Source organism: Gordonia sp. PP30 (genome assembly GCF_023100845.1).
In the GTDB taxonomy this organism is placed as follows: domain Bacteria; phylum Actinomycetota; class Actinomycetes; order Mycobacteriales; family Mycobacteriaceae; genus Gordonia.
This window is the reverse complement of sequence record NZ_CP095864.1, coordinates 2,467,983-2,583,325: the sequence shown is the minus strand read 5'-3', so window position 1 is coordinate 2,583,325 and position 115,343 is coordinate 2,467,983. Positions and strand designations below refer to the sequence as shown.

The following is a 115,343-nucleotide window of genomic DNA, read 5'->3' as shown; positions in this document are numbered from 1 at the left end:
CTGCAGGCCGGAGCTCCCGGCTGGTCGGCGTCGACCGATCAGATCGACGCCGGCTTCGTCCGCGTCGGATTCGAGATCGAGGACGTCGAACCGTTCCCGGCCGTCACCGGTCCGCTGGTGATCGGGCGGGTCGCGGAGATCGAGGAACTCACCGAGTTCAAGAAGCCCATCCGTTTCTGCCGCGTCGACGTCGGGGACCGGGCGAGCGCAGCGACGGGGGATGCCGAGGCCACCGACGCGGGCACGACGCTGCAGGAGATCGTCTGCGGCGCCCGGAACTTCGCCGAAGGCGACCTGGTGGTCGTGGCGCTTCCCGGTTGCGTGCTGCCCGGTGACTTCGAGATCGCCGCGCGGAAGACCTACGGCCGGGTCTCCAACGGCATGATCTGCTCGGTGTCCGAACTGGGTATCGGCACCGACCACGCCGGCATCCTGGTCCTCGCGCCGGGGACCGCCGAGCCCGGCGCCGACGCGCACGAGGTACTCGGTCTGAACGACGTCGCGATCGACGTCAACGTCACCCCGGACCGCGGCTACGCGTTCTCCATGCGTGGCCTCGGCCGCGAACTGGCCAGCGCCTTCGCCGTCGACTACGCCGACCCGGCGGCGGTCCCGTCGATCGCTGAGCCGGCCGAGGGAGTCACCGGGCCGACGCCCTGGCCGGTGCGGCTCGACGACGACGGCAAGGCCACCCGCTACACCGCCCGCGTGATCGAGGGCGTCGACGCCACCGCGATCTCCCCGTGGTGGATCGCCAAGCGCCTGATGGTCGCCGGGATCCGGCCGATCTCGGCCATCGTGGACGTCACCAACTACGTGATGATCGAGCTCGGCCAGCCGCTGCACGCGTTCGACGCCGACAAGGTGACCGGCACCGTCGTCGTGCGGGCCGCACGGGCGGGGGAGAAGCTGACCACCCTCGACGGCGTGGAACGCACCCTCGATCCCGAGGACGTGGTGATCGCCGACGACTCCGGCCCGATCGCGCTGGCCGGCGTGATGGGCGGCGCCGCGACCGAGGTCACCGACGGCACCACGCGCATCCTGCTGGAGTCGGCGAACTTCGACCAGGTCCGCGTCTTCCGCACCGGCAAGCGGCACAAGCTCAGCTCCGAGGCCGCCAAGCGCTTCGAACGTCTGGTGGATCCGGAGATCACCGCGGTCGCGTCCGATCGGGCCGCCTCGCTGATCACCGAGATCGCCGGCGGCGAGATCGCCGGCCCGCTCGCCGACGTGCGTGCCGAGGTGCCGCCGGTCGCGGCGATCGTGATCGACGCCGACCTGCCCGACCGCACCGCGGGCGTCGTCTACCCCGCGGGCACCACCGTCGCACGACTGCGCGAGGTCGGCGCCGAGGTCGACGACGTCGCGGGCACCCTGAGCGTCACCCCGCCGTCGTGGCGTCCGGACCTGCGGCAGCCCGCCGACCTCGTCGAGGAGGTCCTGCGTCTGGAAGGTCTGGAAGACATCCCCGCGGTGTTGCCGAGCGCCCCCGGCGGCACCGGCCTCACTCCGCGCCAGCACCGGCGCCGCGCCGTCGGCATCGCCCTGGCCACCGACGGCTACGTCGAGGTGCTGCCGTATCCGTTCATGCCGGCCGGTGTGTTCGACACCTGGGGCCTGGCCGATGACGACCCGCGCCGCGACACCGTGAAGGTCCTCAACCCGCTGGAAGCCGACCGGCCGGAGCTGAACACCACGCTGCTGCCGGGCCTCCTGGAGATGACGGCCCGCAACATCGCGCGCGGTAACCGCGACCTGTCGCTGTACACGATCGGCCAGGTGGTGCTCGGCGGTGAGCGGGGGCCCGTGGTGCCGCCGCTCGACGTCACCCGCCGCCCGTCCGACGAGGAGCTGACCGCACTCGACGCCTCGCTGCCCGCGCAGCCCGTGCACGTCGCCGCCGTCCTCACCGGGCTGCGCGACCCCGCCGGTCCGTGGGGGCCGGGCCGGACGGCCGACGCGTACGATGCCTTCGAGGCGGCTCGCACCGTCGCGGCCGCCGCGGGCGTCGAGGTGACCCTGGTCGCCGATCAGTACGCGCCGTTCCACCCCGGCCGCTGTGCCCGTCTGGAGGTCGACGGGGTGGCCGTCGGCCATGCGGGCGAGCTGCACCCGGCGGTCCTGGAACGTGCCGGACTGCCGGCCCGCCTGTGCGCCCTGGAGCTGGATCTCGACGCACTGCCGCTGCGGACCGTTCTGCCATCGCCGGCGGTCTCGCCGTTCCCCGCCGTGCTGCAGGACGTGAATGTCGTAGTGGCGCAGGACGTTCCGGCTCAGCGGGTGCAGGACGCGCTCGCCGCCGGCGCCGGCGACCTCCTGGAGTCGATCTCGTTGTTCGACGTCTTCGCCGGTGAGCAGGTGGGCGAGGGCAACAAGTCGCTCACCTTCGCGCTGACCTTCCGGGCCGGCGACCGCACTCTCACCGAGGACGAGGCGACCGCGGCCAAGCTCGCGGCGGTCGAGCACGCGGGCGGGGTGGTCGGCGCACGCCTGCGCTGACCGCATGCGCTCCTGATCGGCCGCCGTGTACTGGATCGTCGCTGTCGTCGCCCTCGCGGTGGTCGCCGCGCTGACCTTCTGGCTGCATCGGCGGCTTGTGGTGGCCACCGGGATCTCCGGCCGCTGGGCGATGGTGGCCGACACGGTCCTGCTCATCGGCATGGTCCTGGGGGTCTGCGCCTTTCTGGTCGGCATGGGTGTGCTCGATCCGGCGTGGGCGCGGCCGGTCGGCTTCGCCGGGTACACCTGGTGGGCCATCGTCTTCTATCTGATTCTCGGCAGCCTGCTTCTCGGTCTCGTCTCCCTGGCGAGTCGCGCGGTCTCCCGGCTGCGCGGTCGAGGACGTCCGGTCCGTCCACAGCGCTGGCTGCAGATCGCGACGGTCGTGGTCGTGGTGGCCTCGGCGGTGATCGTCGGGTGCGGCCTCACCGAGGCGAACCGGGTCACCGCGACCGAGGAGACCGCACGGATCGCCCGCCTGCCGCAGCCGTTCGACGGCCTGCGCATCGCGTTGGTCACCGACCTGCACGTCGGGCCCGCGCGGGGAGCGTCGTTCACACGGCGGGTGGTGCGTGAGGTCAACGCCGCGCATCCGGACGTGGTGATCCTGGGCGGTGACCTCGCCGATGGCACGGTCGCCGAGGTGGGTCGCGATCTGCACCCGCTGCGCGACCTGCGCGCACCGCTCGGCGTCTTCGGCGTTTCCGGGAACCACGAATACCTCGCCGGAGACGGTGGGGCGTGGCTCGACTACTGGCAGACTCTCGGTGTGCGACCGCTGCGTAACGAGCGCGTCGAGCTGCACCGCGAGGGTGCCGTGATCGATCTGGCCGGCGTCTACGACGCCACCGCGCCCGATCCATATGCTCCCGATCCGGCGAAGGCGTTGACCGGGCACGACCCGAACCGGGTCTTGATCTACCTCGCCCACCAGCCGCGGCAGGCGACGGACGTCCAGGGTCGGGGTGTCGATCTGCAACTCTCCGGGCACACCCACGGCGGGCAGTTGTGGCCGTTCGGCTATCTCGTGGGTTTGCAGCAACCGGTGGTCGAGGGTTTCGGCGATGTCGGTGACGTGCGGGTCTTCACGTCGCGCGGTGCAGGTGCGTGGGGCCCGCCGGTCCGGGTCGGTGCGCCGCCGCAGATCGCGGTGCTGACACTGCGCCGCTGAGCGGGTGTGGTCCGTCGGATGCCGAAACCGGGACCGGTGCTCGTGACTTCGTTGTTGCCCACTCGGCAGGGCGGGCGACAACGAGGTGGGTGGGCGATGCCCACTGAGTCAGGGGCGAGACGCGCCGAACCGCGGACCCGGTGATGAATTAAATTGCAGTCTCATGCATAATGATCCCATGATAACGCGGATTGCGGTGGCGGGCGCCAGTGGCTACGCGGGAGGCGAGATTCTTCGGCTCCTCTGCGGTCACCCGCGCCTGGCCACGGGTGAGATCGAGATCGGTGCCCTCACGGCGGGCGGGAACGCCGGGACCCGGCTGGGGGAGCACCATCGCCACCTCCTGCCGCTGGCGGACCGCATTCTGGAGGACACCACACCGGAGGTACTGGCCGGGCACGACGTGGTGTTCCTCGGGCTGCCCCACGGTCAGTCCGCGCAGATCGCGAACGCCCTGCCGCCGAGCACGCTGATCGTCGACTGCGGCGCCGACTTCCGGCTGCAGGACCCGGCCGAGTGGGCCCACTACTACGGTGGCGAGCACGCGGGGACCTGGCCGTACGGGATGCCCGAACTGCTGATCGACCCTTCGACGGGACTCAGGGGGCGAACGGAACTGTCTGGCGCGAGCCGGATCGCCGTTCCGGGCTGCTTCCCGACCGTCTCCATCCTCACCCTCGCTCCGGCCCTGGCCGCCGGTCTGGTCGAGCCCCGGGTGCAGGTGGTCGCGGTGACCGGCACGTCGGGTGCGGGGAAGGCCCCGAAGGTGGCGTTCCTCGCCTCCGAGGTGATGGGGTCGGCCCGGGCGTACGGGGTCGGCGGAACCCACCGGCACACCCCGGAGATCACCCAGGCGCTGTCGGTGGTGGCCGATCAGCCCGTCGAGGTGTCGTTCACGCCGGTCCTCGCACCGATGTCGCGGGGTATCCTCGCGACCTGCACCGCACGGCTGTCGGCGAGCACCGACCTCGCCCGGGTCCGGGCGGCCTACGAAGCGGCCTACGCCGACGAGCCGTTCCTTCACCTGCTCCCGGCCGGAGAGTTCCCGGAGACCGGCGCGGTGGTCGGCAGCAACGCGATCCAGATCGGCCTCGGCGTCGACGAGCGGACCGGTATCCTCACGGCGATCGGTGCCGTGGACAATCTGACCAAGGGCACCGGCGGCGCCGCCGTGCAATCGATGAACCTGGCCCTGGGCTGGGGCGAGACCGAAGGACTGACCACCGTGGGAGTCGCCCCGTGACCGCCAACCTTCCCGACGAGCACCTCGATCAGCTGATCGGTGCGCGGATGATGCGGCGGCAGGGAGTCACCGCGCCGCTCGGCTTCCGGGCCGCCGGCCTCACCGCGGGCCTCAAGCCGTCCGGCAAGTCCGACGTCGCCCTCGTCTTCAACGAGGGACCCGACCTCGGTGCCGCCGCCGTCTTCACCCGCAACCAGGTGAAGGCCGCCCCCGTGCTGTGGACCCAGGAGATCATGAAGAGCCGGCGGGTGCGGGCGGTGATCCTCAACTCCGGTGGCGCCAACGCCTGCACCGGTCCCGGCGGCTTCCAGGACACGCACGCCACCGCCGAGGCGGTCGCCGAGACGCTGTCGAACTGGGGCACCGAGACCGGCGCGCTCGAGGTCGCGGTGTGCTCCACCGGGATCATCGGCGAACGACTGCCGATGGACAAGCTGCTGCCCGCGGTCACCGAGATCGTCCATGAGATGGGCGGCGGCCTGGAAGGCGGCACCGACGCGGCGTACGCGATCATGACCACCGACACCGTGCCCAAACAGGTCGCCCTGCACCATCCGGGCCGGTGGAACGTCGGCGGCATGGCCAAGGGCGCGGGCATGATGGCGCCGTCGCTCGCCACCATGCTCGTGGTGCTGACCACCGACGCGAAGGTCACCCCCGACATGCTCGACACCGCGCTGCGCCGGGCCACCGCGCTCACCTTCGACCGGCTCGACATCGACGGCTCGATGTCGACCAACGACACCGTCCTGCTGCTCTCCTCGGGCGCCAGCCAGATCGAGATCACCCAGGCCGAGCTCGACGCCGCCGTGTTCGCCGTGTGCGACGACCTCGCCGCGCAGTTGCAGGCCGACGCCGAGGGCGTCACCAAGCGGTGCGCGATCACCGTCCGGGGTGCGCGCACCGAGGACGACGCGCTCGTCATCGCCCGCGCCGTCGCCCGCGACTCCCTGGTCAAGACCGCGCTGTTCGGCTCCGACCCCAACTGGGGCCGCGTCCTCGCGGCGATCGGCGCCGTCACCGTGCCGATCGACCCGGACACCATCACCGTCTCGTTCAACGGCTCGACGGTGTGCGAGAACGGCACCGGGGTGCCCGGTGCCCGCGACGTCGACCTGTCCGGCGACCTGATCGAGGTGGTCGCCGACCTCGGCCTGGGCGACGCGAGCGCGACCGTCCGCACCACCGACCTGTCCCACGCCTACGTCGAAGAGAACTCGGCCTACACGACATGACCACCCCCCTCGACAAAGCGTCCATCCTCGCCGAATCGCTGCCCGCGCTCCAGGCCCTCCACGGCCGCCGCGTCGTCGTCAAGTACGGCGGCAACGCCATGGTCGACGACGGTCTCAAAGCGGCCTTCGCGGCCGACATGGTGCTGCTGCGCGCCTGCGGCATCCACCCGGTCGTCGTGCACGGCGGCGGCCCGCAGATCTCCGCCATGCTGAAGCGGCTCGGCCTGGAAGGGGAGTTCCGCGGCGGCTTCCGCGTCACCACCCCCGAGGTGATGGACATCGCCCGCATGGTGCTGTTCGGGCAGGTCGGCCGCGAACTGGTCGGCCTGATCAACGCCTACGGTCCCTACGCCGTCGGCCTCACCGGGGAGGACGCGAAACTCCTCACCGCCACCCGGCGCACCGCGCTGGTCGACGGCGAGCCCGTCGACATCGGCCTGGTCGGCGACATCGCCGCGGTCAACACCTCCGCGGTCGACGACCTGATCGCCGCCGGCCGCATCCCGGTGATCTCGACCATCGCCCCCGACGTCGACGGGGTGGTGCACAACATCAACGCCGACACCGCGGCCGGGGCCGTCGCCGCGGCGCTGGGCGCCGAGCACCTGGTGATGCTGACTGACGTCGAGGGGCTGTACACCGACTGGCCGGACCGGTCGTCGCTGGCCTCGGAGATCGACGCCGCCGCGCTCACCGAACTGCTGCCCCGGCTCGACTCGGGGATGATCCCCAAGATGGAGGCGTGCCTGCGCGCCGTCGAGGGCGGCGTCGGTGCCGCCCACGTGATCGACGGACGCGAGCCGCACGCCGTACTTGCCGCCCTGCTCACCTCGTCCACCGCGGGCACCACGGTTCTCGCTTCGAAAGGAAAGTCATGACCGCCCCGCTGCAACAGCGCTGGTCCGCCGCGCTGATGAACAACTACGGCACCCCGCAGATCGCGCTGGTGCGTGGTGCGGGCGCCGTCGTGCACGACGCCGACGGCAACGAGTACCTGGACCTGCTCGGCGGGATCGCCGTCAACGCGCTCGGGCATGCGAATCCTGAACTCGTGCAGGCGGTCTCGGAGCAACTGAGCACCCTCGGCCACGTGTCGAACATCTACATCTCGCCGATCGTCGTCGAACTGGCCGAACGGCTGCTCGATGCCTTCGGCGTCCCCGACTCGCGCGTCTTCCTCTGCAACTCGGGCACCGAGGCCAACGAGGCCGCCTTCAAACTGGCCCGGCTCACCGGCCGGCCGGAGATCGTCGCCGCCGAGGGCGGCTTCCACGGCCGCACGATGGGTGCGCTCGCGATGACCGGGCAGCCGGCCAAACGGGGTCCGTTCGAGCCGATGCCCGCCGGTGTCGGGTTCGTGCCGTACGGCGACATCGCCGCGCTCGACGCCGCGGTCACCGACCGGACCGCCGCGGTGATCCTGGAGCCGATCCAGGGGGAGAACGGTGTCGTCGTCCCGGGCGACGAGGGCTATCTGGCCGCGGCGCGGCGCATCACCACCGAGCGCGGCGCACTGCTGATCCTCGACGAGGTACAGACCGGCATCGCCCGGACCGGCACCATGTTCGCCCACCAGCGCGCGGCGATCGTGCCGGATGTGATGACGCTCGCCAAGGGCCTCGGCGGCGGGCTGCCGATCGGCGCCGTCATCGCCACCGGCCCGGCCGCCGGACTGTTCGGCCCGGGACAGCACGGCACCACGTTCGGCGGCAACCCCGCCGCCGCGGCCGCCGCGCTCACCGTGCTGAAATACATCGACGACCACAGCCTCATCGACCACGTCGACGCGCTCGGCAAGGACTGGGCCGCCGCCATGGAGGCGCTGGACCATCCGCAGATCGTCGAGGTCCGGGGCGACGGCCTCCTCCTGGGCGTGGTGCTCCGCGACGACATCTCGCGCGAGGCCGAGGCCGCCGCGCGCGAGCGGGGTTTCCTGATCAACGCCCCGGCGCCGAACGTGATCCGCCTCGCCCCGCCGCTGATCCTCACCCGGGAGCAGGCCGACTCCTTCGTCGCCGCCCTCCCGGACATCCTCGACACCGCCGCCGCACAGAAGGACCAGAAATGACCCGGCACTTCCTCCGCGACGACGACCTCACGCCCGCCGAACAAGCGCGCGTGCTGGCCCTCGCGGCCGAACTGAAGGCCGATCCGGTCGGGCCCAAGCCGCTCGCCGGCCCGCGCGCCGTCGGCGTGATCTTCGACAAGAACTCGACGCGGACGCGGTTCTCCTTCGAGGTCGGCATCGCTCAGCTCGGCGGGCACGCCGTCGTCGTCGACGGCACCAAGACGCAGATGGGGCGCGACGAGTCGCTCGCCGACACCGGCCGGGTGCTGTCTCGGTTCGTCGACGCCGTCGTATGGCGGACCTTCGGGCAGGAGCGGCTCGACGAGCTGGCCGCCCACGCCACGGTGCCGGTGGTCAACGCGCTGTCCGACAGCTTCCACCCGTGCCAGGTGCTGGCCGACCTGCTCACCATCACCGAGCACAAGGGCGCCCCGGCCGGGCTGACCATGACCTACCTCGGCGATACCGCCAACAACATGGCGCACTCGCTGGCGCTGGGCGGCGTCACCGCCGGTATGCACGTGCGCCTCTCCGGCCCGGACGGCTTCGACCCCGACCCGGAGATCCTGGCGGCCGTCCGCGATCGCGCCGCGCAGACCGGCGGCAGCGTGACGGTGATCGACGATCCGGCCGCCGCGGCCGCCGGCGCCGACGTGCTGGTCACCGACACCTGGGTGTCGATGGGCCAGGAGGACGACGGACTCGACCGCGTCGGGCCGTTCCGTCCGTACCAGATCAACGACGAACTGCTGGCGCAGGCCGCACCCGGTGCGATCGTGCTGCACTGCCTGCCCGCGCACCGCGGTGAGGAGATCACCGACGAGGTGATCGACGGGCCGGCCAGCGTGGTGTTCGACGAGGCGGAGAACCGCCTGCACGCGCAGAAGGCACTGCTCACCTGGCTGCTGGAGCAGCCGTGAACCACGTCGACGACCACGCCCGGCTCGCCGCGACGCGGGCCGGGCGGCTGGCGCGGATCGTCGAGATCCTCACACACCGGCAGGTCCGCAGCCAGGTGGAACTGAGCAAGCTGCTCGCCGAGCAGGGGATCGACGTCACCCAGGCGACCCTGTCGCGCGACCTCGACGAACTCGGCGCGGTGAAGCTGCGGGCGCCCGACGGCGGGGCGGGCGTGTACGTGGTGCCCGAGGACGGCAGCCCGGTCCGCGCGGTCGAGGGCGGCACCGACCGGCTGTCCCGGCTGCTCGGCGACCTGCTCGTCTCCACGGACTCCTCGGGCGGCACCGCGGTCCTGCGTACGCCGCCCGGCGCCGCGCAGTACCTCGCGAGCGCCCTCGACCGGGCCAGCCTGCCCGACGTGGTCGGCACCATCGCCGGCGACGACACCGTCTTCGTCCTCGCCCGCGAACCCGTCACCGGCGCCGAACTCGCCGACCGCATCGAAAGCCTGGTGTGAGCCCACATGCCGGTCGAGACACCATGATGGTCGAGCGAAGTCGAGACCATCCGTGCTGGTCGGTCGTGCTGTGTTGATCTCGACTCCGCTCGATCAGCGTGGGGTGATCTCGACTCCGCTCGATCATCGTGGGTGACCTTCGCCCACCGCCGGCTGAGCCGGTCGAGGCGCCAGCCGAGACCGAGTCGAAGCCAAGCCCCAGACAACCGACCCTGATCACCTGAAGAGGACGTACAACGCAATGGCCGAGAACACCGACACCACCGGCGCGACGAACACCGGAGCCCTGTGGGGCGGCCGCTTCGCCGACGGCCCGGCGCAGGCGATGGCCGCGCTGAGCAAGTCCACCCACTTCGACTGGGTGCTGGCGCCCTACGACATCGCGGCGTCGAAAGCGCACGCCCGCGTCCTCCTGCGCGCCGGACTGCTCACCGACGAGGAACTCGAAGGGATGCTCGTCGGCCTGGACCGGCTGGCCGACGACGTGGTCAGTGGTGCTTTCGTGGCCGCCGAGTCCGACGAGGACGTGCACGGCGCGCTCGAACGGGGCCTGATCGAACGTGTGGGCCCGGAACTCGGCGGGCGGCTGCGCGCCGGCCGCTCCCGGAACGACCAGGTGGCCACCCTCTTCCGCATGTGGCTGCGCGACAGCCTGCGCCGCGTCGCCTCCGACGTCCTGGACCTCGCGCAGGCGCTGGTCGGCCAGGCCGCGGCGCACCCGGGCGTCGTCATGCCCGGCAAGACGCACCTGCAGGCCGCGCAACCGGTTCTGCTCGGTCACACCCTGATGGCGCACGCCCAGCCGCTGCTGCGCGACGTCGCCCGTATCGTCGACGCCGACCGGCGGCTGGCCGTGTCACCGTACGGTTCCGGCGCGCTGGCCGGATCGTCGCTCGGGCTCGACCCCGCCGCCATCGCCGAGGATCTCGGCTTCGACCGGGCCGCCGACAACTCGATCGACGCCACCAGCTCGCGTGACTTCGCCGCCGAAGCGGCCTTCGTGCTGGCGATGATCGGGGTCGACATGTCCCGGCTCGGCGAGGACGTGATCCTGTGGAGCACACCGGAATTCGGCTACGTGACGCTCGCCGATGCGTGGTCCACCGGCAGTTCGATCATGCCGCAGAAGAAGAACCCGGATGTGGCCGAACTGGCGCGCGGCAAGGCCGGCCGCCTGATCGGCAACCTGTCCGGCCTGCTCGCCACCCTCAAGGCGCAGCCGCTCGCGTACAACCGCGACCTGCAGGAGGACAAGGAGCCGGTCTTCGACTCGGTCGCCCAGCTCGATCTGCTGCTTCCGGCGATGACCGGTTTGGTGGCGACCCTCGAGTTCCATCCGGAACGCATGGCGGAGCTGGCCCCGGCCGGCTTCACTCTCGCGACCGACATCGCCGAATGGCTTGTGCGGCAGGGGATTCCGTTCCGCGTGGCGCACGAGGTGGCGGGCGCCTGCGTGCGTGCCGCCGAGACCAAGGGCGTCGGCCTGGACGGCCTGAGCGACGACGAATTCACCGCGATCCACCCGGCGCTGACTCCGGCGGTGCGCGAGGTGCTCACCGTCACCGGGTCGATCGAGTCGCGCAACGCGCTCGGCGGCACGTCGTCGTCGCAGGTGCAGCGGCAGATCGACGTCGCGGGCAGCACGATCGCCGACCTGCGTGCCGCGCTCGCCTGAGACCTCCGGCGTGACCTGACTCCCGGGTAGGGAGACCGCGGCCGATCCTTTAGAGTTGGGCATATCGTGCGCGGAAGAGGGGTGTCGCAGTGGTAGGTCTGCCCAACATCGGAGGGGCGGTCGGGCGCATCGTCGCCACGGCCCAGAACGGCCTCGAGGTGATCCGGGTCGGCGGGTTCGAGACCGGCACCGAGCCGGCGCCGTATCGCGTCGTCGAGACCGAGAAGATGTACCGGCTGCGCCGGTACTTCCCGGACGACCCCGGCGACGGCTGCTCGCACATCATCCTGATTCCGCCGATGATGGTCTCGGCCAACGTCTACGACGTCACCGAACACAACGGCGCCGTGTCGATCCTGCACGAGCACGGAATCATTCCGTGGGTCATCGACTTCGGGTCCCCGGACCACGAAGAGGGCGGCATGGAGCGCACCCTCACCGACCACATCCTCGCGGTCAGCCGCGTCGTCGACCTGGTGCACGCGGTGGTCGGGCGCGACGTCCACCTCGCCGGATACTCCCAGGGCGGCATGTTCGCGTACCAGACCGCCGCGTATCGCCGGTCCGAGGGCATCGCCAGCCTGATCACCTGGGGCAGTCCGGTCGACGTACTCGCCGCGCTGCCGCTCGGGCTGCCGGCGAACCTCGCCGTGCCCGGTGCCGAACTGCTGGCCGACAAGGTGTTCAGCCACCTGTGGATCCCCGGGTGGCTGGCGCGCACCGGATTCCAGCTCGCCGATCCGGTGAAGACCGCGCGCAGCCGCATCGACTTCATGCGCAAGCTGCACGACCGCGACGCTCTGCTGCCGCGGGAGGACCAGCGCCGGTTCATCGAACAGGAGGGCTGGGTCGCGTGGTCGGGCCCGGCCGTCGCCGAACTGCTCCGGCAGTTCGTCGCGCACAACCGCATGGTGTCCGGCGGCTTCGTGATCGACGGCGACATCGTGTCGCTGACCGAGATCACCAGCCCGGTGCTCGCGTTCGTCGGCGAGACCGACGACATCGGCCAGCCGGTCGCGGTGCGCGGCATCGTCGACGCCGCACCGGACGCCGACGTGTACGAGACGGTGATCCCGGCCGGGCACTTCGGCCTCGTCGTCGGTTCCACCGCGGGCCGGCTGTCGTGGCCGACCACCGCCGAGTGGATCCGGTGGCGCGACGGTGCGGGCGAACGGCCCGAGCATGTGGCGCCGATGAGCCGGGACCGCGCGGGGCACGGATCGGGGATCAGCTGGACCAACCGGCTCACCTACGGCGTCGGCCAGGTGGCCGGTGCGGGTGCGGTGATCGGCAAGGAAGTGCTCGACGCCGCGGATTCGCTGCAGCGGACGGCTCGCGCGGTGGCCAGCGAATCGGTGCGCACGGTCCCGCGCCTGTTCCGCCTCGGTCAGATCCAGCCGTCGACGCGCATCTCGCTCGGCAAGCTGATGAGCGAGAACAACAAGCGCAGCCCGCAGGCCGAACTCTTCCTCTTCGAGAACCGGGTGCTGACCCACGAGCAGGTCAACACCCGTATCGACAACGTCGTCGCGGGCCTGATCGAGTGCGGTGTCCGGCCGGGTGAGCACATCGGCGTGATGATGGATCCGCGGCCCAGTGCCCTGGTCGCGGTCGCGGCCCTCTCGCGGCTGGGTGCGGTCGCCGTGCTGCTGGCGGCGGGCGCCGACGATCTTGGCGAGATGGTCGCCGTCGCGGAGGCCCGCGTGATCGTCACCGACCCCGATCATCTGGAGATCGCCTCGACGGTCAGCGACCGCGTCCTGGTGCTCGGCGGCGGTGACCAGCGCGTCATCGATCGCGCCGATGGCGCGACCGTCGTCGACATGGAGCGGATCGATCCGGAGAAGGTGCGGATGCCCGCGTGGTACCGGCCCGATCCGGGACTCGCCGGTGACCTGGCGTTCATCCTGTACAGCCGCGTGGAAGGCCGGCTGACCCGCTGGGCGGTGACCAACCACCGCTTCGCGATGTCCGCGTTCGGCGCGGCGGCCGCGGCCGGTCTCACCAGCTACGACACCGTGTACTGCCTGCCGCCCCTGCACCACGCATCCGGCCTGCTCACCACCCTCGGCGCCACCGTCGCCGGCAGGTCGCGGATCGCCCTGTCGACCGGGCTCGACGCCGAGCGCTTCCACACCGAGGTGCGCCGCTACGGCGTCACGGTGGTGTCCTACACGTGGTCGATGCTCAGCGAGGTGGTCGACGCCCCCGGCTTCGATCCCGCGCAGCTGAGCAGCGTCCGGCTGTTCATGGGTTCGGGGTTGCCGACCGGACTGTGGGCCGAGATCGACGAGAAGCTGCCCAAGGCCAAGGTGCTGGAGTTCTTCGCCACCGCCGACGGCTCGGCGATCCTGGCGAACATCGACGGCAGCAAGATCGGGTCGATGGGCCGGCCGCTGCCGGAGACCAACGCCGTCGAACTCGCCGCTTATCGCGCTGACGTGGGTCAGCTCGCGATCGACCGGGACTCCGGCTTCATCCGGCGCGCCGAGGCCGGCGAGGTCGGGATGCTGATGGCGCACGCCGGCCAGCGCTACGAGGCGAGCGGGCGCGTCCTGCGTGACGTCTTCCGCCCGCACGATCGCTGGGAGGTGTCCGGTCTGCTGTTCCGGCAAGACCAGGACGGCGACCTGTGGTTCGTCAGCTCGGCGTCCGGGGTGATCCAGACCAGCGACGGTGTGGTGTATCCCGAGCCGATCCGGCAGGCGCTGTCCCGGGTCGCGGGCATCGACGAGGTGGTGGTCTTCGGGGTGGGGGAGCCCGGCAGCCAGGTCGCCGTCGCCGCGCTCAGCCTGCACGACGGAGCCTCGTCGGTCACCCCGACCCAGCTGCGGGTCGCGCTCGGCGAACTGGAAGCGCACGAACGTCCGCACCTGATCAGCATCGTCAGCGAGATCCCGGTCAGCGAGTCGTACCGGCCGCTCGGCTCGGCGCTGGTCCGGCGAGGTGTGCCGAAGCCCGGTCCGAAGGTCTGGTATCGCGATCCGGGCGGACGTTACCGCCGCTACACCAAGACGGCTGCCGCGTCGATCGACTGGTCGGTGCCGACCCGGGCCCCGGCCGCCCGGCGGCCGTCGGGCGAGACGGCGACCGGCCCGCAACCGGTCGTGAGCGTGCCGAGTAGCCTGGGCTCCGGCGAAAGTGAGGACGAATGACGTCACGAGCAGAGCAGCTCGATCCGATCGTGCGGGCGCGCCTGGTGTGCCCGCAGGATCTCGGCGAACTGATCGATGCGGGCGACGAGCTGTATAACCCCCGGCTGCGGGTGGCGTATGCCATCGACGAACTCGGCATCCCGAACATGCTGATCGCCGACGCCCGCAAGGTCGGCGACGACGAGCATCGTCTGCTGGTCGGAGAGGCGAAGTGACCGACTCGGAACAGTCGGACATCCTCAGCGAACTCACGTGGCGCGGGCTGATCGGCCAGACGACCGATGAGGCGACGCTCGCGCGGACGCTCGCCGAGGGACCGATCTCGCTGTACGCGGGCTTCGACCCGACGGCGTCGAGCCTGCACGCCGGACACCTGGTGCCGTTGCTGACCCTGCGCCGATTCCAGCTCGCCGGGCACCGGCCGGTCGTACTGGCCGGTGGGGCGACCGGTCTGATCGGTGATCCGCGCGACGTCGGTGAGCGCACCATGAACTCGACCGACACGGTGGCCGGCTGGGCCGACCGGATCGTCGGGCAGCTTCAGCGTTTCGTCGAGATCGACGACTCGCCGACCGGCGCCGGGAGCGAAGCGAGCGGGCCGACGAGTAACAGCGCGGTGCTGGTCAACAACCTGGACTGGACGCGGGAACTGTCGGCGATCGACTTTCTGCGTGATCTCGGGAAGAACTTCTCGGTCAACGTGATGCTGGCGCGGGAGACCGTGAAGCGCAGGCTGGAGACCGACGGCATCAGCTACACCGAGTTCAGCTACCTGCTGCTCCAGTCGAACGACTTCCTGGAGCTGTACCGGCGGTACGGCTGTGTGCTGCAGGTCGGCGGCTCCGATCAGTGGGGCAACATCATCGGCGGCGTCGACCTGATCCGCAAGGTGGAGGGCGCCACCGCCCATGCGCTCACCGTCCCCCTGGTGACCTCGGCCGACGGCAAGAAGTTCGGCAAGTCGACCGGCGGGGGCAGCCTCTGGCTCGATCCGGAGCTGACCTCGCCGTACGCCTGGTACCAGTACTTCGTGAACACGGCGGATGCCGATGTCGTGAAGTATCTGAAGTGGTTCACCTTCCTCACTCGGGACGAGATCGACGAACTCGCCGCGATCACCGCGGAGAAGCCGTTCCTGCGGACCGCCCAGAAGCGTCTCGCCGAGGAGATGACGAATCTCATCCACGGACCGGAGCACACCGCGGCCGCGCAGCTCGCCAGCCAGGCGCTGTTCGGGCGTGCCGAGCTCGACGGCCTCGATGAGGCGACCCTCGCCGCGGCGCTGGGGGAGACCGGCGTCGCCGAGTACCCGGCCGGCGCGCAACCGACGATCGTCGAGCTGCTGGTCGACTCCGGCCTCGCCGACAGCAACAAGGCCGCCCGGCGCGCGATCGACGAAGGCGGTGCCTACGTCAACAACGCCAAGGTGACCGACGCGGACTGGACGCCCGGTGCCGGCGACCTCCTGCACGGCCGCTGGCTGGTGCTGCGTCGCGGTAAGAAGACCTTCGCCGGCGCACGTATCGGCGCCTGACCAGCGAATTTGTGAAGGTGCACGTCTGCGTGTAACTTAGGTCGGGCCGCCAGCGCAAGGGATTTGAGAAATCCGATCCGAGCGACTTGACGGCGAAGAGGTTCAGACGCTAGTCTGGAACAGTTGCCCGCTTGCCGGGTGGTGCTCTGCTCATTGAAGTTCGCATGACTGTGGTTGTGTGGTGTTGGTGGGTGTGTGTTTTTTGAGAACTCGATAGTGTGTGATGGATTTTCTTGTGCCAGTGATTGTCTGGCATGGAGGGAGTTTGTCATTGACAAGACGAATTTTTTGCCAGTCAATTTCTTATTTTTTTGGATTATTTTTTGGTCAGGTCTTTTCTCTGATTTTTGTTTGGAGAGTTTGATCCTGGCTCAGGACGAACGCTGGCGGCGTGCTTAACACATGCAAGTCGAACGGAAAGGCTCCTTCGGGGGTACTCGAGTGGCGAACGGGTGAGTAACACGTGGGTGATCTGCCCTGGACTTCGGGATAAGCCTGGGAAACTGGGTCTAATACCGGATATTCATCTCCTGTTTCATGGTGGGGGGTGGAAAGCTTTTGCGGTTCAGGATGGGCCCGCGGCCTATCAGCTTGTTGGTGCGGTAATGGCGTACCAAGGCGACGACGGGTAGCCGACCTGAGAGGGTGATCGGCCACACTGGGACTGAGACACGGCCCAGACTCCTACGGGAGGCAGCAGTGGGGAATATTGCACAATGGGCGCAAGCCTGATGCAGCGACGCCGCGTGGGGGATGACGGCCTTCGGGTTGTAAACTCCTTTCGCCAGGGACGAAGCGCAAGTGACGGTACCTGGAGAAGAAGCACCGGCCAACTACGTGCCAGCAGCCGCGGTAATACGTAGGGTGCGAGCGTTGTCCGGAATTACTGGGCGTAAAGAGCTCGTAGGCGGTTTGTCGCGTCGTCTGTGAAATCCTGCAACTCAATTGTAGGCGTGCAGGCGATACGGGCAGACTTGAGTACTACAGGGGAGACTGGAATTCCTGGTGTAGCGGTGAAATGCGCAGATATCAGGAGGAACACCGGTGGCGAAGGCGGGTCTCTGGGTAGTAACTGACGCTGAGGAGCGAAAGCGTGGGGAGCGAACAGGATTAGATACCCTGGTAGTCCACGCCGTAAACGGTGGGTACTAGGTGTGGGACTCTTTTCACGGGTTCTGTGCCGTAGCTAACGCATTAAGTACCCCGCCTGGGGAGTACGGCCGCAAGGCTAAAACTCAAAGGAATTGACGGGGGCCCGCACAAGCGGCGGAGCATGTGGATTAATTCGATGCAACGCGAAGAACCTTACCTGGGTTTGACATACACCAGACGACGGCAGAGATGTCGTTTCCCTTGTGGTTGGTGTACAGGTGGTGCATGGCTGTCGTCAGCTCGTGTCGTGAGATGTTGGGTTAAGTCCCGCAACGAGCGCAACCCTTGTCCTGTATTGCCAGCGGGTTATGCCGGGGACTTGCAGGAGACTGCCGGGGTCAACTCGGAGGAAGGTGGGGATGACGTCAAGTCATCATGCCCCTTATGTCCAGGGCTTCACACATGCTACAATGGCGCGTACAGAGGGCTGCGATACCGTGAGGTGGAGCGAATCCCTTAAAGCGTGTCTCAGTTCGGATTGGGGTCTGCAACTCGACCCCATGAAGTCGGAGTCGCTAGTAATCGCAGATCAGCAACGCTGCGGTGAATACGTTCCCGGGCCTTGTACACACCGCCCGTCACGTCATGAAAGTCGGTAACACCCGAAGCCGGTGGCCTAACCCGTCAGGGAGGGAGCCGTCGAAGGTGGGATCGGCGATTGGGACGAAGTCGTAACAAGGTAGCCGTACCGGAAGGTGCGGCTGGATCACCTCCTTTCTAAGGAGCAAACAACACTCCCATTACGTGGCCGTTCGAGCCGCGGTGGGTGTTTGTTCATGGGTGAAACACAAGAAACCACCACGATCTGAGGATGTCACTGTGACGTTTTCGGGGTAGGTGGATTCCCTGCGGGTGACTGTAGGGGTAGTCATTGCACACTATCGGGGTTCTGAGAAAACAGGCCTGCAGCCGGCGCCGTGAGGTGGTCGGGTGTGGCAGGGTTTTCTTGTTGCTCACAGATTTTCCGCCTTCTGTTGTTGGGGTGTTGGGGTGTGTGGGTGTGTGTTGTTTGAGAAGTGCATAGTGGATGCGAGCATCAATAGTCGAAGATTCTGATTTCAGGATTGAAGAGTTTTTGGTGTTTGTACTGCAATTATATTTTGTTGTGTCTCTGTGTAAATAGATATACTCATGTGATTTGTGGGACAGCCACATTCGTGCCCTGGCTTACTGGTCTCCTGTTGGGGGGTTGGTGGTGTGGGGTGGGTTTGTGGGTGTTGTTGTAAGTGTTTTAGGGCGTTCGGTGGATGCCTTGGTACCAGGAGCCGATGAAGGACGTGGTAGGCCGCGATAGTCCTCGGGGAGTTGTCAAACGAGCTGTGATCCGAGGGTGTCCGAATGGGGAAACCCAGCACCAGTTGTGTGGTGTTACCGCCCGGTGAATGTATAGCCGGTGCGGGGGGAACGTGGGGAAGTGAAACATCTCAGTACCCACAGGAAGAGAAAACAATTGTGATTCCGTGAGTAGTGGCGAGCGAAAGCGGAGGAGGCTAAACCGCGCGTATGTGATACTCGGCAGGGGTTGTGCGTGTGGTGTTGTGGGAGCATGCTTGTTTGGTCTGCCGGCTGGACGGCCAGTGATAAAAGGTTCTGTTAGGTGAAGTGGCCTGGAATGGTCTGCCGTAGACGGTGAGAGTCCGGTAACTGAAAATGGTTCCTCTGGTTTGTGTGTTTCCCGAGTAGCAGCGGGCTCGTGGAATCTGCTGTGAATCTGCCGGGACCACCCGGTAAGCCTGAATACTTCCTGGTGACCGATAGCGGACTAGTACCGTGAGGGAAAGGTGAAAAGTACCCCGGGAGGGGAGTGAAATAGTACCTGAAACCGGACGCTTACAATCCGTCAGAGCTTGTGCACAGTTTAGTCTGTGGTGGGTGATGGCGTGCCTTTTGAAGAATGAGCCTGCGAGTTAGTGCTCAGTGGCGAGGTTAACCCGTGTGTGGGGTAGCCGTAGCGAAAGCGAGTCTGAATAGGGCGATTTGAGTCGCTGGGTCTAGACCCGAAGCGGAGTGATCTACCCATGGCCAGGTTGAAGCCACAGTAAGATGTGGTGGAGGACCGAACCCACTTCAGTTGAAAATGGAGGGGATGAGTTGTGGGTAGGGGTGAAAGGCCAATCAAACTCCGTGATAGCTGGTTCTCCCCGAAATGCATTTAGGTGCAGCGTTGCGTGTTTCTTGCTGGAGGTAGAGCTACTGGATGGCTGATGGGCCCTACTAGGTTACTGACGTCAACCAAACTCCGAATGCCGGTAAGTGAGAGCGTGGCAGTGAGACTGCGGGGGATAAGCTTCGTAGTCGAGAGGGAAACAGCCCAGATCGCCGGCTAAGGCCCCTAAGCGTGTACTAAGTGGAAAAGGATGTGGGATTGCTGAGACAACCAGGAGGTTGGCTTAGAAGCAGCCACCCTTGAAAGAGTGCGTAATAGCTCACTGGTCAAGTGGTCCTGCGCCGACAATGTAGCGGGGCTCAAGTACACCGCCGAAGCCGCGGCAATCACACATGACATCCATCCATGCCTGCGGGTGTGGGTGTAGTGGTGTGGTTGGGTAGGGGAGCGTCCTGCACTCGTTGAAGCTGTCCTGTGAGGGGCTGTGGAGGGTGTGGGAGTGAGAATGCAGGCATGAGTAGCGAAAGACAAGTGAGAAACTTGTCCGCCGGATGACCAAGGGTTCCTGGGCCAGGTTAATCCGCCCAGGGTGAGTCGGGACCTAAGGCGAGGCCGACAGGCGTAGTCGATGGACAACGGGTTGATATTCCCGTACCCGTGTATCCGCGCCCAATGACGAGCCACATGTACTAACCACCCAAAGACACTCTCTATCCTCTTCGGAGGGTTTTGGGTGTGGCTGCGTGGGACCTTGTGTGTAGTAGTTAAGCGATGGGGTGACGCAGGAAGGTAGCAGGGCCAAGCGATGGTTGTCTTGGTGTAAGCCGGTAGGGTGGAGCATTGGTAAATCCGTGTTCCGGGTAGCCTGAGAGGTGATGCGTAGCCAATTTGTGGTGAATTCTGTGATCCTATGCTGCCGAGAAAAGCCTCTAGTGAGTTGGTACACGGCCCGTACCCCAAACCGACACAGGTGGTCAGGTAGAGAATACTAAGGCGATCGAGAGAACTGTGGTTAAGGAACTCGGCAAATTGCCCCCGTAACTTCGGGAGAAGGGGGACCACGCCCGGTGAAGGTCTTGACGGCTGGAGCGGGGGGTGGTCGCAGAGACCAGAGAGAAGCGACTGTTTACTAAAAACACAGGTCCGTGCGAAGTCGTAAGACGAGGTATACGGACTGACGCCTGCCCGGTGCTGGAAGGTTAAGAGGACCGGTTAATCAACTTTGTTGGTGAAGCTGAGAATTTAAGCCCCAGTAAACGGCGGTGGTAACTATAACCATCCTAAGGTAGCGAAATTCCTTGTCGGGTAAGTTCCGACCTGCACGAATGGCGTAACGACTTCTCTGCTGTCTCAACCACAGACTCGGCGAAATTGCAGTACGAGTAAAGATGCTCGTTACGCGCGGCAGGACGAAAAGACCCCGGGACCTTCACTATAGCTTGGTATTGGTGTTCGGTACGGTTTGTGTAGGATAGGTGGGAGACTGTGAAGCCGTCACGCTAGTGGTGGTGGAGTCGTTGTTGAAATACCACTCTGATCGTATTGGGCTTCTAACTTCGGACCCTGATCGGGTTCAGGGACAGTGCCTGGTGGGTAGTTTAACTGGGGCGGTTGCCTCCTAAAGTGTAACGGAGGCGCCCAAAGGTTCCCTCAGCCTGGATGGCAATCAGGTGTTGAGTGTAAGTGCACAAGGGAGCTTGACTGTGAGACGTACATGTCGAGCAGGGACGAAAGTCGGGACTAGTGATCCGGCACCGGCATGTGGAAGCGGTGTCGCTCAACGGATAAAAGGTACCCCGGGGATAACAGGCTGATCTTCCCCAAGAGTCCATATCGACGGGATGGTTTGGCACCTCGATGTCGGCTCGTCGCATCCTGGGGCTGGAGTAGGTCCCAAGGGTTGGGCTGTTCGCCCATTAAAGCGGCACGCGAGCTGGGTTTAGAACGTCGTGAGACAGTTCGGTCTCTATCCGCCGCGCGCGTCTAGAAACTTGAGGAAACCTGTCCCTAGTACGAGAGGACCGGGACGGACGAACCTCTGGTGTGCCAGTTGTTCCGCCAGGAGCACTGCTGGTTAGCTACGTTCGGAAGGGATAACCGCTGAAAGCATCTAAGCGGGAAGCCTGTTCCAAGATGAGGTTTCTCACCCACCCTTGTGGTGGGGTAAGGCCCCCTACAGATGATGGGGTTGATAGGCCAGAACTGTAAGCATAGTAATGTGTTCAGGTGACTGGTACTAATCGGCCGAGGACTTACCAACAACACCCAAACACCAATTGTTTGATGTGACCGCATCCACTATGTACTTCTGAAACAACACACGGCAGTAATGTTGTGTGACAGTTTCATATTGTTACGGCGGCTATAGCGGAGGGGAAACGCCCGGCTCCATTCCGAACCCGGAAGCTAAGCCCTCCAGCGCCGATGGTACTGCACTTTAGTCAGTGTGGGAGAGTAGGACACCGCCGAACACAACCTCAAGGGAAGGCCCCGAACCAGTCATGGTTCGGGGCCTTCCCGCATCCCGGGCCAACAAAACACACCAGCACCGACAACGACCAAACATTTTAGGGGGTCCAGGATCATTGTCGCTCAGAGTGGGCAGGCCAGCGTCGCCGACCGCCGAAGATGTCCGACCAACGACGCTGTCGCAACATCGACGCCGGCGGGTGCAGCATCGAGTTCTGCCCGCTCTGAGCGACAACACACCGACAAACGATCAAGGCCCGCCCACGGTGCTGCTCCGGATCGAAGTCAGCGACGATCGGGCCTCCAGTGCCGCACCGACACAGCAGATCACGCCTGTGCGCCGTGCCGAGGGGGCTCGGCACCCATTCCTCGATTTCGCCGCCTCAACGGTGGGGGCGAGACCGAGGAACCGGGCGAAAGGGGCGAGAACCCGGCGCGGTTCGACGCTGCCCTGACCCGCGTTGCTCCGGACACGAGACACGACCGGCAGCAGTCCCCGCACGACCGGCAGCAGTCCCCGCACGACCGGCAGCGGGCCCCGCATGACCGGCCGGGTCACGACTCGACCGCTCCTGAGCATGCGGAACAGAGCGATGCGCGAGACGACGCCCTCGCGGAGCCGCCGGTAGGCGGGCGATTTCGGGTTCCGGAGCAGGTCAGAATAGATTGGTGGGCATGGGTAAGCGTGGTTCGCAGCAGGGTGGGGGCGGCGACGTCGCTCCGCCGATTCCGGACGAGATCTCGGCCGCGGAACTCGACCCGGAGGTACGGCGGGACCTGCAGAGTCTCGACAAGGCGACGGCGGAACGGGTGGCGCGCCATCTGGTCGTCGTCGGTGAGGTGCTTGCGGAGGATCCCGAGCTCGCCCTCGAGCATGCGCGTGCGGCCCGGGCCCGGGCGGCGCGAGTCGGCGTGGTCCGCGAGACCGCCGGCGTCGCGGCCTACTACGCCGGGGAATGGCAGGAAGCCATCTCCGAACTGCGGGCGGCGCGACGGATCTCCGGCGACGGCGGCGCGCTGCTGCCGCTGATCGCGGACTGCGAACGGGGTCTCGGCCGGCCGGAACGAGCGATCCAGGTGGCCGAGAGCGACGAGGGCCGCGCGCTGACCGGCGAGGACGCGGTGGAACTGGCGATCGTCGAGGCCGGTGCGCATCTCGACCTCGACGATCCGGAGGCGGCGGTGCGGGTGCTCTCGTCCCACGACCTGCGGGCCGGCCGGACCGGTACGGAGGCGGCGCGGCTCTTCAGCGCGTATGCGAGCGCGCTGTACGCGGCGGGCCGTCGCGCCGAGGCGCTGACCTGGTACCAGAACGCCGCGGCAGCGGACGTCGACGACGCGACCGACGCGGAATACCAGCTGCAGGAACTCCTCGCCGAGGGTGTGGACGAGTCGGCCGTCGCCGGGACCGGGGAAGACGACGAGTCGCTTCTCGCCGGGTACGACACGCTGCTGTTCGATCTGGACGGCACTCTCTACGAGGGGCACTCGGTGCTGCCGGGGGCGCGGGACGTCGTCGACGCGCACGTCGACCGCTGCTTCTACGTCACGAACAATGCGAGCCGGTCCGCCGAACAGGTCAGCGATCACCTCGCGGATCTCGGTTTCCGGGCGACGCCCGAGCAGGTGATCACCAGCGCCCAGGTCGGCGCACGACTCGTCGCCGAGCGCGTCCCGGCGGCGTCGAACGTGCTGGTGGTCGGCGCCCCGTCGCTGCGGGCGGAGATCTCGGCAGTGGGGCTGAATCCGGTGTCGAGCGCCGACGACGCGCCGTCCGCGGTGATCCAAGGCCATTCGCCGGAGACCGGATGGACGCAGCTGTCCGAGGCGGCGCTGGCCATCCGCGCGGGCGCCCTCTGGGTGGCGACCAACACCGACACCACTCTCCCGACGGAGCGCGGTCTGCTCGTCGGGAACGGCTCCATGGTGGCGGCGGTGGCCACGGCCATCGAGGCCACGCCGACGGTCGCGGGCAAGCCGGCGGCGCCGATCATGCGGGAAGTGCTCGCCCGCAGCCGGGGCCGTCGTCCGCTGATGATCGGCGACCGGCTCGACACCGACATCGAGGGCGCCGTGACGGTCGGTATCGACAGCCTGCTGGTGCTCACCGGCGTCACGACGGCCCGGAAACTGCTGGCCGCCGCCCCGGCGCAGCGGCCCGTCTACGTGATCGACGACCTGTCGTGCGCCGGCGAATCGGCGGACGCGGTCCGGATCGGCGCGCAGCCCGACTGGCAGGTCACGGTGATGGAGAACCGGGTGACGATCGAGCCGAAGGGCGTGCCCCGCGCCGCCGCGCTCCTGCCCGCACTCACGCACGCGGTGTGGACGGCCGACGTCGGCGGCCTCGATCTGCGGATCTCGTCACCGGACCCGGTGACCACACAGCGGCTCGGGCTCCTCGGTCTGACCGAGAGCCAGTGATCGGCCGTGCGATAGCCTGGGCAGGTTATGACCGGACCCGATCGCGCCCCGATGAAACCTGGACCCGGACCGTCGCCGGCCGCTCTGGCGGCACGTGCCGCCCAGCTGACCGCCGAGCCGGGCGATCCGGCGGATCATCCGGTGACCGGCGAAGTCCGTGAACTCCTGGACGAAGTCGCCGCCATCGCGCAGGCGACCGACGGCGACTTCGACCTCGCCGCCCTCGCCCGGCAGGCCGAGATCCTTGCTCGCGCCCACGATGCCCTTTCGGCGGCCCTGGAAGACGTCGGCCGTGGCTGAGCCCGGTCTCGGCGGGAGACGCTGATGGCGCCCCGGGCACGACTCGACGCCGAACTGGTCCGTCGCGGTCTGGCGCGCTCGCGGGAACACGCGCGCGCGCTGATCGAGGCCGGCCAGGTCAAGGTGAACGGCACCGTCGCCTCGAAACCGGCCACCAACGTCGCTAAAGACACCCCGCTGCTGGTCACCGAGGCCGACACGGACGACTGGGCCTCGCGCGGCGCGCACAAGTTGCTCGGCGCACTCGAGGCGTTCGAGCCACTCGGGCTGACGGTGGCGGGACGACGCTGCCTCGACGCCGGCGCGTCGACCGGCGGTTTCACCGACGTGCTGCTCCGGCGTGGCGCCACGGAAGTCGAGGCCGTCGACGTCGGCTACGGCCAGCTGATCTGGCGACTGCAGAACGACGACCGCGTCCACGTGCACGACCGCACCAACGTCCGCCACCTGCAACCCGATGCGATCGGCGGGTCGGTGGACCTGATCGTCGGCGATCTCTCGTTCATCTCGCTGAACCTCGTGCTACCGGCGCTGGCCGCGTGCCTGCGGCCCGGCGGGGACGCCCTGCCGATGGTGAAGCCGCAGTTCGAGGTCGGCAAGGAGCGCGTCGGCGCCGGAGGCGTGGTCCGTGACCCGGCGCTGCGGGCCGAGGTGGTCGCCGACGTCGCGGCCACCGCCGCGCGGCTCGGGCTGCGGACGCGGGCCGTCGAGGCCAGCCCGCTGCCGGGACCGTCGGGCAACGTCGAATACTTCCTCTGGCTGCACAAACCCGAGGCCGACGGGCACCTGTCGGAGGCGGGCGATACGGTTGACCTGATCAACGCGGCGGTCGCACGGGGGCCTCAGTGACCCCGGCGGGCCCCGCACCGTCGACCCGGGAGGAAACCGCCGTGCACGACGATGCCGCGCGCTCCTTCCTGCTCGTCGCGCACACCGGTCGCGATGAGGTGACGAACACCCTGGACATCGTCGGCCGGCGCTGCGCGCAGGCCGGGATCACGGTGCGGATCCTCGACAACGACACGCGGCTGCCCTCGGCGGGACCGGATCAGCACTGGCACCCCGTCGACCCGGAGCGGCTGCGTGCCACCGGCGTCGAGGTCGAGATCGTCCGGGCCGGCGCCGATTCGGCCGCCGGCTGCGAACTCGTCCTGGTACTCGGCGGGGACGGGACCTTCCTGCGCGCCGCGGAACTGGCCTATCCGGCCGGCGTACCGATCCTCGGCATCAACCTGGGGCACATCGGGTTCCTCGCCGAGGCGGAGGCGCACGTCATCGACGACGTCATGGACCGCCTGGTCGGTCACGACTACCTGATCGAGGACCGGATGGTGCTCGACGTGGCGGTGCTCGACGCCCAGCAGGGCCGCTCGCTCGGCCACACCTGGGCGCTGAACGAGGTCGCCGTACAGAACCGGTCGCACAACGGGGTACTGGAACTGGTCACCGAGGTCGACGGCCGTCCGGTGTCCGCGTTCGGCGCCGACGGCCTGCTGATCGCGACGCCGACCGGGTCCACCGCGTACGCCTTCTCCGCGGGCGGGCCGGTGATGTGGCCCGACCTGGAGGCCATCCTCGTGGTCCCGAGCAACGCGCACGCGCTCTTCGCCCGGCCGATGGTGACCAGTCCGCGTTCCCGGATCGCGGTCGAGGTCGACGCGAGCGGCCGGCCGGCGGTGGCCCTGTGCGACGGCCGGCGCATCCTCGAAGTCCCACCGGGCGGGCGGGTCGAGGTCTCCCGCGCCGCCACCTCCCTGAAATGGATCCGCATCGGCTCCGAACCGTTCGCGGACCGGCTGGTGACCAAATTCTCGCTTCCCGTCACAGGGTGGCGCGGAAGGAGCTGAACAGACCGTGCTCGAAGAGCTGTCGATCCGCGGACTCGGCGTACTGGAGTCGGCGTCGGCCGAGTTCGCGCCCGGTTTCACGGTGCTCACCGGCGAGACCGGCGCGGGCAAGACGATGATCGTGACCAGCCTGCGCCTGCTGTCCGGCGCGCGGGCGGATGCCGGGCGCGTGCGCACCGGTGACGAGAAGGCCGTCGTCGAAGGACGATTCCGGTTGCCCGCCGCGGGCGAGCGGTCCGCGCTGATCGACGACGTCCTGGAATCCACCGGTGCACAGATCGATGACGACGACACCCTGATCGCCGCGCGCACCGTCAACGCCGACGGCCGGTCGCGGGCCCATCTGGGCGGCCGGTCGGTACCGGCGGCGACCCTGGGCGACGTCACCGGCGAACTGCTCGCGATTCACGGCCAGAACGACCAGCTCCGCCTGGCCCGGCCCGATCAGCAGCGCGCCGCCCTCGACCGGTTCACCGGTACCAAGGCCGCCGACCTCCTCGCGAAGTACCGCAAGGCGCGGACCGCGTGGCTGGAGACCCTGGACGAGCTGGACCGTCGGCGCGCCGACTCCCGGGAGATCGCCCAGGAGGCGGACCGGCTGCGGTTCGGATTGCAGGAGATCGAGGCGGTCGCGCCGGAACCAGGGGAGGACGCGGATCTGGTCGCCACCGTCAAGCGGCTCACCGACCTGGAGGATCTGCGGGCCGCCGCGGCCGGGGCCCACCGGATCATCGCCGGGGACGGCGGCATAGAACCGAGCGTCGTCGAGGGCCTCGGCTCGGTCCGCTCGCTCCTCGAATCGTCCGACGACGCCGCGCTGGCAGACCTGCTGCCGCGCGTCGCCGAGGCGCTGGCCGTGGTCGGCGATGTCGGCGACGAGCTGTCGGTGTACCTGGCCGGGCTGCCCAGCGACGCGCAGGACCTCGACGCGCTGCTCAGCAGGCAGGCCGACCTGAAGCTGCTGACCCGGAAGTACGCGGCCGACATCGACGGCGTGATCGCCTGGGCCGACGAGGCACGCGCCCGGCTCGCGCGGATCGAGGACCCGGAGGGGTCGATCGAAGAACTCGAAGCGAAGGCCGGGCGGGAGCGGGAGAAGGTGGCCGAACTGGCCGGGAAACTCCACAAGCTCCGCGCCGGCGCCGCGGGGAAGCTCGGCGGCAAGGTCTCCGCCGAACTGGCCGGCCTGGCGATGGGCGGCAGCGAACTCGCGGTCGCCGTCGACCTGCTGCCCGGCGAGGACGACCGGCTCGCCATCACCGTCGACGGCCACCGAACGCAAGCCGGGGCCGACGGCGCGGACCGCGTCGAATTCGGGCTCGTCGCGCATCAGGGCGCGCGGCCGCTGCCGATCGCCAAATCGGCGTCCGGCGGCGAACTCTCGCGCGTGATGCTCGCGCTCGAGGTGGTGCTCGCCGAGCCCGACTCGGGCGGCGTGATGGTGTTCGACGAGGTCGACGCCGGGGTCGGCGGTGCGGCCGCGGTGCAGATCGGTGCCCGCCTCGCCCGGCTCGCCGCGCGACACCAGGTGATCGTCGTGACCCACCTGCCGCAGGTGGCCGCCTTCGCCGACAACCATCTGGTGATCGGCAAGGTCGGCGGCGGTGCCGCGGGCCGGCAGACGTCGACACTGACGGCCCTCGATCGCTCCGAACGCGTGGCCGAACTAGCGCGCATGCTGGCCGGTCTGGGCGACTCGGACACCGGCCGCGCCCACGCCGAGGAACTCCTGGAAACGGCCGAGGCGACCCGCGCCGAACGCTGATGACATAGCGTCTCGTGTTCTTAATGTGACAAAAGTTGCCGTTGTTGCGGCGCGCCTCCGTGTGATCCTCGCCGCGGCAGATCAGGATCGTGGGCATGAGGATGCCCGCCTTGCTCTCCCGCCGCACCGACGACCTGCCCGGTACCACCGGTATCGCCCGCATCGACAAGAAGACCAAGCGACTGGTCGACCGCGCCGGCCACGGTGACATCGTCATCCTGGACGAGGTCGACCTGGACCGGCTGACCGCCGACGCGCTGGTGGAGGCCGAGGTCGCCGCGGTGGTGAACGCGTCGCCGTCGATCACCGGCCGCTACCCGAACCTCGGGCCGGAGGTGCTGGCGGCATCGGGCATCCCACTGCTCGACGCGGTGGGTCCCGAGGTCTTCGCGCGGGTCAAGGAGGGCGCCAAGGTCCGGCTGTACGACGACCGGCTCTACCTGGGCGACCGCGTGGTCGCGCGCGGCACCGAACTCGACGAGCGGGCCGTCGCCGACGCCATGCTGGAGGCCAAGACCGGTCTCGTCGACCATCTGGAGGCGTTCTCGGGCAACACCATCGAGTTCATTCGCAGTGAGTCGCCGCTGCTGATCGACGGCGTGGGCGTGCCGGAACTGCACGTGAAGCTGGAGGGCCGCCACGTGGTGGTGGTGGGCGACGGCTCGGACCGGGCGGCCGACCTCAAGGCCCTCAAACCATTCATCAAGGAGTATCAACCGATCATGATCGGCGTCGGTATCGGCGCCGACACCCTGATGAAGGCCGGCTACAAGCCCGCCGTGATCGTCGGCGACCCCGAGGAGATCAAGACCAACACGCTCAAGAGCGGTGCCGAACTGGTGCTGCCCGCCGATCCGGACGGCCACGCCGCCGGTCTCGAGCGGATCCAGGACCTCGGCATCGGCGCCACCACCTTCCCGGCGATCGGCTCGGCCGGCGACCTCGCGCTGCTGCTCGCCGATTTCCACGGCGCCGACCTGATCGTGACCGTCGGCCTCGGCGGCTCGCTCAACGACTTCTTCGACCGCAGCCGTCGCGACCAGATCCCGTCGACCTTCCTCACCCGGCTCAAGGTGGGGCAGAAGCTGGTCGACGCCAAAGCCGTCGCGACGCTGTACCGCAGCCGCGTCAGCGGCGCCGTGATCGCCGCGCTGCTGCTGGCGGCGCTGATCGTGCTCATCGTCGCGCTGGCCATGACCGGCACCGGCGCCGGTGACTGGATCACCGCCGCGTGGCATCACGTCACCGATTGGGTCAGCGGACTGGGGTCGTCCAGCTCATGATCTCGCTGCGCCAGCATGCGATCTCGCTGATCGCGGTGTTCCTCGCCCTCGCCGTCGGCCTGTTCCTCGGCTCCGGCTACATCGGCGACCGGGTCAACGCGCTGACCGGCACCGATCGCGACAAACTGGGCACGCTGCAGGACGAGAACGACGCTCTTTCGCGCCAGGCGAACGTCGACGGCGGTTTCATCAAGGACGTCGCGCCGCGCCTGGTCAACGGCCTGCTGGCCAAACGCTCGGTGCTGCTGGTGACCGCGCCGAACGCCTCGGACGCCGACACCGAAGCGGTGAAGGGCCTGATCAGCGACTCCGGCGCGAGCTTCTCGGGGCAGATCGCACTGTCCACGACGCTCGTGAAGGACGAGAACGCCGCCAAGCTCGGCTCGATCATCGACCAGTCGATCCCGGCCGGCACCGCCCTGCGCGTGGACTACACCGACTCCGGCTCCCGGCTGGGCGACCTGCTCGGGGCGCTGCTCCTGGTGCGCGACGGCGGCCGCCCGCTGCCCGACACCGATCGCACGACCGCACTGCAATCGCTCCGCGCCGGCGGCTTCCTCGACTACGCGGAAGGCACGGTGAAACCGGCACAGCTGGCCGTCGTGCTGACCGGCGGCGGCCTGCCGTCCGATTCCGGTGCGCAGGGCCAGCTGGTCGGACGGCTCGCCGCGACCCTGGCCAGCCGCGGTGCGGGCGGTGTTCTCGCCGGCCGGCAGGGTTCGGCGGACGGTGCCGCACCGGTGGCCGTCGTCCGTGCCGATCCGTCGCTGGGCAAGTCGCTGTCCACCGTCGACGACGTCAACGAGCAGACCGGCCAGATCACCGTGATCCTCGCGCTCGACGCCGAGGCCGCCGGCCGTTCCGGCGCGTACGGCTCCGGTCAGGGTGCGACGTCGATCACGGTTCCGGCGCCACGCGGATAGCGGAGCAGAGTGTCGTTCCCCGGTGGGCGCGGATGCTGTTAGGCTGAAGTCCCGTAGGTATTCAGCCTTGACGGGAGCCCATAGTTGCGATCACTGCGCCACGTGCAGCCAGGAACCAAGCACATCTTCGTCACCGGAGGTGTCGCATCGTCCCTGGGTAAGGGGCTGACGGCCTCCAGTCTCGGTCAGTTGCTCACCGCGCGCGGACTGCGCGTGACGATGCAGAAGGTAGACCCTTACCTCAACGTCGATCCGGGCACCATGAACCCCTTCCAGCACGGGGAGGTCTTCGTCACCGAAGACGGCGCCGAGACAGACCTGGACATCGGCCACTACGAGCGCTTCCTGGATCGCGATCTCAGCGGTTCGGCGAATGTGACCACCGGCCAGGTGTACTCGACGGTGATCGCCAAGGAGCGGCGCGGCGAGTACCTGGGCGACACCGTCCAGGTGATCCCGCACATCACCGACGAGCTCAAGGCCCGCATGATGGCCATGCACGAGCCCGACGCGAACGGTGAGGCCCCCGACGTGGTGATCACCGAGATCGGCGGCACCGTCGGCGACATCGAGTCGCAGCCGTTCATCGAGGCCGCGCGCCAGATCCGGCATGACCTCGGCCGCGACAACGTCTTCTTCCTGCACGTCTCGCTGGTGCCGTACCTGGCGCCGTCCGGCGAACTCAAGACCAAGCCCACCCAGCATTCGGTGGCCGCGCTGCGCAGCATCGGCATCCAGCCCGACGCGCTGATCCTGCGCTGCGACCGGCCGGTGCCCGAGGCGCTGAAGAAGAAGATCGCGCTGATGTGCGACGTCGACATCGACGGCGTGATCTCCACGCCGGATGCGCCGTCGATCTACGACATTCCGAAGGTGCTGCACGCCGAGCGGCTCGACACCTACGTGGTGCGCCAGCTCGGGCTGCCCTTCCGCGACGTCGACTGGACCGTCTGGGGCGACCTGCTGAACCGCGTCCACGCACCGCGCGAGACGGTGACCGTCGCCATCGTCGGCAAGTACATCGACCTGCCCGATGCCTACCTGTCGGTGACCGAGGCCATCCGGGCCGGCGGTTTCGCGCACTACGCGCGCACCGAGATCGTCTGGGTGCCGTCCGACGACTGCGCCACCCCGGAGGGGGCGCACAACGCGCTGCGCGACGTCGACGCGATCATGATTCCCGGCGGGTTCGGTATCCGCGGGATCGAGGGCAAGCTCGGTGCGATCGCCTACGCGCGGCACAACCAGATCCCGCTCCTCGGGCTGTGCCTGGGCCTGCAGTGCGTGGTGATCGAGGCCGCGCGGTCGGTCGGGCTCACCGAGGCCAGCTCCACCGAGTTCGATCCGGACACCCCGGACCCGGTGATCGCGACGATGGCCGACCAGGAGGCCGCGGTCTCCGGCGACGCCGATCTGGGCGGCACCATGCGGCTGGGGTCGTACCCGGCGGTGCTCGCCCCGGGCAGTGTCGTCGCACGCGCCTACGGTGGCACCGAGGTGACCGAACGGCACCGTCATCGCTTCGAGGTGAACAACGCCTACCGCGACAAGATCGCCGAGTCTGGGCTGGTGTTCTCCGGGACCTCGCCGGACGGCCATCTGGTCGAGTTCGTCGAATACCCCCGGGACAAGCATCCCTTCCTGGTGGCCACGCAGGCGCACCCGGAGCTGAAGAGCCGCCCGACGCGGCCGCACCCGTTGTTCTCGGCGTTCATCGAGGCGGCGCTGAAATACAAAGCGGCAGAACGTCTTCCGGTTCAGCTCGACGGCTACGACCCGACCGGCCTGAACGACGCCGACGCCGAGGCCTGAGCGACATGGGCGAGCCGGGATCGCACGAGTTCTCCGTCCGTGATTCGGAGACGCTCTACCGGGGCGCGATCCTGGAGTTGCGGCGCGAAGAGGTCGTGATGCCCGGGGGCGGTACCGCCCACCGCGAGGTGGTGGCCAAACATGCCGCGGTGGCCGTGGTCGCGCGGGACGAGCAGGGGCGGATCGCGCTGGTCCGGCAGTATCGTCATCCGATCGGACGGCGCCTGCTCGAACTGCCGGCCGGGCTGCTCGACGGAGGCCCCGGCGAGTCGCCGTTGCAGGCGGCGCAGCGGGAACTGGCCGAGGAGGCCGACCTCGCTGCCGCGACGTGGCACACGCTGGTCGATCTCGACTCGTCGCCGGGCTTCACCGACGAGGCGATCCGGGTCTTCTACGCTGAAGGGCTCAGCGTCGTCGACGGGGGCCCGCGCGAACACGAGGAAGCCGACCTCGCCGTCGTCTGGACGGGACTGGACGACGCCGTCGCCGCGGTGCTGAACGGCGAGATCGTGAACGCGATCGCGGCGGCCGGGATCCTCGCCGCCGCGGCGGCTGCGCGCACCGGCGCGCCGCTGCGCGCTCCGGACGCTCCGTGGCCGGACCGGTCGCGGAGATTCGGGTCGTGACGGGATCTGTCGAGACCGCCGCCGCGCTGTACCTCGACCACCTCACGGTGGAGAAGGGTTCGGCGGCCAACACGGTCGCGTCGTACCGGCGTGATCTGACGCGATACGCGGCGTTTCTCGAGAGCCGGGGGATCGGTTCGCTGGCCGAGGTGACCGAGCCGGACGTGCGGGAGTTCCTGGTCGAGCTGCGCCGGGGGAGCCCCGACGACGGTGTGCCGCCGCTCGCCGACTCGTCGGTGGCGCGAACTCTGGTGGCGGCCAGGGGGTTTCATAAGTTCGCCGCCGCAGAAGGGATCGTTCGCAGCGACGTCGCCCACGCGGTGCGGCCTCCCAAGGCGGCACGCCGGCTGCCGAAGGCCCTGTCCGTCGACGAGGTGCTGGCGATTCTGGAGGCGGCCGGTGCGCCGGATCATCCACGGGCGCTTCGTGATCGGGCGATGCTCGAGTTGCTGTACAGCTGCGGTGCCCGGATCTCGGAGGTCACCGCGCTCGACGTCGACGATCTCGATACCGAGCACCGCGCCGTCGTGCTGCGCGGTAAGGGCGGCAAGGAGCGGATCGTCCCGGTCGGGCGTCCGGCGATCGCGGCGGTGGACGCGTACCTGGTCCGGGGCCGGCCCGCGCTGGTGAAGCAGGGGACGCCCGCACTCTTCCTCAACGTCCGCGGCGGCCGGCTCTCCCGGCAGAGTGCCTGGCAGGTCCTGGTCGACACCGCCGCCCGCGCCGGGATCGAGAAGGAGGTGTCGCCGCACACGCTGCGCCACAGCTTCGCCACGCACCTGCTCGACGGCGGCGCCGACGTCCGCGTCGTGCAAGAACTGCTCGGTCATTCGTCGGTGACGACCACGCAGATCTACACCCTGGTCACGGTGAACACCATGCGCGAGGTCTACGCGTCGGCGCATCCGCGGGCGCGGTGATTCTCCGGGCTCGCGCAGATCCGGTGCGGCGTGATGCTCGTCGTCGACCTGCGGATCGTCATGGCTCAGCGGGCAGGCATAGGGTGGGCGCCATGGACGACGGGGAATCGAATACCAGCGTCATCGACGAGTTGGCGCGAGTTGCCGCCGCGGATCGGTCCGGTCTGGACGCCCTGTGGCGGGCCGTGTTCGAGTTGGACGAATGGTGGTTCATCGCGCGCGGGCTCGGTGCCGACGGCATGCCCGGCGACGACACTCACCCGTTCATCGGAGTGCTCGACGGCAAGCCGTTCCTGATGGCCTTCACCGATGGTGAACGGGCGCGGCGATTCGCTCTCGCCAACGGGCTCGGCGCCGCGGACGGGACCGCGCATGCCCTCGCCATTCCGCCGGCCGGCATCGTGTCGACGGCGCCCTCGTATCGGCAGCAGGGAGTCTTCGCGATCGTTTTCGATCACGGCTCGACCGGGTTCTTCTCCCCGCTGGAAGACCTCGCGGCGATCCAGCAGTGGGTGCGGTAGCCCGCGCACCTCTGCCGGACCGGGACGCTCAGTGCGCGAGACCGGCGACGATGTTGATCACCATCGCCACGATCACTGTGCCGAAGAGGTACGAGAGGAGGGCATGGGGGAGAGCCGCCCGGCGCATGCGGGTGCCGGACAGGTCCGTGTCGGAGATCGCGAAGCTCATGCCGACGGTGAAGGCGACGTAGGCGAAGTCGCTGTAACAGGGCGGATCCTTCTGATGGAAGTCGATTCCGCCCGCATCACCGGAGAAGTACTCGCGGGCGTAGTGCGCGGCGAACACGGTGTGGATCGCGGCCCACGAGACGACGATCGCGGCGACGGTGCCGAGCAGGAATGACCGGCTGCTGTGCGCGAAGAGCACCGCGCCGATCGCGGTGAGGCTGGCGAGGGCGCAGGCGACGACGATGAGCAGCGTGGCCAGATGTGTCGGGTCGTCGCGGCTCGCGTGCCATTCGGTGGCCGCGGCATTCATCCGACCCAGCACCAGCCACGTCCATGCGACGTAGAGCGCGGCGGTGATGGCCCATCCGTAAAGACGCGGATCGATGCCGGTGGTCGCGGTCAGGATCGCGGTGATCGTCATTCCGAGGACGGCGCTGATCAGGAGTCTGACCAGTGCGGACCCGGCGCGAAGGCGATGATCGGTGGTTCCCACCCGATCCACCGTAGGCCCGCCTCTCGCTACAGGTGGGTGTCGACGAACCCGATCAGTTCCGCCTCGACCGCCGTTCGCGTGGCCGGCTCGTTGTGGATCTCGTGCCGTACACCGGGATACACGACGGTGCGCCGTTGGCCGAATCGAAGGTGATCTCGCGCAGCGCCATGGCGTTCCTCTCGATGGGGGTCGGTCCCGACCGTAGGTGAGCGGGATAGCCTCCGCCTCACTTCTCTCACAGCGATGAACCACGGCGTCCGCTGGCTGGGCGGGTCAGAGCGTCCGCTGGCTGAGCCGGACGAACGAAGTGAGTCCGTGTCGAAGCCGAGCCCCAGGTCCGAGAGCTACTCGGAGGATTCCTGTAACAGCTCCGGAAGCGGTACACCGAGTGCGTCGCTCAGCGCAACCAACGTGCTGAGCCGCGGATTCGCCGGTGACCGTTTCGTGCGATCGCTGAGTCCGCTCTCGAGGAGTTGCAGGTGGTTGGTGCTGATCCCGACCTGTTGCGCGAGTGCCTCCTGACTCAGGCTCTTCTGCACGCGGAGATGGGCGATACGAGTCCCCAGCCGCCGCGCAAGCAGTTGCTCGACAGCGGATTTCGACACGGATCAAGCGTGTGACCGCAGCCCTGTCGGAGCCACCATGTATACATGGGGAAACCTGGTTTACATGGGGAGGATGTCGGTGTCGGACGCGCAGATCGCGAACCCGGGGATCAATTCGGCGGCTGGTGGAGCAGTGAATCGATGACGCGAGGTGCACATGGGGAGGAGGGCAACCGATAGATGACAAGTACTCGTCACGCTGAGAGCGACGTCGTCCTCGGCACGTTGCGGACGACCGCGAGCCATACGATCGGCATTCCGCACCTGGTGGAGCTTCTCCGCGAAGTGCCATCGGACGCACCGGCCGAGCGATACCGAGAAGCGGTCGTGGTAGACAACGTCCTCGGCCGACCGACCCAAGCCGGCCGGCAGCGATCGTTCCGCCATCTCCGTGAGCTGTACTTCTTAGACCCTGTTCGTCCGGAGTTCGCGGCGCTCCGGCACTTCTGGGTGATCGATCCCTCGTCGCGCCCGCTTCTTGCCGGGCTTCTGGCTTTCACCCGTGACGAGGTGCTTCGCGCTTCGTATGCGGCGATTGCCGACCTTCGCGCCGGTTCGAGCGTGGCATCGGCCGATCTCACCGCCGCCGTCGCCGCGCGGTTCGGCACGGAGATGTCGGAGTCGACGCTCGGAAAGACCGGTCGCAACACCGGCGCCTGCTGGACCCAGACCGGTCATCTCGCTGGACGGGCCAAGAAGGTGCGCACCGGCATGGAGGCCGGCCCGACGGCTATCGCATACGCGGCCTACCTTGGACACCTTGCCGGCGGACGTGGCCTCGGAGTTCTCGACAACCCGTGGTCGCAGATCCTCGGGATCGATTCCGGCCGTTCTCTGGAGGCGCTGCGCGACGCGTATACACAGGGCCTCCTCGATCTCCTGGTGGCGGGCGACGTCGTTGACGTGTCGTTCCCAGCGCTCGGCGGTGACGCATGAGCCGCATCTCAGACCTCGTCGACGCCTACCAGGCCGAGTTGTCCCTCACCTGGAGAGACAACGTTTCCGGCGGCGAACGCGTCTGGATACTCGCCTATGCACCGGACCTTGAGCGCCAGATGCGGCACGCGCTGCCGAGTATGGAGTTGGTGACGGCCCAGTCGGGGCGCGGCTGGCAGGTACTCGATATCACCGACGACTTCGGTCGCTGGTTGTCTCCGCATCGGCATGCGGAGGCGTTCTACGAGGAGCCGACGGACCTCACCCAATCAATCCTCGATCAGTTCGAGACGACCCTGGCAGCGCGTATCCGCCGGACTCTGGAAGCGGCTCCGGCGAACGCAGTCGTGGCACTTGTCGGAATCGGTTCGATCTTCCCGTTCCTGCGCGCGTCGAGCGTCATCAAGTCCGTCGATTCGGCCGTGACGGGCCGCCTCCTCGTGCTCTTCCCGGGATCTCACGACCCGGCGAGTCATTCATTCCGCTTGCTCGACGCCCGCGACGGCTTCAACTACCGCGCTCGTGTCATCGATTCGCAGAAGGATCCCGCGTGACGATCAACAACGACCTGTTCATCCGCCCGCCGCTGAGCTTCGAGATTCCGAACGACGGTGTCACCAACGTCGATCGCCCGAAGGATTCCAATCAGTGGGACGTCCTCAAGTACGAGCTTGAGAGCTTCGTTTGTGAGGGCGAGTACGAGCATGGTCTGCAGCGCATCCTCGACTCGTACACCGGTCACCGGAACCGGACGACCCAGCCCGCGGTGTGGGTCTCGGGCTTCTATGGCAGCGGCAAGTCCCACCTGGTCCGCGTGCTGCAGCATCTGTGGGCGGACACCAAGTTCCCGAACGGTGCGACCGCGCGCGGTCTGACCAACGTCCCGCAGGGCGTCCATGAGCAGTTGACGGAGCTGACCACGCTGGGCCGCCGCGATGGGGCGATGCCCTGGGCGGCCGCAGGTGCGCTCGACAGCAGTGGCGACTCGCTGAACTCCGTGTTCCTGTCCATCGTCCTCGGGTCGGCGGGGTTGCCTAACCGCGTCGCGCCCGCCCGAGTTGCGCTGTGGCTCGCGAGCAACGGACATCTGGAAGCCGTCCGTGACCGCATCACAGCCGACGGTGGGGACTTCATCGAGGAACTGGGCGAGTACAACCTCAGCACCAGGCTCGCGAAGGCCATCCTCGCGTCCGATCCGGAGTTTGCTGCCTCCGCCAAGGACGTGCGAGCCGCACTTCGAAGCCAGTTCCCGCCCGACACGCGATTGTTTTCCACGGACGAGACTATCGCTCTGCTCAAGAAGATCCTCGAGTACGTCGGGAGTGGGCAGATTCCGCCGTCGCTGATTGTCCTCGACGAGGTGCAGCAGTACATCAGCGGCGACGGCGGTCGCGCGATGGAGGTGCAGAACCTCGTCGAGTCGGTCTCGCGCGAACTCGACGGTCGAGTGCTTCTCATCGCCACCGGCCAGCAGGAGCTGACGGCCGACCCGACGCTACAGAAGATCCAGGACCGCTTCACCGTCAAGGTCGTTCTCAAGAACCAGGACGTCGAAGCAGTCGTCCGCCGCGTGCTGCTGAGCAAGGAACCCGCCAAGCGGTCCGAACTCGACAGCACCCTCGCGTCAGTCGCCGGTCAGATCTCCCGCCAGCTCATCGGCAGCCAGATTCAGCACACCGCCGAGGACGACAAGGACCTTGCCGAGGACTACCCGCTGCTCCCGGTGCGCCGCCGCTTCTGGGAGCACGTCCTCCGTCAGGCCGACGCCGGCCGAGCCGGACAACTGCGTTCACAGCTCCGCATCGTGCACGACGCGAACCGTCAGGTCGCCCCGGATTCGGTGGGCACGGTGGTTGGCGCCGATTTCCTGTACACCCAGAAGAACGAGGACCTCAATGGCGCCGGCCTGCTCCTGAAGGAGACGCAGACGCTGATCCACGAGCAGGGGCAGAATGACCCACTGCGCGGGCGGGTGCTCGGGCTCATCCACCTCATCGGCTTGCTTCCGACTTCTGGTCACGGTGACATCGGCGTGCGCGCCACGGCAGATCATCTCGTCGACTTGCTCGTCGAAGATCTCGCCCACGACGGTGACCGGCTTCGGCAGGAAGTCCCGGCTGTGCTCCAGGCACTCGCCGACGAAAGCATCCTCCAGCAGGACGGCGAGGAGTTCCGTCTCCAGACCAAGGCGGGCCGCGAGTGGGACGAAGCCTTTCGCAGACACCACGTGCAGGTCGCCGACAGTGAGGTGAGCACCGAGCGCGACTCGCTGCTGCTCGCGGCGGTCAGACAGTCGTTGCCCGCGTCAATTCAGCAGGGACGCGCCAAGGTGTCTCGCAAGCTCACCCTCCACTCGGGTGCCTCGCACCCACCGGAATCTGAGGCGATCCCCGTGTGGCTCCGCTCCGAGTGGGACGAGGGAATCACGGCAAAGCAGTTCGACGAGGCCGCCCGGAGCCTTGGGGTCGAATCGCCGATTGTTCTGGTTCACCTTCCCCGGCTCCAAGCTCTCGCGGTGGCAGCGGCGATCCGCAACAAGCTCGCGGCGCAGCGCGTGATCGACCAGCAGGGCATCCCACAGGAGCCTGAGGGTAAGCAGGCTCGGAGCGCGATGCAGACGCGCCTCAGCCGCGCGACAGACCAGGTGCGCGCCCACGTTCTCGACGTCATCTCGCAATCAAGCGTGCTTCTCGGCGGCGGGACCGCGCCAAACGGGAATGAGCTGCGCGAGAGGATCGAGGCGGGCGCGCAGGATGCCGCGACGCGGCTCTTTCCGCGATTCGCCGAGGCCGACGACGATCGCTGGGAGCACGTGATTGCCCGTGTCCGGAACGGGTCAGCCGTCGACGCACTCAAGGCCGTTCAGTACAACGCTGACCCCGAGCAGCATCGAGTCGTCAAGGAGGTGCTGAGTCGCATCGGTTCGGCCGGAACTTCGGCAGCGGACGTCGAAAAGGCCGTCATCTCGAGGCCGATGGGCTGGCCGAAGGATGCGTTGAAGGCAGCTCTCGGTGTGCTCCTCGACACCGGAGTGATCCGGGCGACGCTGAACGGGAGCGATGCGACCACGGCCGATGTGCTCAAGCAGACGCGCCTTGGCAGTGTGCAACTCCGCCGTGAGGTGGCGGTCCTCAAGCCTGCCGAGAGGATCCAGGCACGTCAGGTGCTGAGCACCCTGGGGTTCCCAGCTGACAACGAAAGGCTCGACTCGGCGGTCGAACTGGCCGTGAATTCACTCGTTCAGCGAGCGAAAGATGTGAGCGGACCGGCGCCGCTTCCCGACGTCAGAGTGCCCGGCGGCATCCAGGCCATCGTCGGTCTCTCGGGCAACGACCGAGTGCACGCCTTGTTGGGCGCGAAGGAAGATCTCACGAGCTTCAATGACCAGCTCACCGATTTTGAGCTGCGGTGCAAGAGCAGGATGCCTTCCCTGGCACTGGCGCGTTCGCTCGCCGCATCCTCAGCGGATCTCGACAGCGCGACGGCGACCCGTGACCGATTGGCGGCCCTCGACGTGAGCCGCGACCTCCTTGCCGACGGCGACCCCGTCGCACCGATCGTCAAGGATCTGGCGGACGCGCTCCGCGACGCGATCCACACGGCCGCAGGCGCGTTGACCGCTGCCCGCACGAAGGCAGTCGAGGATCTTGAAGAGCAGGTGGCGTGGCAAGCGCTCGATGAACTGCAGCGCAGCGCACTCCTCGCCGAGAACCATCTCACGGAAGAACCCGAGCCGAACCTGGCCGACCCGGAAGCTGTGCTGGCGGCAGCGCAGGCACGACCACTTCAGGGGTGGACGGCGGAGTTGGACGCCATCCCGCAGCGCGCGAATCGCGCGCTGGATGCGGCCCTGCGGCGCACGACTCCCGCGGCGACGACTGCGACGGTGAAAGTGGTGACGACGAGCCTGAGCAGCGCTGACGAGGTCGAGTGGTACGTCGACAACCTGCGAGCCCAGCTTCTCGATGCCCTGAACAAGAACGACATGGTCGTGGTGAAGGGCTGAGCATGACCACATCAACGACCGCCGTTCTCAACTCTGGCCAACGGAACTTCCTGGACGGCCAGACGCAGCGCGCCCGCGCGGCGGCGCAGCGTGCGGCCGAGGGCGCCCTGCGCGTACTCTCAGTAGGCGAGCCGAGCCGGCCCGGCCATCTGAGTGACGAACAGAACACCCTTCGCCTCGCGCTTCGCGATAAGGCGCGGCAGCTCGGGGATGCCACCTCGCGTGCGGGCGCGCCTCTGACGAATCTCGTTCACGACGTGGCATACGAGCAGTGGCACCGATTGCTGTTCGCGCGCTTCCTTGAGGTCAACGGACTCCTGCGCCACCCCGAGTATTGCGACGTCCCGTTGTCTCTGGAGGATTGCGGCGACTTTGCGTCGGACCTCGGCGAGCGCGATGAGTGGGCTGTCGCCGCTCGTTTCGCGTCGGAGATCCTCCCCGGTGTCTTCCGTCTGACCGATCCCGCCGTTCAGGTGCGGTTCGCGACCGAGCACCGCGCCGCGCTGGAACGTCTCCTGATGGAGATCCCGGCGGAGGTGTTCACGACTGAGGATGCGCTCGGCTGGGTGTATCAGTTCTGGCAGACGGCCGAGAAGAAGCGGGTAAACGAGTCTGGCGTCAAGATCGGCGGGGCCGACCTGTCTCCCGTCACACAATTGTTCACCGAGAACTACATGGTTCGCTTCCTGCTGGAGAACTCCCTCGGCGCGTGGTGGGCGGCGCGTCATCCCGAGTCGCCGCTCATCGGCACGTGGGAGTATCTCCGACGCAATGAGGACGGAACTCCCGCCGCGGGCTCGTTCGACGAATGGCCCGAGCGAGCCGCTGACGTCACGGTCATGGACCCCTGCTGCGGTTCCGGACACTTCCTCGTGGCCATGTTCGGGATGCTCTGGCGCATGCGCGCCGAGGAGGAAGGTCTCGCTCCGGCGGAGGCACAGGACGCGGTCCTCCGCGACAACCTCCACGGTCTCGAACTCGACCCGCGCTGTTCCCAGATCGCGACTTTCAACGTCGCGCTGGAAGCGTGGAAGCAGGGCGGGTTCCGGCAACTACCGGCACCGAGGATTGCTTGTTCAGGTGCACCGGTCCGTGCTACTCAGTCCGAATGGGAGGCCCTCGCGAGAGACGACAACGAACTCCGCAAAGCGATGACTCGGCTCCATTCGCTGTTCCGGAACGCGGATACTTTGGGTTCCTTGATTGATCCTCGGTCAGGCCTGGAAGGTGACGCTCTGTTTGGTCTCGACACGAGCATTGGACTCGTGTGGCAAGACCTCGAAGTGGCTCTCGGAAAAGCGATGGTCAACGACGCCGGCCCGAATCACGTTTTGGGTCATACGGCCGAGGAGGTAACATCGACCGCGGCGTTGTTGGCCAGAAAATATCACCTGGTGGTAACAAATCCTCCTTACTTGGGGCAGTTGAAGCAGAGTGAAATACTGAAAGAATATGTCGACTCGGCGCTGCCAGACGGCAGGTCCGACTTGGCTGTCGCCTTTCTCTCCCGCATGCGAACCTTGACTTCGGTGGGCGGTGCTGTAGCGGCCGTAGCGCCGGAGGAATGGCTGTCGGCATCGCGTGCTCAGAGATTTCGAGACGCCATCCTCGTGAGCTCATCATTTGCTCTACTCGCGCGCCTTGGATACGGGGCTTTTTCTACCCCGCTGCGTGTGCAACCATTGCTTTCTATCGTGGTTGAGAACACGCCTAGAGATGGCCACAGAGTTGCCTGCGCGGACGTGTCGGGGTCGACCGGTGTTCTTGGGAAGTCGGAAGCGCTGCAGGAGTCCGACGTGACTCGACCCAGGCAGTCCGATCTTGTTATGCAAGGGCGAATCACGCTGGCGCCTGGAAGCGGTGACGCCCCGCTTGCTTCGCTGGCGGACTTTGTGGACGTTAGGGCTGGTCAAAAGGCTGGTGACGTCAACCGTTTCGAGGTTGCCTTCTGGGAGGTTCCGAGTCTTGGAGGTGTCTGGGAATATCTTCAGACGGCGCCCACCGAGAGTCTCCCAGTGTCCGGTAGATCGCGCCTGATTCGTTGGGAGCAAGAATGCGGATCCATGGCTCGGCTTGCTGACTCTGTCAAGCACTTAAACCACGTCGCGCAGAACTGGCGTCGGGGAAAGCCGCTCTGGGGAAAGCTGGGAGTCGTGTTCGCACTTATGGGGGGAGATCTTCGGTTCACCCTCTATAGTGGCGAGATCTATTCCTCGACCTGTGCTGCCGTAGTCCCGCGAGATCAGTCATTGTTGCCGGCGTTGTGGGCGTTCGCGCAATCTGGGGATTGGGCAAATGCGGTCAGAGCGGTGAAGACTGGAATAGCTGTTGACCCGCATGACCTTACGAGAATCCCATTTGACATCGAGCGATGGCGTGAGATGGCGGGGACAATCGAGTTTCCGAGCCGGCCGACTTCGACTGATCCTAGGCAGTGGGTCTTCAACGGCTCCGTCGCTGGGTCGTCTCACCCGCTGCAAGTGGCAGTCTGTCGCTTACTCGGTTTCCAGTGGCCTGAGCAGCGGCCCTTGGAGGATCTGAGTCGATTTGTGGACTCTGACGGGATTGCTGCGCTCCAGGCATTGCCTGGTGAGCCCGATCTATCAACTCGCCTTCGAGCATTGTTATCTGCAGCGTATGGTGTGGCGTGGTCGAGCGGCCTTGAACGCCAGCTCGTTGTTGAGGCAGGAGGGAAGAACGGCAAACTCGAAGACTGGCTCCGTGACCAGTTCTTTGCCCAGCATGCGAAAGTCTTCGATAATCGGCCATTTCTCTGGCACATCTGGGATGGTCGCAAGGACGGATTTTCGGCGATCGTCAACTACCATAAGCTCGACCGGCGAACGCTCGAGAAGCTGACCTTCACGTCCTTGGGCGCGTGGATCGAGCGCCAGAAGCATGAGGCTCGTGCCGAGCGTGCCGGCGCGGATGCGCGACTGGCCGCCGCCGAGGATCTCCAGCGCAGACTCGAGCTCATTCTCGACGGCGAACCGCCCTACGACGTGTACGTCCGATGGAAGTCGATGGCCGAGCAGCCCATTGGCTGGGATCCCGACCTTGACGACGGGGTCCGCCTGAATATCCGTCCCTTCGTGACCGCCGGCGTGCTGCGCGCGAAGGTGAACGTTCACTGGAAGAAGGATCGCGGGAAGAATCCGGACGGGTCCGAACGCCACAACGACCTCCATCCGACACTCGACGAGCGTCGGGCTGCCCGGCGACAGGCGGAGGCCGCCGGATGACGCTCGTGCGTGCCGTCGTCGCCGATGCACTTCGCGACGCCGCAGCCTTCAACACAGGGGCGAACTCCGCACCGGCGGCTGTGCTGTGGGCTGACCCCGATCGCGCGTGGGAGCCGGTGATCCGCAGTCTTCAGGAGGCGCTGCCCGTTCTCGTTCTCGGCGAGTACGACCCGGCGGCTGCGCGGGGTCCGGCGCTTTGGATTCGCGCCGTCCTCGCCTCGCCAGAATTAGCGGAGCTTCCGGCTCATCTTGTTGAGTGCGATGACGGCAGTCCGTGGGTGATCTATCTACCCGGTGTCAGCAGGAGTGCTGTGGCCGCAGCGTCGACGCCCGACGACCCGCTCGCGCCGCTTGTCGAGATCGCCATCCGTTCCAACTGGTGGCCGTCTGCTCACGGCCAGACGCCGTGGACGCCGCACTCGTTCCTCGCGTCGAAGCACGGCGCGGCGCTCGACCTCGCGGGCGATGCCGCGACCAGGTCCGCCCTCATGCAAATCCTGGACAAGTTCCTCGGCGAGGACATCGACGATCTCAGGCGCTTGGGTAGGCTCGACGCCTCGCGTCTGCACCGCCTCGTGCTCGATGATTCGGTTCGTACCCTCCTCGAATGGATGAACGACCCGGACGCCGTGCGCGCCTCGCTCGAAGACGCGCGCTGGCAGGCTCTCATCGCTTCCAGCAAGTCTGTCTACGCTTTTAGTCCCGAGAAGGACGGCGTGCTCACCGCGGCCAGCAAGCTCGGAAGTCGCGCGGGCGACTGGAGGGCGGTCTGGCAACGGTTCGCGGAGAATCCCGCCCGTTACCCGAACATCCCCGGACTGCTCGACCAGGCGCGCCCCGCTGTGGTGCCTCTGTTCGGTGACACCGACACCCATCCCGACTCGTGGCCGTCGTGGAATCGCGAGCAGGAGGACGCGCTGCGAACAGCCCTCGGCGCGATTGCGGCCCATCCGAACCCCGGCGTGCGGGTCAAGGAACTCGCCGCCGAACATTCGGCACGCGAGGACAACGTGTGGGCGACTCTCGGGCAGGCGCCGCTCGCGCGGGCCGTCGGGCACCTCGCCGAACTAGCCGATCGCGTGGCGACCGGGGCGCCGGCCGCGGACCTCGAGGATCAGGTCGCTTGGTACGGCGGTGAAGGTCACCTGATCGACGACCTCGCCCTGCGGGCCATCGGCTCGGCCAAGAGCGCGCGGGATCGGGCCGCGGTGACGAGTGCACTTGGGGCCCTCTACGACCCGTGGGTCGACGAGTCGGCCCGGGCATTCCAGCAGGCGGCGGTGACCGATTACTCCGGGCAGACCGGCCTGGACATCGCGGCGGGTACTGCCGTCGTCTACGTCGACGCGCTGCGCTTCGATCTGGCTGCGCGTGTGACTAGACGGTTGTCTCCGCTTAGAGCCGCCGTCGAGACCCGGTTGGCCGCCTTCCCGAGCGTGACGCCGACCGGCCAGCCGGCCGTCGCCCCCATCGCGACCGCCGCGGGTGGCGGAGGTGCCTTCGACGCGGTCGATGGACAGGGTCGGTCCCTCAAAGGCGCGGTGCTGCGCTCGGCACTCGCAGGTGCGGGTGTTCAGTTCCTCGAATGGGACACTGCGGAGACCGGCGACCCCAGCGGTAAAGCATGGACACAGACGAACTCGATCGATTCGCTCGGGCACTCCCACGGACACGCGCTTGTCGACCTCGTCGACCAGCAGCTCGACCTCGTGACCGAGCGTGTTCGTGGGCTGCTCGACGCGGGGTGGCGGAAGGTCGTCATCGTGACCGATCACGGATTCCTGCTGCCCGGCCGGCCGGCACAGAAGGTCACTCTGCCGCGTGGAATCACCGAGGACGATGCGACGCGCAAGCCGCGCGTGGCGCGCTTGAAAGCCGCGGCTGCTCGCCCGGATTTCCCCGTCGTGCCCTGGACCTGGGATTCGCTTGTCGACATGGCGAGCGCTCCCGGAATCGCGGCATTCGAGGCAGGCCGCTTGTACGAGCACGGTGGGCTGAGCCTTCAGGAGTGCGTGATTCCCGTCGTTACGGTGACGGGCGGTGACACCGCCGGTGCACCCGTCCAGATCGAGGCCGTCCGATGGACGGGGCAGCGATGCCGCATCGATTACGGACCCGCCGAGGCGGACATCGTCGCCGAGATTCGCCTCAGCCCGGCCGACGCATCGAGTGCTGTAGCCGGGCCGAAGGCGCCGACCGAGCCGGCTGAGGTCAAGGTGCTTGTCGATGAAGAGCAGGCCCCCGCCGGTGCCGCTGCGTGGGTCGTGCTCCTCGACTCGAGTGGTGGGGTCCTGGCCCAAGCCCAGACCACGGTGGGAGGTGCCGAATGACCGAGACCATCACGCTGGACGAGATCGACGAGACCGCCGCGTCGGCGTTCGAGGGCTACGTCGTGCGCAAGGATCTTGCGCAGCAGTTCAAGGGGGCGTACCCCGTTCCGACATATGTCGGCGAGTTCCTCATCGGGCGCTACTGCGCCACCACCGACCCCGAGGAGATCGAAGAGGGCCTTCAGGTGGTGCGGCGCCTTCTGGCCGACCGCACCGTGCGCGCAGGCGAAGAGGAACTGTTCAAGTCGCGTGCTCGCGAACGGATGACCGTCAAGCTCATCGATCTCGTGAAGGCCAGGCTCGACGCGAAGTCGAACGCGTACGTCGCTGAGTTGCCGAGCCTCGGCCTGCGGGATGTGCGGATCGACGACGCGGTCGTCCGCGACAACGAGCGCATGCTTACAGGCGGCTTCTACGCCGAGGTCGACCTGCACTACGACGCCGCCATCGCGGACGAGAACAACGGTAGGCCCTTCGCCGTCGGCTCGCTGCGCCCCATCCAGCTGTCCACACGGGACTCACTCTCACGGCTGGCCGAAGGCCGCTCGCGGTTCACCACCGAGCAGTGGAAGCATCTGCTACTTCGATCGGTCGGCTTCGAGCCCGCACAGCTCGGTGACCGCGAGCAGGACGTACTCCTGCTGCGCATGGTGCCGTTCGTGCAGCGGAACTTCAACATGGTGGAGCTGGGTCCGCGCGGTACCGGCAAGTCGCACCTGTTTCAGCAGGTGTCGCCGTACGCGCATCTGATCTCTGGCGGCAAAGCGACAGTCGCCCGCATGTTCGTCAATAACGCGACCGGACAGCGCGGCCTCGTCGCGCAATACGACGTGGTCTGCTTCGATGAGGTCTCCGGCGTGTCCTTCGACCAGAAGGACGGCGTGAACATCATGAAGGGCTATATGGAGTCCGGTGAGTTCTCCCGGGGCCGTGAGTCGATCCGCGCGGACGGATCGATCGTGCTCGTCGGCAACTTCGACGTCGACGTGGCCCACCAACAGCGGATCGGCCACCTGCTCTCGCCGCTTCCACCGGAGATGCGCGACGACACTGCGTTCATGGACCGCATCCACGCCTATCTGCCCGGCTGGGACGTCCCGAAGCTCAACCCGACGTACTTCACTCACCACTTCGGACTCGTGAGCGACTTCCTTTCCGAGTGCTGGTCGCGACTCCGCGACCAATCCCGCCTCGCCTCGATCCAGGGGAGAGTCAACTACTCCGATGCTTTGTCGGGCCGAGACCTGTCGGCCGTCAATAGGACCGTCGATGGTCTGCTTAAGCTTCTCTACCCCGAAGCGGAAGCTGTGATCACCGACGAGGACCTCGAGTGGGCGGTGCGCATCGCCCTGGAGTGCCGCCGTCGCGTCAAGGAACAGCAGCGGCGTATCGGTGCCGCCGAGTTCCGGAACACGCAGTTCGGCTATCGCCTCGGTGAGGGGGTCGAGCAGTTCGTATCGACGCCCGAGTTGGCGAGTCCCGACTCGATCGGTCTCGACCCGCTGCCGCCAGGTCAGGTCTGGGCCATCTCCGAAGGGAGCGGCGATGTCGGCCCTGGGCTCTACCGAATCGAGGCCGCGGATACCCCGGGTTCGGGCGCCCGCGGGCTGCTCAATCAGGCTGCGCCTGCAATGCTCCGGGAGAGCTTCAAGGTCGCCGAACAGAACCTCATCGCCCAGGCCCGGCAACTGGTAGGCGACCGTGACCCACGAGAGCACAATCTCACCGCTCAGATCCGAGCCCTCGACGCCGCTAAGACTGGGGCAGGCCTTGGCCTCCCGATCCTGCTCGCTCTTGCCTCCGCGATGCTTCAGCGGTCGGTACGTGGCGGGCTGATCGCGGTCGGCAACCTGTCACTCGGCGGCGGGGTCGAGACAGTTCTGAACGCTGCAGCCCTCGCCGAGCACGCGATGGAGAAGGGCGCGTCTGCCCTGCTCCTGCCGGTATCCGCCCGCCGCCAGCTATTGGATGTCAGCGACGAGGTCGCGACCAAGGTGTCGTTTATCTTCTACAACGATGCCCAGGACGCCCTGGTCAAGGCTCTCGACGAGTGAACCAACAGAGTCGCGTCTTCTCACGCCCGGTGGCCTGACCACGCGGGTGGTGGTCAGGCTGCCAGGAGTCGTTCGAGGATGGCTTCGGTGCCGGATCCGGTGTTGGCGGGTGGGGTCGTGGCCCGTGCTGGTGGGTCGGTGTCGCCGAGGCGGTGATTGACCGTCGGGGGCGGGGTGCGTTCTGCTTCCGGAACATCAGGTCCGACGCGGAGCTTGTCCGGATGGAACAGTGGATTGACGATCCACGGCCCGGCCCGGCCGACCGGGCGCCAGCCGCCGCGGCCTTTGTCGGGGCCGTCGGTGAGGACGGTGGATTCCCAATCCCCGGGCTGTTTGCCGTTCCAGCGGTTGTGTGTGCCGCAGGCGCCGCCGAGGTGGTCGATGTCGGTGGGGCCGCCGTCTTGCCAGTCGGGCATGTGGTGCATCTCGCACTGGGTGAACGGGCGGGTGCAGCCCGGTGCGGTGCATCCGCGGTCGCGGGCGAACACGGCGAGGCGCTGTGCCCGCGACGCCAACCGATGCGCCCGGCCCAAGTAGAGGGGCTGCCCGGTGGCCTTCGAGAAGACGGCCAGGTGCGGGACGGAGTCGGCGGCGATCTTCACCAGATCTGACACCGGCATCCGCGTGCCGGTCGCGGTCCAGGCGATCCCGGCCTGCCGGGCCAAGTCCTCATCGGTCACGGTAACCACGATCTGATTGCGCAGATTCCCCGGCTTCACGGACGAGAACTGCGCGTTCGCCCACGCCAGCAATGCCAGCAGCGCGTCGTGCTGGCGGCGGCCCAGGAGTCGGGTGTCGCGTTCAGCCGCCGCGGCCAGGACAGCCGGGTCAAGGCCGGGCTGATCGGCCGCCCCGTGGGGAGAGTCCGGATCGTCGGGGTTGTTCATGCCGGGGGCGGCCCACTGGGTGAACATGACCTCGAACTCGGCGCGCAACTGCGGGGTCATCCGGGCCTGCACCGCGCTCATCAGCTGCCGATCCTGGGCGCAGAGCCGGAATTTCGCCTGCCGCTGGCGGTCCTTGTCGTCGGCCAACGTGCCGTCGGGGTCGAGGTGAGCCAGGATCCGGTTCCCGACCATCGTCAGCCCGGACGGGGACAGAATGCGGGCGGCCGCGGCGAGCATGACCTCGGCCCTGTCCCGTTCGGCAGGGTCGACCGACCGGGGAATCTTGTCCATCACCTCCTCGATCACCATCACGTGCGCCTCGCCGATCGCTCCGTCGGCCACGGCGCGTGCGGTTTCCGGGAACGCCGGATCGCGGCGCTGCCCGGTCAACTCGGTGAACGAGCCGATCCCGGCCGCCGTCACACGCCGTCGCTTGGACTGACCGTCCCCGAGCCGCAGGCCCTGGGTGAGTAGTTGGTGCATGGTGTTGTAGCCGGCCCGCCGGTACACGCCACGATCGGAGATCTCCACGAACAGTGCGGCGTCGACGGCCACACCTTTGCGGCGGGCCTGTTCGCGCGATTCCAGCAGATCGAGAAGCCCGTCCTCTGACAGCGCCCCCAGCGGTGCGCTGGCCAGGGATTCCTCGGCGGCATCGATCACCGCCACCAACTCGGCCGGCGCCAAACCGGCCAGGACACCGCGGGCGTCGAACGTGTCGTTGTCGCTCATCGCAGGCCCCCTTTCCGGTCGGTGGCGGATAGTTCTTCCCCTACCCCCAGAATACACACACCGTGATGTGTAGACAATAGTTTGATAGAACCTACTTTCGAGTAGCCGGGCGATCTCATCCTCCGCACGGAAGAAGCGGCACGCGGGTACTTTCGCGGCCCTCGCGGATGACGCGCATGCGAACGGGTATCGCGGACGCGGCGGGTATGAACCGATCTCGCCCGGCACGACCCCCAGGGGGAGCGCCTCAACGGGGTTCCGGTCGTCGCCGACTACGATGAGAGTGATTCACGAGCGGGCGGGTGCCGTCCGCGGTCGTCAGGCGAGATCTCGCCGGGGAGGAGCAGCGGACAGGTGAGCCCGACTACGCCCGATTCCACCGGCCGACTGCCGCGGGAAGGCGCCGAGGGGCCGGTGCTCGGGCCGACCGGGCGGCCGTACCGCGACATCCCCGACCCTCGTCCAGTGGACCGTCACGGCCCGGCGAAGATCGTCGCCGTTTGCAACCAGAAGGGCGGTGTCGGCAAGACGACGTCGACCATCAACCTGGGCGCCGCGCTCGCCGAGGCGGGCCGGCGGGTGCTGCTGGTGGACCTCGATCCGCAAGGGGCGCTGTCGGCGGGTCTGGGAGTACCGCACCACGAACTCGACCTGACCGTGCACAACCTGCTGGTGGCGCCCTACGCGGCGACCGACGACGTGCTGCTCGGTACCCGCGTGGACGGCCTCGACCTGCTGCCCTCGAACATCGACCTCTCGGCCGCGGAGATCCAGTTGGTCAGCGAGGTCGGCCGCGAGCAGGCGCTCGCCCGGGCACTGCACCCGGTGGCCGACCGGTACGACTACATCCTCATCGACTGCCAGCCGTCGCTCGGCCTGCTGACCGTCAACGCGCTGGCCTGCGCCGACAACGTGCTGATCCCGATGGAATGCGAGTACTTCAGCCTCCGCGGCCTGGCCTTGCTGACGGACACGATCGACAAGGTGCACGACCGGCTCAATCCGCGCCTGACGCTCGGCGGCATCCTCGTCACCATGTTCGACGCCCGCACGCTGCACTCGCGCGAGGTGATGGCCCGGGTGGTCGAGGTGTTCGGCGACGCCGTCTTCGACACCGTGATCAACCGCACGGTCCGTTTCCCGGAGACCTCGGTCGCCGGCGAACCGATCACCTCGTGGGCGCCGAAATCGACTGGCGCGCAGGCGTATCGGGATCTGGCCCGCGAGGTCATCGCCCGCAACGAGACGTAGGCGTGTCGACGCAGGCGCCGTTCGAGGTGAAGCTCACCAACTTCACCGGCCCGTTCGATCTGCTGCTCAACCTGATCAGTCAGCACCGGCTCGACGTCACCGAGGTGGCCCTGCACGTCGTCACCGACGACTTCATCGCCTACACCAAGGCTCTCGGTCCCGACGCCGATCTGGAGCAGACCACCGAGTTCCTGGTGATCGCGGCGACGCTCCTCGACCTGAAAGCGGCCCGTCTGCTGCCGTCGGGACAGGTCGACGACCCCGAAGACCTCGCGCTGCTCGAAGCCCGCGATCTGCTGTTCGCACGGCTGCTCCAGTACCGCGCCTACAAGCAGGTCGCGGCGCTCTTCGCCGAGCTAGAAGCGACTGCGCTGCAACGGTATCCACGTGCGGTGTCGCTCGAAGCCCGCTACTCCGATCTGCTTCCGGAGGTGGAGCTGGGTGTCGACGTGGCGCGGTTCGCGGAGATCGCGGCGGCCGCGATGGCGCCGAAGCCCAAACCCACCGTCGGCCTCGACCACCTGCACGGTTCTCAGGTCTCGGTGCCCGAGCAGGCCAAGCGGGTCAGCGTCCTGCTGCGCGCCGCCCGGGGCGGGATGCTGACCTTCGGGCAGCTGGTCGCCGACTGCGCCGACGGCATCGAGGTGGTCGCGAGCTTTCTCGGGCTCCTGGAGCTGTACCGGGAGCGTGCGGTGACCTTCGAGCAGGAGGAGGCGCTCGGCGTGCTCCGCGTCGGCTGGACGGGCGACGCCGACGAGACCGACATCGAGAAGGCGATCGAGAAGGCCGAGGACTACGGGTGAACGAGCAACTGGACCACGACCCCACCATCGACGACGAGGGGAGTCGCATCCTCGACGACGACCACCTGCGCGGCGCGCTGGAAGCTGTTCTGCTGGTGGTGGATTCGCCGATCTCGACCGAGGAGCTGGCCACCGTCGTCGATCAGGACCGCGTGCGGGTGCGCACCATGCTCAAGCGGATCGCGGACGAGCTCACCGAGTCCGGCAGCGGCATCGATCTGCGCTACGCGGGCGACGGATGGCGCTACTACACCCGTTCGGAGTACGCGCCGTACGTCGAGAATCTGCTGCTCGACGGCGCACGCAGCAAGTTGACCCGGGCGGCGCTGGAGACGCTCGCCGTGGTCGCCTACCGCCAGCCCGTCACCCGCGCGCGGGTCAGCGCCATCCGGGGAGTGAACGTCGACGGCGTGATGCGGACGCTGCTGGCCCGCGGCCTCATCAATGAGGCGGGCACCGACCCGCAGACCACGGCGACCACGTACGAGACCACCGAACTCTTCCTGGAACGGCTCGGGCTCGCGTCGCTGACCGAACTGCCCGACCTGGCGCCGCTGCTGCCCGACGTCGACGTGATCGACGACCTCGGGGAGGAACTCCTGGACGATCCGCGATTCGCCAAGCTGAGTGCTCAGGCGGCACAATCAGACGTGGACACCTCGGCGGAGGTCCTGCGCGACGCCGACGGGGAATGACACACAACTGAAGGATTTTCACTATGGGAACCGCTAGCCGAGACGGCAGACCGGGACAGGGTGACGGCGATCGTCGTGCCCGCTCTGCCGGTGACAAAGGGAAGAAGCCGGCCGGAAAGAAGCCGGGCAAGCCGGCCGCCGGGAAGAAAGCCGCAGGTAAGAGCGCCGGAGTCAAGCGCGGCGCGCAGACTCCGTCGAGCCGCAAACCGCATCGCAAGGGTTCACGACCGGACGTCGCCTCCGGCCGGATCCGCCTGAACAACGCCAAACCCGCCCGCCACCAGGTCGCCGAGGTCGACGCCGACGGGGCGACGTACGTCGCCGACGGCATGCGGCTGCAGAAGGTGCTCGCCGCGGCGGGTGTCGCCTCCCGGCGTGGCGCCGAGGAACTGATCGCCGCCGGGCGCGTCGAGGTCGACGGCCAGACCGTCGTCGAGCAGGGCCTGCGCATCGATCCGAACACCGCGATCATCAAGGTCGACGGCGCGCGCGTGGTGATCGACGAGACCAAGCAGTACCTGGCGCTGAACAAGCCGAGGGGCATGCAGTCGACCATGAGCGACGAGGAGGGCCGGCCGTGCATCGGTGATCTGGTCGCCGAGCGCGTCATGAGTGGGCAGCGACTGTTCCACGTCGGACGGCTCGACGCCGAGACCGAGGGCCTGATCCTGCTCACCAACGACGGCGAGCTGGCGCACCGGCTGATGCATCCGTCGTACGAGGTCCCCAAGACCTACCTCGCCACCGTGCGCGGCCAGCTCCCGCGCGGCATCGGCCGCGCGCTGCGCGACGGCATCGAACTGGACGACGGCCCCGCCTACGTCGACGAGTTCGCGGTGCTGGAGGTGCACGAGGGTCGCACCCTGCTGCGGCTGGTGCTGCACGAGGGGCGCAAGCGGATCGTGCGACGGCTGCTCGCGGAGGTCGGGTTCCCGGTGCAGCGTCTCGTGCGCACCGACATCGGCCCGATCGCACTGGGCAACCAGCGGCCCGGCAGCATGCGCGCGCTCGACTCGAAGGAGATCGGGGCACTGTACAAGGCGGTGGGAATGTGACCGCGGCGATGACCGACAGCGTGGACGTGGTCGCGATCGACGGCCCGGCGGGCACCGGCAAGTCGACGGTGGCGGGCCGGCTCGCCGAGCGCGTGGGCGCCCACTACCTCGACACCGGCGCCATGTACCGCGCGGCCACCCTGGCCGCGCTCCGGGCGGGCGTCGCGCCCGATGACGACGACCGAGTCGCCGAGGTGGTCTCCGGGAGCCGGATCCGGCTCGACGAGGGCTCGGCCGGCGAGACCGTCGTCTGGCTCGGCGACGACGACGTCTCGCGGGAGATCCGTACCGACGAGGTGACCGCCGCGGTGTCGGCGGTCTCGGCGAATCCCGTCGTGCGCGAGAAGCTCGTCGCGCTGCAGCGGGCGCACGCGGACACGTCGTTCCTGGTGGTCGAGGGCCGCGACATCGGCACCGTCGTCTTCCCGAACGCCGCGCTGAAGGTGTTCCTGACGGCCACCCCGGAGGCGCGCGCGGAGCGCCGTCACCGGCAGAACCTGGCGGCCGGCCGGCCCAGCGACCTCGCCGAGGTGCTGGCCAGCGTCAACCGCCGCGACCACCTGGACTCCACCCGCGCGGTGAGCCCGCTGCGGCCCGCGGACGACGCGGTGCACGTGGACACCAGTGACCTGACCCTGAATCAAGTGCTCGACCGGCTGACGGAGCTCGTCGGCGAGCGGATCGGAGTGCGCGATGTCTGACGAGAACTTCGGCGACGACGTCGTCGACGACGCCCAGAACCACGAGGACACCGGCGGCCACGACGGCGACGGCTACGACGGCGACGGCACCTGGAGTGACGAGTCGGAGTGGGATCTCTCGGACTTCCTCTCCGATGAAGACGCCGAACTGCAGGAGACGCTGCCGGTGGTGGCCATCGTCGGGCGGCCGAACGTCGGCAAGTCGACGCTGGTGAACCGGATCCTGGGGCGGCGCGAGGCCGTCGTCGAGGACATTCCGGGCGTCACGCGGGACCGGGTGTCGTACCCGGCGAACTGGACCGGCAAGCGGTTCATGGTGACCGACACCGGCGGCTGGGAGCCCGACGCGAAGGGGCTCCAGCAGTCGATCAGCGCGCAGGCCGAGTACGCGATGCGGTCGGCCGACGTGATCGTGCTGGTGGTCGACGCGACCGTCGGTGCCACGGCGACCGACGAGGCCGTCGCCCGCACGTTGCGCCGCTCCAAGGCGCCGGTGATCCTGGCGGCCAACAAGGTCGACAGCGAACGCGCCGAGGCCGACGCCGCGGTGCTGTGGTCGCTGGGGCTGGGGGAGCCGCAGATGATCTCGGCGTCGCACGGCCGTGGAACGGGCGACCTGCTCGATCTGATCCTGGCGAAGCTGCCGGAGAAGCCGCGCGAGCTGAACCCGGCCGGTGGTCCGCGCCGGATCGCGCTGGTCGGCAAGCCGAACGTCGGCAAGAGCTCGCTGCTGAATCGTCTTGCCGGAGAAGAACGTTCGGTGGTCGACAATGTCGCCGGCACCACCGTCGACCCCGTCGACGAGCTGATCGAGATGGACGGGAAGTGGTGGCAGTTCGTCGACACGGCCGGTCTGCGGCGCAAGGTGCGCACGGCGAGCGGGCACGAGTACTACGCGTCGCTGCGCACGCGCGCGGCGCTCGACTCGGCTGAGCTGGCACTGCTGCTGATCGACGCGAGCCAGCCGATCACCGAGCAGGATCTGCGGGTGCTGTCGATGATCGTCGACAGCGGGCGCGCGCTGGTGGTCGTGTTCAACAAGTGGGATCTGGTCGACGAGGATCGCCGCTACATCCTGGAGAAGGAGATCGACCGGGAGTTGTCGCGCGTGCCGTGGGCGCGGCGGGTCAACATCTCGGCGACGACGGGTCGTGCGGTGCAGAAGCTGGTGCCGGCGATGGAGCAGGCGCTGGAGTCGTGGGACAAGCGGATCCCGACCGGCAAGCTGAACAACTGGCTCAAGGAGATCATCGCCGCGACACCGCCGCCGGTGCGCGGTGGGCGTCAGCCGCGGGTGATGTTCGCGACGCAGGCCGCGACGCGCCCGCCGACCTTCGTGCTGTTCACGACGGGCTTCCTGGAGGCCGGTTACCGGCGGTTCCTGGAGCGGCGGCTGCGCGAGGAGTTCGGCTTCGACGGTTCCCCGGTGCGCATCAACGTGCGGGTGCGTGACAAGCGGGAGCGGCGCAAGTAGCGGCTTCCCCGCCGCACCGGGTGCCGGTGCGCCTGTGCGATACTTCCCGCCATGGACATCGGCTTCTTCATCATCGGAATCCTCCTGTGGGGCATGCTCATCGGCGCGGCGGCCCAGTGGATTCTGGGCGTCAACAAGCCGTCGACGATCAACTGGGGCATGGCCCTCGGTTCGGGTGTGATCGGCTCGTTCGTCGGCGGTGCGCTCGGCAGCCTGATCGCCGGCGAGGGCTTCCATTTCCGCCCGAGCGGCATCATCGGCTCGCTGATCGGCGCGCTCATCGTGACCCTGATCTGGGTGTGGATCGACCGCCGCAAGGGCGATTCGTGATCCGGCGGGGTCGTGCGCTAATGTAGTCATCGCTCCCGCAGGGGAGCGTCCCCGCGAGGGGAAACGGGCTGTGGCGCAGCTTGGTAGCGCACTTGACTGGGGGTCAAGTGGTCGCAGGTTCAAATCCTGTCAGCCCGACTGGAAATTCTCGGAATGCCGCCCCCACCGATGATTCGGTGGGGGCGGCTATTGTCTTGTCATCCGAAACCCGCCAACGGCGCAGTAGATGCTCGATCTGCGACACCCAGGTTGCCGGGCGCGCCCGGTCGGTGCAGAACCAGTGGTGGCCGATGACATGAACGTGTCAGGGGGTCGCCCAGAGCAACTGTTCCCATACCTCGCTGGCGACGTCCTGGTAGTTGATGGTGGCGTTGATCAGTTCGCGCAGTTCGTGGTGATCGTCGAAGCTGGTGGGCAGCAATGGATCATGGATGATCTGGGCGATGGCGCGGGCACCGAGCGGCAGCGATTCGCGGGCGAATTGCTCATCGTCTTGGCTGCTTCGCCTACCGAGCGAGGCGGAAAGCTCGGCGCGCACTTCCCGATGGCTGCGGTGCAGTGCGGCCACATCCCAGCAATCCCGCAGCTCCGCGGCATCGTGGACGTCGAGATCTACGATCCCGAACACGCTGACCCGCGTGTCGGTGAGCTCGCGCAGCGTCCGCACGCCACCCGCCAGGTTGGCCGGGCGCATCAGCAGTGACCCCCGCCAGCGGGTGAATCCGAGGAGATCGAGCTCTCGCTCGATCCGACGCAGCTGGGTGCGAGTGCCGCTGGCCGTCGAGGTGTCCGCGCCGATCCATGTTCCGTCCCAGTCGACGAGGCCGGCCAGACGTGTCCGCCAGTGTCCGACGTGGGCAAAGGTGTTGAGACCGGTGGCATCGAGCCGGTACTCGCCGCGGCCGACTCGTTCCAGTGCGCCTTCGTCGGCCAATCTCATCGCCGCCATCCGCACGCTTGCCTCGCTGATCCCCACGATCTGGGCGGCACGACACATCGAGGCGATCGTAAACACCGCTGCCGGTCGCGCAGTGGCGAGATCAAGAACGAGTTTGCGGGCGGAGAGCACGTCGTCGTTTATAGCAGCTCCGAGCCCTTTTATAACGGCAATTGACAACTTGGTATCAGCGAGTGTTATATCGACGGTGTGATTGAAGACATAGCCGAGCTGGTTCGCTACGAGTCCGATGGGTCCGTGGTGACTATCACGATCAACCGTCCGCACGTGCGCAACTGCGTCGATGGTCCGACGTCGCACGCGTTACGTGCCGCCTTCGAGCGATTCGAGGCCGATGGCGATGCGAAGGTGGCGATTTTGACCGGTGCCGGCGGGACGTTCTGTGCCGGAGCCGATCTCACCGCGGTCGGGGACCCCGATCGGCGCAACGATCTCGATCCCGATGGTGGTGGATTGGGTCCCATGGGTCCCAGTCGCATGGCGTTGAGTAAGCCGCTGATCGCTGCGGTCGCAGGCTACGCCGTCGCGGGCGGCCTGGAGTTGGCACTACTCGCCGATATCAGGGTGGTCGAGCGCGACGCCACCTTCGGAGTGTTCTGCCGGCGCTGGGGTGTCCCGCTGATCGACGGAGGGACCGTTCGCCTGCCTCGGATCGTCGGGCTGGGCCGGGCATTGGACCTGATCATGACCGGACGCCCGGTGGATTCCCAGGAAGCCTTGGCGATAGGCCTGGCCAACCGGGTCGTGGATTCGGGAACCTCCCTGGCGGTCGCAACGGAGATCGCGCAGCAGCTGGTCGGCTTTCCCTTCGACTGTCTGCTCGCCGACCGTGAGTCGGCATATCGCAGCTTCGACGTCTCCCTCGCGCAAGCGTTGCGCGCCGAAGGCGCGGCAGGCGTTCCCATCGTCGCTCGCGAAGGCGAGGCCGGCGCGGCCCGATTCGCTCAAGGTGCGGGTAGGCACGGAGCCTTCTGACCGGCCGCCACCGACACTGCCATTCCGAATCCCTAGGAGAATCCCATGTCTGGACCAACCACCAGAGAACTCATCATCCGCGGTGCTCGCGAACATGCCGACCGCGTCGCGGTGGTCGTCGGCGACGAGGAGCGCACCTTTGCTCAGGTCGATACCTTGAGTAACCAACTCGCCCATGCCTTCGCGTCGGTAGGTGGCGGCCACCATGCCAGGGTCGGCCTGCTGGTCAACAACGGACTGCTCTCGGTGCCGGTCGATATGGCGTGTGTGAAGGCCGGCATTAATCGGATCCCGTTGAACTCTCGGCTGTCGGTTGATGAGCATGCCCGCATGCTGCGCGAAACGCATTGCGATCTGGTTATTTACGGTGCGGATCTGGCGAATCGCGCCGCAGAGTTGGCGGCGCTGCTGCCCGAGGTGCGTTTTCATGGTCTAGAAACCGGGTCCGATTGGTCTGCCGCGTTGATGGATATCGCGGCGAGCATGCCCTCCACCCTTCCCGAGGTGCCCGTCGAACCGGACGACATCATCTTGACCCTCTTCACCTCGGGTACCACGGGAACCTTGAAGGCCGCACAGCACACCCAGTCGTCCTATGCGGGTATCTGCCGCAACGTGTTGCTCAATCTGATCCCGGTACAGCCCGACGATGTGATGCTGCACGCCGCCAGTCTGATTCACGCCTCTGGCGTGTTCGTGCTGCCGTTCTGGCTTCGCGGCGCCAAGACGGTGATCCTGCCGGGATTCGAGCCAGGTGCATTTCTCACGGCCATCACTCGATACCGGGTCACTGTGATCAACCTGGTGCCCACGATGATCCAGATGCTGACCGAGCATCCCGACTTCGAGACGACGGAGGTCTCGGAGCTGCGTCGTGTCATCTACGGTGCCTCGCCGATGCCGCGGCCGACCATCGAGCGGGCAATGGACGTGTGGGGGCGAGAGCGGTTCTGGCAGTACTACGGGCAGACGGAGATCCCGCTGACGATCGCGGTACTGCGGCCCGAAGACCATGTCGGCGAACGCCTGGGAGCGTGCGGGCAGATCTCGGCCGATATCGAGCTGCGCCTCATCGACGACGAGGGAAGCGACGTTGCACCCGGGTCACCGGGCGAGATCGTCGTCCGCGGCCCGTCGGCGGTGGCGGGGTACTACGACGCGCCCGAACTCACTGAGCAGACCTTCCGTGATGGCTGGGTGCACACCCGAGATGTCGGCATGCTGGACGAACACGGATTCCTCTACCTCAAAGACCGCACCTCGGACATGATCATCAGCGGCGGCTACAACGTCTATCCGCGTGAGGTGGAGGACGTGCTGCTCGAGCATCCGGCGGTACGCGAGGTGGCCGTGGTGGGAACCCCGGACCCCACCTGGGTGGAAGTGGTGACGGCGGTGATCGTGGTGGGCCCCGAGGTAGTCGCCGATGAGGCGCTCATCACCGAGCTCACCGCCCATGTCGGTACCAGGCTGGCCGGATACAAGAAGCCTCGTCGGGTGATCTTCACCGACGCCATCCCCAAGACCGCGGTAGGCAAGCTCGATCGCCGGACGCTGCGCGGCGCGCTGGCGCGGACGTAAGGAGCGGACCCGCAGCGGCCCGAGGTAGCCGACTCGCTGGGACGTGGGGCATTGGCAGGCGATCGGCCAAGGAGACGACGATAGCGCTCTGACTCCGCTTGAACCTGGAACGCGCTGCATGTTTTGTATCAGTGGAACGGCATGCAGGTCGATGCGGCGAGGTTCGCGGCCGCCCGGCTGTAGCCGGCTCGGGTATACGCCCGGTCCACAGTCTCCGGGCGGCTCAGTCGCGCGGCGACTGGTCTCCCAGATAGTCGGGATCGTCGACCAGGGTGTCGATGTGCACGCCCAGGAGCCGCCCGGCGTCGTCGTAGGTGGCGACCACCGGGTAGAAGCCGTCGCCCCAGCCCGAGTGCGTCAGTACGACGTTCTCGCCGTTCTGCGCGCCCGGCATGACGATGTTCGCCGAACCCGCCACGAGATGTTCGGCGGAGTCCATCAGCGCGAACCAGGAGTCCGGGCGTCCGGTGTCGAACACGGCGTCGTACCAGTCGCCGTCCGGCATGCAGCGAGCGACGGCCGCGGCGTCGGTGAACGCGACGGTTCCGGCGTCGACGCCGACCCCGTAGTACTCGCCCGCGGGCGCCGGTGCCCGGCCCTCGGGCACGACGAACTCGATGCGGGCCGGGGTGCCCTCGGCGACGATCACGCTCAAGTGGCTCTCCCGGAGGTGACTGCCGTCTTGCGCGTCGCTGACGTCGACGACGGTGACGGCCACCGGGTAGGTCCCCGGCGGCACCGCGACGACGAGTCCTTCGCCGAGGCCGACGTAGGGGTCGCTGGCTTCCAGGCGGCCGCTGCGAACGTGGAGTTCGCCGAGGGGGACGACGGTGTGCTCGCGGCCGCCGAAGCGCCCGGCGCGCAGGGCATGGAACTGGTCCGGATTCATGATCGGCGACGCTACCGGAGGGGGCCGACATCGCGTCTGGACGCCCGTCGCGCGGTTAGGGTGAGACGATGTTCGACGCTGAGCGGGACCCGGCGGTGGTGGAGTTGGGGATCTTCGTCACCGGTGCGCCGGAGATCGCCTGGCGGGCGCTGACCGAGCCTGACTCGATCGCGCGCTGGCTGGCGCCGACGATCGGGTTCGCGCCCGCGGTGGGCACGACCTTCATCGTGCAGGTTCCGGTGCCGGGCAAGCCGGCCGCCGAGATGTCGTGCCAGGTGGTCGCGGCCGACGAACAGCGGCAACTCACCTACAGCTGGACCGATCTGCGCGGGGAGCCGCCGCTGCGGTGGCTGGTCGACTGGCAGTTACGGCCGCAGGGGCGGGGAACGCGGGTGCTCCTCCATATGAGTGGCTTCGACGTGACCGATCGCCGCCAGAAAATGGCCCGCAACGCGGTCGAGCGCGGCTGGAACAACACTGTCCTGCCGAAGCTCGCCGCTGAGATCGACGCCCTCGGCGCGGGCTCAACGGAGTGAGCCCGCGCGGGAGCGGGCTCAGCCGTCCGCTCGTCGTCGTGTCGTGTGCAGGGCTGCGACGGCGGTGCCCGCGGCGAGCACGATGACGGCGCCGACGAAGATCAGCCCGGCCCGGCGCAGGCCGAGGGGCTCGGCGAGCAGGCCGACACCGATCGCCGGGACGGCCAGCATCATGTAGAGCCCGGCGAAGAACGACGACGACACCTCCCCGCGATGCTCCGGCGGGACCTGCTCCACGGTCGTCGCGAGGCCGGCGTTGAGGCACACGCCGCCGGAGATCCCGAGGACGAGTGCCGCGGCGAGGAGGGGCCACAGCGTGATGGTGCCGAGGGCCGTCGCGAGCAGAGTCGCCGCGACGACCAGACCGGCACAACCCGCGGGGATCGCTGTCTGCGGGCGTAGACGGCGCGCGATGAGTTGGCCCGCCGCCATCGCGGCGAAGGCGAGAAAGACCACGAACCCGGCCAGGGAATGGCTGTGCAGCCCCAGGTCTCTGGCGAGGAACAGCGCCGACACGGCGGTGAGCACGCCGGTGACCGCGAAGCCGGTTCCGGCGGCGAGAACGGCGCGGGCGAACGCCCCGCGGATCGAGCGGGGGACGTGCAGGCGTCGCGGACGGATCCGCAGCCGACCGCGGTCGGTGGGCGCCGGGGCCCATGCGAAGAGACCGGCGAGGGCGATCAGACACAGCACGACATACACCGCGAAGGGCGAGATGAGCGGGTGTGGCGCGACGTCGGCCAGCACGCCAGCAAACAGTGTTCCGAGGGCGAGTCCGCCGGTGTTGGCGGCCACGGCGAGGGTGCCGCCGAGTGCCTTCTTTCCGGCCGGGAAGAGATCGATGACCGCGGCGGTGCCGGTGCCGCTCATCAGCCCGGCGGCCAGACCGGACACCACCCGCGCGACGATCAGCAGCGCCACCGACCGCGGCAACAGGAAGAGCAGCGCGCTGAGCAGAGCGAGACCGACGGCGAGGAGGAACACGGGACGGCGCCCGACGTCGTCGGAAAGCCTCCCGAACAGGGAGAGTGCTCCGACGACGCCGAGGGCGTAGACGGCGAAGAGGACGGTCACCATCAGCGGTGAGAACGCCATCTCGGACGCGTAGAGGGAGTAGAGGGGTGTCGGGATGGTCGTGCCCATCATGGTGACCAGGAAAGCGAAGGCGGTGGCGGCGACGGCCGCACGTGCGGAGGTGCGGCCCGGTGGGCCGGCGACGTCGAGGGTGGTCATGGAGGCTCCGGTTCAGAATTATTAGACATAGTGTCTCGTAATGAATGTCACATGCCCGAGTTGCGCCGAGACCGACGTCCGGCGCTGGGTAGGGTCGGGGCATGGGAGAAGCCATGCAGGCGGCCGGTCGTCCGCGCAGCGAGCAGGCCAGGCTTGCGGTATTGCGGGCCGTCGACGACATGCTCGTCGAACACGGATACGCGGCGATGACCATGAAGGGGATCGCCGAACGTGCCGGTGTCGGCCGCCAGACCGTGTATCGGTGGTGGTCGTCGAAGGCGGAGATTCTGCTCGAAGCGAGCGCTGCCGACGCCGCGCGTGAACTCGCCGTCGTGCCGCAGGCCGATCCCGTCGCCGAGGTGGCGGCGTTCCTCGCCGGTCTGTCCGCCTTCCTGACCTCGTCCGACGCGGGGCTCGCCTATCGCGCGCTACTCGGCGAGGCGCAGCACGACGCGACGGTCGCCCGGCTCCTGCGGGGCAGCGACATCCTCGGTGACGCCGCCCGGGCGGTGGTGGGTCGCCTGATCGCGCGCGGGACGCTGTCCGGTGATCCGGAGGCGTTGGCGGCCGAGTTGGTCGGACCGACGCTGTACCGGATCCTCGCGGACGGTGAGCCCGTGGACGACGCCGAGTCGCGGCGGATGGCCGGGCGATTCCTGCGCTGAGCGCTCCCCAGACGGTGGAGCGGCCGTGTCAACCGGATTCCGTGGGAGGTCGACCGGAGCGCGTATCGGCAGGTGGGTGGTCGCGACGCTGTCAGTTCTCCGGTGTGCTGGCGAATCTGGACGACGCGGGTCAGGTGGCGCCAGCGGCGTCCAGATTCGGCAGCGGGGTCCGGGACGCCGGCGCCGTCGCCCGGGAGTCTCGACCGGGCAGGAAGGCTTGGTCGGCCTGAGCAGTGCGCGGCTGCCGTAAGGTGAGCCGCATGAACATGTCGAAGGTCGTTTTCGGCTTCTTCGTGTTGCTCGCCGCGACGCTGAACTTCGGGTTCGTCATCGGCGACCTCTCCGATCGCAACGAGCACAGCGTCTACGAACTGTTCGCGGCGATCACCGTCAGCCTCATCGCGACGGTGCTGAAGTTCGGGGACCGGACGCAGCTCGGCGCGGTCCATCTGGCGACGAGTCTGGTCGCCGACCTCCAGTTGCTGGCGGCGGTGGTGGTGTGGGTGATCGCGCAGCAGGTCAGCACCCACGGTCTGACGTCGGGCGCGGTGGCCAGCGTCGTGTCGCTGGCGGCCGGTGCGCTGCTGGCCAACCTGGTCTCGGTGACCCTGCTGGTGGTCGAGACGGTCACCTTCCACCGCGGCTGATCGGCCGTGGTCACCAAGCGGCACCCGCCGCGACGCCGGACGAGGGAGCCGGCCCGCAAGTACGAGGATCCGACCTCGGCCACCGTCTTCGTCGTGCTCCGGCGCATGCGGGCGCCGCTCATCACGCTGATCGTCGTCTTCGCGATCGGGGTGGTCGGCCTCAGCCTGATCCCCGGGCGCGACGAACTCGGCCACACGGTGCATCTCACCCTGTTCGACGCGTTCTACGTGATGAGCTACACCGCGACCACGATCGGCTTCGGCGAGACGCCGTGGCCGTTCACGATCGCGCAGCGACTGTGGGTCACCGCGTGCATCTTCATGACGGTGCTCGGCTGGGCGTATCTGGTCGGCACGCTCCTGTCGCTGGTGCAGGACCGCGGATTCCGCCAGGTGCGGGCCCGGCACCGGTTCAGTCGCCAGGTGATGCGGATCCGCGAACCGTTCCTCCTGGTCGCCGGCTACGGCCGGGCCGGGGAGGTGCTGGTTCGCGCGTTCGACGCGATGGCGCAGCAGGTGGTGGTGATCGATCCGAGCGCCGAGCGGATCGACGAACTCGATCTCGGCTCGTTTCGCACCGAGGTGCCCGGGCTGGCCGCGGACGCCGGCGACCCGGCGCAGCTGCGGCTCGCCGGCATCGATCACCCGTGTTGCGCCGGGGTGCTCGCCCTGACCGGCGACGACCAGGTGAATCTGGCGGTCACCATGGCGGCGGCGCTGCTGCGGCCCGACCTGCCGGTGATCTCGCACACCATCGTCGGTTCGACGGCCGAACAGATGCGGGCCTTCGGCACCCCGACGGTGATCGATCCGTTTGAGCGATTCGGCGACCATCTGCGACTCTCTCTGCACTCACCGGCCGGATACCAGCTGCTCACCTGGCTCGAAGCCGGTCCCGGTGCCGAACTGCCCGAACGGGGCCGGACCCCGCCGCCCGGACGGTGGGTGGTCTGCGGATACGGCCGATTCGGTCACGAACTGACGCGCTACCTCCGGGAGGTCGGCGTCGAGATGACGGTGATCGACGCCCGCGACATCGCCGACCTCGACAGTGGCAGCGGTATCCAGGTGATCACCGGCGATGCCAGCGAGCCCGCCGTCCTGGCGCAGGCGCACCTGGACACCGCCGTCGGCCTCGTCGCCGGCACCGACGACGACGTCGCCAACCTGTCCATCCTGGCCGGTGCGCGCAAGCGCAACCCCGAGCTCTTCCTCGCCGGGCGACAGAACCGGCCCACCAGCGCGGAGTTGTTCGACGCGATGAACCTCGATGCACTGCTGGTGCCCAGCGACGTCGTCGCGCACGAGGCGTACGCGCGTATCAGCTCACCGCTGCTGTCGCGCTTCCTGCGGCACATCCCGGCCGAGAACGAGAAGTGGGCCGCCGACCTGATCTCCCGGCTCGTCAACGAATGCGGGCGCACCCTGCCCGCGCTGTGGAAGATCCACCTCGACGACGACCACGCGCCCGCGATCGTCGGCCGGCTGAGTTCGGGCGAGGTGTGCCTCGGCGACCTCCTGCGTCGTCCCGAGGACCGGACGCGGCGGCTGCACATCGTGCCGGTGCTGCTCCTGCGGTCGGACGGCACCGAGATCGCGGCACCGCCGATGGACACGCGTCTGGAACCGGGCGACGAACTGCTCCTGGCCGGCAGCGGCCGGGAACGGCGGGGCGTCGAGTCGACGCTCGTGGTCGACGTCACCGCCGCATACGTGCTCGGCGGGGAGCGCCTGCGCCGCGGGCCCCGGATACCCGCCGCATGGCGCCGCCGGCCCTCGGAGGACGACGTTTAGGAACGTCTAGAACGAATCGCCGACGCAGAGCGTCGAGACGATCCGGCTGGTCTCGCCGGTGGCGGAGGTGGCGCGCGCGGTGGCGGCGTCGGACGCCGCCGAACGGGTCCCGGCGGTGGCCGTGTAGTACGCCGACGAGCCGCTCGTGACGTGCGCGACGGCTGCGCAGCCCGAGCTGAACGTCGAATACCCCCACGACTCGTTGAAGCCGTAGTTCGCGGCGGCGCCGAGCAGGGCGTCCTGGCTCGGGTAGTCCTTGAACCGCACCACCCGGCCCTGCGGGCTCACCACCAGACCCCACACGCTGGCGGGCTCCTCGGTGGAGGTGGTGGTCGAGGTGAGCGTCGTGGTGCTCGGAGCCGGGCCCGGCGACGGGGTACCGGAGCTTCGCGAATTCGCGAGATAGAGCGCACCGGCCACCACCCCGACGCTGAGCAGGATCGCGAGGACCGCGAGCACGATGGTCGTCGACGACGACCTCGAGCGCGGCGTGCGAGCGGGAACACGGGCCGGCGCCGGTGGGGCGGGTCTCGGCGGGGGAGGCGCCGGCGCGGTGAACGGCCTGGTCCCGCGCGGCGGCGGCGCGGAGGGCGCGGCCGGCGGCGGGACGAGCGGCACCGGGGCCACCCGCGTCGGCGGGCGTATCGACGCGGGTTCGCCGCCCGCGGTGAGGGCGGCGGCGAACGCCGCGCACGACGGATAGCGCTGCTCCGGCTCCTTGGCCAGGGCGCGCGCGAAGACCGGATCGAGTCCGGCCAGCTCGGGGACCAGGCTGCTGATCGGCGGCGGGGTGTCGTTGAGCTGTGCCGACAGCAGCGCCGCGGTGGACAGTCCCGCGAACGGCGGCCGCCCGGTCAGCAACTCGTAGGCGGTGCAGGCGAGCGAATACTGGTCGGCGGCCGGCACGTCGCGCTGCCCGCGGACCGTCTCCGGCGCCGAATAGGTGAGCGTGCCCACGAACGAGTCGGCGGCGGTCAGCGAGGTGGCGCCGGCCAGCCGGGCGATGCCGAAGTCGAGGACGGTCACCCGGTCGATCGCCCCGGCATCGGTGCGCCCGACCTGCACGTTGGCCGGCTTGACGTCGCGGTGGACCACGCCGCGGCGATGCGCGTAGTCGAGGGCGTCGCCCGCCTGCCGGACGATCTCGCGGACCTCGGGAAGCGGCAGCCGCCCGACCCCGGCGAGATCGTTCCCGGCGAGGAACTGCATGGTGAACCACGGGATGCCGTCGGTGATCCCGTGGTGATAGACGGTCACGATCCCCGGATGGTCCAGCGACGCCACGGTGCGGGCCTCGGCGGCGAAACGCGCGGCGAAGTCGCCGTGCGCGTCGACCGTCAGCACCTTCAGCGCCTCCCGCCGGTCGAGATGCGGATTGCGGACGAGGAACACGGTGCCCATCCCACCGCGCCCCAGCAGCGAGAGCACGTCGTATCCGGCGAAGACACCACCCGGGACCGGACCGGTCATCGACTCTCACCTCCTCGTCCTGTGCCGGCGGCCGACGCCGACGGTTCACGCCGCATGGTATCCGGCGGCTCCGACTTCGGTGAGAACGGTAGGGTGGCGCGGTGACACCGATCCGGGGCGCCCTGCTGGTGGGCGGGACGTCGAGCGACGCGGGGAAGAGCCTGGTGACCGCCGGACTGTGCCGCTCCCTGGCACGCCGGGGCGTCCGCGTCGCCCCGTTCAAGGCGCAGAACATGTCGAACAATTCGGCGGTCACCCTCGACGGCGGTGAGATCGGCCGCGCCCAGGCGCTACAGGCGGCCGCCTGCGGGCTCGAGCCGGATACCCGATTCAACCCGGTTCTCCTCAAGCCCGGGAGCGACCGCCGGTCTCAGGTGGTGGTCCGCGGCCGCGCGGTCGGCGACGTCGGGGCCGGTGACTACCAGACCTGGCGGGCTCGTCTCGCCGACCTCGTCCACGACGAATTGTCTTCTCTCCGAAGCGAATTCGACGTCGTGATCGCCGAAGGGGCGGGTTCGATCGCGGAGATCAACCTCCGCGCGAACGACCTGGCGAACCTCGGCCTCGCCCAGCGCGCACGACTCCCCGTCCTCGTGGTGGCCGACATCGATCGTGGCGGCGCACTGGCCGGGCTCTTCGGCACCACCGCGGTGCTCGACCCCGCCGATCAGGAACTCGTCGCCGGGTACGTGATCAACAAGTTCCGCGGCGACCCGGCGATCCTGACCCCGGGACTGGACATGCTCCGCGAGCGCACCGGGCGGCCCACCCTCGGCGTGCTGCCGTTCCATCCGGACATCTGGATCGACGCCGAGGACTCGCTCGCCAGCCCGGTCGGCCGCCGCGTCGGCCCCCCGGCCGCCGGACACCGGGACGCCACCCTCGCCGTCGCCGCGATCCGGCTGCCCCGCGTCTCGAACGCCACCGACGTCGAGGCGCTCGGCTGCGAACCCGGCGTCGATGTGACCTGGGCCGATGACCCGGCCGCCGTGGCCGCCGCCGACCTCGCGGTGCTGCCGGGCACCCGCGCCACCGTGGACGACCTGCGCTGGCTCCGCGAGCGCGGCCTCGACGCCGCGCTCGCGCGCCGCGCCGCGCAGGGCCGCCCGGTACTCGGCATCTGCGGCGGCTTCCAGATGCTCGGCCGCACCATCGACGACGACGTCGAATCGCGTGCCGGCACCGTCGACGGGCTGGGCCTGCTCGACGTCGCCATCGCCTTCCATCCGGACAAGACGCTGCGCCGGTTCACCGGTGACGACGGCCGGAACCCGGTGCGCGGCTACGAGATCCACCACGGCCGGGTGGTGCGGTCGGCGGAGACCCCATGGTTGCGCGACGACACGCTCGGCCCCGAGGGCGCGCGCCGCGGCGCGGTCTACGGCACGCATTGCCACGGACTGCTGGAGAGCGACGACTTCCGCCGGGCCTTTCTGACCGAGATCGCGTCGGCGGCCGGCAAACCGGGCTTCGTGCCCGAGCCCGGCCTGCGCGTGACCGCCGTCCGCGAGAACCAGCTCGATCTGCTCGCCGATCTGGTTGACGAACATCTCGACATGTCGGCTGTGCAACGGTTGCTCACAGATGGCGTACCGGCGCTGCCGCGCGTCCTAAGCTGGCTGTCGTGGAATCCGAGCACCTGAAGGTAGAACACGACGGCCTGACGTTCGACGTGCACCGCAGCGGCCCGCCCCGCGGACCGTGGGTGGTGCTGCTGCACGGCTTCCCGGTCGACTCGTCCTGCTATGACGCGGTGCTGCCGCGCGTGCACGACGCCGGCCTGCGGACCCTCACCATCGATCAGCGCGGATACAGCCCGGGCGCGCGCCCGGAGGCCGTCGACGACTACCGGCTGGACCGGCTGGCCGGCGACGTCCTCGGCGTCCTCGGCCACTTGAACATCGCGTACTCGATGCTGGTCGGCCACGACTGGGGCGGCATCGTCGCCTGGCAGCTGGCGGCCAAGCACCCGGAGCGGTTCACCAGCCTGGTCGCGGTCAGCACCGGCCACCCGTCGGCGATGGCCGATGCCCTCGCGCTCGGTGACGATCAGCGGACACGGTCGTCGTACATCAAGGACTTCATCGCCGAAGGTGCCGAGGAGACGCTGACCGCCCGCGGCGGCGTCCTGTTGCGTCGCGCGGGGCTGTCCGCCGACGAGGTGAAGCCGCTGCTGGAGCCGGGCAGGCTGGCCGGGCCGCTCGGCTGGTACCGGGCCAACTTCACCGGGAACATCGCCGAGACGCTGAAATGCCCGCCGGTGGAGATCCCGACCACCATGCTGTGGAGCGACGGCGACGCCGCGCTGGGTCGTGACCAGGCCGAGCTCTCCGGCCGCTACGTGTACGGCGACTACCGGTTCTCCGAGCTGCACGGCGTGGACCACTGGATTCCGCAGCGCGCGCCGGAGGCCGTCGCCAGCGAGATTGCGCTGCGCTCCGCGCTGTTCTGACCGGTCAGCCCAGGACCGTGAAGCCCGGGGCGAGGCCGTCGCGCCCGGTCATCGCCCGCAGTACGGTGACCGCCCGGCCGGGTTCGGCCAGTGCGGCCGCCAGTTCGATCGCCCGCGGGGCCGCCCGCAGCAGATCGGGCCCGGGCTCGAGTCCGAGGGCGCTCGTCAGGTCCAGCGAGTGCACGGTCAATTCGAAGGCGCGGGTCGGCAGATAGTCGATCAGGCGCATCGGGCCGACGGGGGAGAGCAACGGCGCGTCGTCGGGCAGCACCGGCACGAGATCGCCGACGCGATCGGCGATGGTGAGGGCCGCACCGACCGGATCGTCGCCCAGATCGAGACCGGCCGCGACGCCGCGCGCCGCGACCGCGGCGGGGTCGCCGACCGAAGCGAACGCGGCCCGGAAGTAGGCGATCGGGCCGTCCAGGACACTCTCCGGGTCGATCGAAACCCCTTCTGCCGCGGCGAGATACGACTCGATGGTCAGGAAGGCCCGGCACGTGTGACCGAGAAGGGAACGCACCGTCCAGTCACCGAGTCCAGGATCGTCGAGCCGGGCCGGGTCCAGGCGGCCGATCGTGTCGCGGAAGCCGGCGGCGGAGCCGTCGAACCAGCCCCGGATCTCCTTCGCCGAGATCGGCATCTCAGTCCAGTTCGAGCCCGAGGAGGGCGTTCTCCAGCACCTCGGGGAGCGCCGGGTGGATCCAGTACTGGCCGCGGGCCATGTCACGGGCGCCGAGGCCGAAACTCATCGCCTGGATCACCGGCTGGATGATCGACGACGCCTGCGGGCCCAGAATGTGCGCCCCGAGCAGGAGCCCGGTGTCGCGGTCGGCGATCACCTTGCAGAACCCGGTGGTGTCCTCCATCGCCCAGCCGTAGGCGACGTCGCCGTACGCCTGCACCTTGACCGCGATCCGGTGACCGGCCGCCACGGCCTCTGTCTCGGTGAGGCCGACGGCCGCGATCTGCGGGTGGGTGAACACCGCGGCGGGTACGGCGGTGTGCATGAACGACGCGAGATCCGGTGCGTCCCAGCCCTTCAGCAGGTTCTCCTGCACGGTGCGCTGCTCCTGGTTCGCCACGTGCTTCAGCTGGTACGGAGAGCTCACATCGCCGAGCGCCCACACCCCGCGCGCGGGGGTGCGGCCGTGAGCATCGGTCGGTACGCGGCCGTCGGAGGTGAGTTCCATCCCGATGGTGTCCAGGCCGAGCCGGTCGCCGTTGGGGGTGCGGCCGGTCGCGACCAGGAGGACGTCGACGTCCAGGTCGTCGCCGGAGGCGAAGCCCAGCCGGATCTCGCCGGAGGGCAGCTCGCTGACGGTCGAGCAGGTCTCGTCGAGCCGAACGTCCCACTGCCGCTGCGCGATCGCGGTGAAGCGGGCGCTGATCTCCGCGTCGAGCTTGCGCAGCAGCGCCGGCCCGCGGGCGATCACCGTGACCTGCGTGCCGAGGGCGCCGAAGACGTGCGCGAACTCCGCCGCGATGTAGCCGCTGCCGACGATCGCCATCCGCCGGGGGAGTTCGGGGAGCCGCATGACGTCGTCGTTGGTGTAGTAGCGGACACCCGAGCGCGCGATCGGTTCGGGGATCTCCGGCCGCGCACCGGCGGCGATCACCACCTCCGTGGCGAGCACGACGTCGCCGGCGGCGGTGACCAGGCGATAGCGGCCGGTCGCGTCGTCACGGCCGTCGAACACCACGTGCGAGGAATAGACGGTGATGTTGGGGCAGTCCTCCTCGCGGTAGCGCCGCCCGCCCGCCGAGATCGGGTCGATCCGGCCGAAGACGCGGGCGACCAGCTCGGGCCAGCGCACCCCGTCGAAGGTCGCCTCCACGTCGTAGGCGGCCGCCGATCTGATCTCGGCCGCGACATCCGCCGCGTAGACGAACATCTTGGTCGGGATGCAGCCCACGTTCAGGCAGGTGCCGCCGTAGATGCTCTCCTCGAAGATCGCGATCGAGAGGCCGTCGAAGCGCTCGTCGGGGATCGAATTGCCGCTTCCGGTGCCGATGATGGCCAGATCGGTCAGCTGCGGGCTGCTCATGCGTCGGTCTCCTCGGTGGTGGCGGCGGGGTCGATCTCGTGGCGCATCCAGTCGCCGACCGCCTCGTAAGCGAGTTCACGGGGCACGGACTTGGACAGGAAGGCGTCGTGCCGGGCGCCGGGGATCACCACCGACAGCACCCGCCGGCCGAGGAACGGCGCCCAGCGGGCCATGTGGCTCACGTCGAGCACACAGTCGGCGGTGTCGACGGCGACGTCGTACGACGACGAGAAGTGCGACTTGTCCGAGCGCAGCACCAGCACCGGCACGCCGACATCGATCCCGTCGTGAATCGTGAACTGGCCCTGGCGGATCGCGTTGAGCCAGCCGAAAGTGACCGGGAAGCCGCCGAGCGGTTTGCGCTCCAGGTCGTACGACCACTCGCCGCCCGAGTCGACGTGCAGGCTCTCGCCGTACGACGACGACAACTCGCGCGGCACCTCCGCCTTCGGGCGCACCTTGGCGATCGCGGCCACCACCCGGGCGAGCGGGCGGGTCCGCAGCACGGCCTCACCCTGCATGTCGAGCCACGGGGCGTTGAGCAGGAGGCCGGCGATGCGGTCGTGTCGTGCCGGGTCGGTCTCCCGGAGCCGGTCGAGCCACAGCGGGGTCACCAGGCCGCCGGTGGAGTGCCCGGCGACCACGACGCGGACCGGCGCGCCGGCCGCGCTCAGCTCATCGGTGATCACATCCAGCGCCAGGGTCAGCTCCTCGTCGTACACGGCGAGATCGGTGGTGAAGTGCGGCTGATGATGGGCGGCCAGTGAACGGCCGCATTTGCGCAGGTCGAGTCCGTAGAAGGCGTAGCCGAGGCCGTCGAAGTAGTCGGCCAGCTCCTCCTGGAAGAAGTAGTCGGTGAAGCCGTGGACGTAGAGCACCGCGCCGCGGGAGGCCCGCGCGCGGCCGGGCCGGCGGATCAGGGTGGCGCTGATCGGGTCCTCGCCGTCCGGGTCCGGACCGAGCGGGAGCGTCAGCAGCTCGTAGTGGTCGAGGAATTGGTCGGGACGCCAGACGTGCTCGTGGGCGAGCTCGGAAGACTTCGGGGAGGTCACACCGTAGAGCTTAGATGCCTGTGCCGCGTGTCGTGCATCGCACAAAGGCACCTCCGATTCGGGCGGTCAGCGCGTCATGGTGGACAATGACGAACGATGAGCGGACCCGAACCGGGGCGGCCGCGCGGACGGAAGTGAGCTTGACGTGTCCCAGAAGGTGATCAAGACGGACGTGGCGCTGGTCGGCGCCGGCATCATGAGCGCCACGCTCGGTGCCCTGCTGCGGCAGCTGGAGCCGAACTGGACGATCAGCCTGTTCGAGCGTCTCGACGCCGCGGCCGCGGAGAGCAGTGATCCGTGGAACAACGCGGGCACCGGTCACTCGGCGCTCTGCGAGCTGAACTACACCCCGATGGGTGACGACGGCGCGATCGACATCACCAAGGCGCTGAGCATCAACGAGCAGTTCCAGCAGTCGCGCCAGTTCTGGGCGTACGGCGTGGACAACGGTGTGCTCGGCGCGCCCGACGAGTTCATCAACCCGATCCCGCACGTGAGCTTCTGCCACGGCGATGCCGGCGTCGATTACCTGGCCAAGCGGCACGCCGCCCTCGCCGGTCAGACCCTGTTCGAGGGTATGGAGTACATCACCGACGAGGCCGAGTTCGCCGAGCGGCTCCCGCTGATGGCCGCCGGCCGCACCTACGAGGGCGACCCGGTCGCGCTCAACTGGTACACCGAGGGCACCGACGTCGACTTCGGTGCGCTGACCCAGCAGCTGCTCAACTACGTGGGCCGCGACGCGCAGCTGTACTTCGGCCACGAGGTGCGCAACCTGTCCAAGCAGTCCGACGGCAGCTGGGTGGTCAAGGTCCGCAACGTGCGCACCGGCGAGGTGCTGCGGGTCGAGGCCAAGTTCGTCTTCATCGGCGCCGGCGGCGGTGCGCTGCACCTGCTGCAGAAGTCCGGTATCCCGGAGGCCAAGGGCTTCGGCGGCTTCCCGGTCTCCGGCCAGTTCTTCCGCTGCACCAATCCCGAGCTGATCGCCGAGCATTCGGCCAAGGTGTACGGTCAGGCCGCCGTCGGTGCCCCGCCGATGTCGGTGCCGCACTTGGACACCCGCGTGATCAACCACGACAAGGGTCTGCTGTTCGGCCCCTATGCCGGCTGGTCGCCCAAGTTCCTCAAGACCGGCGGCGTGATGGACCTGCCGAAGTCGGTGAAGCCGGGCAACCTGCTCCCGATGATGTCGATCGCGCCGAAGGAGTTCGGCCTGCTCAAGTACCTGATCGGCGAGCTCGCCGCGTCGTCGGCCGACCGCGTGAAGACGCTGCAGGAGTTCGTCCCGCGCGCCACCGGCGGCGACTGGGAGATGATCACCGCGGGTCAGCGCGTGCAGGTGATCCGGGCCACCGGCAACAAGGGCAACCTCGAATTCGGCACCGCCGTGGTGGCCGCCGCGGACGGCACCATCGCCGGTCTGCTCGGTGCGTCGCCGGGCGCGTCGACCGCCGTGCCGGCCATGCTGAACGTGCTGAAGCAGTGCTTCGGCGACCGCTTCGACGGCTGGACGCCGAAGCTGACCGAGATGATCCCGTCGTTCGGCCAGAAGCTCAACGACAACCCGGCGCTGTTCCGCCAGATGTGGGACTGGACCAACCGCAGCCTCGAGCTCACCGGCCCCGGCCGGCACGTCGCGCCGGAGGGCGCCGGCCGCCACGAGGCCGCCGAGCAGGCCTGAGCGTGTCGCAGTCGCCGGCCCGCTACCCGTTCAGCGCGGTCGTCGGACAGGACCGGCTCAAGCTGGCGCTGATCCTGTCCGCGGTGTCGCCGGGTATCGGGGGCGTGCTGATCCGCGGCGAGAAGGGCACGGCCAAGTCGACCATCGTCCGCGGTCTGTCGCCCCTGCTCGCGCGGGGCGACGGCGGCGGTGGGCGAGTGGTGGAACTGCCCATCGGGGCCACCGAGGACCGGGTGATCGGTTCGCTCGACCTGACGCGCGTGCTGCGCGACGGCCAGGCGCACTTCACTCCCGGCCTGATGGCGCAGGCCGACGGCGGTGTGCTGTACATCGACGAGGTCAACCTGCTGTCCGATCACCTGGTGGACGTGCTCCTCGATGCCGCGGCCAGCGGCCGGGTGACCATCGAACGCGACGGAGTCTCCCACACCCAGTCGGCGGACTTCGTGCTGGTCGGCACCATGAATCCGGAGGAGGGGGAGCTGCGTCCGCAGCTCCTCGACCGGTTCGGGCTGGTCGTCGACGTGGCGGGTCCGCGCGAAGTGGACGAGCGCGTCGCGATCGTCACCGCGCGGATGACCTTCGACGCCGACCCGGAAGGCTTCGCGGCGTCCTACGCCGACGCCGAAGCCGAACTGGCGCAGCGGATCTCATCCGCGCGGGCGGCGATCGGTGAGGTGACGGTCCCGTCCGCGGAACTGCGGCGCATCGCCGCCGTCTGCGCGGCCCTGGAAGTCGACGGGCTGCGCGGTGACATCGTGGTGGCGCGCACCGCGGCCGCGCACGCCGCCTGGCGCGGTGCCGCCGAGGTCACCGAGGACGACGTGACCGTGGCCGTCGAGCTGGCGCTGCCGCACCGGCGCCGGCGCAACCCGTTCGACTCCTCCGACATGGACCGCTCGCAGCTCGACGAGGCACTGGAACGCGGCGAGCAGGCCGCCCAGGAGCCGCCCCCTTTTGACGGTGCGCCCGAGCCGGACGACGGCCCGGGCGAGGCTGCCTCGGATACCGAACCCGACGGTCCGCCGGACGACGATTCGGGCGGGTCCCCAGACGGCGGCGACGCCCCGCCGGGCCCGGCGTTCGGGACCCCGCCCGCGGGCACCGGGTCGCGGCTGCGGGTCTTCCGCGCCGCGGGTATCGGCGACGGCGACGACGGACGACGCTCCCGCGCCCGCAGCCGCCGCGGAATGACTACGCACGCCGTCGATTTCAGCCACGACACCCCCGTCCACCTGTTCGCGACGGTGCTTTCCGCCGCGGGCCGGGCCGCGGGGACGCCGTCGATCGAGGCCGGTGACCTGCGCGGGGCGCAGCGAATCGGGTCGGAGTCGAATCTGGTGGTCTTCGTCGTGGATCTGTCCGGCTCGATGACCGCCCGCACCCGGCTCGACGCCGTCCGGACGGCGTGCGTCGACCTGCTGCGCGACTCCTACACCCGGCGCGATCGGGTGGCCGTGGTCGTCGCGGCGGGCCGCGGCGCCTCCGTGGCGGTACCGCCGACCCGCTCGGTGGATCTGGCCGTCGCGCGCCTCGCACAGGTGCGCACCGGCGGACGGACCCCGCTCGCGGAGGGACTGACGACGGCGCTCGGGGTGATCGAGCGCGCCGCCCGCACCGATCCGGAGCGCCGACCGCTCCTGGTGGTCCTCACCGACGGCCGGGCCACCGCCGGACCGAACGCTCCCGAACGGGCATCGGCCGTCGCCGATGCCATCGCACGAGGCGGCATCTCGTCGCTGGTGGTGGACTGCGAACAGGGCATGATCCGTCTCGGTCTCGCCGCCGACCTCGCGCGCCGGATGGGCGCCGAGTACGTCTCGATGGATTCGCTCGCCGTCTCCGGACTCGCCAGCGCGGTGGGTGGCCGCACGACGACGGCGTCCTGACGGGTCTCGTGGCCGAGATGACCACGTGACCCGCCACGGTGCCGGTGTCGTGCACCGCTAGGGTTGGATCCATGCCCAAAGGAGTGCCCGAGTCGGTTCCGAACGACGGTCTGACCACCCGCCAGCGCCGTAACCAGCCCGTGCTGGCCGTCCACACCGGGCCGGGCAAGGGGAAGTCGACGGCCGCCTTCGGGATGGCGCTGCGCGCCTGGAACGCGGGCATGGACGTCGCGGTGTTCCAGTTCGTGAAGAGCGCGAAGTGGAAGGTCGGGGAGGAGAACGCGCTGCTCGCGCTCGGGAAGGTGCACGAGGAGACCGGGCAGGGCGGGCCGGTGCAGTGGCACAAGATGGGGCAGGGCTGGTCGTGGATCCGGCGGTCCGATGACGCCGAGCAGGATCACGCCGAGGCGGCACGCGCCGGGTGGACCGAGATCGCCCGCCGGATCGCGGCGGACGAACACGACTTCTACGTCCTCGACGAGTTCGCCTATCCGCTGCACTGGGGCTGGATCGACACCGACGAGGTGGTCGCCGCACTGCGTGCCCGGCCGGGCCGCCAGCACGTCGTGATCACCGGCCGGTACGCGCCGGAGCCGTTGCTCGAGGCCGCCGACCTGGTGACCGAGATGACCAAGGTCAAGCATCCGATGGACGCCGGCCGGAAGGGCCAGAAGGGCATCGAGTGGTGACCCGCCTCCCGGCGGTGGTGATCGCCGCGCCGAGTTCGGGGAGCGGGAAGACGACGGTCGCGACCGGCCTCATCGGTGCGCTGACCGCGGCCGGGCACACCGTGGCGCCGTTCAAGGTGGGCCCCGACTACATCGACCCGGGCTATCACGCCCTCGCGGCGGGCCGGCCCGGACGCAACCTGGATCCTCTTCTGGTGGGCGAGGAGCGGATCGGGCCGCTGTTCGTGTCGGGTGCCCGGGGCGCGGACGTCGCCGTCGTGGAGGGCGTGATGGGCCTGTTCGACGGGCGGATCGCGGCCGCGGCCCCGGACCTCGGGCTGGGTTCGACCGCCCACGTCGCGACCCTGATCGGCGCGCCGGTGGTGCTGGTGGTCGACGCCGCGGGGCACTCCCAGTCGCTGGCCGCGCTGCTGCAGGGCTTCGTCGGCTATGCGCCACAGGTGCGGATCGCCGGGGTGATCCTCAACCGGGTCGGTTCGGACCGCCACGAGGAGGTGCTGCGCCAGGCGTGCGTCCGCGCCGGACTGGCCGTGCTCGGGGTGCTGCGCCGCGACCCGGCGATGTCGGTGCCCTCCCGGCACCTGGGGCTGATCCCGGCCGCCGAGCGAGACGCCGAGGCCGTCGATGCGGTCGCCGCCATGTCCACGAAAGTCGGTGCGGCCCTCGATCTTCCGGCGATCCTCGCGGTCGCCGCGCAGGCCCGCTCGCCGGCGTGCGTGCCGTGGTCGGCGATCGATGAGGTCGCGCACCCGGTGGCGTCGCGTCCCGTGGTCGCGGTGGCCCGTGGTCCGGCGTTCACCTTCTCCTACGCCGAACACGCCGAACTGCTGGCCGCGGCCGGGGCCGAGGTGGTCGGGTTCGATCCGCTCACCGAGTCGCTGCCGGAACCGGCCGCCGCCGTGGTGATCGGCGGTGGGTTCCCGGAGGAGCACGCCGCGACGCTGAGCGCCAACCTGCCGCTGCGCGACGCCCTCCGCGCGCACGTGGCGGCCGGCCGGCCGGTGCACGCCGAATGCGCGGGCCTGCTCTATCTGCAGCGGATGCTCGACGGCTATCCGATGACCGGTGCACTGCCCGGACGGGGCGCGTTCACACCGCGGTTGACGCTCGGCTATCGCGACGCCGTCGCGCTGACCGGTTCGGTGCTGTTCGACGCGGGCGAGCGGGTCACCGGGCACGAGTTCCACCGCAGCGTCGTCCACTGGGACGACCCGCCGTCGCCGGCCTGGGGCTGGCGGGGCGCCGACGGGCTCGCGGCCCGTGACGGCGCGGTGACAGCCGGGGTGCACGCGTCGTACCTGCATCTGCATCCCGCGGGCTATCCTGCGGCCATCGCCCGATTCGTCCGGGCGGCGGTAGACGAGAGGCCGGCGGAGGGGATATGACGTCCGACGACAGTGAACGCGGCGATTACGCCGACCTCACCGCGCAGTTGCGCATCCGTGACCCGCACCGTCCGTCCGGTTCGGAGGCGCTGCGCACCGCGCTCGACGCGCTGACCGACGAGCAGTCCGATCCGGCCGTGCTGCGGGAACTGCTCGAAGCGGTGCTGCTGGTGGGGCAGGGGCTGGACCTGGCCGATGCGCTGCAGCGCATCGTCGACGTCGCCGCGGCGGTGCTCGACGCGCAGTACTGCGCGCTCGGCGTCCGCAGCCCCGAACTGCGGTTGCAGGCGTTCGTCTACACGGGGATCTCCCCGGAGGTGCGCGCCGAGATGGGCGGCCTGCCGATCGGCCGCGGGGTGCTTGGTGAGCTTCTGCAGCATCCCGAGGTGCTGCGGATCGCCCATCTCGGCGAGCACCCGGCGTCGGTCGGTTTCCCGCCGCACCATCCGCCGATGGACACCTTCCTCGGGGCGCCGATCATCGTGCGCGGTGAATTGTTCGGCAGCATCTATCTCACCGAGAAACAGACCGGCTCCGAGTTCACCCCGCAGGACGAACAGATCGTGTCGGTGCTCGCGGTGGCGGCCGGTATCGCGGTCGACAACGCGCGGATGTACGAACGTCAGCGCACCCGGCATCGGTGGATGGAGATCCTGGCGCACCGCGGGTCCGAGCCGATGGCCGGCCTGGCACTGGACGACACGCTCAACGGCCTGTGCGCGGACGTCGCGGCGCTGACCGGGGCCACCGACGTGTTCATCGTCTCGATGCAGGGCGGCCAGCCGTGCCTGCACGGGCACACCGGCCGGCCCGTCGAACCCGCCGACATCACCTGGCCGGGACTGACGTTCAGCGTGAGCGAGGCATCGGGTGCGGAGTGGCTGCGGCGCGGGGCCCGCTGGAAGACGGCGCAGCCGATGCAGCAGACGCCTGGTGACTACGGGGCGATCGTGCTGACCCACGTCGACCGCCCGAACTGGGAGCCCGAGGAGATCGCCGGTCTGGCGGGCGTCGCCCGGGTGGCCTCGCTGGCGATCGCCTACGCCGAGCAGCAGCAGCTCACGCGCGAACTGGAGACGCTGGAGGATCGGCACCGGATCGCGCGCGACCTGCACGACCACGTGATCCAGCGGCTCTTCGCCATCGGCATGTCGTTGCAGACCATGCTGGCCGCGCCGAACCAGGTGGAGGAGCGGATGGCGCAGGTGATCGTCGACCTCGACGCCACCATCGCGCAGATCCGGACGTCGATCTTCGACCTTCAGTCGTCGTCCCTGCACGGGGAGTCGGTCACGCTGCGCCGCAAGGTGCTCGACGTGGTCGCCGAACTCGCGCGGCATGCGCCGATCGTGCCGAGCGTGTCGTTCGCCGGGCCGGTCGACACCCTGGTTCCCGACCGGCTGGCCCCGCACATCGAGGCGGTGCTCCGCGAGGGGCTGTCGAACGCGCTGCGGCATTCCGGGGCGATGCGGATCGGCGTCCGGATCGTCGCCGACGACGTACTGACCGTGGAGATCAGCGACGACGGCTGCGGAATCCCGACCGACGTCGGCTACCGGGGTCTGGACAATCTGACGCGCCGGGCCGACGAGTGCGACGGCAACTTCACCGTCGACACCGCCCCCGGCCGCGGCACCGTCCTGATCTGGGAGGTACCGCTCGACTGATCGCCGCGGCGGGCGGGCCGGATCAGCGGCCCTCCAGGTCGTGGGCGCACGCGGCCAGGACGGCCGCGAAGCTGCGCGGCAGCAGCCGCGAGGTGATCGCCGCCATCGGCTTGCCGCCTCCGCGCGCGGGATGGGTGTAGTCGGAGGTCCACCGCACGGCCGTGGTCCCGTCGTCGCCGGCGGTCAGGGTGATGGCGCCGCCGCGGTGGTCGATCGCCGGCACCGAGGTGAGGATCAGATACTCGTAGCGGTGCGGCGGATCGGCGGCGACGATCTTCTCCCGGGCCCAGAGCCCGAGTGCCAGAGCCTCGCGCACGCTGCCCGCCTCGCCGTTTCCGGACGTCCAGCGTGCGGTGAGCGCCAGCGGCGCACGGGTGAGGTTCGCCGGATCGATCAGCCAGGCGTACACCTCGTCCGCCGGTGCGGCGATGGTTCGTTCGACGGTCAGTTCAACCACGGGACGGCTCCTTCGTCGTCAGAAGCGGAAGCGGGTGCAGTCGGCCGGGAACGACGACCAGGCGAGCACTCGGTGCGGCACGATCACCCGCAGGCCGCCGCCGTCCGTGCCGGACCAGGCGCCGGGCTCGGGCCGGTAGCCGTCGTCGTGGTACTTGGCGAAGGCCGCGGCGAGTCGTGCACCGAGTCCGCCGGCGTCGGCGCGGGTGGCGCTCGAGGTCCCCTCGACGATCACCACGTCGGTGCCGCTCTCCAGGGTCAGGGTGACGTTCGGGTTCGCCTCGACATTGCGGGTGTGCCGGGTGGTGGGTGCGCCGTCGTAGTAGAAGCGGCCGTCGACCCACACGCCCCAGCGCGGCACGCTGTGCGGCCGGCCGTCCGGCCGCACCGAGCACAGCCAGTAGTGTTTGGCCGCCACCAGTTTCGGTTCGACGGCGGCCCAGGTCAGCAGGCCGTCGGTCGATTCGGGCAGGCCGTAGCCGTCGGGGAATTCGGGGCGGTCGGGTGTGGGGGAGGTCATGGCCTTCAGTCAATCAGTTCCCGGCGTGTCACGGTCGACGACGGCAGCACGAGCACCGCGCGGTCGGCGGTGAGGATGTGCAGGAACCCCGGCGACTCCTCCAGGACGTAGCCGTCGAACGTGCCCCGCGTCGTGGTGGTGATGTGTTCCTCGCCCATCCACGGTTCGTCGTCGACCACCGCGAGGACGAGGACGCCGATCCCGGCGATGAGCGCGATCCGGCCGGTCGCGGCGAGTGCGAAACGGCGTAACTCGCCCGAGCGGGCGAATCGCCGGATCGCCGCCAGCACCGCGCCGAAGGCGACGGCACCGACCAACGTCCACGGGCTGCGGTAGGTGACGGTCATCGTGAAAGCGATCACCGCGAGCACGACCGCCGAGAGGATCGTCGAGATCTCGATGCGGCCGCGCTGTTCGGGCAGGGGCCAGAATAGTCTCAGCAGGACCAGCGGAAGCAGGACGGCGGTGAAGGCGCCGGTGATCCACGGCTGCGCCGCGATGGTGCCGAACGCGATGGCGAAGGAATCGCTGAAGTCGAAGGTGTCGGCGATCTGAGCCACCGTGTGTCAATCCCAGCGGGCGACGGCGAGCAGGCGCAGCAGCAGGAAGAGGACGGCGACGATCGCCGCGGTGCCGAGCTCGATGTCGAACCGCCGGTACGCGGCCTCGGTCTGAGTGTCGTCCGGGCCGGGGTCTCGACTTCGCTCGACGTCATGGCAACTCGACCGTCATGGCAACTCGACCGTCATGGCAACTCGACCGTCGGGAACTTCAGCGTTCGCGTTCGCGCAGCTTGGTCGCCATCACCGCGACCTGGGTGCGGCGCTGCATGTCGAGTTTGGCGAGGATGTGCGAGACGTAATTCTTGATCGTCTTCTCCGCCAGGAACATCCGCTCGGCGATCTGGCGGTTGGTGAGGCCCTCGCCGATCAGCCGGAAGACCTCGCGCTCCTGTCCGGTCAGCTCGGCGAGCGGATCGGTCTTCTCCTTCTTGTCGTCGCGCAGCTTGGCGAGCAGGGCGGTGGTGCTGCGGTCGTCGAGCAGCGAGCCGCCCTGGCCGATGGTGCGCACGGCGGCGATCAGGTTGGCGCCCAGGATCTGCTTGAGGACGAAACCGGAGGCGCCGGCGAGCACGGCGGCCAGCAGCGCGTCGTCGTCGGCGTAGCTGGTGAGCATCAGGCAGCGGACCCGCGGATCGCGGGAACGGACCTCGCGGCACAGCTCGACGCCGTTGCCGTCGGGCAGCCGGACGTCGAGCACGGCGACGTCCGGCCGGGTCGCGCCGATCCCCGCGACTGCCTCCTTGACGCTGGCCGCCTCGCCGACGACATGCAGGTCGGGGGCGGTGCCGAGAAGGTCACGCAGACCACGGCGAACCAGCTCGTGGTCGTCGACGAGGAAGACGCGGATCGGCTTCCCGGGGGCTGCGTTCGGAGGAGTCGCCATAGGGGAAACGGTACCGCAGGGCCCGCCGAATTCCGGACCGGCGACCCGGCGGGTTCAGGACTTTCGGCTCTCCGAACCACACCCGTCACACGACGAAGATCGAAACCATGACCACTCTCATCGGAAAGAAAATGAGCGGCTCGGATCTTCTCCGGGAGCTGCTGCCCGTCTGCGAGACCGAGGTCGAGCGGCACATGAAGATGACGCGGGACTGGCATCCGCACGACTACGTGCCGTGGGACGAGGGCCGGAACTTCGCGATGCTCGGCGGAATCGACTGGGATCCGGAGCAGTCGCAGCTGTCGGAGACCGCGAAGGCCGCGATGATCACCAACCTGCTGACCGAGGACAATCTGCCCTCGTACCACCGGGTGATCGCCGAGAACTTCAGCCTCGACGACGCCTGGGGCTTCTGGGTCGGCCGGTGGACCGCCGAGGAGATGCGCCACTCCACCGTCATGCGCGACTACCTCGTGGTGACCCGCGGCGTGGACCCGGTGGAACTGGAAGAAGTCCGGATGGCACACATGACCTCCGGCTTCAATCCGCTGCCCGAGGACGACGGTCAGCGCGACCACAGCTACGACATGCTGTTCGCGGTGAGCTACGTGTCGTTCCAGGAGCTCGCCACCCGGGTGAGCCACCGCAACACCGGCAAGGCGTGCGGCGACCCGATCGCCGACCGCATGCTGCAGCGTGTCGCCGCCGACGAGAACCTGCACATGCTCTTCTACCGGAACGTCGTCGACGGCGCCCTCGACCTGGTGCCCGACGAGGCGATGGCGGCGATCTACGGGATCGTCTCCAACTTCCAGATGCCCGGCGCCACCATGCCGAACTTCCGCCGCAACGCCGTGCTGATCGCCAAGGGCGGCATCTACGACCTGCCGCAGCACATGGAGGAGGTCGTGATGCCGGTGCTGCGCAAGTGGCGGATCTTCGAGCGCAACGACTTCGGCCCGCTCGGCGAGATGTACCGCGAGAAGCTCGCCGACTTCCTCGAAGAGATGAACATCAAGGTCCGCAAGTTCGAGGCCTCGCGCGAGCGGGCCCTGGCCCGGGAACGCGCCAAGAGCGCCTGAGTCCCGCGCCGTCCGGTGATCTGGCCGTAACAATCGGCGAAGTAGGCTCAGGGATCATGGGCGAAGGACACTATCTGGCCGGGCTGGACCTGACCGGACGCAAGGTCGTGGTGGTCGGCGGCGGCAGCGTCGCGCAGCGCAGGCTGCCGCAGCTGATCGCCGCCGGCGCCGACGTGCACGTGATCGCGATCGACCCGAGGCCCACCGTGGAGGCCGAGCCGGCCGTGCACGTGCAGCGGCGCGCCTACGCCGCCGGCGACCTGGACGGCGCCTGGTACGTGCTGGCCTGCACCGACGATCCGGCGGTCAACGCCGCGGTGGTCGCCGAGGCCACCGCGCACCGGATCTTCTGCGTCCGTGCCGACGACGGCCGGGAAGGCACGGCCGTCACCCCGGCCTCGGGGCGGCACGACGGCCTGCAGTTCGGCGTCCTGGCGGGCGGCGACCACCGGCGCAGCGCGGCGGTGCGCGCCGCCATCTCGGCGGCCCTCGCCGACGGATCCGGACTCACGCTGGATGCGGCCGCGCCGCACGCCCCCGGAGTGGCGCTGGTCGGCGGGGGGCCGGGCGACCCCGAGCTGATCACCGTGCGCGGCCGGCGCCTGCTGGCGCGCGCGGACGTCGTCGTCGCCGATCGCCTGGCGCCCGGCGGCTTGCTCGACGAACTCGGCCCGCAGGTCGAGGTGATCGACGCCGCCAAGGTGCCCTACGGGCGGGCCATGCGTCAGGAGAAGATCAACGAGATCCTCGTCGACCGGGCCCGGGCCGGGAAGTTCGTGGTCCGGCTCAAGGGCGGCGACCCGTACGTGTACGGGCGCGGCTTCGAGGAACTTCAGGCCTGCGTCGACGCCGGGGTGCCGGTGACCGTGGTGCCCGGCATCACCTCGCCGATCTCCGCGCCCGCGCTCGCCGGGATCCCGGTGACCCACCGCGGCGTGACCCACGAGATCGTGATCGTCTCCGGGCACGTCGCCCCCGGACACCCCGACTCGCTGACCGATTGGGCCGCGCTGGCCCGGCTCCGCGGCACCCTGGTGCTGATGATGGCGGTCCAGCGGCTCGATGCCTTCGCCGCCGCGCTGCTCGACGGTGGCAAGCCCGCCGACACGCCGGTGGCACTGATCGAGAACGCGTCGCGTGCCGACCAGCGGCTGATCCGCACCGATCTCGCCCACGCGGCGCAGACCGCGCACGAGCAGAAGCTGACGCCCCCGGCGATCGTGGTGATCGGCCCGGTCGCGGGATTCACCGACGCCGATCGGGCGCTGGGTTTCGGCGACGAGCTGGTGCGGCGATGAGCCGGCCGAGCGCCGCGGGCCAGGTCGCGGCCGTCGTCGCCGGGCTGATCCTGCTGGTCGCCGCGGTCGCGGCGTGGTGGGTCTCGCCGTGGGTCACCGCGATCCTGGTGGGCGTCGCCGTCGTCGTGCTGTCGTGCTGGCAGTGGTACCGCCGGCGACGCGGCATTCCGCCGGCCCCGGAGACCGCGTGGACGGTGTACGTGTGGCCGCTGACCTTCGGCGCGCTGGCGGTGATCGCGCTGAACGGCTGGATCTACCGGATCTCCGTCGACGCCGGCGGTGGGTCGACGACGATCGGGATGCTCGCCGGGCTGGCGACCGGTGTCGTCGGGATGGCCGCCGCGTACGGATACGGTCGTGTCCGGGCGCAGAAGGCGCAGCTGGCGCAGGTCGTCGACAACGCCGTGGACGACCCCGGCGAACAGCGCGAATCCGGCGACGACCAGCAGTGGTTCTTCCCACAGGCCGGTTCGTAGATTCTTGCGGCGAGCGCGCCGCCCCGTACTCTGCATAGAGGTATGTGAACCGCAGGCGTGCCCGAAGGCCCCTGCGCGCGTGGAACGGATGTGGGCAGTGACCGAAGTCAGGGAGCCGGCCGTACGCGCCGATGCACCTGTCGCTGGGGCACCTGTCGCCCGACCCCGGCCGCAGTCCGTGCTCGCGGCGCGTCTCGGACGGATGCCGGTCGCGCTCGCGCGCGTGCTCGACTACTTCATCCAGCCGCGCTGGTGGGTCGAGATCATCGTGCTCGGCGGTCTGTACGCGATCTACTCGGTGATCCGGAATTCGGTGCACAGCGAGGTCAGCCAGGCGTTCGTCAACGGCCGGTGGATCCTCGACTTCGAGGACCGCTGGGGGCTCGCGTGGGAGCGGGGTCTCAACAGCTTCGTCGACCACACACCGGCGGTCGCCGCGGTGTGCGCGGTCGACTACGCGTCGCTGCACTTCATCGTCACCCCCGCGGTGCTGATCTGGCTGTTCGTCGCGCACCGATCGCGCTACCGGCTGGGCAGTTCGGTGCTGGTGCTGACGACGCTGCTCGCGCTGATCGGATTCTTCGCCATGCCCACCGCGCCGCCGCGGATGTTCGCCGACGAGCACTTCGTCGACATCATGGCCAAGACCGGGTCGTGGGGCTGGTGGCCGGAATCCGGGGCACCGGCGTCGGACGCCGTGTCGAACCAGTTCGCCGCGATGCCGTCGCTGCACTGCGCGTGGGCCACCTGGTGCGGGATCATGCTGTGGCTGTACGCCCGCCGGCTGTGGGTCCGCGTGCTGGGCCTGCTGTACCCGTTCACCACGTTCTTCGTCGTGATGGGCACCGGCAACCACTATCTGCTCGATGTGCTCGCCGGACTGGCGACGCTCGCCGCCGGTGCGCTGATCGCCTTCGGTCTGCGGTACGCGTGGCGCTGTTATCTGCGCTACGCCCTGCGACGATCGGGACCGGCCGCGTCGTGAGTACGGCACCCGCTGCGACGCACCTGCGCCGGGCGTGGTTGCCGATCGCGGTGACCGCGGTGGTCAGCGCGGTGCTGTGGGCCGTCGGGCCGGCCGTCTCGGACATGCAGGCGGCCCTGGCCCGCGAGGGGGCGGCGCGCGCGGGCGTCGGACTCGCGTACTGGTTCGACTGGTTCGGCGGGGTGTCCCCGGGGAGCTACTCGCTGATCGTGCCGACGATGTCGGCGTGGATCGGCTCGCTGCCGCTGCTGTGTCTGTCGACGCTGGCGATCGCGGCCATGGCGTGTCCGCTGTCCCGCCGTGCGACGCACCCGACGGCGCTGGCCTGGGCCGTCACCGGCGCGGCGATCCTCAACATGATGTCCGGGCGCGTGGCGTTCGCGGTGGGCGCGGCGATCGCGCTGGCCGCGCTCCTGGCCGCGAGACGCGTGCATCCCCTCGTCGGCGCGGCCGGCCTGCTGGTGGCCGGTCTGGCCAGCCCGCTCGCCCCGGCCTTCGTCGGCATGGCGGCGGTGCCGTTCCTCGCGTACTCGGTGACGCGGACGGCGTCGACGTGGGCCGTCGTGGCGGGCAGTGCGGCCGGCGTCGCCATCCCGTTCGTGCTGTTCGGCGCGCCGGGGTCGCAGGTGTTCCCGGCGACGACGCTGTTCTGGTGCCTGGCGATCGCGGCCTGCGCGTGGGCGGCGATCACCGAGCCGCCGGCCAAACTGATCGTGCCGCTGTCGATCGCCGCGGCGCTCCTCCTGTTCTTCATCCCGACCGGCGTCGGCTCCAACATCGCCCGGTTCTTCTACTTCGTGCTGCCGTGCCTGGCGCTCTACTACTCCCGGCGTTCCCCACGGGTCCTGGCCCTGCTCCTGGTCCCGGCGCTGGTGTACGCGCTGTTCGTGGCGATCTCCGACCTGACGGCGGCGGCGCGGATCGACGACCCGGCGACGTCGTACACGCCGCTCGCCGAAGAACTGGCGCGCGACCACGGCCTCGGCAACCACCGCGTCGAGCTGGTCGACGCCGGCACGCATGTCGGCTCGCACATGCTGGCCGGGACGGCCAAGCTCGCGCGCGGCTGGGAGAACCAGACCGACGCGCGCTACAACCCGATCTTCTACACCCCCGACGCCCTCACCGCGGACAGCTACCGTGCGTGGCTGGCGGACAACGCCGTGGCCTACGTCGCCGTGTCGTCCAAACCGCTGCGTTCCATGCAGCGCGAGGCGGATCTGGTCGGGGGCGGTCTGCCGTATCTCACGGAGATCTGGCGCAACAGCGAGTGGACGCTGTACCGGGTCGCCGATCCGACCGACATCGTGCCGGCGCCGTTGACGCTGGTCAGCGACTCGCCGTCGCGCATGGTGATCGATGTCCCGAAGGCGGGCGTGTTCCCGATCCGGATCCGGCCCAACCGCTACCTGACGGCCCGGCCGGAGGCCGATCCGGCGACGACGGCCTGCATCACCTCCACCGACGACGGCTGGATCGAACTGCACGCCGACCGGCCCGGCCGGTACGAGCTGCAGGGCCAGTTCAGTCTCCGCGGAGTGTTCACCGGCGACACGCTGACCTGCCCGTCGTAGGCGGGCGTGCGGTCTGCCGGCGTCGTCATGCCGTGTGCCCGGTCGCGACAGATTGCGGAACGCGCTTCCTTACCGCGTTCGGGGACCGGCCTCGGCTGTGACCGATCCACGACAGGGCCGAAGCCGATCTCAGTTGCAGTTCGACCCTCCGCCCAACTGGCCTCGACCTCCTGCGGGCTGGACGGCGACGCCTGGGTGGCGGCGTACTCCAGTCGTCGTGCACACTCGGCGTCCGAGTCGGTAGCTCGGGTGATGTTGCCGATGTGTGCAAGTCGGTCGTGACGTCGGTGAACCGTCCCGAGTACCGGGGCCGCTTCTCATCAGTTCTGATCGAGGGCGTGGAAAGTGGACATGACGAGGTGGACGGCACGCTCACTTATGATTCTGCTGACAGCGACTCCCTCTGCCACTCGTGACAGGACAGGGGCGTGGCGTCGTCCGGGCAACGGTCGTCGCGCAGGGTTTGAGGTTTGACTTCGACTCGGACTCGGCTTGCGCTTCGCCCGGCTCAGCTGGCGTGCGGTAGCGCGCAGGCGCTGGTGTGCGCGTCGGTCGCGGGCTTCGGTCGGCGCCGCTGGCGGCGTGTCGGCCACTCACTCGGTGACGACGGTGATCTCGGTCGGTGAGGTGATCTCCACGTGGTGGCCGGCGTCGGACAGCACCGCCGCGAGCTTGTCGATGTCGCCGACCCTGGCGCGGGTGCGGACCAGATCGCGGGCGATCAGGCCCTTGTAGTGCTTGTTGAAGTGGCTCACCACGGTGCGTGAGCCGTCCGGGCGTTCGGTGACGACGGTGGCGGTCACCGCGCCGCGCACCGGTCCGAGGGAGAGATAGGCGCCCGACCGGAGGTCGAGGACGAAGTCGTCGATCGCGTCGAGGGCGGGGGAGAGCGCCGGCTTCCACACCGAGGCGAGGGTGCCGAATCCGGGCAGTTTGGAACCGCCGGACAGCCGGTAGGCGGGGATCGGGTCGCTCGCGCGGACGACGCCGAACAGTGCCGAGCCGATCGCCAGGCGGTCGGCGGCCTTGGCCTTCGACGCGCGGGTGAGGCCGCGGTAGTCGAGGGCGTCGTAGGCGACACCGGTGTACCGCTCGATCGCCGGGCGGGTCGGTGACTCGAACAGATCGGCGTTGCGGTCGACCTCGGCGAGCTGCGCCTTACCCAGGCCGAGCGCCCGCTGCGACGCATCCAGATCGGCGGCCAGCTCGACCAGCGCGTCGGCGATGCGCCGTCGTACCGGATTCAGTTCCGGCAGCCACAACCGGTCCAGGTCGAGCGGGGCGCCCGACCCGCCGTCGGACTTGGTCTCGGAGGGAGGGAGGATCACCAGCACCCGAACACCCTAACGAAGGCGCCGGGCGACTAAGCTGATCACCCGTGATCACGCGTATGTCCTCCCTGTTCCTGCGCACCCTGCGCGACGACCCCGCCGACGCCGAGGTGCCCAGCCACAAGCTGCTGGTCCGGGCCGGATACATCCGCCGCGCGGCGCCGGGCATCTACACCTGGCTGCCGCTCGGGCTGCGCGTGTTCCGGAAGATCGAGGACGTGGTCCGCGAAGAGATGAACGCGATGGGCGCGCAGGAGATCCTGCTGCCCGCGCTGCTGCCGCGCGAGCCCTACGAGACCTCCGGCCGGTGGACCGAATACGGCGACAACGTCTTCAAGCTCAAGGACCGCAAGGGCGCCGACATGATGCTCGGCCCCACTCACGAGGAACTGTTCACCCAGCTGGTCAAGGGCGAGTACAGCTCGTACAAGGACCTGCCGGTGATCCTGTACCAGATCCAGACCAAGTACCGCGACGAGGAGCGCCCGCGCGCCGGTCTGCTCCGCGGCCGCGAGTTCGTGATGAAGGACTCGTACTCGTTCGACACGAGCGACGCGGGGCTCCAGCAGTCCTACGACCTGCACCGGGCCGCCTACCAGCGCATCTTCGAGCGGCTGAATGTGCAGTACGTGATCGTGGCCGCCACCTCCGGCGCCATGGGCGGCAGCGCCTCCGAGGAGTTCCTGGCCGAGTGCGAGGTCGGTGAGGACACCTTCGTCCGCAGCACCGAGTCGGGCTACGCCGCCAACGTCGAGGCCGTCGTCACGCCGGTGCCCGACGCGCTGCCGCTGGACGGCCTGCCCGAGGTCTCGATCCACGACACCGGAGAGACGCCGACCATCGCGACCCTGGTCGACTGGGCCAACGGCGCCCTCGACCGCGAGGTGACCGCGGCGGACACCCTCAAGAACCTGCTGGTGAAGATCCGCCGGCCCGGCAAGGACTGGGAGATCGTGGGCATCGGCATCCCCGGCGACCGCGACGTCGACATGAAGCGGCTGGAGGCCGCGGTCGAACCCGCCGAGGTCGTGCTGCTCACCGAAGACGACTTCGCCGCCAACCCGGCCCTCGTCCGCGGGTACATCGGCCCCAAGGGTGTGCAGGCCGCGGGCGGCACCTACCTGGTGGACCCGCGCGTGGTGACCGGAACGCGCTGGATCACCGGCGCCGACGAGAAGGGCAAGCACGTCGTCGACCTGGTGGCCGGCCGAGACTTCACCCCGGACGGCGTGATCGAGGCCGCCGAGGTGCGCGCCGGCGATCCGTCGCCCGACGGCCACGGCGTGCTGGAGGCCGCGCGCGGCATCGAGATCGGCCACATCTTCCAGCTGGGCCGCAAGTACGCCGACGCCTTCGAGCTTGACGTGCTCGGCGAGAACGGCAAGCCGGTCCGCGTCACGATGGGTTCCTACGGCCTCGGTGTCTCGCGCATGGTCGCGGTACTGGCCGAACAGCGGCACGACGAGAAGGGCCTGATCTGGCCGCGCGAGGTGGCGCCGTACGACGTCCACCTGGTGATCGCCAACAAGGACGAGGCCGCCGTCGCCGGTGCCCAGCAGCTCGCCGAGCAGCTGGACGCCGCAGGCATCGAGGTGCTGTTCGACGACCGCAAGGCGTCGCCGGGCGTCAAGTTCAAGGACGCCGAACTGCTCGGCATGCCCACCGTCGTGGTGGTCGGCCGCGGCTGGGCCGACGGGACCGTCGAGGTCCGCGACCGCGCGAGCGGCGAAGCCGCGGCGGTGCCGATCGACGGCGCCGTGGACGCCGTGGTCGCGGCGGTACGGGGCGCGTAGGCGAGGGCCGCGAACAAACGGCGCGAGCCGTCCCCCGGTGGGGGACGGCTCGCGCGGTTCGCTGGGGTCAGTGGCCGGTGGTGTTCTTCTCGGCGGAGCTGACGGCGCCGGTCGCGGCGAGCGCCAGGTCGCGCTGCGCGGCGAGCAGCCGCTCGGCGGCCGCGTAGTTGACGGCGACGACCTCGGCCAGGCTCGGCACGCCCGGGAGCCGCTTCGGCTTGGCGGCGAGGACCTTGTCGAGGCCCGGCACGGCGGCGACGGCGCTGCTGACGCCCGAACGGATCTTGGGCAGGACGTCGGCGGTGCCGTTGAGGCCGGCGACCCAGGCGCCGGCGAGGTCGGCGGTGGCTTTCGTGTACAGATCGGTCATGCGGGGCTCCTTAGCGAGGGGAAGGACGGCGTCATTCGTCGCCGACCATCGAGCGGTACAGCTGGATCAGGGCGGACTTCTGCGAGTCGGTCAGCCTGGTGTCCCGGGTGACGGCCTCGATCACGCCGGGCCCGTCGCCGGACTCGTCGTCGCCGAGCCAGCCCGACATGCGGAACAGCTCGTCGGGCGAGATCTCGAGGCCCTTCGCGACGTTGGCGAGAAACTCCGCCGACGGCCGGTAGTTCCCCCGCTCCACCTGGCTCAGGTAGGAGTCGGAGACCGCCGCCATCTTGGCCAGCCCGCGGATCGACAGCTGGTTCAGCTGACGCTGCGCGCGGATGTACTGGCCGAGGTAACCGAGTTTGTCGTCGTCGCTCGTGGGCACCTCCCCAAACTACAACGCAAGTGCGTTGTGTGCAACGCGCTAGGTGCCGGGTGTGCCCGGGAAGGGCACCGTCACCGGGCTCTGGCCCAGCACCCCGCGCCAGTGCGCGGCGTAGCCCGCGCTGGCGGTCAGACCGTCGACGCCGCGGCGCCGCAGCTCGGTCTTGCCGGCCTGCTCCAGCAGTGCGCGGTAAGCCCGGGCGCACTCCTGCTCGGCGTCGAGCAGTACGGTCGCGGCGCTCGTCGCATCCGTGACGTCCACCGGCAGCCGATAGCCGGCGGCCGACTGCGGCGGGGTGCCGCCGGCCGCGGTCACGTCGGCGTTGAGCTCGTCGCGGCGCACCCGGTGGGCCGCCACGTACTGACCGACGGTGACGCGCTCGGCGGTGCCGATGAACGCGGTGGTGACGCCGTAGGTGAAGATCGCGGCGTTCTCGGCCTCGATCGCGTTGTCCAGTGCCTTCCGGTCATCGCTCATGCCAGCTGCACCTCGCGGAGCGTCGTGCACGACGCGCTGATCGACCCGAGCAGCCCGGCCCGGAAACCCGCCGCGGCGAGCGCCGCGCCGGCGCTGTCGCGGGCGGCGGAGGTGAGGCCGTCGCGCAGACCGTCGAGCGTGAGGTTCGTGGTGCCGTCGCCGGCGGGTGCGGTGATCTCCGTCGCCGCCGGAGCGTGGAGGCGGTTGATCTCGTCGGTGAGCGCCTGGGCGTGATCGCCGCGTTCGGCGGCGACCCGATTCAGCGCGTCGGTGTAGTCGGTCTCCTTCGGCGCGAGCTGCTTCGCCTGCCGCTGCTGGAGCTCCGCGGAGCGGGCCAGGGGCACCAGTTCGCGGGCCTGCCGTTCTCGCTCCGACGGTCCCGGGGCGCAGGCGGCGAGCGCTGGACCGGCCGCGGCGGCCAGGGTCAGCGCGGCGCCGCCACGCAGCACCGTGCGCCGGGGCAGTGCTCGCGAAGACGGGCGCGGATCGGGTGCGGGCGGCTGCGGTCGGTGCGTCACTCGGCCGATTCTGCCAGCTTCGGCGATCGACTACGATGGAAGGTCGGCGCGGCGGCCCGGAACTCCCGGGCCGCCCTCATCGCACAAGAGGAGGCCCACGGTGTCGCACGCGACCAGTGAGCAGATCGGCGACGTGGTGCGTCCGGTCGTCACCGGGCTCGGCTACGACCTGGAGGATGTCGTGGTCGGCGGCCGGGCCGGGCACGAGGTCCGCATCGTCGTCGACCGCGACGGCGGCGCCTCCCTGGACGACCTCGCCGAGGTCTCGCGCGCGCTGTCCGACGTCCTCGACGCCGCCGACCCGTTCGGCGACGACCCCTACGAGCTCGAGGTCAGCACCCCGGGCGCCGAACGGGCGCTGACAGCGCCGCGCCATTGGCGCCGGGCCCGCGGCCGGAAGGTCGCGGTGCGGCGGCGCGCCGACGGCGACGAGCAGATGATCACCGGCAGGGTCGGCGACACCGACGAGGAGTCGGTCACGCTCGTCACCAACGTCAAGGGCCGGATGAGTGAGACGACGATTCCGCTCGCCGACGTGGTCCACGCGCGGGTCGAGGTCGACTTCACCCGGCCCGGGCCCGCCGAACTGCGCCGCTGCGGCCTCGACGATGACGAGATCGAGCGCCGTCGCCGGCCGGCCGAATAGCACCCGTACCTGAATCCACAACTCAATACGACAAACGAATAGGAGTCACCACCATGCACATCGACGTCACGGCCCTGCGCCTGATCGAATCCGAGAAGGGCATCCCCACCGAGACCGTCATCACGGCCATCGAGACGGCGCTGCTCACCGCCTACCGGCACACCGAGGGCTTCGCGCCGCACGCGCGCATCGACATCGACCGCAAGTCGGGCGAGGTCCGCGTGATGGCGCAGGAGATCGACGACGACGGCACCGTGGTGCACGAGTGGGACGACACCCCGGAGGGCTTCGGCCGGATCGCCGCCACCACCGCCCGCCAGGTGATCCTGCAGCGGCTGCGCGACGCCGAGAACGAGAAGCAGTTCGGCGAGCTGGTCGCACACGAGGGCGAGATCGTCGCCGGAGTGGTGCAGGCCGATGCCCGTGCCCGGGCCCGCGATCTGGTGGTGGTGCAGATCGGCACCGACGCCAACGCCACCGAGGGCGTGATCCCGAAGGGCGAGCAGGTGCCGGGGGAGAACCTGCAGCACGGCGATCGGGTCAAGTGCTATGTGGTGGGCGTGGCGCGCGGTGTGCGCGGCCCGCAGATCACTCTGTCGCGGACACACCCGAACCTGGTGCGCAAGCTGTTCGCGCTGGAGGTCCCGGAGATCGCCGACGGCTCGGTGGAGATCGTGTCGGTGGCCCGCGAGGCCGGGCACCGCTCCAAGATCGCGGTGCACACCGGCGTCGCCGGACTCAACGCGAAGGGCGCCTGCATCGGCCCGATGGGCCAGCGCGTGCGCAACGTGATGAGCGAACTGGGCGGCGAGAAGATCGACATCATCGACTACTCGGTGGATCCGGCCGAATTCGTCGGCAACGCGCTGTCCCCGGCGAAGGTGGTGTCGGTGGAGGTGGTCGACGCCGAGGCGAAGGCGGCGCGGGTCGTGGTGCCCGACTACCAGCTGTCGCTGGCCATCGGCAAGGAGGGCCAGAACGCCCGATTGGCCGCGCGGCTGACCGGGTGGCGTATCGACATCCGCTCGGATGCGGCGGGTGACGGCGCCGACGCGGCCGCCCCGGCGCCGGGTGGCTCCGACGCGCCCGGGAATGAGCTAGACTGATCGGTGGTTCTTCCAGAGTCGACACATCCGATCCGCATGTGTCTGGGTTGTCGTGAACGCGGCCCGGTCACGGAATTGATCAGGGTGGCGGTGCGCGATGTGCCGGAGAGCGAGGCCCCGACGGGCGTCGTGCTGGCGATCGATCACCGGAGGAACCTGCCGGGACGAGGCGCCTGGCTGCACCCGACGCGGGACTGTGTGTCCGCGGCGGTGCGGCGGCAGGCATTCGGTCCGGCGCTCCGGGTGCGCGGACTGAAGGCGCACGCGGACGACTTCGCCGAGATTTTCGGCGAGGCCGCCATAGGGACTCCGCAGGAGTCAGGACAGGTGAGTAGAAGACATGAGCACACCGTGAAGTCGCCACGATGAGCACGTTGTTCAGTTAAACCGAGGCCGTAGCGGTTGCCCGCTCGGCCTCCAAGTGAGGAGAGCAGTGGCAGGCAAGGCCCGCGTCCACGAATTGGCCAAGGAACTCGGCGTCACCAGCAAGATCGTGCTGGAGCGTCTGAAGGATCAAGGCGAGTTCGTCAAATCTGCGTCGTCGACCGTCGAGGCCCCGGTGGCCCGTCGACTTCGCGAATCTTTCGCCCCCGCCGACGGCAAGCCCGAGGCGGCGGCACCCAGTCAGAAGCCGGCCGCGAGCAAGCCCGCGGCCAAGCCCGGTGCCGCGTCGTCGGCACCGAAGCCGGGCGGCCCGAAGCCCGGCGCCCGCACCGCCGCGGCCGCTCCGGCGGCCCCGGCTCCGGCGCAGCCCGCGGCCGCCAAGCCCGCGGCGACCAAGCCCGGTCCCAAGCCGGCCCCCGCGCCGGCTCCGGCCCCCGAGCGTCCGGCGGCGGCCACCCCGGCGGCCACCAAGCCCGCCGCGGCCGGTCCGCGTCCGGGTCCGCGCCCCGCACCGCGCCCGCCGCGCGTCGGTAACAACCCGTACTCGTCGGCTCCGGCCCCCGCGCCGCGCCCGCAGGGACCCCGTCCCGGCCCGGGCCAGGCCGGCCCGCGGCCCGGTGGTGGCCGTCCGGCCGCGGGCGGACGCCCGGGCGCCGGTGCCCCCCGGCCCAGCCCCGGCAGCATGCCCCCGCGCCCGAACCCGGGTGCGATGCCGCAGCGCGCGGCCCGTCCCGACGCCCGCCCGGGTGGTCGTGGCGGACCCGGCGGCGGTCGTCCCGGCGGTGGCGGCGGTTACCGCGGCGGTCCCGGTGGCGGCGGTGGCGGTGCTCCGGCCGCCGGCGGCGGCTTCCGCGGTCGTCCCGGTGGCGGCGGTGGCGGCGGACGTGGTCGCGGCGGTGCCGCGGGTGCGTTCGGCCGGCCCGGTGGCGCGCCCCGCAAGGGCCGCAAGTCGAAGCGGCAGAAGCGGCAAGAGTACGACTCGATGCAGGCACCGACGGTCGGCGGCGTCCGGCTGGTCAACGGCAACGGCGAGACCATCCGGCTCGCCCGCGGCGCCTCGCTGTCGGACTTCGCCGACAAGATCGGCGCCAACCCGGCATCGCTGGTCCAGGCCCTGTTCAACCTCGGCGAGATGGTCACGGCCACCGAGTCGGTGAACGACGAGACGCTGGAGCTGCTCGGCTCCGAGATGAACTACGTCGTCCAGGTCGTCAGCCCCGAGGACGAGGACCGCGAGCTCCTGGAGAGCTTCGACCTCACCTACGGCGAGGACGAGGGCGGCGAGGACGATCTCGCGCAGCGTCCGCCGGTGGTCACCGTCATGGGTCACGTCGACCACGGCAAGACCCGCCTGCTCGACACGATCCGCAAGGAGAACGTCGGCGAGGGCGAGGCCGGCGGCATCACCCAGCACATCGGTGCCTACCAGGTGATGACCGACCTCAACGGCGAAGAGCGTCTCATCACGTTCATCGACACCCCGGGTCACGAGGCGTTCACCGCCATGCGTGCCCGCGGCGCCAAGGCCACCGACATCGCGATCCTGGTGGTCGCGGCCGACGACGGCGTGATGCCGCAGACGGTCGAGGCGGTGAACCACGCCCAGGCCGCCGACGTGCCGGTGGTGGTCGCGGTCAACAAGATCGACAAGGAAGGCGCCGACCCGGCCAAGATCCGCGGTCAGCTCACCGAGTACGGCCTGGTTCCCGAGGAGTACGGCGGCGACACCATGTTCGTCGACATCTCGGCCAAGCAGGGCACCAACATCGACGCGCTGCTGGAGGCGGTCCTGCTGACCGCCGACGCCTCGCTCGACCTGCGCGCCAACCCGGACATGGACGCCCAGGGTGTCGCCATCGAGGCGCACCTCGACCGCGGCCGCGGTCCGGTGGCGACCGTGCTCATCCAGCGCGGCACCCTGCACGTCGGTGACTCGGTGGTCGCCGGCGACGCCTACGGCCGCGTCCGCCGCATGGTCGACGAGCACGGCGACGACGTCGAGGAGGCGCTGCCTTCGCGTCCGGTGCAGGTGATCGGCTTCACCTCTGTTCCGGGTGCCGGTGACAACGTGCTGGTCGTGGAGGAGGACCGGATCGCGCGGCAGATCGCGGATCGGCGTGCGGCGCGCAAGCGCAACGCGCTGGCCGCCCGCAGCCGCAAGCGGATCAGCCTCGAGGACCTGGATTCGGCGCTGAAGGAGACCAGCCAGCTGAACCTGATCCTCAAGGGCGACAACTCCGGTACGGTCGAGGCCCTCGAGGAGGCTCTCCTCGGGATCGAGATCGACGACGAGGTCTCGCTGCGCGTCATCGACCGCGGCGTCGGCGGCGTCACCGAGACCAACGTCAACCTGGCGTCGGCCTCGGATGCGATCATCATCGGCTTCAACGTCCGTGCCGAGGGCAAGGCGACCGAGCTGGCGAACCGCGAGGGCGTCGAGATCCGCTACTACTCGATCATCTACAAGGCGATCGAGGAGATCGAGGCGGCGCTCAAGGGCATGCTCAAGCCGATCTACGAAGAGGTCGAGCTGGGCCGCACCGAGATCCGCGCGATCTTCAAGTCGTCCAAGGTCGGCAACATCGCCGGCTGCATGGTCCAGTCGGGTGTGGTCCGCCGCAACGCCAAGGCGCGGCTGCTGCGTGACAACACCGTCGTCGCCGAGAATCTCACGGTCAGCTCGCTGCGCCGGGAGAAGGACGACGTCACCGAGGTCCGCGAGGGCTTCGAGTGCGGTCTCACGCTGACCTACTCCGACATCAAGATCGGCGACGTCATCGAGACGTACGAGATGGTGGAGAAGGCGCGAGACTGATGGTCGATCACGCACGAGCCGCACGGCTCGCGAAGCGGATCTCCACGATCGTCGCCTCGGCGATCGGCACCGAGATCAAGGATCCCCGGCTGGCTCATGTGACCATCACGGACTGCCGGGTCACCGGGGATCTGCACGACGCGACCGTCTTCTACACGGTGATGGGCTCGTCGGTCGACGACGAACCCGATGTGGCCGAAGCGGCGGCCGGGCTGGCCGCCGCGACCGGTGCCCTGCGCTCCCTGGTGGGCGCGGGCACCGGCGTGCGGTTCACGCCGACCCTGCGCTTCGAGCTGGACACCGTGCCGGACGCGACGCGGGCGATGGACGAGCTTCTCGCCCGGGCCCGCGCCCAGGACGAACTGGTGGCTCGCGCGGCCCGGGAGGCGAAGCCGGCCGGCGACGCCGATCCGTACCGCCACGAGGACGAGGACAGGGACACCGAGTGAATCCGGCGTCCGCCGCGGACATCGCCGGGGTGCTGAGCGCTGCGCGCACGGTGTCGATCATCAGCCACGTCCGCCCCGACGCCGACACCATCGGCAGCGCGCTCGCGCTGGGCCTGGCCCTGCGCGGGCGCGGGGCGGAGGTCGCCGTCTCGTTCTCCGGTCCCGAGGAGCTGCCGGGTACCCTGCGGCAGTTGCCCGGGTCGGAGCTGATCGTCGACGACGCCGCGCTGGCCCCGGCGCCGGTCACCGTCGCCGTCGATGCGGCCACCGTCGACCGGCTCGGCCGGCTGGCGCCGGTCTTCGGCGAGGCGGGGACTACGATCTGCATCGATCATCACGTGTCGAACGCCGGTTTCGCCGATCTCGACCTGATCGACGCGCAGTCCGACTGCACGGCGGTCCTGGTCCTCGAGGTGATCGACGCCCTGGGCGTCGACCTGACCTGCGACATCGCGACCTGCCTGTACGCGGGTCTGGTCACCGACACCGGCAGCTTCAAGTGGGCGCGCCCGGCGTCGTTCCGGGTGGCGGGCCGGCTCACCGAGGCCGGCGTCGACTCGGCCCGGTGGAGCCGCATCCTGATGGACTCGCATCCGTTCGGCTGGCTCGGTCTGATCTCGGGGGTGCTCGCCACCGCCGACCTCGATGAGGGTGCGTGCGGGGGAGCGGGTCTGGTGGTCGCCGTGGTCGGTGCCGAGCAGATGTCCGGCATGGATTGGGAGGACGGCGAGAGCATCGTCGACGTCGTGCGTACCGCGCGCGAGGCCGACGTGACCGCCGTGTTCAAGGAGGCCACGCCCGGCTACTGGAACGTCTCACTGCGCAGCAAGTCGCAGGTCGACCTGGTGCCGATCGCCCGCGGCCTCGGCGGCGGCGGGCACACCCGGGCGGCCGGCTACAGCGACACCGGCAGTGCCGCGGAGGTCGTCGCCCGGCTGCGTTCCGCGCTGGCGTGACAGCGTCCCCGCGCGGGGTGTCGGCGGCCGTCTTCGGCCGTCTCGCCGCGTCCGCGCTGGTGGTGCTGATCGCACCGCCGCTGTATCTGATGCTCGACCTGGCCGTGGTCGGGAGGCTCGGCGGTCACCAGCTGGCGGCCCTGGCCGTCGGGACCCTGGTGCTGTCGATCATCAGCACCCAGCTGACCTTCCTCTCGTACGGCACCACCGCCCGCTCGGCGCGGGCCTTCGGCGCCGGGGACCGGCGGGAGGCGGTCGGCGAGGGCGTGCAGGCCAGTTGGATCGCGGTCGGCGCGGGACTGCTGCTGATCGCCGCGGTCTATCCCAGCGCGCCGCATCTCCTGCGCGCGCTCGTGCCCGACCACGCAGTCGCGGCCGATGCGACGGGCTGGCTGCGGACCGCGATGTTCGGGGTGCCGCTGATCCTGCTGTCCATGGCCGGCAACGGCTGGATGCGCGGTGTGCAGGAGGCCCGGCGCCCGGTGGTGTACGTGGTGGCCGGCCTCGCGGTGTCGGCAGTGCTCTGCGTGCTGCTGGTTCACGGCCTGGCCGGTGCGCCGCGCCTGGGGCTGGAAGGCAGCGCGGTGTCGAACCTGGTGGGGCAGGGGCTCACCGGACTGCTGTTCGCCGGGCACCTGATCCGGGAGTCGCGCGGGCGGTTGCGCCCGGTCTGGCGGGTGGTCCGCGCGCAGCTGACCATGGCGCGCGACCTGATCCTGCGCAGCGTGTCGTTCCAGGTGTGCTTCGTGTCCGCGGCGGCGGTCGCCGCCCGGTTCGGGGTGGCGCAAGTCGCCGCGCACCAGCTGGTGCTCCAGCTCTGGGAGTTCATCTCGCTGCTGCTCGATTCGCTGGCGATCGCCGCCCAGCAGCTGGTCGGGGCGGCGCTCGGGGCGAAGGCGTTCGCGGCCGCCCGGGCCGACGCGCGGCGGGCCACCGGTCTCTCCCTCGGACTGTCGGTGCTGGTCGCGGCGGTTTTCGCGGCCGGCGCGGGCCTGATCCCGCGGATCTTCACGGCCGATTCGGCGATCTTGCACGCGGTCGTCACGCCGTGGTGGTTCCTGGTCGCCATGCTGCCGGTCGCCGGCATCGTCTTCGCACTCGACGGCGTGCTGCTGGGGGCGGGCGACGTCGCGTTTCTGCGGACGGCCACCCTGCTCGGCGCACTCCTCGGTTTTCTGCCGCTGATCTGGCTCTCACTCGCCTTCGACTGGGGTCTGGCGGGGATCTGGGCCGGGCTGTGCGTGTTCATGCTCGCCCGGCTGGGTGCGGTCGCCTGGCGTGTCCGGTCGGGGTCGTGGGCGCGCTGAAAGTTCTTTAGGCTACCCTTATCGGGTGCCGAAGAAGACTCTCCTCACCCTGGCCTGCGCCGTCGCCGCCGCGGGCACCGCTCTCACCGTCGCCGCACCCGCCTCGGCCGCACCGGCCACGACCCGCGTGATCCTCACGCCCGGTCAGTCGCTGGGCGGAGTCTCGCTGGCCCCGATGTACAGGCGGATGGCCGACGATCTCACCGCGCGCGGGTATCCGACGACGGTGGTCGACGTGATGGGCACCGATCTGCGCCATGACGCGACCGTCATCGGCGATGCCGTCGACAAGGTGCATCGCGAGCACCCGCACGACAAGATCGCCCTCGTCGCCCACAGCGTCAGCGGTATCAGCGCGCGCTGGTACCTCAAGGAGCAGGGCGGACACGACAAGGTGGCGACCTACGTCGCCATCGGGACCGCGCAGTACGGGTCACCGGCGTCGTGCACGGCCGACATCGCGAAAGAGAACTGCCCGAACACCCCGTTCATCAACACCCTGAACGCCGGCGACGACACGCCCGGCGACACCGCATACTACGGCATCCGCAGCACCCGCGAGTTCGCCGACGGCCACCTCGACGGAGGACAGTGCCGGGTGACGCCGATCCCGGAGCTCAAGCCGGTGCCCGCGGACTACCAGCACACCGTGGAACCGCTGAACGCCGACGTCTGGGACGCGGTCGCCGCGTCGCTGGCCGGCAAGTGCGAGGGCAAGTTCGTCGACGATCCGGACGGCGTGCTCACCGGCCGCGGATCGATGCTGCCGGACGCCCCGTACTACCGCGAGTACCGCGGCTGACGCCTCGCGTCCCGCGGTACCGCGTCAGCCGGCGATGACCGAGCGGTACTGCGGGAAGCGCTCGACGAACTTCTGCACGTAGGTGCACACCGGCCGCACGGTGACACCGCGGGCCGCGGCATCGTCGAGCACCTCGTGCACCAGGAGACGCGCGAAACCGGCGTGGCCGAACTTCTCGGTGACCACCGTGTGCAGCAGCACCAGGTGCCCGTCGGCGTCGCGCTCGTAGCCTTCGACGCCGACCAGCTCGTCGCCGGACCAGAGTTCGTACCGGTCGCGGTCGGGATTGTCCCGCAACCGCGGCGTCGGCTCCAGAGTGACGGTGGGCGGCGGGACCGGGTTCTCGGAAGTCATGCGCTCCACGGTAACCCCGGGATGCCCGCGCCGGGCGCCGACGCGCTACACCGCGTCGAGCGGTACCTCCGGGTCGGTGAGCCGGTCGGGGGACACCGGGCGCCCGCTCGTGATCAGCTCGGCGATCGCCTCGCCGTCGTCCCAGAGGTTCACATTCATCCCGGCGAGCACCCGGGAGTCGTCGTCGAGCCAGAACGCGAGGAACTTCAGGGCGCCGGTGTCGCCGCGGATCACCACCCGGTCCTTTCCGGAGGCGTGGCCGCGATATTCCATCCCGAAGTCGTACTGGTCGGTGAAGAAGTACGGCAGCCGGTCGTAGGTCTCGTCGTGCCCGAGCGCATTGGCCGCGGCCACGGCGGGCTGGTTGAGCGCGGTGGCCCAGTGCTCCACCCGGAGGCGGCCGAACAGCGGATGCTCCTGATTCGCGATGTCCCCGACGGCGAAGATGTTCGGGTCCGATGTGCGCAGTCCGCCGTCGACGTCCACCCCGTTGCTCACCGACAGGCCGGCGTCGGTGGCGAGGGCGACCTCCGGGACGGCGCCGATCCCGACCAGGATCACGTCTGCCGCCAGCGACGTGCCGTCGTCGGTGACCACCGTGCCGCCGGGTGCGTCGCCGACCGCGATGCTGTCGACCCCGGTATCGAGCCGCAGGTCGACGCCGTGGCCCCGATGCAGATCGGCGATCACCTCGGCGACCCGGTCGCCGAGGATCCCGGCCAGCGGCAGCGGCTGCGGTTCGATGACGGTGACCTCGGTGCCGGCCTGCAGGGCGGTGGCGGCCACCTCCAGGCCGATCCATCCGGCGCCGACCACCACCAGGCGTCTGCCGTCACCGAGGTAGGTGCGCAGCCGCTCGGAGTCGTCGAGTGTCCGGAGATAGGCGACGTCCGGGTCGCCGAGGAAGCGGCGGGGCGACGAGCCGGTGGCGAGGATCAGCTTGTCGTAGTGGAGCGCGGAACCGTCGTCGAGGATGACGAAGCGGCCGTCGCGGTCGATCTTGGTGGCGCGGACACCGGTGTGCACGTCGACCCGGTGCCGGGCGTACCAGTCGCCGTCGTGCGGGAAGACCGACGATCGCTCGGCCTTGCCGGCCAGGAAGTCCTTGGAGAGCGGCGGTCGTTCGTAGGGGAGATGATGTTCGGCGGCGACCACCGAGATCGCGCCGTCGAACCCTCGCTCCCGGAGCGCTTCAGCGGACTTCGCCGCGGCCAGACCGCCACCGATGATCACCATTGAGCCGTCCATGAACCCACGCTACGCGCGATCGCGGGCTCTGGCAGCATGGCATCTCATGGCGACACTCTGGGCGATCAGCGATCTGCACGTGGCGCACCGGGGCAACGAGCACATCGTCGATGCGATCCGGCCGAGCGATCCGGGGGACTGGCTGATCGCGGCCGGGGACGTGTCCGAGCGCACCGACGACATCATCGACACGCTGCGGCGGCTCAAGGCGCGCTTCCAGACGGTCGTCTGGGTGCCGGGCAACCACGAGCTGTACACCACCAGCAAGGACCCGCTGCAGATCTTCGGCGTCGCCCGGTACGACTACCTGGTGCAGGCCTGCCGGGACATCGGGGTGATCACCCCGGAGGACCGCTATCCGCTGTTCGATCCGGGCGACGGCCTGCCGCCGGTTCGCGTGGTGCCGATGTTCCTCCTGTACGACTACACCTTCCGCCCCGAGGGCACCGCTACGGCGTTGCAGGCACTCGCGCTGGCGCGGGAACGCAATGTCGTCGCCACCGACGAGTTCCTGCTCTCACCCGAACCGTTCGGGACCCGCGATGCGTGGGGCCGGGCGCGGGTGGCGGCGACGCGGGAGCGGCTGGAGGCCCTCGATCCGGCCGAGAAGACCATCCTGATCAACCACTGGCCGCTGCGCCGCGAGCCCTGCGATGCGCTGATGTACCCGGAGTTCGCGCTCTGGTGCGGCACCGAGGAGACCGCCGACTGGCACACCCGCTTCCACGCGGAGGTCTGCGTCTACGGGCATCTGCACATCCCGCGCACCACCTGGTACGACGACGTGCGCTTCGAGGAGGTGTCGGTCGGTTACCCGCGCGAGTGGAAGCGCCGCGGCCTGCCCGAGCCGCTGCTGCGGCAGATCTATCCCGGCGACGGCACCGTCGCGGCCGACCTGCACGAGACCGGGGTGCGGTTCACGCTGCCTCCGGACTACGAAGAGCGGGCCCGCGAGTTCCGCGAGCGGGTCGAGAAAGTGCGGGAGCGCCGTGCGCAGCGCCGGGCCGACTGAGCGCTGAGGAACACCTCACACGCGCCGCGCCGATTGGCCGTCTCCGCCCGTCGGCTGGCACCATGGTGGGCGCTGATGTATCGGCCGATATATCGCCGACGGTCACGAGGAGGTGACGCGATGATCGAGCTGCTGTTTCCCCGCGGTGTCGGCACCGCGGAATCCTTCGGCGATCCCGACGACGCCGTGCTGCTGCCCGCGGAGGAATCGCTGGTGTCGCGCGCGGTGGAGAAACGCCGCCGCGAGGTCACCACCGCCCGGCACTGCGGGCGCACCGCCCTGAGCCGCATCGGTGTGGGGCCGGAACCGATCCTGCGCGGCGAGCGTGGGATGCCGCTGTGGCCGTCGAACGTGGTCGGCAGCCTGACCCACTGCGACGGCTACCGTGCCGCCGCCGTCGCCTACGCGATGCAGGTCCGGTCGATCGGGATCGACGCCGAACCGCACGCGGCGCTGCCCGACGGCGTCCTCGACCACACCAGCCTCGCCGCCGAACGCGAGGTGCTCGCCGGCCGCTCGGGCGACCTGCACTGGGACCGGCTGCTGTTCTGCGCCAAGGAGGCCACCTACAAGGCGTGGTTCCCGCTCACCCGGCGCTGGCTCGGTTTCGAGGACGCGCACATCACCTTCACCCGCGACGCCGCCACCGCGGCTCCGGACGGCGAGACGGTGGCCGCCGGGACGTTCACCTCGCAGATTCTGATCGACCCGGCCACGCTCGACGGCGGTGCACCGCTGCTCACCCTGCCCGGTCGCTGGCTGATCGCCGATGGGCTGATCCTGACGACGATTGCGCTGGTCTGAGGAGATGACGACGGCCGACTCCGAGGTGCTCGCCTCGCCCAACGCCAACGCGCCCGGGCGCCGCCGCGACGTCGAAGGCCTGCGCGGTGTGGCGATCATGCTGGTGGTCGTCTTCCACATCTGGGTCGGCACGGTCTCCGGCGGCGTCGACGCCTTCCTCTTCATCTCCGGCTTCTTCCTGATCCCGTCGCTCATCCGCGGGCAGACCGGCGCCGATCCGGTGAACAATCCGCTGCCGCGGCTGTGGCGGGTGCTCAAACGCCTGTGGATCCCGATGGCGCTCACCGTCGCGGTGACGGTGCTGGCCACCTGGTACATCTATCCGTCGTCGCGCCGCGCCGAGACGCTGGGCGGGGCACTCTGGTCCGATCTGTTCGTCGAGAACTGGGCGCTCGGGCTGTCCGGTCACACCTACGCCGACGCGACCAGTCTGCCGTCGCCGTTCCAGCATCTGTGGTCCCTCGCGGTGCAGGCGCAGATCTTCGTGATCCTGATCGGCGGCATCACGCTGCTCGGGCTCGGGTTGCGGACGCTGGCCCGCCGCACCCGGCTGCTCGCCCCCGAGCGCGTCCGGCCGGTGCTGATCGGCATCGTCGCGGTTCTCACGATCGCCTCGTTCGGATACGCGACGTTCATCGGCTCGGCCGACCAGTCGGTGAACTACTACAACACCTTCTCGCGCTTCTGGGAGATCGCGCTCGGCGGTCTCGTCGGACTCGCCGCCGCCCGGCTCGTGGTGCCCGCGCGGCTGCGCTGGCTCGCCGGTCTGGCCGGGATCACCATGCTGGCGGTCACCGGCCTGCTGGTCGACGGCGCGACGTCGTTCCCCGGGCCCGCCGCCATGCTGCCGGTCGGCGGCACCGTCCTGGTCTTCCTCGCCGGGACCGGCGCGGGCAGTCCGGTCACCCGGGCGCTGAGCACGCGGCCGATGGTCTACCTCGGCTCGATCGCCTACCACCTGTACCTGTGGCACTGGCCGCTGCTGATGATGTTCCTGGTCTACCGCGACTTCCACGGGACACCGGTGAAGCACGTCAGCCTGCTGCAAGGGCTGACGGTGATCGCGGTGTCGTTGCTGCTGGCCGTCGCCTCGGACTGGCTACTGAAGCCCGACTCGCCGGTGCGGCGCCTGCGCGTCCGGGTGCCGCTGGTGCTGGCGGGCACCGTCGCCGCCCTGGTCGTCGCGATCCAGGCGGCGACGTCGACCACCCCGGCTCCGGTGGCCCAGGACATCGACTGGAGTCTGCACCCGGGAGCCGCGGCGTCGATGGGTGCCGCGACCCCGCCCGGCGTCGCCTTCATCCCGAAGGTGGAGGCCTCGCGCGCCGATCAGGCCCAGACCGGCAAGGACGGCTGTGCCAACGACGGCTACACCAAGTCCGACCTGGTGATCTGCGACTACGGTGCGCCGCGTGAGCCGGGGCGCCCGGTGCTCGCCCTGGTCGGCGGGTCGCACGCGGACCACTACCTGCCGGCGCTCGACCTGATCGGCAAGGAGCACGACTTCACCGTCGAGACCGTGCTGATCGTGAACTGCTCGCTGGCCGCGGGCCCGCACGCCGACGAGTCCACCGACCGGCCGCTGTGCCGCGACTGGCAGAAGAAGGCGATGGCGCACGTGCTGGAGACCCGGCCGGATGCCGTCTTCACCACGTCGACCCGGCCGGCCGCGAACAACGCCAAGGGCGACGAGACCCCGCAGTGGTACATCGACGCCTTCCGGACGTTCTCGGATGCGCACATCCCGGTGGTCGGCGTGCGCGATCTGCCGTGGCTGAAGGGCCCGGACGGCACCTTCCGGGAACCCTTCGACTGCATGGCGGTGAAGAAGGACCCGGTCGCGTGCGGCGTGAAGCGCGCCGACGCGCTCTTGCCGGTCGACCCCGCGCAGGCCGCCGTCGGCGGTCTGCCCGGCGTGACGCTCCTCGACTTCAACGATCTCAACTGCGGCCCGGTCGACTGCCCGGTGGTGATCGGCAACGTGCTGGTCTACCGGGACGCCCATCACTTCACCAAGACCTTCATGCTCACCATGACCCCGTTCATCGAGCGGGAACTCGGGCCCGCGCTCGGCTGGTGGCCCGCCCGGCATTAGCCGCCGGCGCCCGGCTTGGCACTATTGAGCAATGGCCGATTCCTCGATCGAGAACGCCGGACTCCTCGTCATCGACAAGGCGGCGGGCATGACCAGCCACGACGTCGTCAAAGAGTGCCGCAAGGCGTTCAGCACGCGCCGTGTCGGCCACGCCGGCACCCTCGACCCGATGGCGACGGGGGTGCTGGTGATCGGCATCGAACGGGCCACCAAGCTGCTCGGCCTGCTCTCGCTGACCACCAAGAGCTATCGCGCGACCATCCGCCTCGGCGCCGCCACCACCACCGACGACGCCGAGGGCGAGGTGACCTCGTCGGCCGATGCCTCGGGTGTCACCGACCAGCAGCTGCGCGACGGCGTCGCGGCGCTCACCGGCGACCTGCAGCAGGTGCCCGCGACGGTGAGCGCCATCAAGGTCGACGGCAAGCGGGCGCACGCGCTGGCCCGCGACGGCGAGGAGTTCGAGCTCGCCGCGCGCCCGGTGACCGTCGACCGCTTCGAGATCCTCGGCATCACCCGCGCGGGCGACACCGTGGACCTCGACGTCGAGGTGGACTGCTCGTCGGGCACGTACATCCGGTCCCTGGCCCGCGACCTGGGCGCGGCGCTCGGCGTCGGCGGCCATCTCACCGCACTGCGACGGACCGCGGTGGGACCGTTCACGCTGGCACACGCCCGGACGCTTGATGAGGTGATCGCGCAGCCGGGCGTCAGCCTCGGGATCGATGCGGCGGCCAAGCTGTGCTTCCCGCACCGCGACATCTCCGACGACGACGCCGAGTCGATCAGCCAGGGCCGCTGGCTGGAGCCGATCGGCCTGCGCGGGATCTACACCGTCGTCGATCCGGCGGGCCAGGCCATCGCCCTGGTGCAGGAGAAGGGCCGCCGCGCCGCATCGGTCATGGTCGTGCGACCGGCCACCCTCCGCTGAACGCGGAGAGTGGCCGGAGGCGGGTAGCGGATCGGGTCAGCGCAGGATACGCGCCAGCCACGGGGTGGAGTCGGGCATCGAGGCGAGCACGGTGCCCGAATGGTCCTCGGTCGGGTAGACGTGCAGCGTCACCGGCTGGTTGTTGGCCTTCATCTGCGCGTAGAGCGAGAGCGCCGAGGGGGCCGGGACATCCGCGTCCTTGAGGCCCTGGCCGAGGAAGATCGGCCGGTCATAGCCCTTGTACGGGGTCAGCATGTACGCGTGGATCGCCGGGGAGAGCCCTGGGACGGACTGCAGCGGCCGGGAGAACCAGGTCCGCACGTCGTCGCCGGCCAGCTTCTGCTTGAGGATCGGATAGCACAGCGTGCGGCCCATCTCTAGGCGCTGCTTGCCCTTCGCGTTCAGGGCATTGGTCAGATGCAGGTCGGGCCGGGCGTTGTTCAGGCCCGCCAGGATGTAGGCGGTGTAGGCGTTCAGCGAGCCTGGGAGCTTGAAGGGCGGCACGGCCGGGCCCATCTGCTCGTACAGGTATTCCAGGTTCGCCGGAATGCCGGTGGCGACCACGCCGCGGTAGTCCAGGCCGCGGCCGCGGCTGAACTCCGTCGCGTAGCGCGCGCCGTTCAGCGCGGCGGCCGCACCCTGCGACTGGCCGATGATGGCCCAGCGCTTGGCGAGCTTGGCGCCGGCCGGCAGCTGCAGCTGGTGCGCCGACACCGTGGCGGCGACGATGGCGTGCGCCGCCGTCTTGCCGTCGAGGTAGGCCATCAGGCCGGGGGTGCCCAGCCCGACGTAGTCGGCCGCGACCACCGCGTAGCCCTGGTCCAGCCAGTGGCCGAGGTACTTGACGTCACGCTCGCTGCGCGGATGGGCCGACGGCGTGCAGTCGTCGGCCATGCCGACGGTGCCGTGCGCCCAGGAGATCACCGGCCAGCCGCCGGCCGGCGCCTTGCCGCGGGGCAGGAAGACCGCGCCCGTGCTGGTCGCCATCTTGCCGTGCTGATTCTTGGCCGAGAACTGCACGCGGTAGGCGTGGCTCGCGGCCGGCAGGGTCAGCGACGGATCCAGCGGCACCTGTGCGATCAGCTGACCCTCCCGCGCGGGAATCGGGCCCGAGTAATCGGTCACGTCGAGACCGGACCACTCGGGAACACCGATGGACACCACGTCGTCGGCGCGCGCCGGCGCGGCGTCGGTGAGCGTGAACGCCGCCAGTGTCACCGTCACGGCGGCGGCCGTCGCGGTCAGGAATCTTCGGCTGCGGGAGAAAGCACCTGAGGGAATCATGAGCAGAAATTAGCAGCACGCTGTGACGCCTATCGCCGCTCGGCGAGCGTTGCCCCAGGAAGCCGGAAAAGATGGCACGGGATGCGCGAAAGCTGTCACGGGATGTCGAGAAAGATCGCCCGCGCGGCGACGTCCCCGAGGTGAATGGGCGCCGAATCGTCGACGCAGATGGTGATGGTCCCGGCGAAGGGCCGTTTGTCGGTCACCGTGACGCGGCGGTCGAGATCGACGCCGATCTCCTCGAAATACCGCAGCATGGCGGGGTCGGTGTCGGAGATCCGGGTGATCACCGCGGACTGGCCGACGTCCAGGCTATCGAGACCGCGTGACCCGGCGTTCGGGACCCGCCCGTCCGGCTGCGGGATCGGGTCGCCGTGCGGATCCCGCTGCGGAAAGCCGAGTTTCGCGTCGATCCGCGCCATCAGCCGGTCGGAGACCGCGTGTTCCAGGATCTCCGCCTCGTCGTGCACCTCGTCCCAGCCGTAGCCGAGTTCGCGGACCAGGAAGGTCTCCAGGAGCCGGTGGCGGCGCACCATGCCGATCGCGGCGGCGCGGCCGTCGTCGGTCAGCGAGACCGATCCGTAACGCTCGTGTTCCACCAGTCCCTGGTCGGCCAGCTTGCGGATGCCTTCCGAGGCGGTGGACGGGGAGACGCCGAGCTTCTCGGCCAGCAGCTTGGTGGTGACCTTGACCTCGTTCCACTCCTGGGACGTCCAGATCACCTTCAGGTAGTCCTGGGTCACCGACGTGAGGTCACCGACCGGTCGTGAGTGGGGCATAGGTGAAGCTTACTGGGACACCGGAGAGACGCCCGGGCGGCGGGTCGTACCCTGATGAGGTGTTGCGTTGGCGAGGGTTGGAGAACGTGCCTCCGGGCTGGGGGCGCTGCGTGGTCACCATCGGGGTCTTCGACGGTGTGCATCGGGGCCATGCCCAGCTGGTGGCGGCGGCTACTCGCGCCGCCGCCGAGCGGGGCATCCCCTCGGTGCTGATGACCTTCGATCCGCATCCGTCCGAGGTGGTGCGCCCCGGGACGCATCCGCCGCAGCTGTCGACGCTGGACCGGCGCGCCGAGATCGCCCAGGAGATGGGCATCGACGTCTTCTGCGTCCTTCCGTTCACCCCGACGCTCGCGGCGCAGTCGCCCGAGGAGTTCGTGCACGAGGTCCTGGTGGAGCAGCTGCACGCCGCCGAGGTGGTCGTCGGCGACAACTTCACCTTCGGGCACAAGGCCGCCGGGACCGTCGAACGCCTGCGGGAACTCGGCGCGCGTTTCGGCTTCGAGGTGACCGCGGTGTCGCTGTTCGGCGAGCACGCCGTCACCTTCTCCTCCACCTACATCCGATCGTGTGTGGCGGCCGGGGACGTGGAACTGGCGACCGATGCCCTGGGGCGGCCGCATCGCGTCGAGGGGGTCGTGGTGCACGGCGAGAAGCGCGGCCGCGACCTCGGTTTCCCGACCGCCAACGTCTCGGCCACGACGCATGCCGCGGTCCCCGGCGACGGCGTGTACGCGGCGTGGTTCACCATCGCGCGCAGCGGACGCGAACCCGAGGGCATGGTGATCGGCCGGCGTTACCCGGCCGCGGTCTCGGTCGGTACCAACCCCACCTTCGCCGGGCGCGAGCGCACCATCGAGGCCTACGTGCTCGACGTCGACGCCGACCTCTACGGCCAGCACGTCGCCGTCGACTTCGTCAGCCGGATCCGCGGTATGGAGAGCTACGACAGCCTGGATTCGCTGATCGCCGCGATCTCCGACGACGTCGACCGCACCCGGGTGATCCTCGGCGACGAGGAGTGAGCGAGAGCTGCCGCGGCCCGATTCGCCGCGGCCCGATTCGCTCGGCCGCGCCGGGTCCGGTAGCCTAGAGCGCTGGTGCTTGCTGCGGTCCGTGGCGGCGCACCCTCCGTGGGTACGGAGTCCCCGGGTCCGGGGAACACGATGAGCACGGCACTGAAAAACAAGGAGTTCTTCCATGGCGTTGACCGCTGAGCAGAAGAAGGTCATTCTCGACGAGTACGGCGTGCACGAGGGTGACACCGGTTCGCCGGAGGCCCAGATCGCGCTGCTGACCAAGCGCATCCAGGATCTGACCGAGCACCTCAAGTTCCACAAGCACGATCACCACAGCCGTCGCGGCCTGCTGCTGCTGGTCGGCCGTCGCCGCCGCCTGCTGAAGTACCTGCAGAGCGTCGACATCAACCGTTACCGCTCGCTGATCGAGCGTCTCGGCCTGCGCCGCTGAGCGCAGTCACGACCGAGTAGCAAGGCCGCTCCACCATGACGGTGGGGCGGCCTTCTTCGTCCGGTTTCGGACGTGCTGTTCGTGTGACACGGTGGAGAGGTGACTCTCGAGACACGAGAGCACAACGGAGGGAGTGTCATGATCATCGCGGCAACCCAGGTCCTCGCCGCCGAGTGGACCACCTCGGTCGGCTGGATCGGCTACATCATCATCGGAGCGATCGCCGGCTGGATCGCGGGCAAGATCGTCGAAGGCAGCGGTGCCGGGATCCTGATGAACATCGTCATCGGCATCGTCGGAGCCTTGATCGGCGGCTTTCTTCTCAGTCTGGTCGGTGTCGACGTCGCCGGCGGCGGCTGGTGGTTCACCCTGTTCACGGCGATACTCGGAGCGGTCATCCTCTTGCTGATCGTGGGGCTGGTCACCAAGAAGAGTTCGTGACGATCGGCGCCACGGCCGTCCCGCGCAACGGTGGGGCGGCCGTCGTCGGGTGGCCGTGTGGCGGAGTTTCTGGGCGCGCCGATCGCGAAATGGCACCGACGCGGCTAGAATGGTCGCCGAATGCTGCATTGCGTGCAGTGCGGCTGTCGTGTAGTCAGACCGGTCCTCGGTAGTGGCTGCCGGAATCATCAGAGAATTCCGGCAGCTTCGATCGAAGGCCGTCTCCACCGCGGAGGGCGTGAGCCCGACGGTGCGGTGCGCGTACGGCCATGCCTCACCGCAGTCAGTGTTCCCGGTGCCCGCATCCGCGTGGCGCCTGCTGCTGCATACCCGCGGACGGCTCCGGCCGGTCCGCGCCACGAAGGGATTGACAACACATCCATGACTGATGTCATCGAAGAATTCGACGAGACCATCACCGAGGTCTCCTGCGTGATCGACAACGGCGAGTTCGGGAAGCGGACCCTCCGCTTCGAGACCGGCCGGCTGGCTCTGCAGGCCGCGGGCTCGGTCGTCGCCTACCTGGACGAGGGCACCATGATCCTCTCCACCACCACCGCCTCGAAGAACCCGAAGGACCACTTCGACTTCTTCCCGCTCACCGTCGACGTCGAGGAGCGGATGTATGCCGCGGGCCGGATCCCCGGCTCGTTCTTCCGCCGCGAGGGCCGCCCGTCCACCGACGCGATCCTCACCTGCCGCCTGATCGACCGGCCGCTGCGCCCGTCGTTCGTCGACGGCCTGCGCAACGAGATCCAGGTGGTCGAGACCATCCTGTCGCTCGACCCGAAGGACCTGTACGACGTCGTGGCCATCAACGCCGCGTCCGCGTCGACCCAGATCGCCGGTCTGCCGTTCTCCGGCCCGGTCGGCGGCGTGCGCGTCGCGCTGATCGGCACCCAGTGGGTGGCGTTCCCGACCGTCGAGCAGCTCGAGGGCGCCGTCTTCGACATGGTCGTCGCCGGCCGCGTCACCGACGCGGGTGACGTCGCCATCATGATGGTCGAGGCCGAGGCCACCGAGAACGTGCTCGCGCTGATCGAGGGCGGTGCCACCGCGCCGAGCGAGGCCGTCGTCGCCGAGGGCCTGGAGGCCGCCAAGCCGTTCATCGCGCAGCTGTGCGAGGCGCAGAAGCAGCTGGCCGCGGCCTCCGCCAAGGAGACCCGCGACTTCCCGCTGTTCCCGGCCTACCAGGACGACGCGTTCGCCGCGGTCTCGGAGTTCGCCTCCGACCGGCTGGCGCAGGTGCTGGCCATCGCCGGGAAGCAGGAGCGCGACGAGGCCACCGACGCTCTCAAGGCGGACGTGCTCGCCGAGCTGGGCGAGCGTTTCGCCGGCCGGGAGAGCGAGATCGGCGCGGCCTTCCGCTCGCTGACCAAGAAGCTGGTCCGCCAGCGCATCCTGACCGACCACTTCCGCATCGACGGCCGCGGCATCACCGACATCCGTGAGCTGTCGGCCGAGGTGAGCATCGTGCCGCGTGCCCACGGCTCGGCGCTGTTCGAGCGCGGTGAGACCCAGATCCTGGGCATCACCACTCTCGACATGGTCAAGATGGCCCAGCAGATCGATTCGCTCGGCCCGGAGACCTCCAAGCGCTACATGCACCACTACAACTTCCCGCCGTACTCGACCGGTGAGACCGGCCGCGTCGGCTCGCCGAAGCGCCGCGAGATCGGCCACGGCGCCCTCGCCGAGCGGGCCCTGGTGCCGGTGCTGCCGAGCGTCGAGGAGTTCCCGTACGCGATCCGTCAGGTCTCCGAGGCGCTGGGCTCCAACGGCTCCACCTCGATGGGCTCGGTCTGCGCATCGACCCTGTCGATGCTGAACGCCGGTGTGCCGCTGAAGGCCCCGGTCGCCGGTATCGCGATGGGTCTGGTGTCCGACGAGGTCACCATCGACGGCAAGAGCGAGACCCGCTACGTCGCGCTGACCGACATCCTCGGCGCCGAGGATGCCTTCGGTGACATGGACTTCAAGGTCGCCGGCACCAAGGACTTCGTGACGGCCCTGCAGCTCGACACCAAGCTCGACGGCATCCCCTCGCAGGTGCTCGCCGGTGCGCTCAGCCAGGCCAAGCAGGCCCGCCTGACCATCCTCGACGTGCTCGCCGAGGCGATCGATGAGCCGGACGAGATGAGCCCGTACGCGCCGCGGATCACCACCATCAAGATTCCGATGGACAAGATCGGCGAGCTGATCGGCCCCAAGGGCAAGACGATCAACGGCATCACCGAGGAGACCGGCGCCAACATCTCGATCGAGGACGACGGCACCGTGTTCATCGGCGCCGCCAACGGCGAGGCCGCGCAGGCCGCGATCGACAAGGTCAACGCCATCGCCAACCCGCAGCTGCCCAAGGTGGGCGAGCGCTTCCTGGGCACGGTCGTCAAGACCGCCGCCTTCGGCGCCTTCGTCTCGCTGCTCCCGGGCCGCGACGGCCTGGTCCACATCAGCAAGCTGGGCAACGGCAAGCGGATCGGCAAGGTCGAGGACGTGGTGAAGGTGGGCGACAAGCTCCAGGTGGAGATCGCCGACATCGACGAGCGCGGCAAGATCAGCCTCGTCCCGGTGCAGGCGGAGACCGCCGCCGCCGAGTAGGCATCAGCAGACGGCACGGCGGCCCGTCACCCGTTTCGGGTGGCGGGCCGCCGTCGTCTCCGTCTCTGCCGGTATACGCCGTCAGAGATCACGCAGGTAGAGGAGCATGCGATAGTCGTTGCCGGGCTCGATGTTGACGAACCCGTGCCGTTCGTAGAAGCGGCGCGTGTCGTGGTCGATCTCGTCGACGTTGATGTGCAGACCACCGCCTCGGCGCCGTCGTACCTCGTCGATCACCGCGTTGAGCAGTTCCGAGCCGATACCCCGGTCCCGGAGGGCGGGAGCCACGTACAACTCGTCGAGGACCGCCAGCGGCCCGTCGTAGTAGATGGTCGGGCGCAGGGTCACGGTTCCGAAACCCGTGGCCGCGCCTGCGGATTCCGCGAGGACCGCGAATCCGTCCTCATCCGCGAGCAGCAGCGCGTACCGGCGGGCGAGAACATCGATGTCAGCCGGCTCCGCGCCGAACTCGGTGTCGAACGCGTCCTGGAGCCGGGCGAGGAGCGCGGCGTCGCCGACGGTGGCCATACGTGTCGTCACACCACCTACGTTAGGGCGCTGGCGTCGTCGACCACTGCTGTCTGGTGGCTGCTCAGTAGCCGTCGGACAGCAGTCTTGGCCCGGGGACGACGGTGGGCTGGTGTCAGGCCAAGCGCCGGTGCCCATCGGTATGGACATCCAGCCGCTTGCGCGCCGCGGTTTGAGCCCGGACGACTTGTCGAGGAACCGGGTCGCTCTGTTGTCGGCGTCATTCACGTCGATCTGGTCGCGCTTCATAGTTCCGCCGCGCACCTGCGGCAGGCGAGCGGACTCGCACCGATCGTCTGCGGGCGGCCGGGACAGGTCAGGCGACGTCGATCGGGCCCGAGTTGCCGCTGAACCCGGTGAGCGCGCCGGTCGGCGACTTCGCATCGCCGTAGTAGCGCACCCGGTAGCGGCCGCGCGCGTTCTGCGGGATACGCCAGGTGACGGTCGCCTTCGACGCCGAGGCGCCGACGCGCTCCCACGCGAGTTCGGTGGACTCGTGGTCGTCGTCGTACGCGACCTGCCAGCCGGTGGGGGTCTGCTTCTCGACGGCGTAGTAGCCGACCGTGTTCGGGCCGCGGCGGATCTTGTTGGTGGGGTAGGCGCCGCAGAAGGCGACGGTGACGGTCGATCCGGCCTTCGCCGCTCGGGGGACCTTCGACACGGTCTGCCCGAAGCGCGTGCCGGGCAGCGGGGTGTCGGCCGGCTGGGTGCCGAGCAGATCGGGCTGCAGTCCGGCGCGGTCGGCCGGGCGCGCCTCGCCGCGCAGCCGGGTGCCACGGGCCATGGCGCGGGCCATCTTGTCGAACTCCTGCATGTACGCGCACAGCGTCCAGCGCCCGAACATCGTCTCGCCGCCCTCGTACTGCTGCGAGGCGTACTCCTCGGGCGTCGTCGTGTACTGGCTGTATCCGTTCGAATAGCCTTGCAGCAGAACGTTTTCCAGCGGCACCTTCAGCGCGTCGGCGACGATCCGCCGCACCCGGAGACCGGCGACGATGGTGCTCTCCGTCGGCATGGCGGCCAGCACCAGATCGCCGATCCGGATCAGCTGGATCGGGAGGGTCTGCTCGATCCAGGGGCGCGGGGGCAGCATGCCGA

The 115,343-nt window shown here is 69.1% G+C and carries 96 protein-coding genes, 1 tRNA gene and 3 rRNA genes (2 of these 100 cut by a window edge); 75 read left to right on the top strand and 25 right to left on the bottom strand.

Features of this window, described 5'->3' with window-relative positions; all coding sequences use genetic code 11:
- The 26 genes from pheT to MYK68_RS11785 form a co-directional block, all read left to right on the top strand.
- Nucleotides 1–2,502, top strand: the 3' portion of a protein-coding gene (pheT, locus tag MYK68_RS11910; protein ID WP_247863910.1) for a phenylalanine--tRNA ligase subunit beta. It extends 33 nt beyond the left edge of the window; the window shows 2,502 of its 2,535 coding nt (coding positions 34–2,535); its start codon lies off the left edge, out of view; the stop codon is at nt 2,500–2,502.
- A 25-nt stretch (nt 2,503–2,527) separates the two neighbouring features.
- The gene (locus MYK68_RS11905) at nt 2,528–3,673 is read left to right on the top strand and encodes a metallophosphoesterase (protein WP_247863909.1); all 1,146 of its coding nucleotides are present in this window, start codon (nt 2,528–2,530) and stop codon (nt 3,671–3,673) included.
- Between the two features lie 178 nt (nt 3,674–3,851).
- The gene (gene argC, locus MYK68_RS11900) at nt 3,852–4,916 is read left to right on the top strand and encodes an N-acetyl-gamma-glutamyl-phosphate reductase (RefSeq protein ID WP_247863908.1); all 1,065 of its coding nucleotides are present in this window, start codon (nt 3,852–3,854) and stop codon (nt 4,914–4,916) included.
- Nucleotides 4,917–4,963: 47 nt separating this feature from the next.
- Nucleotides 4,964–6,151 (top strand): bifunctional glutamate N-acetyltransferase/amino-acid acetyltransferase ArgJ, encoded by a 1,188-nt coding sequence (gene argJ, locus MYK68_RS11895; protein ID WP_247868034.1) that lies wholly within the window; start codon nt 4,964–4,966, stop codon nt 6,149–6,151.
- Entirely contained in the window at nt 6,148–7,029 is an 882-nt protein-coding gene (argB, locus tag MYK68_RS11890) for an acetylglutamate kinase (protein ID WP_247863907.1), read from the top strand. Before argJ ends, argB begins: the two co-directional genes overlap by 4 nt.
- Entirely contained in the window at nt 7,026–8,219 is a 1,194-nt protein-coding gene (locus tag MYK68_RS11885) for an acetylornithine transaminase (RefSeq protein WP_247863906.1), read from the top strand. Before argB ends, MYK68_RS11885 begins: the two co-directional genes overlap by 4 nt.
- Nucleotides 8,216–9,139, top strand: coding sequence for an ornithine carbamoyltransferase (gene argF, locus MYK68_RS11880; protein WP_247863905.1), 924 nt, complete (start codon nt 8,216–8,218; stop codon nt 9,137–9,139). Before MYK68_RS11885 ends, argF begins: the two co-directional genes overlap by 4 nt.
- Entirely contained in the window at nt 9,136–9,636 is a 501-nt protein-coding gene (locus MYK68_RS11875; RefSeq protein ID WP_247863904.1) for an arginine repressor, read from the top strand. The genes argF and MYK68_RS11875 overlap by 4 nt, the downstream gene beginning before the upstream one ends.
- A 241-nt stretch (nt 9,637–9,877) precedes the next feature.
- On the top strand, nt 9,878–11,311 hold the full coding sequence (gene argH / locus MYK68_RS11870) for an argininosuccinate lyase (RefSeq protein ID WP_247863903.1): 1,434 nt from the start codon (nt 9,878–9,880) through the stop codon (nt 11,309–11,311).
- Nucleotides 11,312–11,400: 89 nt separating this feature from the next.
- Nucleotides 11,401–14,466, top strand: coding sequence for an AMP-binding protein (locus MYK68_RS11865; protein ID WP_247863902.1), 3,066 nt, complete (start codon nt 11,401–11,403; stop codon nt 14,464–14,466).
- Nucleotides 14,463–14,681: a Trm112 family protein gene (locus MYK68_RS11860; RefSeq protein ID WP_247863901.1), complete on the top strand. Its 219-nt coding sequence runs from the start codon at nt 14,463–14,465 to the stop codon at nt 14,679–14,681. Before MYK68_RS11865 ends, MYK68_RS11860 begins: the two co-directional genes overlap by 4 nt.
- A complete protein-coding gene (gene tyrS / locus MYK68_RS11855) occupies nt 14,678–16,000 on the top strand; it encodes a tyrosine--tRNA ligase (RefSeq protein WP_247863900.1) in 1,323 nt (440 codons plus the stop codon). The genes MYK68_RS11860 and tyrS overlap by 4 nt, the downstream gene beginning before the upstream one ends.
- A 348-nt stretch (nt 16,001–16,348) precedes the next feature.
- Nucleotides 16,349–17,869: ribosomal RNA gene (locus MYK68_RS11850) — 16S ribosomal RNA — on the top strand.
- 503 nt (nt 17,870–18,372) lie between these two features.
- Nucleotides 18,373–21,519, top strand: a 23S ribosomal RNA gene (locus MYK68_RS11845).
- 94 nt (nt 21,520–21,613) lie between these two features.
- Nucleotides 21,614–21,730: ribosomal RNA gene (gene rrf, locus MYK68_RS11840) — 5S ribosomal RNA — on the top strand.
- Together the 16S, 23S and 5S rRNA genes form the textbook arrangement of a ribosomal RNA operon.
- 673 nt (nt 21,731–22,403) lie before the next feature.
- A complete protein-coding gene (locus MYK68_RS11835) occupies nt 22,404–24,152 on the top strand; it encodes an HAD-IIA family hydrolase (RefSeq protein ID WP_247863899.1) in 1,749 nt (582 codons plus the stop codon).
- A 27-nt stretch (nt 24,153–24,179) separates the two neighbouring features.
- On the top strand, nt 24,180–24,452 hold the full coding sequence (locus MYK68_RS11830; RefSeq protein WP_247863898.1) for a hypothetical protein: 273 nt from the start codon (nt 24,180–24,182) through the stop codon (nt 24,450–24,452).
- A gap of 24 nt (nt 24,453–24,476) precedes the next feature.
- Entirely contained in the window at nt 24,477–25,301 is an 825-nt protein-coding gene (locus MYK68_RS11825; RefSeq protein WP_247863897.1) for a TlyA family RNA methyltransferase, read from the top strand.
- A 41-nt stretch (nt 25,302–25,342) separates the two neighbouring features.
- Nucleotides 25,343–26,299: an NAD kinase gene (locus MYK68_RS11820; protein WP_247863896.1), complete on the top strand. Its 957-nt coding sequence runs from the start codon at nt 25,343–25,345 to the stop codon at nt 26,297–26,299.
- 7 nt (nt 26,300–26,306) lie between these two features.
- On the top strand, nt 26,307–28,064 hold the full coding sequence (gene recN / locus MYK68_RS11815; RefSeq protein WP_247863895.1) for a DNA repair protein RecN: 1,758 nt from the start codon (nt 26,307–26,309) through the stop codon (nt 28,062–28,064).
- A gap of 101 nt (nt 28,065–28,165) precedes the next feature.
- A complete protein-coding gene (gene steA, locus MYK68_RS11810) occupies nt 28,166–29,347 on the top strand; it encodes a putative cytokinetic ring protein SteA (RefSeq protein ID WP_247868033.1) in 1,182 nt (393 codons plus the stop codon).
- Nucleotides 29,344–30,270: a copper transporter gene (locus tag MYK68_RS11805; RefSeq protein ID WP_247863894.1), complete on the top strand. Its 927-nt coding sequence runs from the start codon at nt 29,344–29,346 to the stop codon at nt 30,268–30,270. Before steA ends, MYK68_RS11805 begins: the two co-directional genes overlap by 4 nt.
- An 84-nt stretch (nt 30,271–30,354) precedes the next feature.
- Entirely contained in the window at nt 30,355–32,082 is a 1,728-nt protein-coding gene (pyrG, locus tag MYK68_RS11800) for a CTP synthase (protein WP_247863893.1), read from the top strand.
- Between the two features lie 5 nt (nt 32,083–32,087).
- Complete coding sequence (locus MYK68_RS11795) at nt 32,088–32,708, top strand: NUDIX domain-containing protein (RefSeq protein WP_247863892.1); 621 nt, start codon at nt 32,088–32,090, stop codon at nt 32,706–32,708.
- A complete protein-coding gene (xerD, locus tag MYK68_RS11790; protein ID WP_247863891.1) occupies nt 32,705–33,628 on the top strand; it encodes a site-specific tyrosine recombinase XerD in 924 nt (307 codons plus the stop codon). Before MYK68_RS11795 ends, xerD begins: the two co-directional genes overlap by 4 nt.
- Nucleotides 33,629–33,720: 92 nt before the next feature.
- On the top strand, nt 33,721–34,149 hold the full coding sequence (locus MYK68_RS11785; protein WP_247863890.1) for a hypothetical protein: 429 nt from the start codon (nt 33,721–33,723) through the stop codon (nt 34,147–34,149).
- A 28-nt stretch (nt 34,150–34,177) separates the two neighbouring features.
- On the opposite strand, the gene MYK68_RS11780 is transcribed toward MYK68_RS11785, so the two are convergent.
- Together MYK68_RS11780 and MYK68_RS11775 are read right to left on the bottom strand one after the other, a co-directional pair.
- The gene (locus MYK68_RS11780) at nt 34,178–34,810 is read right to left on the bottom strand and encodes a DUF1345 domain-containing protein (RefSeq protein ID WP_247863889.1); all 633 of its coding nucleotides are present in this window, start codon (nt 34,808–34,810) and stop codon (nt 34,178–34,180) included.
- Between the two features lie 344 nt (nt 34,811–35,154).
- Nucleotides 35,155–35,415, bottom strand: a complete 261-nt coding sequence (locus MYK68_RS11775) for a helix-turn-helix domain-containing protein (RefSeq protein WP_247863888.1) — start codon at nt 35,413–35,415, stop codon at nt 35,155–35,157.
- A gap of 180 nt (nt 35,416–35,595) precedes the next feature.
- On the opposite strand from MYK68_RS11775, the gene MYK68_RS11770 reads away from it, so the two are divergent.
- The 6 genes from MYK68_RS11770 to brxL are packed head-to-tail and all read left to right on the top strand — an operon-like array spanning nt 35,596 to nt 47,983.
- Nucleotides 35,596–36,351, top strand: a complete 756-nt coding sequence (locus MYK68_RS11770; protein WP_247863887.1) for a hypothetical protein — start codon at nt 35,596–35,598, stop codon at nt 36,349–36,351.
- Nucleotides 36,348–36,905, top strand: a complete 558-nt coding sequence (locus tag MYK68_RS11765; protein ID WP_247863886.1) for a BREX protein BrxB domain-containing protein — start codon at nt 36,348–36,350, stop codon at nt 36,903–36,905. Before MYK68_RS11770 ends, MYK68_RS11765 begins: the two co-directional genes overlap by 4 nt.
- Entirely contained in the window at nt 36,902–40,357 is a 3,456-nt protein-coding gene (brxC, locus tag MYK68_RS11760) for a BREX system P-loop protein BrxC (RefSeq protein WP_247863885.1), read from the top strand. The genes MYK68_RS11765 and brxC overlap by 4 nt, the downstream gene beginning before the upstream one ends.
- A 2-nt stretch (nt 40,358–40,359) precedes the next feature.
- Nucleotides 40,360–43,599, top strand: coding sequence for an Eco57I restriction-modification methylase domain-containing protein (locus MYK68_RS11755; RefSeq protein WP_247863884.1), 3,240 nt, complete (start codon nt 40,360–40,362; stop codon nt 43,597–43,599).
- Complete coding sequence (pglZ, locus tag MYK68_RS11750) at nt 43,596–45,929, top strand: BREX-1 system phosphatase PglZ type B (protein ID WP_247863883.1); 2,334 nt, start codon at nt 43,596–43,598, stop codon at nt 45,927–45,929. Before MYK68_RS11755 ends, pglZ begins: the two co-directional genes overlap by 4 nt.
- Nucleotides 45,926–47,983 (top strand): protease Lon-related BREX system protein BrxL, encoded by a 2,058-nt coding sequence (gene brxL, locus MYK68_RS11745; RefSeq protein ID WP_247863882.1) that lies wholly within the window; start codon nt 45,926–45,928, stop codon nt 47,981–47,983. Before pglZ ends, brxL begins: the two co-directional genes overlap by 4 nt.
- A gap of 53 nt (nt 47,984–48,036) precedes the next feature.
- Here the strand turns inward: brxL and MYK68_RS11740 are convergent, their stop codons facing one another.
- The gene (locus MYK68_RS11740) at nt 48,037–49,602 is read right to left on the bottom strand and encodes an HNH endonuclease signature motif containing protein (RefSeq protein WP_247863881.1); all 1,566 of its coding nucleotides are present in this window, start codon (nt 49,600–49,602) and stop codon (nt 48,037–48,039) included.
- Nucleotides 49,603–49,989: 387 nt separating this feature from the next.
- Between MYK68_RS11740 and MYK68_RS11735 the strand changes: the two genes are divergently transcribed.
- The 8 genes from MYK68_RS11735 to MYK68_RS11700 all read left to right on the top strand — a co-directional run bounded on the left by MYK68_RS11735 (nt 49,990) and on the right by MYK68_RS11700 (nt 56,049).
- A complete protein-coding gene (locus tag MYK68_RS11735) occupies nt 49,990–50,853 on the top strand; it encodes a ParA family protein (protein ID WP_247868032.1) in 864 nt (287 codons plus the stop codon).
- A 2-nt stretch (nt 50,854–50,855) separates the two neighbouring features.
- Nucleotides 50,856–51,656 (top strand): segregation and condensation protein A, encoded by an 801-nt coding sequence (locus MYK68_RS11730; protein WP_247863880.1) that lies wholly within the window; start codon nt 50,856–50,858, stop codon nt 51,654–51,656.
- Complete coding sequence (scpB, locus tag MYK68_RS11725) at nt 51,653–52,351, top strand: SMC-Scp complex subunit ScpB (RefSeq protein ID WP_247863879.1); 699 nt, start codon at nt 51,653–51,655, stop codon at nt 52,349–52,351. Before MYK68_RS11730 ends, scpB begins: the two co-directional genes overlap by 4 nt.
- A gap of 23 nt (nt 52,352–52,374) precedes the next feature.
- Nucleotides 52,375–53,406, top strand: a complete 1,032-nt coding sequence (locus tag MYK68_RS11720; protein ID WP_247863878.1) for a pseudouridine synthase — start codon at nt 52,375–52,377, stop codon at nt 53,404–53,406.
- 8 nt (nt 53,407–53,414) lie between these two features.
- Nucleotides 53,415–54,107 (top strand): (d)CMP kinase, encoded by a 693-nt coding sequence (gene cmk, locus MYK68_RS11715; protein ID WP_247863877.1) that lies wholly within the window; start codon nt 53,415–53,417, stop codon nt 54,105–54,107.
- The gene (gene der / locus MYK68_RS11710) at nt 54,100–55,581 is read left to right on the top strand and encodes a ribosome biogenesis GTPase Der (protein WP_247863876.1); all 1,482 of its coding nucleotides are present in this window, start codon (nt 54,100–54,102) and stop codon (nt 55,579–55,581) included. The genes cmk and der overlap by 8 nt, the downstream gene beginning before the upstream one ends.
- A 51-nt stretch (nt 55,582–55,632) precedes the next feature.
- On the top strand, nt 55,633–55,911 hold the full coding sequence (locus MYK68_RS11705) for a GlsB/YeaQ/YmgE family stress response membrane protein (protein WP_247863875.1): 279 nt from the start codon (nt 55,633–55,635) through the stop codon (nt 55,909–55,911).
- Between the two features lie 64 nt (nt 55,912–55,975).
- Nucleotides 55,976–56,049, top strand: a tRNA-Pro gene (locus MYK68_RS11700).
- Between the two features lie 166 nt (nt 56,050–56,215).
- Here the strand turns inward: MYK68_RS11700 and MYK68_RS11695 are convergent.
- Nucleotides 56,216–56,980, bottom strand: a complete 765-nt coding sequence (locus tag MYK68_RS11695) for a hypothetical protein (protein WP_247863874.1) — start codon at nt 56,978–56,980, stop codon at nt 56,216–56,218.
- 78 nt (nt 56,981–57,058) lie between these two features.
- On the opposite strand from MYK68_RS11695, the gene MYK68_RS11690 reads away from it, so the two are divergent.
- Nucleotides 57,059–57,844: a crotonase/enoyl-CoA hydratase family protein gene (locus MYK68_RS11690; RefSeq protein WP_247863873.1), complete on the top strand. Its 786-nt coding sequence runs from the start codon at nt 57,059–57,061 to the stop codon at nt 57,842–57,844.
- Nucleotides 57,845–57,889: 45 nt separating this feature from the next.
- Nucleotides 57,890–59,425 (top strand): class I adenylate-forming enzyme family protein, encoded by a 1,536-nt coding sequence (locus MYK68_RS11685; RefSeq protein WP_247863872.1) that lies wholly within the window; start codon nt 57,890–57,892, stop codon nt 59,423–59,425.
- Between the two features lie 223 nt (nt 59,426–59,648).
- On the opposite strand, the gene MYK68_RS11680 is transcribed toward MYK68_RS11685, so the two are convergent.
- On the bottom strand, nt 59,649–60,314 hold the full coding sequence (locus tag MYK68_RS11680) for a DUF4241 domain-containing protein (RefSeq protein ID WP_247863871.1): 666 nt from the start codon (nt 60,312–60,314) through the stop codon (nt 59,649–59,651).
- Nucleotides 60,315–60,382: 68 nt separating this feature from the next.
- Between MYK68_RS11680 and MYK68_RS11675 the strand changes: the two genes are divergently transcribed.
- Nucleotides 60,383–60,850 carry an SRPBCC family protein gene (locus MYK68_RS11675; RefSeq protein WP_247863870.1) on the top strand — a complete coding sequence of 156 codons (468 nt, stop codon included), beginning with the start codon at nt 60,383–60,385 and terminating at the stop codon, nt 60,848–60,850.
- Nucleotides 60,851–60,868: 18 nt separating this feature from the next.
- Here MYK68_RS11675 and MYK68_RS11670 read toward each other — a convergent pair whose 3' ends face one another.
- Nucleotides 60,869–62,083 carry an MFS transporter gene (locus MYK68_RS11670; protein ID WP_247863869.1) on the bottom strand — a complete coding sequence of 405 codons (1,215 nt, stop codon included), beginning with the start codon at nt 62,081–62,083 and terminating at the stop codon, nt 60,869–60,871.
- A gap of 101 nt (nt 62,084–62,184) precedes the next feature.
- Here MYK68_RS11670 and MYK68_RS11665 point away from each other — a divergent pair, with 101 nt between their 5' ends.
- From MYK68_RS11665 to MYK68_RS11655, 3 genes are all read left to right on the top strand, one after another.
- Nucleotides 62,185–62,748, top strand: coding sequence for a TetR/AcrR family transcriptional regulator (locus MYK68_RS11665; protein WP_247863868.1), 564 nt, complete (start codon nt 62,185–62,187; stop codon nt 62,746–62,748).
- 260 nt (nt 62,749–63,008) lie between these two features.
- Nucleotides 63,009–63,395, top strand: coding sequence for a DUF6394 family protein (locus MYK68_RS11660; protein ID WP_247863867.1), 387 nt, complete (start codon nt 63,009–63,011; stop codon nt 63,393–63,395).
- Between the two features lie 6 nt (nt 63,396–63,401).
- Nucleotides 63,402–65,189, top strand: coding sequence for a potassium channel family protein (locus tag MYK68_RS11655; RefSeq protein WP_247863866.1), 1,788 nt, complete (start codon nt 63,402–63,404; stop codon nt 65,187–65,189).
- 6 nt (nt 65,190–65,195) lie between these two features.
- Here the strand turns inward: MYK68_RS11655 and MYK68_RS11650 are convergent, their stop codons facing one another.
- Entirely contained in the window at nt 65,196–66,659 is a 1,464-nt protein-coding gene (locus MYK68_RS11650) for a serine/threonine-protein kinase (protein WP_247863865.1), read from the bottom strand.
- A 101-nt stretch (nt 66,660–66,760) separates the two neighbouring features.
- On the opposite strand from MYK68_RS11650, the gene MYK68_RS11645 reads away from it, so the two are divergent.
- Nucleotides 66,761–68,302: a cobyric acid synthase gene (locus tag MYK68_RS11645; RefSeq protein ID WP_247863864.1), complete on the top strand. Its 1,542-nt coding sequence runs from the start codon at nt 66,761–66,763 to the stop codon at nt 68,300–68,302.
- Nucleotides 68,284–69,111, top strand: coding sequence for an alpha/beta fold hydrolase (locus MYK68_RS11640; RefSeq protein WP_247863863.1), 828 nt, complete (start codon nt 68,284–68,286; stop codon nt 69,109–69,111). Before MYK68_RS11645 ends, MYK68_RS11640 begins: the two co-directional genes overlap by 19 nt.
- Nucleotides 69,112–69,115: 4 nt before the next feature.
- Here MYK68_RS11640 and MYK68_RS11635 read toward each other — a convergent pair whose 3' ends face one another.
- From MYK68_RS11635 to MYK68_RS11625, 3 genes are read right to left on the bottom strand one after another with little or no spacing between them, the layout of a single operon-like run.
- Nucleotides 69,116–69,754 (bottom strand): maleylpyruvate isomerase N-terminal domain-containing protein, encoded by a 639-nt coding sequence (locus MYK68_RS11635; RefSeq protein WP_247863862.1) that lies wholly within the window; start codon nt 69,752–69,754, stop codon nt 69,116–69,118.
- Nucleotide 69,755: 1 nt separating this feature from the next.
- Nucleotides 69,756–71,159, bottom strand: a complete 1,404-nt coding sequence (locus MYK68_RS11630) for a mycothione reductase (protein WP_247863861.1) — start codon at nt 71,157–71,159, stop codon at nt 69,756–69,758.
- The gene (locus MYK68_RS11625; RefSeq protein ID WP_247863860.1) at nt 71,156–72,211 is read right to left on the bottom strand and encodes an alpha/beta hydrolase; all 1,056 of its coding nucleotides are present in this window, start codon (nt 72,209–72,211) and stop codon (nt 71,156–71,158) included. The genes MYK68_RS11630 and MYK68_RS11625 overlap by 4 nt, the downstream gene beginning before the upstream one ends.
- 196 nt (nt 72,212–72,407) lie before the next feature.
- On the opposite strand from MYK68_RS11625, the gene mqo reads away from it, so the two are divergent.
- The 5 genes from mqo to MYK68_RS11600 all read left to right on the top strand — a co-directional run bounded on the left by mqo (nt 72,408) and on the right by MYK68_RS11600 (nt 79,522).
- The gene (gene mqo / locus MYK68_RS11620; protein WP_247868031.1) at nt 72,408–73,892 is read left to right on the top strand and encodes a malate dehydrogenase (quinone); all 1,485 of its coding nucleotides are present in this window, start codon (nt 72,408–72,410) and stop codon (nt 73,890–73,892) included.
- A gap of 2 nt (nt 73,893–73,894) precedes the next feature.
- Nucleotides 73,895–75,781 carry a VWA domain-containing protein gene (locus tag MYK68_RS11615; RefSeq protein ID WP_247863859.1) on the top strand — a complete coding sequence of 629 codons (1,887 nt, stop codon included), beginning with the start codon at nt 73,895–73,897 and terminating at the stop codon, nt 75,779–75,781.
- A gap of 71 nt (nt 75,782–75,852) precedes the next feature.
- Nucleotides 75,853–76,470, top strand: a complete 618-nt coding sequence (gene cobO / locus MYK68_RS11610; protein WP_247863858.1) for a cob(I)yrinic acid a,c-diamide adenosyltransferase — start codon at nt 75,853–75,855, stop codon at nt 76,468–76,470.
- Nucleotides 76,467–77,855: a cobyrinic acid a,c-diamide synthase CobB gene (locus MYK68_RS11605; RefSeq protein WP_247868030.1), complete on the top strand. Its 1,389-nt coding sequence runs from the start codon at nt 76,467–76,469 to the stop codon at nt 77,853–77,855. Before cobO ends, MYK68_RS11605 begins: the two co-directional genes overlap by 4 nt.
- Entirely contained in the window at nt 77,852–79,522 is a 1,671-nt protein-coding gene (locus MYK68_RS11600) for a GAF domain-containing sensor histidine kinase (RefSeq protein WP_247863857.1), read from the top strand. The genes MYK68_RS11605 and MYK68_RS11600 overlap by 4 nt, the downstream gene beginning before the upstream one ends.
- Before the next feature lie 22 nt (nt 79,523–79,544).
- On the opposite strand, the gene MYK68_RS11595 is transcribed toward MYK68_RS11600, so the two are convergent.
- The 4 genes from MYK68_RS11595 to MYK68_RS11580 form a co-directional block, all read right to left on the bottom strand.
- On the bottom strand, nt 79,545–79,979 hold the full coding sequence (locus tag MYK68_RS11595) for an SRPBCC family protein (RefSeq protein WP_247863856.1): 435 nt from the start codon (nt 79,977–79,979) through the stop codon (nt 79,545–79,547).
- 18 nt (nt 79,980–79,997) lie between these two features.
- Entirely contained in the window at nt 79,998–80,498 is a 501-nt protein-coding gene (locus tag MYK68_RS11590) for a pyridoxamine 5'-phosphate oxidase family protein (protein ID WP_247863855.1), read from the bottom strand.
- 5 nt (nt 80,499–80,503) lie between these two features.
- Nucleotides 80,504–81,058: a hypothetical protein gene (locus MYK68_RS11585; protein ID WP_247863854.1), complete on the bottom strand. Its 555-nt coding sequence runs from the start codon at nt 81,056–81,058 to the stop codon at nt 80,504–80,506.
- A 211-nt stretch (nt 81,059–81,269) separates the two neighbouring features.
- Nucleotides 81,270–81,944, bottom strand: a complete 675-nt coding sequence (locus MYK68_RS11580; protein ID WP_247863853.1) for a response regulator — start codon at nt 81,942–81,944, stop codon at nt 81,270–81,272.
- Nucleotides 81,945–82,051: 107 nt separating this feature from the next.
- Between MYK68_RS11580 and MYK68_RS11575 the strand changes: the two genes are divergently transcribed.
- The 5 genes from MYK68_RS11575 (at nt 82,052) to MYK68_RS11555 (ending at nt 87,359) form a co-directional block, all read left to right on the top strand.
- Nucleotides 82,052–83,026, top strand: coding sequence for an acyl-ACP desaturase (locus MYK68_RS11575; RefSeq protein WP_247863852.1), 975 nt, complete (start codon nt 82,052–82,054; stop codon nt 83,024–83,026).
- A gap of 56 nt (nt 83,027–83,082) precedes the next feature.
- Nucleotides 83,083–84,324 (top strand): uroporphyrinogen-III C-methyltransferase, encoded by a 1,242-nt coding sequence (gene cobA, locus MYK68_RS11570; RefSeq protein WP_247863851.1) that lies wholly within the window; start codon nt 83,083–83,085, stop codon nt 84,322–84,324.
- Nucleotides 84,321–84,800 (top strand): hypothetical protein, encoded by a 480-nt coding sequence (locus tag MYK68_RS11565; RefSeq protein WP_247863850.1) that lies wholly within the window; start codon nt 84,321–84,323, stop codon nt 84,798–84,800. The genes cobA and MYK68_RS11565 overlap by 4 nt, the downstream gene beginning before the upstream one ends.
- A 202-nt stretch (nt 84,801–85,002) precedes the next feature.
- The gene (locus MYK68_RS11560) at nt 85,003–85,785 is read left to right on the top strand and encodes a phosphatase PAP2 family protein (protein ID WP_247863849.1); all 783 of its coding nucleotides are present in this window, start codon (nt 85,003–85,005) and stop codon (nt 85,783–85,785) included.
- Entirely contained in the window at nt 85,782–87,359 is a 1,578-nt protein-coding gene (locus MYK68_RS11555; RefSeq protein ID WP_247863848.1) for a hypothetical protein, read from the top strand. The genes MYK68_RS11560 and MYK68_RS11555 overlap by 4 nt, the downstream gene beginning before the upstream one ends.
- Nucleotides 87,360–87,952: 593 nt before the next feature.
- On the opposite strand, the gene yaaA is transcribed toward MYK68_RS11555, so the two are convergent.
- A complete protein-coding gene (gene yaaA, locus MYK68_RS11550; RefSeq protein ID WP_247863847.1) occupies nt 87,953–88,693 on the bottom strand; it encodes a peroxide stress protein YaaA in 741 nt (246 codons plus the stop codon).
- Between the two features lie 56 nt (nt 88,694–88,749).
- Here yaaA and MYK68_RS11545 point away from each other — a divergent pair, with 56 nt between their 5' ends.
- Nucleotides 88,750–90,483, top strand: a complete 1,734-nt coding sequence (locus tag MYK68_RS11545) for a proline--tRNA ligase (RefSeq protein WP_247868029.1) — start codon at nt 88,750–88,752, stop codon at nt 90,481–90,483.
- A gap of 67 nt (nt 90,484–90,550) precedes the next feature.
- Here MYK68_RS11545 and MYK68_RS11540 read toward each other — a convergent pair whose 3' ends face one another.
- The 4 genes from MYK68_RS11540 to MYK68_RS11525 are packed head-to-tail and all read right to left on the bottom strand — an operon-like array spanning nt 90,551 to nt 92,233.
- Nucleotides 90,551–90,853 (bottom strand): hypothetical protein, encoded by a 303-nt coding sequence (locus tag MYK68_RS11540; RefSeq protein ID WP_247863846.1) that lies wholly within the window; start codon nt 90,851–90,853, stop codon nt 90,551–90,553.
- Between the two features lie 31 nt (nt 90,854–90,884).
- The gene (locus MYK68_RS11535) at nt 90,885–91,238 is read right to left on the bottom strand and encodes a helix-turn-helix domain-containing protein (protein ID WP_247863845.1); all 354 of its coding nucleotides are present in this window, start codon (nt 91,236–91,238) and stop codon (nt 90,885–90,887) included.
- Between the two features lie 39 nt (nt 91,239–91,277).
- Nucleotides 91,278–91,715: a ferritin-like domain-containing protein gene (locus tag MYK68_RS11530; RefSeq protein WP_247863844.1), complete on the bottom strand. Its 438-nt coding sequence runs from the start codon at nt 91,713–91,715 to the stop codon at nt 91,278–91,280.
- Nucleotides 91,712–92,233, bottom strand: coding sequence for a hypothetical protein (locus MYK68_RS11525; RefSeq protein WP_247863843.1), 522 nt, complete (start codon nt 92,231–92,233; stop codon nt 91,712–91,714). The genes MYK68_RS11530 and MYK68_RS11525 overlap by 4 nt, the downstream gene beginning before the upstream one ends.
- A 100-nt stretch (nt 92,234–92,333) precedes the next feature.
- Here MYK68_RS11525 and rimP point away from each other — a divergent pair, with 100 nt between their 5' ends.
- From rimP to MYK68_RS11485, 8 genes are all read left to right on the top strand, one after another.
- Nucleotides 92,334–92,879, top strand: a complete 546-nt coding sequence (gene rimP / locus MYK68_RS11520; RefSeq protein ID WP_247863842.1) for a ribosome maturation factor RimP — start codon at nt 92,334–92,336, stop codon at nt 92,877–92,879.
- Between the two features lie 53 nt (nt 92,880–92,932).
- Nucleotides 92,933–93,985, top strand: coding sequence for a transcription termination factor NusA (gene nusA, locus MYK68_RS11515; protein ID WP_247863841.1), 1,053 nt, complete (start codon nt 92,933–92,935; stop codon nt 93,983–93,985).
- A gap of 84 nt (nt 93,986–94,069) precedes the next feature.
- Nucleotides 94,070–94,354, top strand: coding sequence for a YlxR family protein (locus tag MYK68_RS11510; protein ID WP_247863840.1), 285 nt, complete (start codon nt 94,070–94,072; stop codon nt 94,352–94,354).
- Between the two features lie 64 nt (nt 94,355–94,418).
- Nucleotides 94,419–97,184, top strand: coding sequence for a translation initiation factor IF-2 (gene infB / locus MYK68_RS11505; RefSeq protein WP_247863839.1), 2,766 nt, complete (start codon nt 94,419–94,421; stop codon nt 97,182–97,184).
- On the top strand, nt 97,184–97,633 hold the full coding sequence (rbfA, locus tag MYK68_RS11500; RefSeq protein WP_247863838.1) for a 30S ribosome-binding factor RbfA: 450 nt from the start codon (nt 97,184–97,186) through the stop codon (nt 97,631–97,633). The genes infB and rbfA overlap by 1 nt, the downstream gene beginning before the upstream one ends.
- Nucleotides 97,630–98,589, top strand: a complete 960-nt coding sequence (locus MYK68_RS11495; protein WP_247863837.1) for a DHH family phosphoesterase — start codon at nt 97,630–97,632, stop codon at nt 98,587–98,589. The genes rbfA and MYK68_RS11495 overlap by 4 nt, the downstream gene beginning before the upstream one ends.
- A gap of 89 nt (nt 98,590–98,678) precedes the next feature.
- On the top strand, nt 98,679–99,896 hold the full coding sequence (locus MYK68_RS11490; protein ID WP_247868028.1) for an MATE family efflux transporter: 1,218 nt from the start codon (nt 98,679–98,681) through the stop codon (nt 99,894–99,896).
- Nucleotides 99,897–99,921: 25 nt separating this feature from the next.
- Nucleotides 99,922–100,698, top strand: a complete 777-nt coding sequence (locus MYK68_RS11485) for an esterase/lipase family protein (RefSeq protein WP_247863836.1) — start codon at nt 99,922–99,924, stop codon at nt 100,696–100,698.
- Nucleotides 100,699–100,722: 24 nt separating this feature from the next.
- Here the strand turns inward: MYK68_RS11485 and MYK68_RS11480 are convergent, their stop codons facing one another.
- Both MYK68_RS11480 and MYK68_RS11475 read right to left on the bottom strand, forming a co-directional pair.
- The gene (locus MYK68_RS11480) at nt 100,723–101,052 is read right to left on the bottom strand and encodes a GNAT family N-acetyltransferase (protein ID WP_247863835.1); all 330 of its coding nucleotides are present in this window, start codon (nt 101,050–101,052) and stop codon (nt 100,723–100,725) included.
- 45 nt (nt 101,053–101,097) lie between these two features.
- On the bottom strand, nt 101,098–102,300 hold the full coding sequence (locus tag MYK68_RS11475; RefSeq protein WP_247863834.1) for an NAD(P)/FAD-dependent oxidoreductase: 1,203 nt from the start codon (nt 102,298–102,300) through the stop codon (nt 101,098–101,100).
- 46 nt (nt 102,301–102,346) lie between these two features.
- Here MYK68_RS11475 and MYK68_RS11470 point away from each other — a divergent pair, with 46 nt between their 5' ends.
- The 4 genes from MYK68_RS11470 (at nt 102,347) to truB (ending at nt 107,142) form a co-directional block, all read left to right on the top strand.
- Complete coding sequence (locus MYK68_RS11470) at nt 102,347–103,312, top strand: metallophosphoesterase family protein (RefSeq protein WP_247863833.1); 966 nt, start codon at nt 102,347–102,349, stop codon at nt 103,310–103,312.
- A 120-nt stretch (nt 103,313–103,432) separates the two neighbouring features.
- Nucleotides 103,433–104,116, top strand: coding sequence for a 4'-phosphopantetheinyl transferase family protein (locus MYK68_RS11465; protein ID WP_247863832.1), 684 nt, complete (start codon nt 103,433–103,435; stop codon nt 104,114–104,116).
- Between the two features lie 4 nt (nt 104,117–104,120).
- The gene (locus tag MYK68_RS11460) at nt 104,121–106,211 is read left to right on the top strand and encodes an acyltransferase family protein (protein WP_247863831.1); all 2,091 of its coding nucleotides are present in this window, start codon (nt 104,121–104,123) and stop codon (nt 106,209–106,211) included.
- Between the two features lie 31 nt (nt 106,212–106,242).
- Entirely contained in the window at nt 106,243–107,142 is a 900-nt protein-coding gene (gene truB / locus MYK68_RS11455; RefSeq protein WP_247863830.1) for a tRNA pseudouridine(55) synthase TruB, read from the top strand.
- Between the two features lie 36 nt (nt 107,143–107,178).
- On the opposite strand, the gene MYK68_RS11450 is transcribed toward truB, so the two are convergent.
- Complete coding sequence (locus tag MYK68_RS11450) at nt 107,179–108,426, bottom strand: alpha/beta hydrolase family protein (RefSeq protein WP_247863829.1); 1,248 nt, start codon at nt 108,424–108,426, stop codon at nt 107,179–107,181.
- A 95-nt stretch (nt 108,427–108,521) separates the two neighbouring features.
- Complete coding sequence (locus MYK68_RS11445; RefSeq protein WP_247863828.1) at nt 108,522–109,205, bottom strand: metal-dependent transcriptional regulator; 684 nt, start codon at nt 109,203–109,205, stop codon at nt 108,522–108,524.
- A gap of 59 nt (nt 109,206–109,264) precedes the next feature.
- On the opposite strand from MYK68_RS11445, the gene MYK68_RS11440 reads away from it, so the two are divergent.
- The 4 genes from MYK68_RS11440 to MYK68_RS11425 all read left to right on the top strand — a co-directional run bounded on the left by MYK68_RS11440 (nt 109,265) and on the right by MYK68_RS11425 (nt 113,717).
- Complete coding sequence (locus MYK68_RS11440; RefSeq protein ID WP_247863827.1) at nt 109,265–110,230, top strand: bifunctional riboflavin kinase/FAD synthetase; 966 nt, start codon at nt 109,265–109,267, stop codon at nt 110,228–110,230.
- Nucleotides 110,231–110,405: 175 nt separating this feature from the next.
- On the top strand, nt 110,406–110,675 hold the full coding sequence (rpsO, locus tag MYK68_RS11435) for a 30S ribosomal protein S15 (protein WP_247863826.1): 270 nt from the start codon (nt 110,406–110,408) through the stop codon (nt 110,673–110,675).
- A 138-nt stretch (nt 110,676–110,813) separates the two neighbouring features.
- Entirely contained in the window at nt 110,814–111,116 is a 303-nt protein-coding gene (locus tag MYK68_RS11430; RefSeq protein WP_247863825.1) for a GlsB/YeaQ/YmgE family stress response membrane protein, read from the top strand.
- Nucleotides 111,117–111,497: 381 nt separating this feature from the next.
- On the top strand, nt 111,498–113,717 hold the full coding sequence (locus tag MYK68_RS11425) for a polyribonucleotide nucleotidyltransferase (protein WP_247863824.1): 2,220 nt from the start codon (nt 111,498–111,500) through the stop codon (nt 113,715–113,717).
- Nucleotides 113,718–113,798: 81 nt separating this feature from the next.
- Here the strand turns inward: MYK68_RS11425 and MYK68_RS11420 are convergent, their stop codons facing one another.
- Together MYK68_RS11420 and MYK68_RS11415 are read right to left on the bottom strand one after the other, a co-directional pair.
- Nucleotides 113,799–114,245, bottom strand: a complete 447-nt coding sequence (locus tag MYK68_RS11420; RefSeq protein ID WP_247868027.1) for a GNAT family N-acetyltransferase — start codon at nt 114,243–114,245, stop codon at nt 113,799–113,801.
- A 316-nt stretch (nt 114,246–114,561) separates the two neighbouring features.
- On the bottom strand, nt 114,562–115,343 hold the 3' end of the coding sequence (locus MYK68_RS11415; protein ID WP_247863823.1) for a neutral/alkaline non-lysosomal ceramidase N-terminal domain-containing protein. Its footprint extends 1,255 nt past the window's final position; the window shows 782 of its 2,037 coding nt (coding positions 1,256–2,037); the start codon falls outside the window, past its right edge; the stop codon is at nt 114,562–114,564.

What these genes read in the sequence shown, in the direction of transcription:
- MYK68_RS11670 (WP_247863869.1), bottom strand. Translation starts at nt 62,083, where the DNA reads ATGACCACCCTCGACGTCGCCGGCCCACCGGGCCGCACCTCCGCACGT.
- truB (WP_247863830.1), top strand. Translation starts at nt 106,243, where the DNA reads ATGGCCGATTCCTCGATCGAGAACGCCGGACTCCTCGTCATCGACAAG.
- MYK68_RS11825 (WP_247863897.1), top strand. Translation starts at nt 24,477, where the DNA reads ATGGCGCCCCGGGCACGACTCGACGCCGAACTGGTCCGTCGCGGTCTG.
- argF (WP_247863905.1), top strand. Translation starts at nt 8,216, where the DNA reads ATGACCCGGCACTTCCTCCGCGACGACGACCTCACGCCCGCCGAACAA.
- MYK68_RS11770 (WP_247863887.1), top strand. Translation starts at nt 35,596, where the DNA reads ATGACAAGTACTCGTCACGCTGAGAGCGACGTCGTCCTCGGCACGTTG.
- MYK68_RS11660 (WP_247863867.1), top strand. Translation starts at nt 63,009, where the DNA reads ATGAACATGTCGAAGGTCGTTTTCGGCTTCTTCGTGTTGCTCGCCGCG.
- rpsO (WP_247863826.1), top strand. Translation starts at nt 110,406, where the DNA reads ATGGCGTTGACCGCTGAGCAGAAGAAGGTCATTCTCGACGAGTACGGC.
- MYK68_RS11675 (WP_247863870.1), top strand. Translation starts at nt 60,383, where the DNA reads ATGTTCGACGCTGAGCGGGACCCGGCGGTGGTGGAGTTGGGGATCTTC.
- MYK68_RS11460 (WP_247863831.1), top strand. Translation starts at nt 104,121, where the DNA reads ATGACGACGGCCGACTCCGAGGTGCTCGCCTCGCCCAACGCCAACGCG.
- MYK68_RS11650 (WP_247863865.1), bottom strand. Translation starts at nt 66,659, where the DNA reads ATGACCGGTCCGGTCCCGGGTGGTGTCTTCGCCGGATACGACGTGCTC.
- MYK68_RS11575 (WP_247863852.1), top strand. Translation starts at nt 82,052, where the DNA reads ATGACCACTCTCATCGGAAAGAAAATGAGCGGCTCGGATCTTCTCCGG.
- MYK68_RS11685 (WP_247863872.1), top strand. Translation starts at nt 57,890, where the DNA reads ATGTCTGGACCAACCACCAGAGAACTCATCATCCGCGGTGCTCGCGAA.
- MYK68_RS11740 (WP_247863881.1), bottom strand. Translation starts at nt 49,602, where the DNA reads ATGAGCGACAACGACACGTTCGACGCCCGCGGTGTCCTGGCCGGTTTG.
- MYK68_RS11430 (WP_247863825.1), top strand. Translation starts at nt 110,814, where the DNA reads ATGATCATCGCGGCAACCCAGGTCCTCGCCGCCGAGTGGACCACCTCG.
- MYK68_RS11545 (WP_247868029.1), top strand. Translation starts at nt 88,750, where the DNA reads ATGTCCTCCCTGTTCCTGCGCACCCTGCGCGACGACCCCGCCGACGCC.
- cobA (WP_247863851.1), top strand. Translation starts at nt 83,083, where the DNA reads ATGGGCGAAGGACACTATCTGGCCGGGCTGGACCTGACCGGACGCAAG.
- MYK68_RS11450 (WP_247863829.1), bottom strand. Translation starts at nt 108,426, where the DNA reads ATGATTCCCTCAGGTGCTTTCTCCCGCAGCCGAAGATTCCTGACCGCG.
- argB (WP_247863907.1), top strand. Translation starts at nt 6,148, where the DNA reads ATGACCACCCCCCTCGACAAAGCGTCCATCCTCGCCGAATCGCTGCCC.
- MYK68_RS11665 (WP_247863868.1), top strand. Translation starts at nt 62,185, where the DNA reads ATGGGAGAAGCCATGCAGGCGGCCGGTCGTCCGCGCAGCGAGCAGGCC.
- der (WP_247863876.1), top strand. Translation starts at nt 54,100, where the DNA reads ATGTCTGACGAGAACTTCGGCGACGACGTCGTCGACGACGCCCAGAAC.
- MYK68_RS11755 (WP_247863884.1), top strand. Translation starts at nt 40,360, where the DNA reads ATGACCACATCAACGACCGCCGTTCTCAACTCTGGCCAACGGAACTTC.
- MYK68_RS11600 (WP_247863857.1), top strand. Translation starts at nt 77,852, where the DNA reads ATGACGTCCGACGACAGTGAACGCGGCGATTACGCCGACCTCACCGCG.
- MYK68_RS11420 (WP_247868027.1), bottom strand. Translation starts at nt 114,245, where the DNA reads ATGGCCACCGTCGGCGACGCCGCGCTCCTCGCCCGGCTCCAGGACGCG.
- MYK68_RS11565 (WP_247863850.1), top strand. Translation starts at nt 84,321, where the DNA reads ATGAGCCGGCCGAGCGCCGCGGGCCAGGTCGCGGCCGTCGTCGCCGGG.
- argJ (WP_247868034.1), top strand. Translation starts at nt 4,964, where the DNA reads ATGATGCGGCGGCAGGGAGTCACCGCGCCGCTCGGCTTCCGGGCCGCC.
- MYK68_RS11580 (WP_247863853.1), bottom strand. Translation starts at nt 81,944, where the DNA reads ATGGCGACTCCTCCGAACGCAGCCCCCGGGAAGCCGATCCGCGTCTTC.
- MYK68_RS11885 (WP_247863906.1), top strand. Translation starts at nt 7,026, where the DNA reads ATGACCGCCCCGCTGCAACAGCGCTGGTCCGCCGCGCTGATGAACAAC.
- MYK68_RS11480 (WP_247863835.1), bottom strand. Translation starts at nt 101,052, where the DNA reads ATGACTTCCGAGAACCCGGTCCCGCCGCCCACCGTCACTCTGGAGCCG.
- MYK68_RS11860 (WP_247863901.1), top strand. Translation starts at nt 14,463, where the DNA reads ATGACGTCACGAGCAGAGCAGCTCGATCCGATCGTGCGGGCGCGCCTG.
- rbfA (WP_247863838.1), top strand. Translation starts at nt 97,184, where the DNA reads ATGGTCGATCACGCACGAGCCGCACGGCTCGCGAAGCGGATCTCCACG.
- MYK68_RS11720 (WP_247863878.1), top strand. Translation starts at nt 52,375, where the DNA reads ATGGGAACCGCTAGCCGAGACGGCAGACCGGGACAGGGTGACGGCGAT.
- MYK68_RS11425 (WP_247863824.1), top strand. Translation starts at nt 111,498, where the DNA reads ATGACTGATGTCATCGAAGAATTCGACGAGACCATCACCGAGGTCTCC.
- MYK68_RS11830 (WP_247863898.1), top strand. Translation starts at nt 24,180, where the DNA reads ATGACCGGACCCGATCGCGCCCCGATGAAACCTGGACCCGGACCGTCG.
- MYK68_RS11765 (WP_247863886.1), top strand. Translation starts at nt 36,348, where the DNA reads ATGAGCCGCATCTCAGACCTCGTCGACGCCTACCAGGCCGAGTTGTCC.
- MYK68_RS11490 (WP_247868028.1), top strand. Translation starts at nt 98,679, where the DNA reads ATGCTCGACCTGGCCGTGGTCGGGAGGCTCGGCGGTCACCAGCTGGCG.
- MYK68_RS11705 (WP_247863875.1), top strand. Translation starts at nt 55,633, where the DNA reads ATGGACATCGGCTTCTTCATCATCGGAATCCTCCTGTGGGGCATGCTC.
- MYK68_RS11530 (WP_247863844.1), bottom strand. Translation starts at nt 91,715, where the DNA reads ATGAGCGATGACCGGAAGGCACTGGACAACGCGATCGAGGCCGAGAAC.
- nusA (WP_247863841.1), top strand. Translation starts at nt 92,933, where the DNA reads ATGCACATCGACGTCACGGCCCTGCGCCTGATCGAATCCGAGAAGGGC.
- steA (WP_247868033.1), top strand. Translation starts at nt 28,166, where the DNA reads ATGCCCGCCTTGCTCTCCCGCCGCACCGACGACCTGCCCGGTACCACC.
- MYK68_RS11470 (WP_247863833.1), top strand. Translation starts at nt 102,347, where the DNA reads ATGGCGACACTCTGGGCGATCAGCGATCTGCACGTGGCGCACCGGGGC.
- MYK68_RS11475 (WP_247863834.1), bottom strand. Translation starts at nt 102,300, where the DNA reads ATGGACGGCTCAATGGTGATCATCGGTGGCGGTCTGGCCGCGGCGAAG.
- MYK68_RS11445 (WP_247863828.1), bottom strand. Translation starts at nt 109,205, where the DNA reads ATGCCCCACTCACGACCGGTCGGTGACCTCACGTCGGTGACCCAGGAC.
- pglZ (WP_247863883.1), top strand. Translation starts at nt 43,596, where the DNA reads ATGACGCTCGTGCGTGCCGTCGTCGCCGATGCACTTCGCGACGCCGCA.
- mqo (WP_247868031.1), top strand. Translation starts at nt 72,408, where the DNA reads ATGAGCGCCACGCTCGGTGCCCTGCTGCGGCAGCTGGAGCCGAACTGG.
- MYK68_RS11805 (WP_247863894.1), top strand. Translation starts at nt 29,344, where the DNA reads ATGATCTCGCTGCGCCAGCATGCGATCTCGCTGATCGCGGTGTTCCTC.
- MYK68_RS11785 (WP_247863890.1), top strand. Translation starts at nt 33,721, where the DNA reads ATGGACGACGGGGAATCGAATACCAGCGTCATCGACGAGTTGGCGCGA.
- cobO (WP_247863858.1), top strand. Translation starts at nt 75,853, where the DNA reads ATGCCCAAAGGAGTGCCCGAGTCGGTTCCGAACGACGGTCTGACCACC.
- MYK68_RS11835 (WP_247863899.1), top strand. Translation starts at nt 22,404, where the DNA reads ATGGGTAAGCGTGGTTCGCAGCAGGGTGGGGGCGGCGACGTCGCTCCG.
- MYK68_RS11465 (WP_247863832.1), top strand. Translation starts at nt 103,433, where the DNA reads ATGATCGAGCTGCTGTTTCCCCGCGGTGTCGGCACCGCGGAATCCTTC.
- MYK68_RS11795 (WP_247863892.1), top strand. Translation starts at nt 32,088, where the DNA reads ATGGGCGAGCCGGGATCGCACGAGTTCTCCGTCCGTGATTCGGAGACG.
- MYK68_RS11560 (WP_247863849.1), top strand. Translation starts at nt 85,003, where the DNA reads ATGCCGGTCGCGCTCGCGCGCGTGCTCGACTACTTCATCCAGCCGCGC.
- argH (WP_247863903.1), top strand. Translation starts at nt 9,878, where the DNA reads ATGGCCGAGAACACCGACACCACCGGCGCGACGAACACCGGAGCCCTG.
- cmk (WP_247863877.1), top strand. Translation starts at nt 53,415, where the DNA reads ATGACCGACAGCGTGGACGTGGTCGCGATCGACGGCCCGGCGGGCACC.
- MYK68_RS11635 (WP_247863862.1), bottom strand. Translation starts at nt 69,754, where the DNA reads ATGCCGATCTCGGCGAAGGAGATCCGGGGCTGGTTCGACGGCTCCGCC.
- brxL (WP_247863882.1), top strand. Translation starts at nt 45,926, where the DNA reads ATGACCGAGACCATCACGCTGGACGAGATCGACGAGACCGCCGCGTCG.
- MYK68_RS11630 (WP_247863861.1), bottom strand. Translation starts at nt 71,159, where the DNA reads ATGAGCAGCCCGCAGCTGACCGATCTGGCCATCATCGGCACCGGAAGC.
- argC (WP_247863908.1), top strand. Translation starts at nt 3,852, where the DNA reads ATGATAACGCGGATTGCGGTGGCGGGCGCCAGTGGCTACGCGGGAGGC.
- MYK68_RS11680 (WP_247863871.1), bottom strand. Translation starts at nt 60,314, where the DNA reads ATGAATCCGGACCAGTTCCATGCCCTGCGCGCCGGGCGCTTCGGCGGC.
- MYK68_RS11540 (WP_247863846.1), bottom strand. Translation starts at nt 90,853, where the DNA reads ATGACCGATCTGTACACGAAAGCCACCGCCGACCTCGCCGGCGCCTGG.
- MYK68_RS11590 (WP_247863855.1), bottom strand. Translation starts at nt 80,498, where the DNA reads ATGACCTCCCCCACACCCGACCGCCCCGAATTCCCCGACGGCTACGGC.